The sequence below is a fragment of the Roseibium litorale genome, assembly GCF_014842915.1.
GTDB classification, from domain to species: domain Bacteria; phylum Pseudomonadota; class Alphaproteobacteria; order Rhizobiales; family Stappiaceae; genus Roseibium; species Roseibium litorale.
In genome coordinates this window covers 171,011-270,425 of sequence record NZ_JACYXI010000007.1, presented here as the reverse complement: position 1 = coordinate 270,425, position 99,415 = coordinate 171,011, and the positions used below count along the sequence as shown (strand labels likewise).

The following is a 99,415-nucleotide window of genomic DNA, read 5'->3' as shown; positions in this document are numbered from 1 at the left end:
CCAGGCAATCGCGAACCGGTCCGGCTCCAAAAAGCTGGCCCTCATCGCCGTCGCAAGAAAGCTTCTAACCGTCCTCAACGCTATGCTCAGAGACAAACGAACCTTCGCATAAACACAGTTGCCATGCTGCTATGCAAACTCTGCATACGACATGCCTAATACGCCTTGGACAAGTGGCGGCCTGGGGGCTTTCATGCGCACAACGCAAGCGGTGCGCACTCCCAAGGCAGCACCTCAGGGGAATAGACGGAATGACGACAGGCGGACACTGCACTGCAGCGGACGACGGTATCCTTTTGGATGTCGATGGGCTCGATATCACCTTCGGTCAGGGCGCTACCCCATTTGCCGCGGTGCGTGGTCTCGATCTGCGGATCGGCCGTGGTGAGACTGTGGCCATCGTTGGAGAATCCGGATCCGGTAAATCCGTCAGCGCCCTGTCCATCATGCGGCTGGTCGAATTTGGCGGCGGGCGCATTGCTGGTGGTTCGCTCCGCTTCCAGCGGCGTGACGGCACGAAGATCGCCCTGGAAGCTCTGAGCGAGGAAGAAGCGCGCGACATTCGCGGCAACGAGATCGCCATGATCTTCCAGGAGCCGATGACGTCTCTCAATCCAGTGCTTTTGATCGGCGAGCAAATTATCGAGGCCATTGTCACTCACCAGGACAAGAGCCATCGCGAAGCCGCCGAAATCGCCTTTGAAATGCTTGAAACCGTGCGCATCCCGAATGCGCGCGCGATCATGAAGCGCTATCCCCATCAGCTTTCGGGTGGCATGCGCCAGCGGGTGATGATCGCGCTGGCCCTCTGCTGCCGGCCGCAGCTTCTGATTGCTGACGAACCGACCACCGCGCTCGATGTGACGATCCAGGCGCAGATCCTCCGGCTGATCCGCGACCTGCAGAAAAAGACCGGTATGTCGGTGCTTTTCATCACCCATGACATGGGCGTGGTCGCGGAAGTTGCCGACCGTGTGGTGGTCATGTACCGCGGCGAAAAAGTGGAAGAAGGGCCTGTCGAGACGATCTTTGCTGCCCCGCAGCATGCCTATACCCAGGCGCTTCTCAATGCCGTGCCGCGACTGGGCGCCATGACGGGCACCACCGCCCCAGCGCCTTTTGACCGGCTGGCCTATGGCGCAAGCGTGCAGGAGGTGGAGGAAGCCGTTCCGCCGCGTCCGGTTGATTATGGTACCCCGCCGCTGCTGTCCGTCCGCGGTCTCACCACACGGTTCGATATTCCCGAGGGGCTGTTCGGGCGGGTGAAGTCGCGGGTTCACGCGGTTGAGAACATCGATCTCGACATCTGGCCTGGCGAGACGCTGGCGATGGTCGGTGAATCAGGTTGCGGAAAATCAACGACGGGCCGTTCACTGCTCAAACTGGTCGATGCGCAATATCAGTCCTTCACGTTCAATAATGCAAATATGTCGGAACTGGCGGCTGGTGACCTGCGGCGGCTGCGCCGGGAGGTCCAGTTCATCTTTCAGGATCCCTACGCCTCGCTCAATCCACGCTTGACGGTCGGCTTTTCTATCTGCGAACCGATGCTCATCCATGGCATCGAGACTAAGGCCAACGCCATGGACCGTGCCGTCTGGCTGCTGGAACAGGTGGGTCTGAGTGCCGATCATGTTCACCGCTATCCGCATGCCTTCTCAGGCGGACAGCGCCAGCGCATCGCGATTGCCCGGGCACTTTCGACCAATCCAAAGCTAATTATCGCCGATGAGGCGGTTTCCGCTCTGGACGTGTCCGTACAGGCGCAGGTCATCAATCTGATGATCGATCTGCAGCGCCGCTTCGGCATTTCCTATCTGTTCATCTCGCACGACATGGCGGTGGTTGAACGGATCAGCCACCGGGTCGCGGTGATGTATCTAGGGCAGATCGTCGAACACGGTCCACGTTTCCGGGTCTTCGAAAATCCTCATCACAGTTACACCAAGCGGCTCATGTCGGCGGTTCCCATTCCCGATCCGGGTCTGCGTGACCGCGACAGGCCGCTTATCACCGGCGAGATCCCAAGCCCGGTGCGGGCCATTGGTGACGTGCCGCCGCCGGTCAGGTTCGAGCAGGTGCACGACGCTCATTTCGCAGCATGCGAATAACGAGAAGAAGAAGCCGGTAAAGGCGCAATAACCTTTCAGAAGGAGAATTTAATGAATCTTATCAAGAAGATAGCTTTTGGCGGGGCGCTGATCCTCAGCACTGCCCTGACCCCTGTGATGGCCGTCGCCGCCTCGCTCAACATCGCCATGGATGCGACGGTCGACACGCTCGATCCACATGACAGCACGCGCAATGCCGTTTCCTCGGTTTCTTCGGGAATCCTTGAGCGCCTGATCGGCTTCGACAAGGACATGAAGCTTGTTCCGGTACTGGCAACGAGCTGGGAAGTTAACGGCAACGCCACCCAGTTCACCTTCCATCTGCGCAAGGACGTGATGTTCCACGACGGCACGCCCTTCAACGCCGAGGCGGTCAAAGTGAACATGGACCGGCTGGCGGATCAGTCGCAGGGACTCAAGCGCAACGGCATGATGCGCATCATCTCCTCCACCGAGGTGCTGGACGATTATACTGTCCGCATCGACCTCTCCAAACCTTTTGGCGCGATGCTGGCAACGCTCGCGCACCCGAGCATCGTTATCGAAAGCCCGGCGGCCCTGAAGGAATACGGCAAGGACGTCAGCAAGCATCCGGTCGGCACCGGTCCGTTCAAGTTCAAGGAATGGATCCCCGGTGAGAAGCTGGTGGTCGAAAAATTCGATGGTTACTGGAAGAAGGGCTGGCCGAAGGTTGATGGCGTTACTTTCCTGAAGGTCAAGGAAGCGGCCACCGCCGTTGCCATGCTCAAGGCCGGCGAAGTTCAGTATGTCGACAACATGTCTCCGGAACTGGTCAAGTCCGTTGCTGCCGACGAGACCTTCAAGGTTCTCGAAGTGCCGGGCATCACCGTCTGGACCGCAGGCATGAACATGTTCAAGCCGGAGTTCAAGGACCCGCGGGTGCGCGAAGCCTTCAACCTCGCCATCAACAAGAAGGCAATGATCCAGGTGGTCTTCTCCGGCCACGGCATCGTTCCGGATTCTCCGCTCGCTCCGAACACCGCGTTTTATTCGGCGCAGAAGCCTTATTCCTATGATCTGGAAAAGGCGAAGCAGCTGATGAAGGAAGCGGGTTACGAAAATGGCTTCAAGATCGAAGCCTGGGGCCGCAACACCACTCAGGAAACCCGTATGCTGCAAATGCTCAAGCAGATGCTTGCGCAGATCAATGTCGACGTGACGATCTACCCGATGGAACCGGCACTGCGGACAGAAAAACTGTTCGGCACCACCAAGCCGGAAGACCAGGCCTTTGGTCTGGCCATCGGTGGCTGGTCACCTTCTACCGGGGATGCCGACTGGCACCTGCGTCCGGTCTATGGCACGGAAGGCTGGATCCCGAAGATCTACAACATGGCCTTCTATTCCAATCCGGAAGTCGATGCGGATATCGCCACGGGCCTGAGCTCGGCCGATCCTGAAGTGCGTGGCGAGGCCTATGCCGATGCCCAGAAGCGCATCTGGGAAGATATGCCGGTTATCTGGCTTGCCACCGACAGCAAGCTGGCCGGGGCGGATGCCAATCTTGAAGGTGTCTACCCGATGCCGGACGGCACCATGGTCTATAGCGACGCAGAACTGAAATAACCTTTCAGCAAGGGTCCGGCGGGCACGCCCCGCCGGACCAGGCTTTGGAACCTGATTGATGGCAAATTACTTCCTTCGGCGGCTGATGGCGATGATCCCCGTTCTGGTGATCATCTCGATTTTCGTGTTCGGTTTCGTCCATGCCCTGCCGGGTGATCCGGCCCGGATCATGGCAGGTGAAGACGCAACCCTCGCCGATGTTGAGGCTCTGCGCCAAAGGCTTGGCCTGAACGATGGCCTGCTGCTGCAGTATTTCACTTTTCTGAAAAACCTGGTCACGTTCAATCTGGGCAATTCGCTGCGGACGGGCGAGCCGGTCTACGACATGCTTGCCCGCGCCTTCATGCCGACCTTCTGGCTGTCGTTTTGTGCACTTGCCTGGTCGCTGGTTGCCGGACTGTTCATCGGCGTCTTTTCCGCCACCCGCCACGGCAAGGCGGCGGACCGGCTCGGCATGGTGGTTGCGGTGTCGGGCATTTCGATGCCCAATTTCTGGCTCGGCATCCTGCTGATGCAGCTGTTCTCACTGAAACTGAAATGGCTTGGTACCAGCGGTTTTGAGACGGCATCGGACCTGATCTTGCCGTCCATCACGCTGGGCACCACGGTTGCCGCCGTGATGGCCCGCTTTACCCGCTCCGCCTTGATCGAAGTCGTGCGCGAAGACTATATCCGCACCGCGCGTGCCAAGGGTCTCTCCGCGCGGATCGTTATCTGGAAACATGCTCTGCGCAACGCGCTGATCCCGATCGTGACCATGATCGGCCTGCAGTTCGGATTTCTGCTCGGCGGGTCCATCGTCATCGAGCGGGTGTTCCGCTGGCCTGGTCTGGGCTCGGTTCTTGTGGAAGCGATCTATGTGCGGGACTACGCGGTCATTCAGGCCGAACTCATGCTGTTCTCGTTTGAGTTCCTGCTGATCAATCTGGTTGCCGACGTTCTTTACGGCTTCATCAATCCCGCGATCCGTTACAAGTAAGGCCGGTTGAAGATGACCCAATCCATTGAAACCGCTGCCGCTGTTGCAGACAAGCCCAAGTTCAAGACGCCTCTTGGGGAATTCTGGCGCCGCATGTCGCGGGAGAAACTCGCGCTCGTGGCCGCCGCGATCCCGGCCTTGATGCTGCTGGCGGCCTTTGCCGCACCGCTGTACCTGCCTTTTGGCCCCGATACGTATGACTATGAAAACACCCTGATGGGGTCGAGCCTTCTGCACTGGGCCGGTACCGATGAATTCGGACGCGATATTCTCGCCCGCCTTCTCTTCGGCGCGAAGCTTTCACTTTATATCGGCTTCGTCTCCGTTTCCGCCGGTGCCATCATCGGCGTGGTTCTTGGCCTTTTCGCCGGCTATTACGGCGGCTGGGTCGACGCGGTGATCATGCGCATTTCGGACGTGCTCTTCGCCTTTCCGGGCATTCTTCTGGCCATAGGCATCATTGCCATTCTTGGGCCTGGCCTGGAAAATGTGATCATCGCCGTGGCCACCTTCTCGGTGCCGGCTTTTGCCCGGATCGTGCGCGGGGGAACGCTGTCGCTGAAGCAGAGCACCTATGTGGAAGCTGCGCGGGCAGCCGGGGCTTCCGACCGGATCATCATGTTCCGCCATATCCTGCCGGGCACCATGGGCAGCGTCATCGTGTATTTCACCATGCGCATCGGCTCGTCGATCCTGACGGCGGCCAGCCTGAGCTTCATGGGGCTGGGCGTTGATCCCTCCACGGCGGAGTGGGGCGCGATGCTGTCGGCAGGGCGGGAATATCTGCTGGCGGGAGCCTGGCATCTGACCTTCTTTCCCGGTCTTGCCATCTTCCTCACCGTATTGTGCTTCAACATTCTGGGGGATGGATTGCGCGATGCGCTCGATCCCAAGTTGAACGATACCTGATCGAGCCTTGGCGTCTCCGCACGCCGCTGGAAAATGACGGGCCATTGACGAAGCGCCGGAGGCGGCCGTCAATGGCCCTGTTTTTTTGGTCTGTGCGAAAGGCTCAGAGCACGGCGCCTGCGATCAGGGCCATTGCGGCCAGGCAGCCGATGGCTTCGCCATTCGTTGCCGCGGGGAAGGTGATTTCGCGCGGGCCGGTGCGGGTGACGAAGGGCAGGAAGGAAACTGCGTCCGTCTGGATCTGGTGGTGGAACTGCACCCGCATGGAAAACGGCGCGGAGCAGGGGGCTTCGACCGGTGCGCTTTTGGCGTTGGCGACGGCGGCCTTCACCTCCGCCTCGATCAGCTTGCGGGACTCTGCCGGAGACAGGCTGTCGGTCGCGCTTGCCCCAATGGCCCGCTTGACGGTGATGCGCCGTGCGGAGGGAAACTGTTGTTCGATTTCGCCTGCCAGCCGGTCATCGCCGCTGACCGCGAGCAAGGGCACACCGATGGACGCCGCATAGCCGGCGAACAGAGTGGGTTCACCCGTAAGAAGGCCGTTCATTTCGATGCGCCGGAAGGCAAGGCCACTGATCGTGTGGGACAGTGTGCCGTAATTATCCGCGGCAGCGTGATAGCCGATCAGAACCGTTCCCGCATACTCCTCCGTAAGCCCGTCGGTCATGGTCAGGGGGCGGGGTTTTCCGGCAACCAGGCGGGCACGGGGATCTAGATCCTCTGCGATGATGTTGCGCATGGGACCATGGGAGTCTGCAACGGTAACGCTTGTGGCTCCGCCCGCAAAGGCACCGCGGATGGCGGCGTTGGCTTCCCCGGTCATCAGCCGCCGGGCAACCTCATATTCCGGGTTGCCGCGCTTGCCCTGAAGGCCTTCCATGACGCCCGCAACGCCTTCGATATCGACGGATATGAAAATCTTCATGCTCTTGTCCGTAAAGCTGGTTTTTCAGCTTCCGATGATATCAGCGCGTCCTTTCCCAACAATAGGGTGGACGGCCAAACCAGCCGGAAAGGGAAGCATTTTCAATGCTGTTTTTCTATCGGTCATGCGCGCTGGCTATCACCAGGTCAACGCGCCTCAGCCGGTCATATCTTTTAGGTACTGGTCGACGTGCCCGGCCCAAAGCGCCGGCTTGAACATCAAGGCATGGCCCATGGCGGCGGCCACAAACTGTCCCTGTCCACCTGCGGTCTGGAACCTGTCGAAGTTCCCCCTGCAATGCGCAAGGCTGTAGTATTGGTCGGACTTGCCATGCAGCCAGAGGCTGGGAACGTCTGCTGATGCTCCGCGCTCGAAAAGCAGCGGGTTGACCCGTTCATGTGACGGACAGCCTCTCCCCAGCCATCCCCCGTTGAAGTTGATGGAACCGCAGAAGGTCTTTGGCCGCATTCCGGCATAAGCGATGGCCAGAATACCTCCGCGTGAGACGCCGCCGATGACGAGTTTTTCCAGGTCTACGTCAGACCGGTCACGCAGATGGCCGGCTACGGCCTCAATGTCTTCAACGGCCCGCTCGAAACCGGCAATTGCGATCTTCGGGTCGCAGGAATAGCCGGAGCCATCAGGGCTAAGACCCTCGCCATATGCTCCGCCGGATTTTCCTCTGCCCCGCCGTTGGGGGAACAGGGCCATCCAGCCCCGCTCGACGAAGTAGGTTGCGACAACCGCAGGAGCCACTGTTCGTGAGTAAAGGGATTTATTCTGCCCCCTACCGGTCGAACCATGGTTGAAGACAATGGTCGGAAACGGACCTTCGCAAGCGGGCTTCGCGGCAACGATCTCCAATCGAGCACCAGGCTCAGCTGAGGGGATGAAGAATTTCTCGAATTTCATTGCCTGCGCCGCCGGAAGTGTCTGCCTTGATCGCAGTTATCATTTTGGCCACGGAACCGAAAGGACGCCGGGTGCCATCTGACCAATCTTCAGGGCAGGCCATGCGGCAGCATAAAGGAGCTTTCCAAGAAACCGGCCGGTCACGACACGGCATTCGGACAGCGGGCACGCAAAAAATAGGGAAATGATAGAAAATGGCGGAGAGAGAGGGATTCGAACCCTCGGAACGCTTGCGCGCTCAACGGTTTTCGAGACCGCCCCGTTCAACCACTCCGGCACCTCTCCGCGGTACTTGTCGACAAACGGGTCTCAAGTGGCGCGGAACATAGACAAGGTGCAGGGTACCCGCAAGAGGCAGCTTTGCTGTTTCTGCCGTTTTTTTGTGAGCCGCCATAAAGCCGGGGGAAAAGCCTGGAATCAAGGGCTTCTGATCAGCCGGAAACCGCACTCCTGCGGGTTGGGAGCAGGCTGCCGGGAGGCGGGGAAGCGCCGGTTCGGGCAATTGCCCCTCAAAAAGGGACAAGAAACCCGCATTTCAGCTGCGGTTACGCGTTGACTCGCCCGGTTCCTTGTCTATATTGCGCGAGCTTGAAAAGGCAGGATCGACCCTGAGTCTGCCCTTTCTTCCTGTCCAAGGCCTGACGGGCAGATCTCCGGTTTCAACCGGGTTCAAGATCTTCCGCCGCAAAGATCCACTTTCCGTATCAACGGTTTGCGGGCGCCGATCGGCAGCTGGAACAGCGCTGGCATGACTGCATGAATGCAGCGGCACAGCGTGGTGAAGAACGAAAAGAAGGACGTGCGAGACATGTTCGCAGTGATCAAGACCGGCGGTAAGCAGTACACCGTCGCCGCAAATGACCTCCTGAAGGTCGAAAAGCTGGATGCCGAAGCAGGCAGCACCATCACGTTTGATGAAGTGCTCATGATCGGCGAAGGCGCAGACACCACTGTTGGTGCACCGCTTGTTGAAGGCGCTTCTGTGACTGCAGAAGTTGTCGACCAGGCCCGTACCCGCAAGATCATCATTTTCAAGAAGCGCCGCCGCCAGAACTCGCGCCGCCGCAACGGTCATCGTCAGGCCTACACGCTTGTGAAGATCACCGACATCCTGGCTGCAGGCGCAAAGCCGGCTGCCAAGAAGCGCGCAACGAAGAAGGCACAGACCGAAGAAGCTGCTGGCGAATAACCGCCGCCACTTGGGTCTCAACTGAACAGCAAAGACGAGGAGTTTCGTCATGGCACATAAAAAAGCAGGCGGTTCGTCGCGTAACGGCCGCGATTCCGCGGGCCGCCGTCTCGGCATCAAGAAGTTCGGCGGCGAAGCCGTGATTCCGGGCAACATCATTGCGCGTCAGCGCGGCACCACCTGGCATCCAGGCACGGGCGTTGGCATGGGCAAGGACCACACCATCTTCGCAACCGTCGAAGGCAAGGTAGAGTTCCAGGCCAAAGCCAACAACCGAACTTTCATCAACGTGCTTCCGGTAGCGGAAGCAGCGGAGTAAAGCCGACGTGTCATCCAAACCGCCGGCGCCCCATAGCCCCGGCGGTTCACGTGGATGAACCGGTCAAGAAAATGACAGGGGAGATGGGTCGCCATCTCCCCTTTTCTTTTTTCTTGACTGGAGCATGAACATGGTTGTCGAAAGTGAGAGTTTCTTAGACGAGAGTTGTCGTGGTGCGGCCCCCCTGCCGCAGGAAAGCCTCCGGATCCGGCTGGATGTGCCGCGTACGGACGATCTGGCCGACATCGTATTTCTCGCCAACAACCGTCACATTGCGGCAAATCTCTCGACCATGCCGCATCCGTTTTCTCTTAACGATGCCAAGGCCTTGATTGCGCGGGCGGAAGCTGCCCGGGGCAACAACGCGACCTTTGCCATCCGGATGAAGTCGACCGGCCGGCTCATCGGTGTCGCCCGTTATGCAACGGTCGAACCGGAGTGCCCGGTTCACGTTGGGTACTGGCTGGGCGAACCCTTCTGGGGCAATGGCCTGGCGACGGAAGCAGTGCATGCGCTGGTCGACCACGCCTTCACCTATGGTACGATGCGGGAGTTGACCGCGGCTTGCCGGGTCACCAACCCAGCCTCGCGCAGGGTGCTGATCAAGTCCGGTTTCCAGTACCGGGATCAGTCCATGATCCGCTCCATCGGTGCCGGCGGTTCGGTTCCGATCGAACGGTACCTGCTGGACCGGACTGTCTGGTCTTCGCTGAAGCAGTGGGGGAGGTCGTGATGGCTCAGCCCAGCTTGATGACGCGACGATTGGTTTTGCGCCCATTTGAGCGAAGCGACGCGGAAAGCATCGCGGCGCTTGGCAACCGGGATTTCGAGATCGTCCGGTGGCTCACCGGTCCGTCCTGGCCCTATGAAGAAGGCGAGGCGGAGGCCTATGTCGAAAAGGTTCTGTCCGGCTCTCCGGCGGGATCCGCGGCCTTTGCCATAACCCTTGGTGGTGTTTTCATCGGTGCCATCGAGCTGGCTGCGCCTGGCGATCTAGATGGAGAGCAGGCGGGGTGCCCGTCCGTCGGTTACTGGATCGGGCGGGCATTCCATGGTTTCGGGTATGCGTCCGAGGCGCTTGAAGCTGTGCTGGATTGGGCGTTCCGGACCCGCGATTGCCCGGCCATAGCGGCGCGTGCCTATGAGGACAATTCCGCCTCGCGGGCCCTGCTGCGCAAGCACGGGTTCACGCCCGCAGGCAAGGATGTGCGGTTTTCGAAGCCACTGGACCGTAAGGTCACCAGTATCGTGGTGCGGCTGGACCGGGCGGCTTATGAGGCTGGGAAGGTTGCGGCATGACTTTGCCAGTGTTGAAGACGGACCGCTTGATCCTGCGGCCTCAGATCGAGGCGGATTTGCCCCGGCTTGTCGAGCTCATCGGCGATTATGAGGTGTCGAAGATGCTTTCGGTGGTGCCCTATCCTTACACTCTGGCAGATGGACAAGAGTGGTTGGCAAGGGTGAATGAGGAGGCCGGGAATGCTCCGGTTGCTTTTGCGATCGACGCGGGCGAGGGCGTGATTGGAGTGGTATCGCTAGGAAAGTTGCCCGCGGCCCCTGTTTTAGGCTATTGGCTGGGCCGTGCCTATTGGGGCAAGGGATATATGAGCGAGGCGTGCCGGTCAGTTCTGTCATGGCTTTTCGGTACGACGCAGGTGACGGAAATCGCCGGACGGGCATTTAATGAGAATGCTGCGTCCTTGAATGTCATGCGCAAACTTGGTTTTTCCGATGAGCGGGACACTGTGTCGCAAAGTCTGGCGCGGGGCGCGGAAGATCTGCCTGCAACAAGCCTAGTGCTGACACGAGACACTTTTTTGAAGACGGTATCGGTCTGACGAACGGAACGGACGGAAAGACAAGAAAATGAAATTCCTTGATCAGGCCAAGATCTATGTGCGCTCCGGCAATGGCGGCGCTGGCAGCGTGTCCTTCCGGCGCGAGAAATTCATCGAATATGGCGGACCCGACGGCGGCGATGGCGGCCGGGGCGGTGACGTCTGGGTTGAGTGCGTCGATGGATTGAACACTCTGATCGATTACCGCTATCAGCAGCACTTCAAGGCAAGCACCGGCATCCACGGCATGGGCAAGAACCGTGCGGGCGCTAACGGGGAGGATGTGACCCTGAAAGTGCCGGTCGGAACCCAGATCCTGGAAGAAGACAACGAAACGCTGATCGCGGATCTGACCGAAGTCGGTCAGAAGGTCCTGCTGCTCAAGGGCGGCAACGGCGGTTTTGGGAATGCTCACTTCAAATCCTCGGTCAACCAGGCGCCGCGCCGGGCCAATCCAGGCCTTGAGGGACAGGAAAAGTGGATCTGGCTGCGGTTGAAGCTGATTGCGGACGCAGGTCTCGTCGGGTTGCCCAATGCAGGCAAGTCCACGTTCCTGGCGGCCGTTTCTGCGGCCAAGCCGAAGATCGCCGACTATCCCTTCACCACTCTCCATCCGAACCTCGGCATCGTGCAGATCGACACGCGCAGCTTTGCGATTGCGGATATTCCGGGCCTGATCGAAGGCGCTCATGAAGGCACGGGTCTCGGCGACCGGTTCCTAGGCCACGTGGAGCGCACCCGTGTGCTGCTCCATCTGGTGGATGGCTCTGGCGTTGAAGATCCGGCAGAGGCTTATGAAGTTGTGCGCGGTGAGCTGGAAGCCTATGGCAACGGGCTGGCGGACAAGCCGGAAATTGTGGCTCTGTCTAAGTGTGATGCGCTGACCGACGAGATGATCGAAGAGCGCTCCGCATCGCTGGAAGCTGCCTGCGGCCAGAAACCTCTTATTCTCTCCTCCGCAAGCGGTCTCAATGTCGACCGGGCCCTGCGGATGATCCTGAGAGCGATTGATAAAGACAAGCAGGACGAGGCCAATCAGGTGCCGTCCAAGCCCGAGGAGGGGTGGCATCCCTGATGGCATCGCGTCATCGTCTGTCCGGCCACAACCGGATTGTGGTCAAGATCGGCTCTGCCCTTCTGGTGGAGCGCGGTCAGCTCAAGCGCGACTGGCTGAACGCCGTGGTCGCGGATCTTGTGGCGCTTGCCGAAGGCGGAGCGGAGGTGATGGTCGTCTCCTCCGGCTCGATCGCGCTTGGCCGCGGTATTCTCGGCTTGCCCAGCGGCCCGCTGAAGCTTGAGGAAAGCCAGGCGGCCGCTTCTGCCGGTCAGATCGAACTGGCCAAGGCCTATGCCGAAGCTCTTGGCAGTTATGGCCGCAAGGCTGGCCAGATCCTGCTGACCCTGGGCGATACGGAACAGCGCCGCCGCTATCTGAATGCGCGCGAGACGATCAACACTTTGCTGAAGCTCGGCGCCGTGCCGATCATCAACGAGAATGACACGGTCGCGACATCAGAGATCCGCTATGGCGACAATGACCGGCTGGCGGCACGCGTCGCCACCATGGTCAGCGCCGATTGCCTGGTGCTCTTGTCCGATATCGACGGCATGTATACCGCACCGCCCCAGACCAATCCGGATGCAGTCTTCCTGCCGGAAATTCTCCGGATCACACCGGAGATCGAGGCTATGGCCGGAAGTGCCGGATCGGAGCTTTCACGCGGCGGCATGAAGACCAAGGTGGATGCAGCCAAGATCGCGACGGCGGCGGGAACCTCCATGGTGATCACCTCCGGCAAGACGCTGCATCCGTTGAAGGCCCTGGAAGAGGGCGCGCGCTGCACGTGGTTCCCGTCTGTCGCAACGCCCGCCAGCGCACGCAAGGCCTGGATCGGCGGGCATCTGGTTCCGCGCGGTGAGATCAAACTGGATACGGGAGCGCTCAAAGCGCTTTTGTCTGGAAAGAGCCTTCTGCCTGCGGGTGTGACGGATGTCAGCGGTGATTTCAGCCGCGGGGATGCGGTTAGGCTGGCCGGGCCTGACGGGCGCGCTATCGGTCGTGGGCTTGTCGCCTATGATCACGATGAGGCGCGGATGATCGCCGGGCGCAACAGCCGGGAGATTGAGGCAATCGTCGGCTATCCTGGTCGTGCGGAGATGATCCACCGCGACGATCTGGTTCTGGATGACGGCATTCTGCCGGACAGAGCCTGAGGGTTGCGCGGAAGCGGACACTGACCGGAAAACCGCTGGAAGGCGGCGGATGAAACGGCAGCAGAGTTTGCCATGAAGGGTGGAAGAGATGTTGGACAAGGTTGAGACGAGCGATATCAAGACTGTGATGGCAGAGATCGGGCGCCGCGCCCGGGCTGCAGGCCGGCAGCTTGCGATTGCCTCAACCGAAGCCAAGAACAAGGCCCTTGCCGAAATGGCAAAGGCTGTCCGCGCCGCAACGCCGGAGATCCTGAAGGGCAACGAACTGGATGTCGCTGCCATGAAGGCTAACGGCCAGACTGCGTCCTTCTTGGACCGCGGCACCCTGACCGCTGAGCGGATCGAAGCCATTGCCCGCGCTCTGGAAGAAATCGTCAAGCTCCCCGATCCGGTCGGCGGCGTCATTGCGGCCTGGGACCGCCCGAACGGCCTCAAGATCGAGCGGGTGCGTACGCCGCTAGGCGTCATCGGCGTAATCTATGAAAGCCGTCCGAATGTGACTGCGGATGCGGGTGCTCTTTGTCTGAAGGCAGGCAATGCGGTGGTCCTTCGTGGCGGTTCGGACACGCTTCACTCCAACAAGGCCATTCATGGGGCTCTCCAGAAGGGGCTGAAGGCCGCCGGTCTTCCGGAAGACGCCATCCAGATGGTTCCTGTTGCCGACCGTGCTGCGGTTGGTGAGATGCTGAAGGGCCTTGATGGCAATCTGGATGTGATCGTGCCCCGGGGCGGCAAGAGCCTGGTGGCCCGTGTGCAGGACGAGGCCAGGGTACCTGTCTTCGCGCATCTGGAAGGGCTGGTGCATATCTTCCTCGACAAGGCTGCCGATCCTGAGAAGGCTCTGGCCGTGATCCTGAACTCCAAGATGCGCCGCACGGGCATCTGCGGGGCGCTCGAAACGCTTCTGGTTCATGAGGATGTTGCAGAGACCCAGCTTCCGGCCATCATGACGGCCCTTCGGGGTGCTGGCTGTGAAGTGCGCGGGGATGCCCGTGTGCAAGAAATTTGCGCGGCTGCGGTTCCTGCCTCCGAAGAGGACTGGTCGACCGAGTATTTGGACAAGATTCTGGCTGTGAAAGTGGTTCCTTCGCTCGACGCAGCCATCGAGCATATCGCGGCCTATGGGTCAAACCACACCGACTGCATTCTGACCGAGGATGAAGCGGCGGCTGAAACCTTCTTCCAGAAGGTGGATTCCGCCATCGTACTGCACAATGCGTCGACTCAGTTCGCTGATGGTGGTGAATTCGGCATGGGCGCGGAGATCGGTATTGCGACGGGCCGCATGCATGCACGCGGGCCTGTCGGTGTCGAGCAGCTGACCAGCTTCAAATACCGCGTGCACGGGGAAGGGCAGACCCGGGCATGATAGGCGACAGAGCTTTCAGCAATGTCCTGCCTGACTGGCTGAAGCTGCCCCACGCGGAGCGGGGGAACCGGATCGGGTTGTTCGGCGGGTCTTTCAATCCGCCTCATTCCGGGCACAGGCTGGTGGCAGAAACCGCCATGAAACGGCTGGATCTGGATCAGGTCTGGTGGCTGGTTTCGCCGGGCAATCCCTTGAAGGATCATTCGGAGCTGGAACCGCAGGAACAGCGGATCCGGACTGTCGAGCGCCTTTCAGATCATCCGGGCATGCGGGTGACCGGCCATGAGGCTGTTCTGGGAACCTCCTACACGGCGGAGACCCTGGCCTGCATTCTGGCGCGCAGACCCCGGGCCCAGTTCGTCTGGATCATGGGGGCGGACAATCTGGCGACGTTCCATCGCTGGCAGAACTGGAGAGCGATTGCCTCTGCCGTTCCAATCGCGGTAGTGGACCGGCCAGGAGCGTCCTTATCGGTGATGTCGGCTCCCTTTGCGAGAGTCTATGCACGGCATCGAATCGATGAAACGGATGCGGTGACATTACCAGGTTTGAAACCTCCGGCCTGGGTCTTCCTGAGAACCAGACTGGATGACACATCCTCGACGAACCTGCGAAAACTACGCAGGAAGTAACGGAAATTGAAGGCCTGCGAACAGGCTGTGTCTTGAAACGGACAGGTTCGCGGGCTTATTCTCAGCCTTGGTTGCAACGGTAGGCAGCCGGGGTAAGGGTCAAACTGCTTCCGCTCAGGATACGTCCGGCGGGGCAAGCAATGCGAAAGGCAAATCTTCTGACCATGACCTTTGAAAGCGAGGGGGCCGAAAAGTCCGCTCACATCCAGGTTCCCGCAAGTGAAATTCTTCCGGAGAAGCTGCTCGAAACGATCCTGACCAGCCTGGACGATTCCAAGGCTGAAGAGATCGTAACCCTCGACATTGGCAAGAAGTCCTCATTGGCCGATCACATGGTGATCGTGTCTGGCCGCTCCCACCGTCATGTGGGCGCGATAGCGGACCATGTGCTGCGCGACCTGAAGGACGCGGGCGCGGGAAATGCCAATATCGAAGGCGAGACCACTTGTGACTGGGTGCTCATCGATGCCGGTGACGTGATTGTTCACGTCTTCCGTCCCGAAGTCCGCGCCTTCTACAATCTCGAGAAGATGTGGGCTCCTGAGCCCGAGGACGCTCCCCAGCTGATCAGCTGAGGGACTGGATGCATAGACGCGGGCCGGTTCATCCGGCCCGGCAGACCTTTGGAGTTCCGGGTGTCCGCCCGGAAGAGAATTCATGCGGTTCACGATTGCCTGCGTCGGGCGGATGAAATCAGGCGCCGACAAGGAGTTGTTCGACCGCTACCTGGATCGCGCCCGCAAGACAGGGCGCGGACTCGGTGTGACAGCCGTTGCCCTTCAGGAGCTGCCGGAAAGCCGCGCTCAAAGGGCGGCTGACCGGAAGACCGAGGAAGCCGCCGCTCTGGAGGCCGCTATACCCCAAAACGCCCGTGTGGTGGTTCTGGACGAGCACGGGAAATCCATCTCCAGCACCGATTTCAGCGCCAGGCTTGAAGCCTGGAAAGATGATGGAGTGCCGGATGTGGTCTTTGCTATTGGCGGGGCCGACGGGCATGGGGAGCAGCTGCTGGCGCGGGCCGATCTCAAGATCGCTTTCGGCGCAATGACATGGCCGCATCAGATCGTCCGCATCCTGCTGGCCGAGCAGATTTACAGGGCGCTGACGATCCAGTCAGGCCATCCTTATCATCGTGAGTAGGGGCCAGGCGCCTCTGTCACGCGGGCTTGATCTGCGAAAGTCGGTTTTCGTTGGATACCTGCCCGTTTATCGCCTCAATCCCCACCTAATCTCCGACTGTTCTTTAACAGGCGTGGTACCTTTGGGTCTTGGTAAACACTTCCTTAAAGGGTGTCCCGGTATCGAAACCTGATGGTGGCTCGCAACATTGGACATGGAAAAACACGTGCTGGGGGAGCACTCCGGAGGGCTTCTGGAAAGCGGTGCCTGACGGGGCTGCTGAGCTTGGCAAGTGTCTCCATAACGGTGTTCGCGGTTGTGAATGGGCCTGGAGCCCTGGCGACGGAAAGCCAGATCGGGCAGGCAGATCAGACCAAGGTGGAGGCCGCGGTAGACCCGGCGATCCAGGAGGCGCTGGACCGGAAGACGCAGCGGGAAGAAGAGCTCTCGGCGCTGTCCCGGGACATTGACGTGTCGTCGGACCGGCAGAAGGAAATTGAACGGGAAATCGCCGCGATCGACCGGGACCGGGAAAGCCTGAACAACCGGATCTTGCGGACGGCGGATACGATCAAGGGACTGGAGACGAAGCTGACCGATACCGAGCGCCGTCTTCTCAAGCTGGGCGAAAACGAGGATTCGGTCCGGGCTTCCTTGAACAGCCGCCGGGGTGTTCTGTCGGAGGTTCTGGCGGCCCTGCAAAGAATTGGCCGGAGACCGCCTCCAGCACTCGCCGTGCAGCCAAGTGATGCGCTGGCTGCGGTGCGCAGTGCGATCCTGTTGAACGCGGTCATGCCGGAGATCCGGGTGGAGACAGAGGCCCTGGCTGCGGATCTGACGGAACTCAGCCGCCTCAAATCGGTCATTGCCGACGAGAAAAAGCGGCTTGGCGGAGATGCGATGCGGCTGGCCGAGGAAAAATCCCGGCTGGAACTGCTGCTGAGCGCAAAGCGGCAAGAGCGGGAAAAGACAGCTGGCGAGCTGGACAAGGAGAAGCGCCGGGCCGAGGAGCTGGCAAATAAGGCAGGTTCTCTGAAAGATCTGATCGCCAAGCTGGAGACAGAAATCAAAAGTGCCCGGGAAGCAGCCGAAAAGTCCCGGGAGGCTGAGCGCAATGCCGGACGTGGCGGACGCGGGGGAGATCCTTTCGCCGACCCTGGCCGTCTGGCTCCTGCGATCGCCTTTGCCGACGCGAAGGGCCGTTTGCCACGGCCAGTGTCCGGCGACATGGTTCAGGACTTTGGTCAGATCGACGATTTCGGCAATCTGACGGAAGGGCAGTCGATTGCGACACGGGCGGGTTCGAGAGTTACTTCGCCAGCTGACGGATGGGTGGTTTATTCAGGGCCATTCCGTTCCTTCGGGCAACTCTTGATCCTGAACACGGGCGGCGGTTACCATGTGCTTCTGGCTGGCATGGACCGAATCGACGCCGAGCTGGGTCAATTTGTGCTCGCCGGTGAGCCGGTTGGCGTAATGGGTGCTACCCGGTGGGCCAGCGCCTCCACGATTGGTCTGGGTTCTACCCAGCCGATCCTGTATGTTGAATTTCGAAAAGACGGAAGTGCGGTAGACCCCACACCCTGGTGGGCGCGCATCGAAGAAGAAAAGGCTCGCGGATGATTCGGAAAGCTTCATTGCTGCTCGTCGGCGCTCTGATGGGTGCCACTGCGGTCACCACATTGTCACAGGTACCCTTCCACATCAGCGCAGCGGCAAATGCGGCAGCTTCTGACACCTACCGGCAGCTCAATCTGTTCGGAGACGTGTTCGAGCGCGTCCGGTCCGACTATGTTGAAGTGCCGGACGATGCACAGCTCGTCGAAAATGCCATCAACGGCATGCTTTCGTCTCTTGATCCGCACTCCTCCTACATGTCTCCGAAGAGCTTCCGCGACATGCAGGTTCAAACCCGCGGTGAATTCGGTGGTCTCGGCATCGAGGTCACGATGGAAGACGGTCTGGTCAAGGTGGTCACTCCGATTGACGATACACCTGCTGCGAAGGCCGGTGTTCTCGGCGGCGATCTGATCACAATGATTGACGGCGAACAGGTACAGGGCCTGACCCTTAACGAGGCCGTCGAAAAGATGCGTGGTCCGGTCAACACGGACATCAAGATCACGGTGCGCCGTGAAGGCGTCGCTGATCCGATCGATATCACGATCACCCGCGACATCATCAAGATCCGTTCCGTCCGCTGGCGCGAAGAGGGCGATGTCGGCTACATCCGCATAACCCAGTTCAACGAACAGACGTTTGACGGCCTGAAGCAGGCGATTGACGAGATCTCCAAGGATATCGGCAACGATAAGCTGAAGGGCTATATTCTGGATCTGCGCAACAACCCAGGCGGTCTGCTGGATCAGGCGATCGCAGTTTCCGATGCGTTCCTGGACCGTGGTGAAATCGTTTCGACCCGTGGCCGCAACGCGGATGAGACCCAGCGCTACAATGCGCGTGCTGGTGATTTGTCTGATGGCAAGCCGCTGATCATTCTGGTGAATGGCGGGTCGGCTTCGGCATCCGAAATCGTTTCCGGCGCGCTGCAGGACCACCGCCGCGCGACCATTCTGGGCACACGCTCCTTCGGCAAGGGCTCCGTCCAGACGATCATTCCGCTGGGTGCCAACGGTGCGATCCGCCTGACCACGGCCCGCTACTACACCCCGTCGGGCACCTCCATTCAGGCCAAGGGTATCGTTCCGGATATCGAGGCCCTGCAGGTTCTGCCGGATGAGCTGAAGGGCCGGGCGGAAACCAAGGGTGAAGCCGGTCTGCGCGGGCACCTTCAGGCGGAAGGCGAAGACAAGGAAGCCTCCGGCAGCCAGGCCTATGTTCCTGCTGATGCCAAGGATGACGTCCAGCTGAAACTGGCCCTGGACCTGCTGCGCGGTGTTCAGGTCAACAACGCCTTCCCGCCGTCCGGCGACGACAAGGCCGTGATGAAAAACTGATTGCCCGGCTGCCGGCAGAGATAACCTCCGCCGGCAGCCGTTTATTGTTCCAGACAGGACGCCGCAAGGGACGCCATGGCGAGCGATGATCTCACGGCCCCGTTAGGTATGGGCAAGCGCCGGATTCTCCGGCTTCCCTTTGGCCTGATTGGCACTGGTATCCTTTGTGTTGTCGCGACAACGGCCTTGATCTGGATCGGGGTCGTTGACGACCCGCTGGGCGGTGAGCCTGTTGCTCTTGTTCCCCTCGAAAACTCCGTTGAAGGTCTCGCCACCCGGGACATCGAAGTCGTTGAGATCCGTCCGACTGACAGTGGGGATCTCGGGCCCAGCATGCGGACCAGAAACGACAAGCAGACGCTTGGACCCCGGTATGAGCTGCAAAAGGATGCGGACGGAAACGCACCGACCGCCTCGCAGCTGATTAATCCGGATCCGAGGGTCAGCGAGCGGTCAGACTATGGTTTCCTGCCGAAGATCAGCTCGGAGGGCGTGCGCCCGCTTGACGTTTATGCGCGCCCATTTGCGAATGAATTCGCGTCCATACCGAAGGTCGCGATCATCGTGAGTGGTCTGGGTCTGAGTGACGCTGGGACGCAGAATGCGTTCGATGCCCTTCCGGACGAAGTGACATTTGCTTTCTCGCCCTACGGTTCGGATCTGGACCGGTGGATGCAGAAGGCCCGCACGAAGGGGCATGAACTGCTTCTGCAGCTGCCTCTCGAGCCCTTTGACTTTCCCGACAATGATCCCGGCCCGCAAACGCTTCTGGTGAATCTGAAACCGGCGGAAATGCTCGACCGGCTTGCGTGGATCATGACCCGGATGACCAACTATGTTGGTCTGTTCCCGCAGATGGGCGCGCGCTACACCTCCACCGAACCTGCCATGAAGTCCCTTCTGGAGGCGCTCAAGAGCCGGGGTCTCATGTTCGTGGACAATGGCACCTCTTCGCGTAGCATCTCCGAGAAGGTCGCCAAAGAGGTTCAGGAACCCTACAGCGGTGTGGATGTGGTTCTTGATGCCATGCCGCGGGAGGACGAAATCAAGACGAAGCTGTTGCAGCTGGAAAGCATTGCGCGGGCCAAGGGCATTGCAGTCGCCGCTGGGTCGGCCCTTCCCGTCACCGTTCGGGAGCTTGAAATCTGGTCAAAGGACCTGGAGCAGCGCGGGCTGCTGCTGGTTCCAGTCAGTTCGACAATCGACAGGTAGGATATCGTGACGAGAAATGGGGGGCTGCCGGGCTTTCCGGCAGAGGTTGATGGGTTGCCCTATCGGCCTTGTGTGGGGATCATGGTGATCAACGGCCAGGGAAAGGTCTGGGTCGGCAAGCGGGATGATGGCAACGGCGCTGCCGATTACGAGTTCGCCTGGCAGATGCCGCAGGGCGGTATCGATCCGGAAGAGGACCCGAAGCTCGCAGCATTGCGTGAGCTTTATGAGGAAACCTCGATGAAGAGCGTTTCCGTCCTTGGGGAAACCGATGGCTGGCTGACCTACGATTATCCGCCCGAGATCCTGGCAGATATCCGCAAGGGCAAATACCGGGGCCAGGCACAGAAATGGTACGCGGTGCGCTTTGAGGGGCCTGAGAGCGAGATCAATATCCTCACCCCTCCGGATGGACACAGCCCGGAATTTGGCGAATGGCGCTGGGAAGAGGCCTCGGCTCTGCCCGCGCTGATCGTGCCGTTCAAACGGCCGGTCTATGATCAGGTTGTTGCCGCTTTTTCACACCTGACGGCGTGAGGTTCAGCTTTTGTCTGCTGGATGACAGCGTTCCCACTCCGTCAGAACGCTGTCATCCGTTTCCCCTGGGAGAAAGTCTCCGGCAAGCCCGGCCCAAGTTGCAGGATCTGCGATTTGAGCTGCGGCCCAGACGGCCGCTCCGCGAACCACCGGGTCCGGGTCGTTCAGATGCGGCGAAACTGCAGCCAGCAGTTTTTGATCGCCGGAGTTTCCGGCGGCAATCAGCACATTGCGAATGAACCTGTTCCGGCCAATGCGCTTGATGGGAGAGCCGGAAAACAGCGTGCGGAAAGCCGGATCGTCCAGCGTCAGAAGGCCGGCGAGACGGGGTGATATCAGATCTTCGCGGGCCTTGAGCTTGGCCTCACTCGCCACTTCAGCGAATTTGTTCCAGGGGCAGGCGGCCAGGCAATCGTCGCAGCCATAGATCCGGTTTCCCATCTTTGCCCGGAACTCCAGCGGTATAGGACCTGCATGCTCGATGGTGAGATAGGAAATGCAACGTCTTGCATCGAGCTGATAAGGCGCTGGGAAAGCTTCCGTCGGGCAGCTGTCCAGGCAGGAGCGGCAGGAACCGCAATGGTCTCGCTCTGCGCCGCCTGGCGCCAGATCCAGCGTGGTGAAAATCGACCCCAGAAAGAACCAGGATCCCAGCTTCCGGGAGACAAGATTGGTGTGCTTACCCTGCCAGCCAAGCCCGGCTGCCGCTGCAAGCGGCTTTTCCATCACCGGGGCCGTGTCGACGAAGACCTTTACATCCCCACCAGCGCGCGAGACGAGAAAGCTCGCCAGTTCCTTCAGCTTACCCTTGATGACGTCGTGATAATCGCGGTTGCGGGCATAGACGGAAATACCGGCGCGGTCCGGCTGATCCAGATGGGAGAGCGGATCGCAGTCCGGCCCGTAGTTCATCGCCAGCAGCAGAATGGAGCGGGCCTCCGGCCAGAGCACGCGCGGGTCGCCGCGCCGCTCCTGGGTTTCTGCCATCCAGCCCATGGAGCCATGATATCCGGCGTCCACGAACTGCTTTAGCCGCTCCGGTGCCTGGGGAATGCTGTCTGCGGCTGTGATCTTGAGATCGTCAAAGCCGAGTTGTGCGGCCTTGCCCGCAAGGGCCTGCAGCAGCTTTTCCGTCTTCCTGTCCTGTTTGTCTGGTCCGCTCAGAAGTCCAGATCCGCATAGGTTGTTGCGGCTGGAAGGCCGAGAACCTTCTCGCCCAGCAGCGGACGCATGCTCGGGCGGGACTTCACCCGGGCGTACCAGTGCTTCACGTTGTCCTCTTCCGCCCATGGCACTTCGCCCAGATAGTCAGCGCAGGAGAGTTCCGCTGCCAGCGCGAAGTCGGCAAAGGTCAGCCGGTCGCCGCCAAGCCACCTGCGGGAAGCTACAAGATAGCCGAAATATTTCATGTGGTGGTGGATGTTCGCACGGGCGACACGCAGGGCGCCCGAATCCGGTTCGCCGCCGCCGATGGAACGCGGCATGGTCTGCTTGTAGATCCGTTCACGCACCAGATGGCCGATGACTTCCGTATCGAACTTGCCCAAGGCCCAGTCGACCAGCCGGCGTGTTTCCGCACGCGCATCGGGATGATCGGGCATCAGACGCCGGTCGGCCATGGCGTAGCCCCGGGTTTCATCGAGGTACTCCATGATCGTCAGGGCGCCGCAGATCGGTGGCCCATCGTTTTCCACCAGAACAGGAACGGTCCCGGCAGGATTCAGAAGCAGCAGCTCATGCGGCCGTTCCCAGGGATTGACCAGCTTGTCATCAAAGTTGGCACCGTATTCACTCAAGATGAGGCGTACGAACCTGGAAGACGGCGAGAAGGGATGATGATAGAGCGTAAGCATGAAGGGCTTGTTTGGGCCTGACGGGTACGAGGTGCGGAACGGAATTAGGGCAGTACCGCGGCTGCCGATAGCGGGAAATTATGTCTGAACGGTGGTTATCAAGCGCTTGACGCGCAGCCCCATGTTGCGCGCCATCTGAATATATCCACCGTTTGCACAACTTTTCCCAGCGGCATGCCCCAGCAGAAGACATGAGGGTCTACCAATTGGAAGAACAGACGATCGTAAATGCGCTGATCCTTGGCATTGTCGAGGGCTTGACCGAATTCATCCCGGTATCCTCAACCGGTCACATTCTGCTTCTAGGGCATTTCCTGGGATTTGAAAGCAAAGGCAAAACCTTTGAGGTTCTGATCCAGCTCGGAGCAATCCTCGCCATTCTGTCGGTCTATTTCGCCCGGCTCTGGAACCTTTTGGTCACATTCCCCTCCGACCCGGCCAGCCGCCGCTTTGTGTTCGGCATTCTGGTTGCCTTTCTGCCAGCAGCGGTGATCGGCGTGCTGGCGCATGGCTTTATCAAGGAAGTGCTGTTTGAGTCGCCGCAGCTCATCTGCTCGACGCTGCTGATCGGGGGCATCATTCTGCTGTGGATCGACCGGCTGCCGCTCAAGCCGCGCTACACCAACGTGATGGATTACCCGCTCAGCCTCTGTCTGAAGATCGGCTTCTGCCAGTGCCTGGCAATGGTGCCCGGTGTTTCCCGGTCGGGCTCCACGATTGCCGGCGCTCTTTTGATGGGCACGGACAAGCGCTCGGCGGCGGAGTTTTCCTTCTTTCTGGCCATGCCGACCATGGCGGGCGCCTTTGCCTATGATCTCTTCAAGAACCGGAACGTGCTGTCCGGGGATGACGCAATGATCATCGGCATCGGCTTCGTGGCGTCCTTCGTTGCAGGCGTGTTCGTGGTCAAGGGGCTGTTGAATTTCGTCTCCCGCCACGGCTTCGCGCCCTTTGCCTATTGGCGCATCGCGGTCGGTATCGCCGGTTTTGCCGGTCTCTACCTGATGGGCTGACGTAAAGCTTCAGGAAGCCTGGGGCAGCCCGCCATGGGTTTGGGCCAGGCTTTTTAATTCTTCTGCCAGCTCCTGCCGCATGTGTTCCGGCTCAAGGAGCTCAGCCCCCGGCCCGAGCCAGCGCACCAGCGGCAGAATGCGGGAACTGGCGGTGTCCGGGATGGCGATGATCAGACTGCCGCTTTCCTCCGCGGTTAAGACCGCGTGCCGGTAGTACCAGTCCGATGACAGCTTGGCGGCCTGTTCCGCCGTGATCCGGATCCGGGCAATCGGGCTTTCCGTTTCCCACCTGCGCATGGCCTGTTTCAGCCAAGCGCCCCCAAGCAGGGACTCGATCGCGAATGTCTTGTCCTGCCGGAAGCGGAAGCCGCTTACTTCCATCTCGCGCACCCTATCCGCGCGGTAAACTTTGACCTGCCGTGTGTCGACACAAAACCCGGCCATGTACCAGAGGTCCCGGTCATACAGGATGCCACGCGGTTCAACGTCGTGAGGGCGAGGTTCGCCTCTTGCCGGGTTGTTGTGAAGAAAGCGGACTCTCCGGCTTTCGAGCAGGCCTTGCATGAAGCCGTCTATGGCCTGCTGCCAAAGCGGTGTCGGTTCTGCTCGGGTATTGGAGTGAAAGATATCTGCAGGTACGGGTTCGATGCCAATAATGCGCTCCGCTTCACCGAGCAGCGCATGAACGGCCTTGGGCAAGGTGGCTACCAGTTTCTTTTGAGCCGAGTCGAGATCTGTTGCCAAGGGGATGGTGCGGATGCCTCTCACGAGCGCCAGGGCAGTCAGCAGAGCGGCCGTTTCATTGCGGGTTAGGGCCACAGGGGCTTGAAGATAGTCCTGAGATAGTCTGTAGCCCCCCTCCGCACCCCGTTCGGCATCGACGGGAACCCCAAGAGAAATGAGCCGATCGATATCCCGGTAGATGGTCCTGAGTGACACATTGAAACGCTCGGACAAAGTCGTGGCGGTCACCAGTTTTCCACCGGTCAGCAGCAGCAGAATGCCGAGGGCGCGTTCAATCGGGTTCATGCGGTTGGGCTCCGGAAGGCGGTGGGACGGCAATCGTAGCTGATTTTCTTTTTGTAGAACATAACGCGATCAAACCTGACTCGCAGCTGTCAGGATTGGTTTGCGAAACTGTTTTCAAGCCGGGAGATGACCCGGGTTTGGACAACAGCGGGAGCAGAAAATGATGATGATCCACGAGCGCACAGCCACAGCCGGCAGCTTTTTCCGTCCTCTCTTCAACGCGGTTCTTTTTGTGGGAAAGGCTCTCGAATCCTATGCCCGCAGACGCGCCACTATGAGGTCGCTTGCGCGCCTGAGTGAGCGTGACCTGCAGGACATCGGTCTGCGGCGGACATCCGCCGGCTACGAGCTGATGGAAGGAACCCGGCGGAACCCCCGGCAGCGCTGAGGCGGGACCAAGTCTGCACATACAGAAAAGGCGGCCCGGTGGCCGCCTTTTTCGTTCTTTTCGCCAGCTAGCTCAGGCCACGCGGTGCGCGTCGTACTGGCCGTGTTCGCGGAAACGGTCCAGATAGGAGGGCAGGATGGCAGCCAGGGTCACTGGCTTGATGCCGATGCCTTCCAGCGTGTGCCCGGCAGCCTTGGCCTCTGCGGAGACCACATTGTCGCTTTTCAAGAGCGCCACCTGATCGGTGGTCAGCGGAGCACCCGGCAGCACTTGCAGGATCTTGGCCAGAACACCGGCCACTTCAAACGGCAGCGGCGCCAGGATGCGCTTGCGATGGGTTACCTCAAGGATCAGTTCCAGGCACTCGCGGAAGCTGACGGTCTGGGCGCCGCCCAGCTCATAGACGGTTCCGGCGGCGAGCTGGCCGTCCACGGCCTTGGCAACGGCTTCGGCAACGTCACAAACGTAGACCGGCTGGAACAGTGTATGACCGCCGCCAATCAGGGGCAGCACCGGCATGATTCGAGCCATGCTGGCGAAACGGTTGAAGAAGTCGTCTTCCGGGCCGAATACGATGGAAGGGCGCAGGATGACGCTGTCCGGCAGGGTCTCCAGAACCGCAGCTTCGCCCTTGGCCTTGGACCTTGCATAGGCAGAAGGCGACTCGGCGTTCGCGCCAATGGCGGAGATATGGGTGATGGCGCTGAGACCGGCGGCACGGGCGGCTTCCGCGATTGCGCGCGGACCGAAAGCTTGGACCGCATCGAAGCTGTTCTTACCGGACGGTGCCAGAATACCGACCGCATTGACCACCGCATCCGCACCGGCAACCGCCCGGTCAACGGACCAGCGGTGGCGGAGGTTCGCCTGAACCGGCATGATCTGGCCCGGCGCGCCGAGCGGCTGAAGATGGGTTGCCAGGTCCGGGCGGCGCACGGCCACACGGATCCGGTAGCCGCGGCGGGCCAATGCCTGCACCACATGGCGGCCTACGAAACCTGAACCGCCAAAGACCGTAACGAGCTTTCCATTGAGAGCTGTGGACATGCCGGGTGCCCCCTTGTCGCGTCCTGTAGATAACCTGCACGGCCACAAAGCCGCGCGTTCCTTCAGTCTCTTAGCCCTTTGCAGGGGCCCTGTGAAGGGCTGTGCACAGGCTGCCTGTGAAAGATTGAAAATTGTTTTGCCGGAGTGATTGACAAGTCCCTGAGCCATCCTTAAAAGCGCCGTCACAGCCCAGGTGGCGGAATTGGTAGACGCACTAGCTTCAGGTGCTAGCGCTGGCAACGGCGTGGAGGTTCGAGTCCTCTCCTGGGCACCAAATGACTGTTTCGGACTTACTACCAAGGTCCGATAAGATGAAAAAAGCTCCGGTTCACCGGGGCTTTTTTCGTTTGTGTCTATTGTGGTCAAATTCAGTTTGTTGAGTTTTGTCCGAAGTACGATTTTACATCTTCTGACTTGGGTGATTTCAATACTAATTGCAACAAATCCGCTTTATGTAAGTGTTTCCAAAGGTGATGAAGCTATCCTTCGGAATTGAACCGACAGATTTTAGTTTTTTTGTAACTTCTATTGCGGTTTCTCGATCAAATGAGTCCTCAAGTGTTACTGCGTACCATCCATTTGTGACGACAAACACTGAGGATCGAAGGTTGAAGTTTTTAGAAAAATTCAATGCTTCGTCAATTTTATCGAAGCTTTTTATTTGAATGAGCCTTTGAAGACCGCTTGTTGCCTCAAATTGGTCTACTCTGACCCAAGTATGATGAAGATAGCCAATACTTGAGCCTGATCGGGCTTTATACCAGCGGTCACTAGTACTTAAAATTTCAACAGGGTCGCCATTAAACTGAATCGCAAGGTCTGGGGACTTGGTGTCTGGTGAGCTCTTTAACATAACAGAGCCTTTTGGATGTCGGATCCTTCCAGTGCGAGCAATTGGAAATTGTGCGACAGTTCTTTCGAGCGTTGATGGAAACGGTGTTTCTGGTTGCGGTTGCGGGGTTAAAACAGATGGCTTATTTGTTTTTGATGTTTGTCTCGCTCCTGTTGTGAGATTGAATTCTGACATTTCCTGACCAGACAAGTAGCGAATATCATAAGCTTCTGTTTTCAAGGCCAACTGCATCAGTTTAGGATTTACACCCATCTCTGACATGTAATCTAAAATTTCAGCTGTTAATTCTTGCACCAAAGATACAGCAGCGCTCGTTGATATGCTGACGTCTGGCGAGAAAGAGGATTTGTGAACGCCAATTGAACCTGGCTCTGCAATTCTCTCAACGCCCCCCATGAATGCCAAGGAGCATGCGGAGGCGCATTGCAGCATGCGTAATTGAAGTGTGCTTAGGCCGTACTGACGAATTGCGCGACCAAGCTCCATTGCTTTTATTATACTTCCTCCCTCGCTATTAAAGCTAACTGCTTTTGGGTGTTGAGTTTGAACTAGGTGATGAAATATGGAAAGATCATCGTTACTTTCAAATTGACCGGAAACAATTATAAAGCTGAGGCCGTCGTTGGTTCTGTTTGATCTAAATGATACTTCTGATCTTGCAATTGAAGTATGCGTTAAAAGTGATATTAGGATAAATAATCTTAAAAATGTCGATAAAAACATAAACGCAACAAAACCGAAGAACAGTTTTGCTCCCCACTTATACTGGCATAAATGTAGAATACAGCTTGCGAATAAAAAACCAAGCACGCAAATGAATCGACCCTGAGCTATAGCCGAACGACATCAGGGTTTCGCAAAACCTTGCCAATCCGCTTGCCAGCCTTTACCTGACTGATGGACTGCTGCTGGCGTGCCGGGCGAAAAGCCGGGGCGCCTGGTTTTGTTTTGCCCGAACGGGTACCGCTGCTGGCCGCAAGGCCGTTTCGAGGAGCCTTACGACGCCATGACGATCCGATACCACAAGAACGACCTGCCGGACCTTTCCGCCTATGAGACTGCGGAGGCTGTTGCGGTCGATTCGGAGACGCTTGGCCTCAATCCGGTTCGTGACCGGCTTTGTGTTGTGCAGCTCTCTCCCGGCGATGGCACGGCGGATGTGGTGCAGATCCAGCGGGGCCAGAAGTCTGCGCCGAACCTCGAAAAGCTCTTCACGGATATTTCCAAGCCGAAGATCTTTCATTTCGCGCGCTTTGATGTGGCGGTGCTCAAGGCCTATCTCGGCATTGAAGTGAAGCCGGTCTGGTGCACCAAGATCGCCTCCAAGCTGGTGCGCACCTATACGGACCGGCATGGCTTGAAGGAACTCACCCGCGAGCTTCTCGGCGTTGAACTCTCCAAGCAGCAGCAGAGCTCGGACTGGGCCGCTGAAACACTCAGCGAGGCGCAGCTTATCTATGCGGCCTCTGATGTTCTGTATCTTCACAAGCTGAAGGAACGGCTGGAATTCATGCTGGCGCGGGAAGAGCGCACCCATCTCGCGAAAGCGTGTTTCGACTTCCTGCCCACCCGCGCGGATCTTGATCTGATGGGCTGGGAAGAAACCGATATCTTCGCCCACACGTAAGACAACCAGGACGAAGGCAGGCAGCACGCAGCATGACGGCGGATGTGGCAGACATGGAGAAGGTCCCGGCGGGAAAACCGCATGAGGAGCGCCGTGCTCAGTATGCCGCCCGCAGGCACAGCCGCTGGGTGCGGGTGCTGCGCGTGCTGTTTCCGCTTCTCGGCGTCCTGATCTTCGCCGGCATGGCCGGGATGGTCGTGCTGTTCAATTTCCTGAACAGCCTGGGCATCGGCAACATCAGCTTCAGTTCTGATGGCCTGGTCATGGACCGGCCTGAACTGTCCGGCCACGATGGCGAGAGGTCCTACAAGGTGTCGGCCGTCCGGGCGATCCAGCGTCTGAGTGATCCGCGGATCATCGATCTGGAGACGATCCAGGCCAATATCGTGCTCAATCCGGAGCAGGATGCCAAAATTACGGCAAGCCGGGGCACTTACGACAACGGTGCGGAAACACTTTTTCTCTATGACGGCTTGCAGGTGACGTGGAGCCAAGGCTACACGATCGATCTGGCCGACGTGACGGTGGACCTGCGCTCTGGCGCGATGAAGACCTCCCAGCCCGTCGAGATCAAATCGGAAAAGGGCGATATTCATGCTGGTCAGTTGACCTATGACCAGAAGCAGGGGATCGTCCGGTTCACGGACGGTATCAAGATGACCCTCTTCCCCGGCGCCCGGGGCATGTAGGCGGCAGACAGGAAACTGAGTAGATGAGTGGATTTCTCAAGAGCGCGATAGCCGGAACCTTCTGCTTGCTCAGTCTGGCCGCCGCCAGCCAGGCGCAGACCTTCTCCAACGCCTTTGCCGGCTTTGGCTCCAGCGACAAGGAGCCGATCCAGATCGAGGCAAGCGAGCTGCAGGTCGAAGACAAGAGCAACAGCGCGACCTTCACAGGCAGTGTCGTTGTGTCCCAGGGCGAAACCCGCATGAAGACCGATCACCTGAAGGTCTTCTACGACGGATCTGCCGCCGGTGATGTGCAGCAGAAGATTTCCCGTCTGGAAGCCTCTGGCAGTGTCTATATCTCCTCCAAGGATCAGACCGCGACTGGTGATCAGGCCAGCTTCGACATGACCAAGGAAATCATGGTGATGACTGGCAAGGAAGTGGTGCTGAGCCAGGGGCCGAACGTGGTCGTCGGAAACAAGCTGACGGTCAACCTGAAGACCGGCAAGGCCGACCTTCAGGCGCCGAGTTCCGGCCGGGTCAAGGTTCTCATTCAGCCGAACAGCCTCAACAAGAAGTAGCGTTCTGCTTCGTCTCCGAGCCATGACGGCTTTCTCCCATCCCCTGGCGCTGGGCGCTGGCGAACTTGCGGAAGCATGACGTGAAACTGTTCCCCTTCGGACACAAAGGCGCAGGTGAAGCGCAGTCTCATCAGGCCGAAGCTGCGCCCGGTGCGCTTGTCGTCGAAGGGATCGGCAAGACCTATGGTCGCCGCCAGGTGGTGAAATATGTCAGCCTGGAAGTCCGTCCCGGAGAATCCGTCGGGCTTCTGGGGCCGAACGGCGCTGGCAAGACGACCACTTTTTATATGATCACCGGCTTGATCCGTCCGGATCAGGGCCAGATCACGCTGGATGGCTTTGATATCACCCGCCTGCCCATGTACCGGCGCGCGCGGCTTGGGATCGGATACCTGCCCCAGGAAGCCTCGATTTTCCGCGGGCTGACGGTCGAAGAGAACATCCGTGCCGTTCTGGAGGTGATCGAGCCGGACCGCCGCCGCCGGAACGAGGATCTGGATGAGCTGCTCGCAGAATTCGGCCTGACCCATCTGCGCAAGTCGCCGTCCATTGCCCTGTCAGGCGGTGAACGCCGCCGTGTGGAAATCGCCCGGGCCTTGGCCAGCCGGCCTTCCTTCATGCTGCTGGATGAGCCGTTTGCAGGGATCGACCCGATTGCGGTTGGGGATATCCAGCAGCTGGTGCGTCATCTGACCCAGCGCGGCATTGGCGTTCTGATCACCGATCACAATGTGCGCGAAACGCTCGGTCTCATCGACCGGGCCTATATTATTGCGGCTGGCGAAGTTCTGACTGAAGGGTTGCCCGCTGACATTGTCGCCAATCCAGACGTGCGCCGTCTGTATTTGGGCGAACAATTTACGCTTTGATGACAAGCCCGCAATTACTCTATAAACAATGGGCAAGCAAAAAGCGGACCAGTCCATAAAGCGGGAGCCCACAAGGCGAGATGGCAATTTCAACCAAGCTCGAGATGCGGCAGAGCCAGTCGCTGATCATGACGCCGCAGCTGATGCAGGCGATCAAGCTGTTGCAATTGTCCAATCTCGATCTGGTGGCCTATGTGGAAACCGAGCTCGAGCGCAATCCCCTTCTGGAAAAGAGCGAAGCCGAGGCCCCTGCCAGCAGTGAAGTCGAGATTACGGGCGGGGATGACGGCGGCCCAAGGGTAGACGATGCCCGGGACGATCCGCGCGCCGGTGACTGGATGGAAAGCCAGCTGGAAACGGGCGCCGAAGGCATTGCCAGCCGTATGGATACGGATCTCGGCAACGTCTTTCCGGATGAGCCTGGTGTTTCTGCCGGACCAGACCCTGCTTTGTTGAAGGGCTCGGACACATTCTCCGGCTCTTCATCCGGAGGCGTAAGCGAGGATTATAACCTCGAAGCCTTTGTGGCCGGGGAAACGTCGCTGGTGCAGATGCTCGAGGACCAGATGCATCTGGTTCTGTCCGACCCTGCCGACAAGCTTGTCGCGCTTCATCTGATCAATTCGCTGGACGAAAACGGCTATCTCTATCTGGATCTTGAAGAGGCTGCTGAGCAGCTGGGAACGGAGCTGGAACGGATCGAATCTGTTCTGGCCGTTCTTCAGACGTTTGAGCCTTCCGGCGTCTTTGCGCGCAGTCTGTCAGAGTGCCTGAAACTGCAGCTGATCGACCGGAACCGTTTCGATCCGGCGATGGAAAAGCTGCTTGAAAACATCGAGCTTCTTGCCCGCCACGATTATGCGGCGCTGAAGCGGGTTTGCGGCGTTGATGATGAAGACCTGTCCGAGATGATCTCGGAGATCAAGGCGCTTGATCCCAAGCCAGGCAGCGGTTTTGGCGGCAACCCGGTGCAGACACTCGTGCCCGATGTGCTCGTGCGCAAGGCTCCCGATGGATCTTGGACGGTGGAGCTGAACAGCGACACCTTGCCAAAGGTTCTCGTCAACCAGACCTACTATTCCCGGATCACCAAAACGGCGCGCAATGCTGCCGAGAAGGAATATCTGACCGATTGCCTGCAGACGGCGAACTGGCTGGTGAAGAGCCTGGATCAGCGTGCCCGGACGATCCTGAAGGTGGCGACGGAAATCGTGCGTCAGCAGGACGGGTTCCTGACTTATGGGATTGAGCATCTCAGGCCCCTTAATCTCAAGACCATCGCCGAGGCCATCGGCATGCATGAATCCACCATCAGCCGGGTGACGTCGAACAAGTATATGGCGACGCAGAGGGGGATCTTCGAGCTGAAGTATTTCTTCTCCTCGGCGATCTCCGCGACGGAGGGCAATGATGCCCATTCGGCGGAATCCGTGCGCCACAAATTGAGGCAGCTTATTGACGCGGAGACGCCTGATGACATTCTTTCGGATGACACGCTTGTGAAGATCCTGAAGGATGAGGGCGTGGATATCGCGAGGCGCACAGTCGCGAAATACCGGGAAGCAATGAAAATTCCGTCGTCCGTGCAGCGGCGCCGTGAAAAACGGGCGCGCAGGTAAGTGTCTGTTTCAGTATAGAAAATTTTAGACTGTCTATGCTGGCAGTGTCCCGGATCAATCAAAAACTGAACTCTTGAAGTGATGGTTCTGCAGACACCGGAGACCTCCGGATTGACACCCGGCGGTCAGATGCGTATACGGGCGGCCTTATGGGCCTTTTTGTGAAGGGGATGGCGCTCAGGCGCCGAGTGGTCCATATCTATAGGTATGGAATGCATCGCATTTCATACGCCAGTCTGTTCGGCTGGCGACCTTTGGTCCAATTAGAAAAGAGGTCCCCATGACACTGCGGATTTCGGGAAAAAATGTCGACGTGGGAGATGCCCTGCGTATCCACGTCACTGACCGGATTGAGGATGCGCTGTCCAAGTACTTTGCGGGTGGTTATACCGGCCATGTAACGCTCAGTCGTGAAGGCACAGGCTTCAAGTCGGAATGTTCCTTGCATCTCGATACGGGGATTGTGTTGCAGGTGTCGGCTCAGGACCAGGAGCCACGCCTCAGTTTCGATCTCGCCGCGGACAAGATTGAGAAGCGGCTGCGCCGTTACAAGCGCAAGCTCAAGGATCACCATGGTCCGTCTTCGGCAGCAGCGCGTGAAGCGCTGGAAGCTGCAGCCTACGTTCTCGCCTCCACAGAGGATGAAGAGGAGCTGCCAGCCGATTACAACCCGCTGGTGATCGCGGAAACATCGGCCAAGGTGAAAACCCTGACCGTCGGAATGGCCGTTATGGAGTTGGATCTGAGCGAAGCTCCGGTTGTCCTCTTCAAGAACGCGGCAAACGGCGGTGTGAATGTGGTTTATCGCCGGTCTGACGGTAACATTGGCTGGATTGATCCGGCTCTTGTCGCCCAGCAGGCTGCCGAGTAAACGGATAGGAAAGCCGCGCCGGTCATGACAGACCGGCGCGGACGGACTTGTAGGCGGAAAAATGGATCTGAGTGATCTTCTAACGAAAGATGCGGTCGTTGCCTGTTTGAAGGCAAAGAGCAAGAAGCAGGTGATCCAGGACATGTCCGCGAAAGCTGCGGAACTGACGGGTCTGTCCGAACGGGAAATCTTCGATACCCTGCTTCAGCGTGAAAGGCTTGGATCCACGGGTGTAGGTCACGGCATTGCGATTCCGCATGGCAAACTGACCCGGCTCGACCGTCTGGTCGGTCTTTTCGCGCGTCTGGACAAGCCGATCGACTTCGACGCGCTGGACGATCAGCCGGTCGATCTGGTTTTCCTTCTGCTGGCGCCGGAGGGCGCGGGGGCGGATCATCTCAAGGCTTTGGCCAGGATTGCGCGCCAGCTCCGCGACGCGAAGGTTGCTGGAGGCTTGCGTGGAACCGCAGACGCTGAGGCGATTTACGGTTTGCTTACCCAGCCGGTTGCATCCTCGAACGCAGCCTGACAGTCCCGGTATCAGATTTGTTCTTATTGAGACCCGGTCTTGTTAAGAGGCCGGGTTTTGTTTTTGTAATGCGATTGTGTGGCCAGGTTGTTTCTCTAAAGAAGCTGAAATTTTTACGTTTTAAAATCGGTTTCCATGCGTGATGTGAATAGTAATTTTGAATTTTATCAAGAGATGTCATTTTATAATATTATGATGTGCGCGTGAATGAAACGAAAGAGCGGCGCTAAAAATTGATAGTTATGCGCGACGCGCTTCATGTGGCCTTGTTTTTGTTGGTTCGTGTTAACCAATCTGCTTAAGCCGGATTTATCTATTTCGGTATAGTTAGTTCTCTCTAGGGATGCTGAGGCCGGGTGCCAGAGGCCTGAACTGATTAGACGAGGGATTGCTAAATGAACGATACTATTCGCGAATTGCTGTCGAAGCACGGTGGGCTACCGGTGGCTGCCGATCAGCTGGCTGATACCGCCGATCTTTACGAGGCAGGGCTTTCTTCTTTTGCTTCCGTTCAGCTGATGCTCGCTCTTGAGGAAGAGTTCGATATCGAATTCCCGGAAGCCTATCTCAACCGCAAAACATTCTCTTCCATCTCGGCGATCGCCGAAGCCCTGGCAGATATTACCAAAGACCGTCAGGTGGCTTGAGATGAACGCCCCAGCCCAGGTTGCAGCTATGGACCTTGCGGAGCGCGCACGCCGCGCGGCGAAGGTCGCTGCTGAATTCGCTGATCGCGTTGATGCCGAAGGCCGTTTCCCCGCAGAAGGCATGGAAGCGGTCAAGGCTGAGCGGTTGATGGGTGTCATGATCCGGCCCGAGCTTGGCGGTGAATCTGCCACGCTGACCCAGGTCGCGGATGTCTGTGCAATCCTCGGCCAGTCCTGCGCGGCGACCGCGATGACCTACGCCATGCACCAGATCCAGATTGCCAGCCTGGCCGACTACGCCGTGGGCAGCGCCTGGCACGAAGCTTTCCTGAAGCGGATCTGTGACGAGCAGCTGCTGGTTGCTTCCGCGACGAGTGAGGCTGGAATTGGTGGCAACCTGCGGAATTCGATCTGCGCGATCGAAGTGGATGGTCCCATCGCCCGTCTCACCAAAGACGCCACGGTCATTTCCTATGGGGCCGCGGCAGATGCCATTATGGTCACCTCCCGGCGCAACGCCGAGGCACCGCACCCTGATCAGGTCGCAACCCTCTTCCTGAAAGAGCAATATACGCTTGAACGGACGTCCGTTTGGGACACACTGGGCATGCGTGGCACCTGCTCCGATGGCTATATTTTCCGCGGGGAATGTCCGGCAGAACAGATCCTGCCGCGGCCTTTCGCAGAAATCGCGGCCCAGTCGATGCTGGCCGTGTCTCACCTTCTGTGGGGCGCGCTCTGGTATGGGATCGCAGCAGATGCGGTCGCCCGGTCTCAGGCCTTCGTCCGTGCGGCTGCACGCAAGATGCCGGGACAAACTCCTCCGGGTGCATTGCGTCTGGCAGAAGCTTCCAATCTGCTGCAGCAGGTCAAGGCCAACGTGGTGGCGGGGCTCAAGCAGTTTGAAGCAGCCAAGGGCAATGCCGATGCGCTCAATGCCATGAGTTTCTCTGTGGCCATGAACAACATCAAGGTAGGCACGTCCCAGATGATCCTGGTGATCATCAACCACTGCATGCTGATCTGCGGGATTTCCGCTTACAAAAATGGCACTCCCTACAGCCTCGGACGGCACCTGCGCGATGCGCACTCTGCCCAGCTGATGATTTCGAATGACCGCATTCTCGGCAATACGTCGACGATGCTCCTGGTCAATAAGCAAGACACCAGCCTTTTGGGATGAATGATGACCGCGCCCGTTTCTTTTCTCGACAAGTTATTTGATCAGGGCCTTCTTTATGACAGCGGTGTAGATGGCCTTTATGGCCGCAGCGCCGTGTTTGAAGATGTGATCTCCCGCTTTGAGCAACTGGCTCTCAGCCTTGGCAAGGACGAAATCTCCGAGGCCATGGTCTTCCCGCCCGGCATGCCGGTTCCGGATTTCGAGACCAGCGGCTACATGAAGAACTTTCCCCAGCTTGCGGGGACGGTGCATTCCTTCTGCGGCAATGATCACGACCATATGGGCCTGATCCAGTGCATGGCGGCAGGGGAAGACTGGACAAAGAACCAGAAAATCACCGACATCGCCCTGACGCCTGCGGCTTGTTATCCGCTTTATCCGATCCTGGCTCGGCGTGGAAACCTGCCGGAAGAGGGGGCCTATGTCGCCCTACAGTCCTACTGCTTCCGACACGAGCCTTCCAAGGAGCCGACGCGGATGCAGATGTTCCGCCAGCGTGAATATGTGCGTGTCGGCACTCAGGAGCAGACCATTGCCTTCCGGGAGACCTGGAAGCGGCGTGGCGGCGAAATCATGGACCTGTTGCAGCTTCCCCATGAGGTAGATGTGGCCAACGATCCCTTCTTCGGGCGCGCAGGCCGCATGATGGGCGCAAGCCAGCGTGAGCAGGAGCTGAAGTTCGAGATGCTTGTGCCCGTCAATGACGGGGCTGGCCCGACCGCCTGCATGAGCTTCAACTATCACATGGACAATTTCGGCAAGGCCTGGGGCATCACCTTGTCCGATGGGTCTCCCGCTCACACCGCCTGTGTTGGTTTTGGGCTGGAACGTCTGGCTCTCGCCCTGTTCCGCCATCACGGGCTCGACACGGCACAATGGCCGGAAGGTGTCCGCAAGGCGCTTTGGGGCTGAGGGAGAGGGATGGCAATGACCGAGCGCGTTTTTCCGGATCTGGATCCGGCCAATTACAAGCGTCATCCGCTGCATGCGGCGGAGCGGGATTGGCCAGAGACGAACTGCTATCTGGACGTTTGGATCGAGGTGCTGCCCTCGCTTGGCCTGCCGCCTGAAGCTTGTCTCGCCTATTCCGTCACCCAGGATTTCGAGGGGGACCAGTTCACGTTCTTCAAGGTTCCGCTTGAAGATCTGGAAACGCTTTATGGCCTGCGGGTCACCGAGCTTGCCATCTACGACCGGGTGGAAACCCATGTGGCAGGCCAGATCGGGCGGGGCCGGTTGAGCCTGGTCGAAGTCGACAGTTTCTATCTGCCGGACACTCAGGGCGTCGGCTATCACAGCGCCCACGGCAAGACGACCGTTGCCGTCAACCGGCTGGATATCGAGGGCCGCTCCATGGACTACTTCCATGGTCTTGGCCTTCATCATCTGGAAGGTGACGATTTCGACGGTGTCTTCCAGAGAGGTGATAAGGCCCAGCCGCTGCCGTTCTTGCCTTATACCGAGTTCGTGAAGTTCCCGGAAAAAATGCCCGCGCAGAACGTCATCGTGGAACGGGCTCTCGCGCTGCTGGCGACGCATCTTGCCAAGCGGCCGGAGCGCAATCCGATTGCAGCGTTCTCAGAGGTCTTCCCGCAACAGGTCGCCAGTATTTCCGAGCGCCCTTTCGAGTTCTTCCATCTTTATGCCTTCAACACGTTGAGACAGCTTGGGGCGAATTTCGAGCTCTTCAGTGCCCATCTGGACTGGCTTGGCCGCAACGGCGTCGCCGGTCTTGAAGAGGCTGCGGCAAAGGCCCGTCTGATTTCCTCCACCTGCAAGTCGGTGCAGTTCCAGCTTGCCCGGGCGGTCATGCGCAAATCTTTCGACAAGCTCGTGCCTGCGCTTGCCCCTGCCGTCAGCGCATGGGACGATTTGATGGCAGATCTTGACGCGCATATGGTGGCGCAGGGCCTCCGCGCAGCCTGATTTCCTTTTCCTGCCAGAGCGGACCGACATGCCGAACTCCTTTCCCGCCTTGCGTCCGTCACCCGGTCAGCCCGTCACACGCTTTCATCTGACGGTGACACCGGCGGGGGCGGTGGTTACGCCGGAGGCGCTGAGCGCTATTGACGACTGGGTTCCGGCGACTGCGCCGGGAACAGCTGCCGCGGCTCTGGCGGCTGCCGGCCGCTATGACCCGCTTGCGCCTGAAAGCCTGCACGACAAGGACATCTGGTACCGGGCAGATCTCGTCAGCTTCGGCGAGGGCGCCAAGGTTCTGTCTCTGGAAGGACTGGCGACCATCGCGGAAGTCTATCTGGATGGCACGCTGATCCTTAGCTCCGGGAGCATGTTCGAAGGCCATGAGCTTCCTGTTCATCTGAAGGCCCAGTCCCGTCTCGATATCTGTTTCCGGGCCCTCGCACCCTATTTGGAAGCCAAGGGGCCGCGTGCCCGCTGGCGGCCGCAGCTGGCGGCGTCCCAGGGCCTGCGACTGGTCCGCACCACGCTTCTTGGCCACATGCCGGGCTGGTGCCCTGAAATCCATGCGGTCGGCCCATGGCGGGCAATCACCCTGCATGAGGCCGGGCAGCCCACTCTCTCCCAACTGGAGCTTCTGGCCAATCTGGGTCGGGACGGAGTTGGCTACCTGACCTTCTCAGGCCTGCTTGAGGGTTGGATGGGAGAAGTCAGTCTTGTTTGTGGCGGTCAGCGTCTCACGCTTGAAAAGAGCGAAGAAGGCCGCTGGGCGGGAACGCTTGAAATTCCGGATGTCCGTCACTGGATGCCCCACACGCACGGGACACCTCACCTCTACGAGGTTCAGCTGTATTTGGGTTCTTGCCAAATCGATCTGGGCCGCACCGGCTTCCGCCGGATCGAGGTGGAGACAGGCGCCGATGGCAAGGGCTTCGGCCTGACCATCAACGATGTGTCCGTGTTTTGCCGGGGTGCAGTCTGGACCAATGCCGATCTGCTTGGTCTGTCTGGTGATAGTGGAACCTACCGCCCGCTGCTGGAAAAGGCGCGTCTTGCCGGAATGAACATGCTGCGGATCGGCGGCACGATGGTCTATGAGACCCGCGCCTTCTTCGAGCTCTGCGATGAACTCGGAATCCTCGTCTGGCAGGACTTCCAGTTCGCCAATTATGACTATCCGGTTCAGGATGAGGCTTTTGCGGCGCTCGTGCAGGAAGAGGCCCGCCAGCAGCTGACCCGGTTGCAGGAGTGTCCGTCCCTGGCGGTTTTGTGCGGGGGCAGCGAGATCTATCAGCAAGGCGCGATGATGGGTCTGCCGGAAAGCCGCTGGAAAGGTGCGCTTTGCGAGGAGCTTCTGCGTGTTGCAGCAGGAGCCTACCGTCCTGATGTGCCCTATGTAGCCAATTCGCCTTGTGGCGGAGCATTGCCCTTCTCGCCGAACGAAGGGGTCGCCCACTACTACGGCGTTGGCGCCTATTTGCGTCCGCTAGAGGATGCGCGGCGTGCCGAAGTCCGCTTTGCCGCCGAGTGCCTGGCCTTCTCCAATGTTCCGGAAAGCCGGACGTTGGAAAAGCATCTGCCCGTGAAACCTGGTCATGATCCGCGCTGGAAGGCGCGGATTCCACGGGACAGGGGCGCGGGATGGGACTTTGAGGATGTGCGCGATCACTATCTGAAGTCGCTGTATGGCGTCGATCCGCTCGTGCTGCGCTATGGGGATCCGGACCGGTATCTCGATCTGTCCAGGGCGGTTACAGCGGACATTCTGGAACAGACCTTTGGCGAATGGCGGCGGGCGCAGTCCACCTGCCGGGGTGCGCTGGTCTGGACCTTTCAGGACCTGCTCCCAGGTGCAGGCTGGGGAGTGATTGACGCCACGGGCTGTCCGAAACCGGCCTGGCATGCGCTGCGGCGCGCCTTCCGGCCTTTGAATGTTACCTTAAGCGATGAGGGCACCAACGGCCTCTTTGCCCATCTTCATAACGAAACGCCCGCGGTACGTCAGCTTGTTCTGACGGTCAGCTGTCTGCGCGATGGCATGACGCCGGTGGTCTCGGGCAAACGGGCGTTTGAACTCGGGCCGCACTCCAGCCAGGACGTGGCGGCGACGGATCTTTTCGGGGCCTTCTTCGATACGGCCTACGCCTACCGTTTCGGGCCGCCTGCCCATGACGTCACCGTGGCACGGCTGGTTGATGAGGCAACGGGGGAGATCTTGTCCGAAGCCTTCCATTTCCCGCAAGGCTTTGATCCAGCACGTCAGCCGCTGGACATTCAGGCGGATCTGGCAAAGGGCGAAGACGCAGATTGGTTGCTGACCTTGACCGCAGCCCGGACTGCCCGCTTCGTGCATCTGGACGTCGAAGGGTTCCTGCCTTTGGACAACTGGTTCCATATTGCCCCGGGCGCCCCGAAACTCATTCGCCTTGTTCCAGAAACGGAGAGCGATGGAGCGCCCGCCGGAATCCTCCGTGCGGTTTCGTCAAACAGCCAGATCAGTTTCCGGGGGTAGAGACCCTGAGGAAAATGACCTCAGGCCGCATTACGCTTTCTTGAGACGAGGATTGCGGCCCAGGTCAGCAAGGTCAGCGCCGATTGCACGGCAAAGCGGAATAAGGCTGCGCCGACAAGCCCACCCATGATCGCGCCGAACCAGACAACGGGGACGAGTGCCAGGCTGGTGAAAATCAGGAGCGCCATACGGACTTTCTGATGTCCGATTGCGCGCAGGAGATCTGCGCCAATGCCGGAGAGGCCCATCAGCAGCGGATAGAACGCCAGACACTTGATGACACTGGGCGTTTCGGCAAAGTCTTCGCCCAGCACCAGCGGAATGTAATCCGCAATCACGAACAGGCCAATGGCAACTGGCAGAGCAAGTCCAACAGCAGCAGGCAGCAGTTTCAGCGCAAAGCTGTAGCTGTTTTCCCTGCCGACCTCTGCATGGCGGAAATGGTGGGTGTAGGTGGCATAGAGAAATGCGCGCACTGGTGCCGAGGCCGCATCGATGATGCGGAAGCCAGCCGCATATTGCCCGCCTGCATGGGCGTCGATCGCGTGCACCACAACCGGCTTGTCCAGATCCTTCATGCTGCCAATGGCGAGAAATTCGACGCAGTAAAGGCTGCTGAGCCTCAGGTCTTCCCGGACAATGGTCATGATTGGCCGCCCGAGGTCACGAAAGACTAGAGCGATGGCGACGATTGCGGAGAGCAATCCCGATGCAAAGTACCACCAGGTCCAGTCAGAGACCGTCAGCTTGCTGTTCAAACTGGTGGCTGCGATCAGGAAAACGAGTTTGGAAATCGCCATGAAGGCATTGATGAAGAGCTGCTTGTTTGCCTTATCGAACGCCATGTAGGCCTGCGCAGCCAGAACAACGAGCCTTGTGAAGATCAGATCCGTCAGTGAGATGACGGACAGATGGAGCAGGCTGATCGTGTCTCCGACCAGATAGTGCAGGAAGACAATCATGGGGATGGCGACCAGCGGCAATGTCAGAGCCATCATGATCAAGGCATGGCCGAAGTAGCGCGGGAAGGCGTCAGGATCGACGGCAACACGCTGGACCAGAAGATACTCACTGCCCAGGCCGATAATGAATCCAGCTATGATCGATGCGCTCGTGATGCTGATGAAGACGCCATAGCCTTCCGCACCAAGGTTCCGGGAGATCAGCATGAAGAAGGCCAGTTGAATGACGAGCTGAAGCCCAAAATTCACAGTGTAGGACAAGGTATTGCGAACGAGGCTGGATTTGCGCGCCTGTCCAATGAGGTTCTTCACCTTGGACGGGACGCTCCCGGGTGTATTGGATTGCATATAGTCGTCCGCTCGGTCCGGCCGGGAGTGGAAACGGCCAGTCTAGGAATGTCAGATCATTGGGCTTGGTTTAGCACAAGGGTCTTCCGCCGGGGTTAATTTCATTGACGTCCTGGCGAGCGGTTCCGCTCATTATCCGTTGAACTTTTCATGGCAGAGTGCCTGGAATTGGGAGCCAAGCCTTTTTCAGGACCTTTTCATGCTGACCACAAATCTTGCCATCACCTTTCACGGCATAGGGGAGCCAATCGTTCCCTTGAGCGAAGGGGAGGGGCGGTATTTTGTCCCTGTCGAAACCTATCGGCGAACGATTGCCTGCCTAGACAAGCTGGAACAGCAATCAGGATGCCGTGTGGTGGTGACCTTCGATGATGGCAACCTGTCGGACTACGAAGCCGGTGTTCCGGCACTTCTGGATGCGGGGCGAAGTGGTGAGTTCTTTGTTCTGGCGGGCCGGATCGGGCAGCAGGGATACTTAAACGGCGAACAGATCCGCGAGATGGTGGCAAGCGGAATGAAGATCGGCAGCCATGGCTGGGATCATATCGACTGGACCAAACTTGACGAGGCTGGTCGGCAACGGGAGTTCCACGACGCGCGCCGTAGGATCGAGGATGAGGCTGGCGTCCCTGTTCTGACCGCGGCCATTCCTTTCGGAGCCTTTGATCCGCTTGTCCTGTCCAGCCTGAAGGCTGCAGGCTATTCTCAGGTTTCAACCAGCACTTCGGGAATGGGGTACCGGGACGCCTGGTTCCGTCCGCGCTGGTCAGTGCAGCAGGACTTCTCGCCGGAACGGGATTTGCCGCCGCGCATGTCTTTCAAACAGATCCTGAAAGGCACGGCCTATGCGCAACTCCGGCGGCTTCGTTACCGGATTTAGGGGCGGGGCGCGTAGAGCTGGGCCAGAGGCAGGTTCAGAACGGAGCGGATCTTGCCGAAGTTCAGGGCCAGTTTCTGTTGCATGCGGAAGGAACGGGCCCGGTCGAACGGTCTGAACACCAAGGCAAGCGTGAACGCAACGGCGCATTTGATCAACGCATCGCCACCAAACAAGAGCCGCCATTGCAGGCCGGGATTATCAGCCTTGCGGGAGTTCGCATAAGACTGGCCGGAGCGGATGCCGCGCCGCAGGATATAAGCGGGATCCAGCCGCTCCTCAGGCACATGCTCGCGGGCAATGGCGTCGTCTGTCGCGACGATGATCGCGCCGCAGGTGGCGGCCTCGGCGAAAAAGGCCGTGTCCTCCCCGCCCGATCTCCCAAGTTCCGGATCGAAACGCAGACCATATTGGCGGATGAACGTCATGTTCGCGAGCGTATTGCCGCCTCTTCCAGTCAGAAGCCGTTTTCCCCTGTGCCCCCAATCCGCATAAAGCGGGTTGGCGCGGACGAGCCAAGCCGGAGCGTGGTCTGGATAAACCGGATGCACCGGACCGATCACGACATCGGCAGAATACTCTTGCTGGCAAGCAAACAGCCGCTCAAGCCAATCGGCTTCGACCCACTCATCATCATCGACGAAAACGATCCACTCGCCTGTGGTCTCATCAAGCAGAGCGTTCCGGGCCACCGAGATATTGCCTGACGCGACCGCAAGACAGGTAACGTCGAGCCCAGGCAGGCGGAGACCGGCAACAAGCCGGGTTGCAGCGCCATCTGGTGAGTCATCCGCGATCAGAACAGAAAGGGTCTTGCCCGGTACCTTTTTGATGCTGGCAAGCGAGCGAAGCGTTTCCGCCATGCTGGGCCGGCCGATGCTGGCGATGGCGATCGTGACACGTTCCAAGGATCCTGCGCTCCTTCCTGGTTCCGGATGCCCGCACTATGTCCCCGCACCTTTGAAGCAAGATTAAAGGAAGGATAGGATTTTTGCTGTTGATTGTTTCCCCGAGCTGATTTCAGCGCTATCCACACTTGGGATCCGGTTTGAGCCCTTCTGCTGCTGCCGGGATCTTCGTGTCGTGATCCAGGACCCTAAAGTGTCAGTTGCCTGCCCAATCTTCTTTGATGGTCTCGCCGGTATGTATCATGCCGCTAAGGGGTCAACCGCCGTTCTCATGCTCAGTCCATGGGCCTATGAAGAGCTCTGTTCGCGCAAGACCTTCCGGATCATGGGAGAAAAGCTCGCGGAAGCCGGATATCCCTGTCTGCGGTTCGATTTTCCGGGAACCTGCCACTCGGCTCTGGCCAGCGATGCGATCCGGGATATCGAGGCTTGGCAAAAGGCTGCCGAGGCAGCCCTTGATCAGCTCATCACGCTTTCATCTGCCTCCAGGGTCATTCTGATCGGTCAAGGCCTTGGCGGTCTCTTTGCAGGCGAACTGGCCCGCAAGCGGCATGTTGCCGGCGTTGTTTATCTCGGAGGCGTGTCGCAGGGCCGGGCGCATTTGAGAGAGATCGCGGCCTGGACGGCCATGACCCAGCCGACTTTCCTCGTGCGATCCTCCGATGGGCCGGAAGGCGGGATGATGGCTGGCGGCTTCGTTCTCTCGGCGGAGACCCTTACTGAAATCAAGGGGCTCAATCTGCTGAAAAGCGAGGCGCCGAAGGTCGAAAGAAGTCTGGTCGTCGGACGCCCGGGCAACCCTGCCGATGTGAAGCTGGCCGAGCATCTTGCCGCTGGTGGCGGGCAGGTCGACCTCAGTGCTTTCGAGGGCTATGTCGACTACATCTCCAACCCGACGCTCTCGCGGCTTCCCACGGGGCCAATCAAGGCGGTTGTCTCCTGGATCTGCGAGCACTTCCCGCAGGACGCGGATGCTTCTGCCGGTACGAAGCTGCCGGATGTGCCAGCAGTTCTGGAAACACCAGACTACCGGGAAAGCCAGCACAGATTTGGTCCTGGCGGCATGTTTTTCTGCGTGCTTACAGAGCCGGCGTCAGCTCCCGCCCGGACAGCCATTCTGGTCCTCAATGCTGGCTATGACCATTCCTGCGGCTGGGGCAGATACACGGTCGATCTTGCCCGCGAGATGGCTTCCCGCGGATATGCCGTCCTGCGGATGGACCTTGCGGGGATCGGTGAGACACCCTACTGGCCCGGTCAAGGCGAGCAGGTTCTCTATTCGACCCGGCAGAGTGATGATGTCCGCTGTGCTATCGACTGGATGAAAGAGCGTTTGGGAGACGCGCATGTTCTGATTTCGGGGCGATGCAGCGGCGCCTACCAGGCCTTTGTGTCGGCTGGCCTCGATGAACGTATTGAGGGGGCCTTTCTGGTCAACTCCCGCAAGCTGGTGTGGGATCCGGATGAGGATGTCGATCAGGCCATCCGGGAACCCATTCAGACCCTCGATACCTACCGCAGCAAGATGACAGATCCGAAGCAGTTCAAGCGGCTGCTTTCTGGAGAGCTTACGGTTTCTACTGCGGTCCGGAAGGTGACGGCCGCTCTCGCCACCGCTGCCGACAGGAAGCTTTCACCGCTTCTCGGGCGCCTCTCCCGTCACCATCGCCTCAAAAGCGTGGTCTCCGCCCGGTTGAAGACGCTGGCGGAGCGGAATGTGCCGGTGGCTCTCGTGTATAGCGAAGGCGACCGTGGGCTTCTTGAAATCGCCGATTGGTTCGGTCCGGATGCTTCGGGACTCTCAGCCTATCCGAATGTGACTTTCTCCAAGGTCCCGGAGGCAGATCACAATCTCAGTCCTCTACCGGCAAGGGCAGACGTCACGGAGAAGCTTTTGGAGTTCGCAGGCAGATTCGGCGCTGCCAAACGTTGAACCGTATCAGCTGCCCGTGATCAGGAGGGCGTGCGGACGGTCGCCAGACAATTTGTCGAGCGTATCAGCCAACTCCTGCGCGGCGATGGTTTTTTGTGTCTCTTCGGCGAGGGACACCAGGATCAAATCGGAAACAGCGATGAGAGGGGCATCGCTGGAGAGGTCGCGCAGAAGCGGCCCGTCGATGACTGTCAGGTCATGGTCCCGCGCTATATCTGCCAGCTCGCGGGTTGCCTGCCCACTCAGTTCGAAGGGCTTGTGGCGCGGTTGACCTGCAATGAGGGACACAAAGGACAGACCGAGCTCCCGGTCTTCCCGAACCCGGTTGGCCAATGGTTGCTGCCGCCGGGATGGTGTGCCGTCCAGTCCCCGGGTGAGATCCCTCTGCAAGGGGTCAGCATCAACCAGCAGCACCTTCAGTCCGCGGCAAGCGCCTGCGAAGGCGATGGCAAAGGCAGACATTGTCTGTCCTTGGCCGGTTGCCGAAGAAGTCAGCAGAGCCACGCGTGCATCACTGTCTTCTGCCAGCTGATCAATGCGCTCGTGGATTTTTTCGATTGCCAGCCCGAACTCTGTGTCTTTTCCGGCTGCCTGATCCGCGTAGAACAGATCGAGAGCCTGGCGGATGGCCTCGACTTCCTCGCCTTGCCTGATAACGCTGTCTTGCCGGGAGGCCATGTTCGCGAGGCGGGGAATATGGCTCAGCGTGGTCAGAGAGGAGGCAAGGCGCTGGTTGCGCGGAGACCGGCCCGGCAACTTTCTGGCCGATTGTCCGGGGACGGAAGTTTGAGGCAGAGAGGGGGATGGCTGGGTTGACCCACTCTGCGCTTGCGCTGGAGGAACTTCTTCGGCCTCTTCCACAAGGAGCCGGGCCTTCAATAGCCGGAACGCGGTTCCTGCTATGGCAATGCACGCGCCAACGAGAAGGCCAAGAACGGCAGACAAAGCGACAATAAGCTTCTTTTTCGGCCAGGTTGGGCTTTCGGGCGTCACGGCAGGGGAAATGATGCGTGCGTCGGGTATGACAACCTGATCAAGTTCGGAAATCTGCTTGGAACGGGCCAGAACGTTTTCGTAAAGCGTGCGTGTGGCGACAGCTTCTGTTTCCAGCTCTCTCAAACGGATCCGGGCAGCATCGTCCGCATTGTTCAGCGTTCTTGTGCTTTCCAGTTGCCTCTGCAGGTTGGCGACGCGATCTTTCGCAACCTTGAGCTCGATCTTTGAGGATTCTCCAATCCGGGCGACCTCATCGCGGATGAGCTGCTGGATCTGAGAAAGCTGGGAGCGTGCCCGCACCAGCGTCGGGTGGGACGGCAGCAGATCGGCAGACAAGTTTGCGGCGTTGCGTGCCGCTTCGGTATATTGCTCGCGCAGCCGTGAAATCGTCGGCGAATTGACTGCGTCGCTGATGGATTCCGCGTCGACGCCCTGGCGCAGAAGTCTTTGTATTTCGGCGTTCTTTGCTTCTGCGGCCGCAAGGGCAGCGCGGGCTTCGATCAGGCTTGTGTTGACGCCGGCCAGATCCTGTTCGGTGATGAGACCGCCTTCTCCAGCAACCTGAAGATTGTTCTTCGCCCGGAACTCCTGAACCTTATCCTCAGCCAGTCTCAGACGTTCGCGCAAGCCGATGAGCCTGTCGTCAATCTGGCTCGTGACGTGGTTGGACGCATTCTCAAGCTGCCGTCTTTGATCGCTCAGGTAGCTGTCCGCAATGGCACGGGACAGGCGGGCGGCTTTCGCCGGGTCTTTGGAGTCCACCGCTATCGTGAGAATGAAAGTCTGCCCGTCCCGTTTGACCGTGGTGGCTTCCGCAAGGGCCTTCAGAGTTTTATCCTCTGCCTGCTGACCTGCGGCTTCTGGTCCCGGACGCAGCGCCTTCAGGATCATTCCAACCAGTCCGGAGGTGCCACCAGTCCCGAACTCCGGGTCGTTCACAAGATTTTCGGAGCTGATGACGGGACGCAGGATCGCGGCGGACCGGATTACAGCGACCTGGCTGTCGATTGCCAGGCTGTCGACCAGGGGATTGCGGGACTGCTGCTGAGTGTCAAAAGGCTGCTGGACTGTCGGGTCGACGAGCACAGCCGTCGTCGCAGTGAAAACCGGTGTCAGAATCAAGGAAATGGCCGCGCTGAGGGCGACGAAAACGACGGCAGTCAGCAGTATGAACTTCAACCTTGCCCGGAGAATGCCAAGAAGTTCAAGGGCATCCAACAGGTTCTGATTCCCTTTGCGGGGAGTGGTTGAAGAAGTCTCCACGAGCTTTGGCCTTAAAATCCGGGACGCGTATCAAAGACCTTTTCTTAGTCCGTTTATGGTTAGGGAACTGCTAACACAGTGCCTCAAAAGCGGCCATTTCACGGCTTCTGGTCACCTGGGGCCTTTCCGGAAGGCAGAAGTGGAAGAAGCGCCGCAAAGATGAAGAGCATCCAGATTTGCGAAAAGCTCCGGAACCAGCTGCTTTCCAGAAGATTGTGACAGATGACAAACAGGATCAGCATCAGGCAAAGGCGCGTTGTCTGCCGGTCTGTTTGCACGAGCTGGGTTGCTGAGCGTAACGCCAGAAGAATGAGCACCATCAGGATAGAGAACCCGATGACACCGGTTTCCACCAGAACGTCCAGATAGCCATTATGCGCCTGTAGCAGCAGGGACACAAAGCTGGGAGCCTCACGGAAAACGATGGAGTCCACGCCCGCACCCCAGAAGGACGAATAGCCTTGCCCCCCCAGCCAGGACCGTGAAATCACGTCCAGAACGAAGTCCCAGATAACCGTCCGTCCGGTAAATGTGGTGTCGTGGAATAGCACCATCGACAGTTCATCCAGGCCGAAGCCGGTGAGAGCAGACAAAAATGCTGCCAGCACAAGCCCTGTGGATGCCAGAAGCAGGAAGAGCACGAAAGCGTTGACGCGCAAGTGATAGGCCAGTCCGACAAACACATAGACCACGAGGGGGATCAGCACCGTGAGTCCGAGAGAGGTTTTGGACTGACTGATCACCAGAAGGATGAAGGCAACTCCGGTTGTTCCCAGTAGAATAAAACGGGTCAGGCCTTTCTTGACCGTAATGCCATAGAGGCAGGTCAGAATGACAAAGGCCATGACCGCCCCGAGGCCGTTCTTCTGCGGATATATGCCGGCGTAGCCGATCGGCGTCGGCGGGATCAGCACGACAGCCAGACAGTTCACGGCAACGGTCAGGACCACGAGAGCAAGCATACGGTTCAGCGTAGCTTCCCGGCTGTCTCCCAATCCAATGGACAGGATGAAGCACAAGAGAAGAATGACCTGGAGCACGAGCCGGCGGAAGGCAATGCCGGGCACAGGAGACCAGAAAACGGTAAGACCGGAAAAGGCGAGATAGGCAAAAATCGCCAGCACGACCGGGTGCAGCAAAACGGCGGGAAGACGGTTCAGGCGCTTTAGGGAAGCCAGGAGCGCGAGACTGAAAAGACCGAGCCAGAAAAGCTGATTCAGTGCGTTTGATTTTGACGCGGCGATATTGATGTCACCGTCATCCACTCCGCCCGAGGTCCGCATCATCATGGGTGCTATCAGGATCGCATAAGCGAACATCAGTGTTGGCAGCCAGCTCAGAACAAATCCGGCCAGATCCCGTTTGGAACCGCCAGCTGTCTGGTCCAATGTCAGTCTTTGATCTGTCACCCGCCAGGCTCCTGGGCGATGGATGATCCGGCACAGGCTGCCGGCGAATCATTCCTATAGCCTAACATGCCGCTGCGGTCTGTCTGGAACCGCTACCGCGACTGCGGCAGACCGGCGGCATTCAGCCCCAAGGCTTCCACAACCTGCCTGTCGATTTCGGTGTTGCCGTTGCCCGTCAGGATCCCAAAACCGGCGTGATCATCCCAGAGCGCCCAGCCGAAACCGTTTTCCTCAGCCGTCAGCCGGAGATCCCGGTACCAGGCAATCCGGCTGCTATCGTCCGGAATATAGTCCGGAATCCTTGCCGCCCCGAACTCACCGATGACGATCCGGGAATGTGACAGCCCGTACCTTTCAGCCCAATCGGAAATGACCTTGAATCTGCTGCCCATGGTGGCCTTATCCGGCCGTTTGCGGCCGTAGTATGAGCGGATCTCCTTAGCAGCCTGGGCGAAGGCGTTGTCAGGTTGAGCGTGTCCCGATTTTGCCAACTGGTCCAGATGGGCCTTGGTCAGTTGCTCCGTGCGTTCCACGGATCCGTTGGTCCAGGGATAGCTGAGCCCTGCAATATAACGGGCAGGAGGAGATGCCCAGATCAGGGACTGATGAGTGAAGAAGTGCGGCTCGTAGAAATGAATGTCGTACAGTGTGCGGCTGTCATATCCGGCGGGGTCAAGCGTCGCCAGCCCGTCGATCGAGGACCAGCAGCCACCGGTCAGCACAAGCGGCAGATCAGGCGCGGCCTCACGCACCGTGTCGTAAAGCCGCCGTTGCGTGACTGTCCAGTCTTCACCGCTCTCTCTGACGCATCGCGGCTGCGGTTCGTTCATCAACTCCAGGGCGATCTTGTCCGCAGGCAGATCCTTGATCCGCCGGGCGACATCGCGCAACAGGCCTTGATAGGCGGCGAAAGCAGGCCCCTCAGGGTCTTTCAGGATATCTTCCGGCCGCCAGATGGAGGCGTAGGTCGCCGGATGCATGTCGACCATGACGGTCAGATTGTTGTCCAGCAGCCGCAGCACCCATGCGCGCATGTCGTCGAGCAGCAACCGCCGGTCCGGTTCGGAAGCGGCCAGGAAAGGCCCGGCATCAACCGGAAGCCGGACGAAATCGAACCCAAGTCCGGTCAGCTGTTTCAACTCATCGTCGGAAAACCGCGACATTCCGCCTTGAAAAGGCGGCCAGAGATAGGCGCCGGGCTTGGCGGGATCGCGGTAAGCGAAACTCAGGAGCCGCGGCAGATTGATCCCGCGGCGGAAGTGGGGAACCTGCAATTGCTGATCTGTATTGGCGGCGCTTGCTTGAAGCATCACCTGCGGGCGCAGGGCAATGAAGAAGAAGGCGAGGCAGGCGGCAGTGGCAAGCGCGGTCAGCCCCAAGATGATCTTCGCAGTGCTTCCCCGCTTCATGATTTCGTCCCCTCATGTAGCGCTGATCCGCAAACCCTTGCGACATCTTTCCGGTATCCCGATGTGATTGCCTCCGGATCGAACCGGTCATGCAGAAGCCTGCCAGATGCCGCGATGGAACTCCGGTAGGCCGCGTTGTCGCGGTAGAGTTTTTCCAATGCAGAAGCGATGTCTTCGGCGTTGCCCGCTTCGACGCCCACCCCGGCATTGACCCCGTCAAGATAACCATCGATGCCGGTGTCCCGGCTGTAAAGGATAGGGATACCCGCAAAGAGGGCCTCAAGGTAGACCATGCCGAAGGTCTCCTGATGGCTTGGCAGAGCAAGCGCAATGTAGTGGGGCAGGTGCTCAAAGAGCGTTTTGCCGTCCATTCCCCCCAGAAGCTTGACGCTTGCGGCCAGATCCAGCTCGTCAATCTCCTTGATGACTGCCGCAACGGTCTCGTCGTCCCCGGGACCAATGATATCAAGGCAGACGTCCGGATTTGCCTCATGGAAAATGGCGAAGCCCTTGAGCAGATCGTTGAGACCTTTCCGCTTGCGCAGGTTCAGGTGCAGGACGGTCGCAAACCGCCCGTTTGGAGGCATTGAAGGCAGTTCAGGCGCCGTGTTGCCGACGATATTCGGTAGAAGTCGCTCCTTGGCCGGTTGTTCGGGAATATGCTCGTGGAAGGCAGCGCGGAACCAGGCGGAGACATGATAGATCATGTCTGCCCGTTCCGCGATCCGCCGCAAAAGGGGCCGGTAATTGGGCTTGAACAACAGGACGTTGCGCTCGGATTCTCCCCGCACTGAAACAAAGAAGCGGGGCGTGCCGCCATAGGTTTCACAAAGCTCAAGACCTGCGATTCCCTCAAACGCGAACTTGTGGGCATGGATCAGGTCAGGCTGCCAGCCCTCGGCATTTAGAACCTTGGCGATCTTGCGTGCGACCCGGCGCATGGTGCCCGCCAGGCCAATTCCCATGGGCAGGCCGAAATAGCGGTAGGCAAACACGCGTACGCCGTCACGTTCGCCGCAATCGATGAAATGGGTCTTCCAGGGCAGGCTCGTGCGGTTGAGAGACATCACCACATGGTCGCCGATGCCGCCGTTTTCCCTCACGGCACTGATCACAAGCCGCTCGATAGCTGTTGTTGTCCGGTTCCTGTACGGGTTGGGGTAGTCGGCGCTGAGATGAAGAATGTGAGGTTCTGCGTGATTGCCGGTCCGGTCAAGCGGGTTCATTGAAAGGCTTCTCTCCGGGGAGTCTCTAATGTGCGGTCCGTCTGTACCGGGATAACCCAGCACTGGTTGGGATGCTGCCGGCCTCCGGCGCAAAATCCCAAACGGCCTCACAAACAAAAAAATGACGTAAGGACGGTTTGTTCACTCAAGATCCACCATTCCCTCTCAAAAAAGGATGAAGGCCCGCATTTTTCCGGATGGCTGAGCGATAAAAGCCACCGGGTTCTCTGGAAGCGCCGAGAGGGGGATATCGAAAGGGATGAACGTGTCAGTGGGAACCGGAAGAGTTTTTGAAAGCGAACCCAGGTTTGGCTGGCGTCATCGTGTCCTGCGCCTGGTCTGGGGGCTTGTCTGGAGCCTGCTGGCGTCCTGGACGCAGCCCTTCCACGGCTGGCGCAGGTTCCTGCTGCGGCTATTCGGTGCCAAAGTCGGAAAGGGAGTCTATGTCGCCCCGTCCGCCAGGATCTGGTATCCGGGGAACCTTGTCCTTGAGGATTTTGCTGCGATTGCTGATCACGCGGACATCTACTGTATGGCGCGGATCACGATCGGCAAATATGCTGTGGTTTCCAAGAGGGCGCATATCTGCACCGGCACTCACGACATCAATGGGGAATTCTTTCAACTAATGACCTCGCCGGTCACCATCGGTGACTATGCCTGGATCACGGCGGACGCCTTCGTTGGGCCAGGTGTGACGGTGGGTGATGGAGCTGTTCTCGGGACCCACGGCGTCGCGGTCAAGGATCTCAAGCCCTGGACGGTCTATGCGGGGAACCCGGCGCGGGAAATCAAGGAGCGCAGGAAATTCGAGCGGACCGACGTTCCGATGCGCGGCTGGCGGGAACCGGTGGAGCGCTAGGGCGGCCATCATCATTGGGCCGAATGAGTCTTCCGGCAAGCGATACAGGTATGGCAGTGAAGAGCGTGGAAGCAGATCATTCTATCAGGGACGGCAGTTTCCGCTTCGGGTCTCTGGAGATATTGCGCCTGGACCTGCCGGAGGCTTTGAACCTGGTACGCTCTGCGGTTCTGGATCATCGCCGCACGGATATCGCCATCTGCAACGCGCATACTGCGCTGACTGCGCTTGAAACGCCCGAGTATGAAACGGTACTCAGGTCGATGACGCTGCTGAACGACGGCATCGGGATCGAGATTGCGGCAAGATGGCTGTCCGGCAGAGGATTTCCTGCGAACTTGAATGGAACGGATTTTGTTCCTCAGCTGCTCGGCAAGATCGGTGTACCGCTGCGTATCTATCTGCTGGGGGCGAAGGAAGAACAGCTTAGGCTGGCCGCGCGGCATATAAGCGAAACCTATCCGCTTCACACGGTGGTGGGGATGCGGAACGGTTATTTCGGGGCGGACGAAACGGATGTGGTCTGCAAGGCTATATCCGCGGTTCAACCGGACCTTCTGCTGGTGGCGATGGGAAACCCGCGGCAGGAGCAGTTCATCGTTGCCAATCGGGACAGGCTGGGGGTAACCGTCACCATTGGCGTCGGCGCCTTGCTGGATTTCATGTCCGGGACAATCCTGCGCGCACCGGACTGGATGCGCGCCCTCGGTCTTGAATGGCTGTTCCGGCTTGCTCAGGAGCCAAGGCGCCTGTTCCGCCGTTATGTGATCGGAATTCCGAAATTTCTCTGGGCGGTGCGGCGTCTGAAGAAAACTCAGCAGCCGGCAGCTTGAAGCTGAGGCATCTGCTTCAGTTCTTCTAGAATTGCCTCCACTGAAGAGAACGTTCTGGCTGGTGCAAGCTCAGGCCTTTGCACCATGACAACGGGAAGGCCAAGCGCCGCCGCGGCAGCAATCTTTGCATAGGACATTCGGCCGCCGCTGTTCTTTGACACAACATGGGTGATGCCGTGGTCGCTGAGCAGCTTCTTTTCCTCTGCGGTCTCTGCGCTGGGCTTTTCGAGAATCAGGTGCCAGCTGCCGGGCAAGACGGTGCCGGGAGGCTCGATCATCCGCACCACCGCGGAAAGATCCCCCCGATGGGTGAAGCGGCCGATTTCCTTCCGTCCTGCTGCGATCAAGGGTTTTGAGCCTTCGGGGAGGAGGCTGGCAGCCTCATCAAGCGAGGCGGCCGCAATCCATTGGTCCTCAGGGTTTGGCTCCCAGGCCGGCCTTTCGAGCCTCAGCAAGGGGACACTTGCCTGCCGGGCCGCTGCGGCGGCATGAGCGCTGATAACCTGCGCAAAGGGATGGGTGGCATCCACAAGGCAGCTGATCTGCTCGCCTTTCAAAAAGGTGCTTAACCCGTCAGCGCCACCAAAGCCGCCGACCCTGACAGGGACGTCGATTCCAGGCAGATCCTGAACAGCACCAGCAAAGGATGCAAGAATATCCAGGTGGGGCATTCGGCCGGCTAATTCCCGGAGCAGGCTCCGTGCTTCCGGGGTTCCGGCCAGAACGAGGATTTTGGGGCGTTCACTCATCCCAGCCGCTTTCCCCGGTCACCTTTCCGGCGCGGTCAACGATCATGACCTCCAGGGAGATGGGAGCATCGCGCAAGAGCGTCCGCACGGCTTGGCGGGTCTTAAGGGCCAGCGGCGTGCTGAGGTCGATCCTTTCTCCAAGAGAGAGGTCCAGGACTTCCTTGGCGGTGTTTGCGCTCCGGCTCTTGTCGATCAGAGATGCGGACGCGCCCGTCTCTTCCAGCAACCGGGACAGGAACTCAAAGTCGACCCTGCTGCGGGCGGAATGCAGATCCATCGCGCCTTGGGCCAGCTTGGTGAATTTTGCAAAGCCGCCAGCCAATGTGAGCCGGGGCAAAGGGTGGGCGCGCAGGTACTTCAGCAGACCGCCTGCAAAGTCACCCATGTCCAGATAGGCGGCGTCTTCCAGATCGTAGCGGGCGCGGATCGCGTCTTCAGAGGTGGAGCCGGTTGCGGCGGCCACATGCGTGAGCCCTGCCGCCCGTGCCACGTCGATGCCCCGGTGAATGGACGCAATCCAGGCGGCACAGGAAAACGGGCGCACGATACCCGTGGTGCCGAGCACCGACAGGCCGCCGACGATGCCGAGCCGCCCGTTCAGTGTCTTGAGTGCGAGGGCTTCGCCGTCCTCGATGGAGACGGTGATTTCCACGTCGCCCGGTGCGCCGGTTTCCTGGCAGACCTCCGCAATGGCGGTTTGCATCATTTGCCGGGGCACTGGATTGATGGCTGGTTCGCCGGGGTGAACCGGCAGGCCCGCTCGTGTCACTGTTCCAACGCCCGGTCCCGCCCGGAACTGGACGCCTTCGCCTTTCGGCAGCAGACGAACACTTGCGCTGACCATCGCGCCATGGGTCACGTCGGGATCGTCGCCTGCATCCTTGATGATGGAGGCGCTGGCGCTGCTTGCGGACAGTTCGTGCCGGGCCAGAGCAAAAGCCGTCTCACCGCCCTTCGGCAAGGTGATGGTCACAGGGTCGGGAAAGTCACCTGTAACAAGCGCATGAAAGGCGGCCTTAGCCGCGCCGGTGGCACAGGCCCCGGTCGTCCAGCCGCGTCTCAGCTCTCGTGGTGCTTCCCCAGTCATGCTCGGCTTATACCGCGAAACTCCGGAGATCTGCGACCCATTTGCACCTGCGCACAAGGAAGATAAGCGGCAGGATGCCGTGAAGCTTGGCCTCCGGCGTTCTGCGGACTAGAAAGAACGGATGAACAGCGAAGCTTTTTTTCCAGATCTCGCGTCCCGGCTGCCGGTTTTCGAACCGGGCTGGGTCTGGCTGGCCGGTGCCGGGCCGGGTGATCCCGGGCTGCTGACCCTTCACGCCCTGAACGGCCTGCGTCAGGCGGATGTCGTCGTCTATGACGCGCTTGTCGATCAGACGATTCTCCAATGGGTGAAGCCGGGTGCCGTCGTTGACTATGCCGGTAAGCGTGGCGGTAAGCCCAGCCCGAAACAGCGCGATATCACGCTGAAGCTGATCGAATACGCCCGTGCCGGGAAACGTGTGCTGCGTCTCAAGGGAGGGGATCCCTTTGTCTTCGGCAGGGGGGGCGAGGAGGCTTTGGGGCTGGTCGGAGCCGGGGTGCCTTTCCGCGTTATTCCAGGTATCACTGCCGGGATCGGTGGTTTGGCCTATGCCGGTATTCCCGCAACACATCGTGATACCAATCAGGCCGTGACCTTCCTGACGGGCCATGACCAGACCGGGCTGACGCCGGACGCGGTTAACTGGGACGGTATCGCAAAGGGGTCACCTGTGATCGTCATGTATATGGCGATGAAGCATCTTTCCGCGATCGCCGGCAAACTCATTGCCGGTGGACGGTCTGTGGACGAGCCTGTGGGCATTGTGTGCAACGCTTCCTTAGCCGGGCAAAAGGTTCTGGAGACGACGCTTGGCCGTTGCGCCGAAGAGGCGGAAGCGGCCGGGCTTGAGCCTCCGGCAATTGTCTGCGTGGGCGAAGTGGTGCGCCTCCGCTCCGGCCTTGACTGGCTGGGAGCGATGGAGGGGCGCATTCTGGACGCAGATCCACTCCAGCTTGGGCGCAACAAGGTGCAGGACCTCGGATGACCCCACCAGGCCCACGGGGGCTGATGATCGCAGCACCATCCTCCGGGGCGGGCAAGACGACCCTAACGCTGGCGGTTCTCAGAGCCCTGCGCAACAGCGGTGTCTGTGTCGCTTCCGCAAAATCCGGCCCGGATTATATCGATCCGAAATTTCATGAAGCCGCCAGCGGTCTGCCTTGCGTCAATCTGGATGCCTGGGCGATGGACGCTGACCAGATCCGGTCTTTGGCCGCCTCGCAGATGCTAGGCGCAGATCTGCTTGCCGTGGAAGCGGCTATGGGTCTCTTCGACGGGGCGGCCAACGGGCGCGGCTCTGCGGCGGACCTCGCGGCTTGTCTCGGTCTACCCGTGGTTCTTGTCGTCGACTGCGCGAAGCAGGCCCAATCCGTTGCAGCTCTCGTGTCCGGTTTTGCCTCATTCCGGACGGATGTTTCGATTGCTGGTGTTCTGCTCAACAAGGTGGGCAGCGCCCGGCACGAGGCCATGCTGCGTAAAGCCTTGGCTCCGCTTGGCATTCCTGTCGTCGGCGCCTTGCCGCGTCTGACTGAGCTTGTTCTGCCAGAGCGCCATCTGGGGCTGGTGCAGGCAGGCGAACACACGGGGCTTGCCGGGTTTCTGGATCAGGCAGCAGAGCATCTGGAAGCCCATGCCGATCTGGATGCCATTGCAGGATTGGCCGCACCACTCAATCAAGCTAAGCTTTCCGGTGGGCCTTTGCTGCCGCCATTTGGGCAAAGAATTGCCGTTGCCTCGGACGTGGCGTTTGCCTTTGCCTATCCTCATGTGCTGGAGGGCTGGCGCAGGGCCGGGGTCGAAATCAGCTTCTTTTCACCGCTTGCGGATGAGGCCGCCTCACCGGACGCTGACGCTATTTTTCTTCCCGGCGGATATCCGGAGCTGCATGCTGGGCGGCTTGCTGCCAATGACCGCTTTCGCAATAGCCTTCTGGTGGCCGCAGAGCAGGGGACATTCATCTATGGTGAGTGTGGTGGCTACATGACGTTGGGCGAGGGCCTGGTCGATGGCGATGGAACACGCCACCGGATGCTGGGTCTTCTGCCCCTGGAAACGAGCTTTGCCGCCCGAAAGCGCCATCTTGGCTACAGGGAGGTTAGCCTCCTTGAGGCGTTGCCCGTCAGCGGCTGGAAAAAGGGGCTGCAGGTGGCGGCCCATGAATTCCACTACGCCTCGGTTTTGTCCGAACGGGGAAGCGGACGGCTGTTTTCCGCCGAGGATGCGGAAGGGACGGTCTTGCCGGACATGGGGCTGCGCAACGGCAGAACAGCAGGATCTTTCGCGCATCTGATCGCCGCTCGCGCCGGTGCTCGATAGGGCGCAGGATATCTTCCTGCCAGCCTTGCCGCCCGAATAGGCCGCTCTAAACGTTAAAGCACAGGGGCGTTTAGTGAGAGTGGATTTTATGAAAAGAATGATTTGGTCTCGTGCCGCCGCGGCGATGCTGGCGGTTTGCGTCTCCGCAAGCCTGGCAGGCGCTCCGTCGATTGCTGCCGCCAAGGACAAGCCGACGCAGGAAGAGCTGTTGCTGAAGAAAAAGAAGCAGCAACACCAAAAGCAGCAGGGCGAGCAGAAAGCCCATGCATCCAAGCCTGCAGGCAAGCTGTCCGGCGAAAAGCTGAAGAAGCAGCAGAAGGTCGAAGCGCAGCAAAAGATGAAGAAGCCCGCCTCTCACGCTGCTGCGGCAGATTGGAAGCGGACGGGCGGAACCATGCCAAAAAAGTTCCGCGGGGCGCCCGTCGACTACAAGAAGCATCACCTGAAGCAGCCGCCCAAAGGCTACAAGTGGGTTCGCCACAACAACGATTACGTCCTCGTGGCGATCAGCACGGGAATCGTCTCGGCGATCATCAGCGCAACCCGCTGATTTCCGGAGCTGATTAGACAAGGCACTGAAATGAGAAGGCCAGACCGTGAAACCGGTCTGGCCTTCTCATTATTCGCCTGCCTTGGCCTTTTTCTTTGGCCGCAGAACATGGACATGATCAGCGTCATAAAGCGCGCTGTCGCGGAAGTCCTTGTCCGGCTTCAGAGCGCGGCCCACGAAAATCAGCGCCGTGCGGGTGAGCTTTGCCTTGCGGACCTTCTCGGCAATATCTGACAGGGTGCCATGGATGAAGGCCTCGTCCGGCCAGCCGACGCGGAAGGCGACGATGACCGGGCAGTCGGCGCCATAAAGCGGGGTGAGCTGGCGTTCGATCTCGCGCAGGTTCCGGACAGACAGGTGGATTGCCAGTGTCGCGCCGCTCTTGCCGAGGGTTACCAGATCCTCGTTGTTCGGCATTGCCGAGCTTTGAATGGATGTGCGGGTGACGATGATCGTTTGAGCCACTTCCGGAATGGTCAGCTCGGTCTTCAGCGCTGCGGCTGCCGCAGCAAAGGCCGGAACGCCGGGGGTGACGTCATAGTCAATACCCAGCGCATCGAGGCGTCGCATCTGCTCTGCCGTTGCGCCATATATGGACGGATCGCCGGAATGAACGCGGGCCACATCCTGTCCTGCTTCATGAGCCGCGACGATTTCCGCGATGATCTCGTCCAAGGTTAGCGGTGCGGTATCAATGACGCGCGCGCCTTCCGGCGCTGCGGCCACGATCTGTTCGGGCACAAGCGAGCCTGCATAAAGGCAGACCGGGCAGGACTGAATCAGCCGCAACCCGCGCACGGTGATGAGATCCGGATCGCCGGGACCGGCACCAATGAAATGGACGGTCATGCGGTTTCTCCTGCAAGTGTCGTTTGGGGGGCTGTTGCCGGTTCTGGTGCATCAATCCGCTTGGCATAGCCGCGAGGGGTGTAGACGAAGGGCTTGCCGTCGCCGCGCAGCACGGCCCGGCTGTTGGAGGAGCCGACAAGGACCGTGGTCAGCATATCGACCTCGTCTACGGTCAGGGCTTCAAGGGTCGTCACGCGCACGGTCTCTTCCGGGCGGCCCAGATTGACCCCAAGCACCACGGGCGTATCCGCTGGCCGGTGCTTCAACAGGATCTCGCGGGCCGTGGCAAGCTGGGTGCGGCGGCGTTTGGAGACCGGGTTGTAGAAGGCGATGACGAAATCGCCTTCGGCAGCCGCATGCAGGCGCTTTTCGATGGACTCCCACGGCGTCAGCAGGTCAGAGAGCGAGATGGCGCAGAAGTCATGGCCGAGCGGCGCACCAATGCGGGCAGAGGCAGCCTGCAGAGCGGAGATGCCCGGTGCGTTGAGAATGCTCACCCGGCGGGCCGCATCCGACACGCCGCCGTTTTCCGGGCTGCGGTCGAGCAGTTCATAGACGAGAGCGCCCATGGCATAGATGCCCGCGTCGCCCGAGCAGACCAGCGCGACATTGTGGCCTTCCCCAGCCCGCTCCAGCGCAAAGCGCACCCGTTCCTGCTCTTCACCGAGCGGGAAATTGTGGTGGGTTTTGCCGTTGATATGAGGAGCGACGATGTCGAGATAGAGCGAGTAACCGACAACATCTTCAGCCTCGGACAAAAGCCGGGTCGCCTGGGGCGTACGCCATTCGTCTGCTCCCGGACCAATGCCAATGACGGAGAGGTGCCCCCGTGCCCGGCCCATCAGGTTTGGATCCAGCGGCTGGGGCGCCTGCGCAATGGCGGCGGTCGCATTGGCGGTCTTGCGCTTGTCCTGAAGCAGAATGCCGTCGCTGCCCACGGCGGCGAGAGCTGCCCCTTCGCAAACACCGTGGCAGCCGACTTCCGCAAACACCACCTCAGACGGGTTCTTGAGGCGTGGGGTTTCCTCTTCAAGACGGCTTGCCGGGAAGACGCGGAACGGCACGCCGAGATGCCGGGCCAGCGCTTCCATGGCAGGCTCATCAGCCTTGAGATCCACGCTCGCAACAGCCGCAACTGCGCCCTTGGTGATACCTGCCTCTGTCAGGCATGCGTCCACCAGATCGATCAGTTCCTGCGGTGCGCATCCCCTTGCGCAGCCAACGCCCACCACATGGCGGCGCGGGTGGAACACGAGGCGTGTCGGGGAGCCCTGAACCGGAGCGTCGGTTACCGTGAGGGTGATCGGAGCAGTTTCGGAGACCGGCAGTTTTGCGTCGCTCAGCCAGGGGGCATCCCCTTCAATGGTGACGGCAGCGCCGGATAGAAGTTCGGCCATGACCGGCTTGGCGTCCTGCGGATTGGCAAGGCTCCAGCCCTTGGGTGGAGCATCCAGCGTAATGCCAAGGGCGGTGTCGCCTGCGGTGGTTACAGCCGCATGGCCGCGCAGAGCCTGACCCAGCTGCCGGGCAAGATCATTTGCACCCCGGTGTCCGCCGAGCAGCGGCACGATGCTGGCGCCATCTTCGGAGACGGCCAGAACAGGCGGCTCGTTGCGCTTGTCGGTCAGGAGCGGCGCAAGGGCCCGGATCAGGATGCCGCTGGCACAGACGCCAATGATCGGGTGTCCGGCGCTGAACAGCAGGCGGATATGCGCGATGGTTTCATCGAACAGCGTGTCGGCTTCCCGGATGCGCCCGGCAAGGCCATGGATGGAAGCCTGCGGCAGGCTTGCCTCAATGCGGCGGGCGGTATGAAGGCCTGCGGAATTCAGGACGAGAACGATGGGGGAAGCGTCCACGCTTCATCTCCCTTGTAGATTAGGATCATGGAAAAATACGGTGCGGGTCCGTCCGGCACATCGGCCAGACGGCTGACTTTCTGGTCCGGAAGGCTGGCCCGTTCGACATAACCAGCCTGATCCAGGAGCCCCATCTCCGCGAGAAGCGCCTTGAGGCGCGGCAGATGCCGGCCGACCTTCATGATCGCCAGAGACTGGGCGGTTTCGATGCGGGTGCGGATGTCTTCATCAGGCAGCGGCCCGGGAATGACGGTCAGGATATCCATCCGGCTGGTGAGGGGGCGCAGCAACTGGGCCGCGCAGGCGGTGAGCGAGGTGACGCCCGGCACGATCTCGCAAGGGAAATGGCCCGACAACCGCTCGAACAGATACATGAACGAGCCATAGAAGAACGGATCGCCCTCGCACAGGGTGATCACGTCTTTACCGCTTTCCAGAACGGCCGCGATTTCTTCCGCAGCCTTGTCATAGATCTCCTGCGCGGGAAACCGCTCCACGCGCATGGGGACGATGATCGGGATCTCGCGGACAGTCTCAGGCAGATATCTTGCGGCGATGGACCGGGCAAAACTCGGGCCGGTGTCGGGGGCGGGATAGGCGATGACACGGGCAGAAGAAATCAGCCGGTGCGCCTTCAGCGTCATAAGCTCGGGGTCTCCGGGGCCAAGGCCGATGCCATAAAGGGTGCCGCTCATGGAGTTTGGGTGTCCTTCTTGATCAAGACCCACTGGGTAACCGGCATCATGGGGCGCCAGCCGGTCAGTCCACCGACCGGATCTGCCCGCTGGACGGATATGCGGGAGAGATCGCCGCCATAGGTCTGCCAGGCCTTCAGGAGCACCGCTTCGCCTTCCAGCGTCACGGCGTTGGCGACCAGACGGCCACCGGAACGCAAGGCGTTGAAACAGGTCTCGACTGTACCCTCCGAGGTCAATCCGCCACCGATGAAGATGGCGTCAGGCGCTGGGAGGCCTTCAAGCCCTTCCGGCGCAGCGCTGTTACGCAGCTCAAGCCCGGGTGTACCGAGAGCAAGCGCGTTTTCGGCAGCAACGGCGCGGCGCTCAGCGTGAGGTTCCAGCCCGATGGCCTTTGCACCAGAAGCAGCGCGCATCCATTCGATGCCGATGGAACCGCTGCCCGAGCCCACGTCCCACAGCAATTCACCGGGGCGGGGGGAAAGTGCGGCAAGGGTCACCGCGCGGACTTCGCGCTTGGTCATCTTGCCATCATGACGGAAGGCCTCATCCGGCAGGCCGGGCGTGCGGCTGAAGATGGCTGCGCCGGGTTTGGCGGCAAGCTCTATGGCGAGCGTGTTGAAGTCGGCGGTACGGGCCGCCGGCCAGCTTTCGGCCGTGCCTTCAAGAACCTGCTCATGTTCGCCGCCCATATGCTCCAGCACCCAGAGCCGGGAGGGGCCGAAACCGGCGCGGGTCAAAAGCGTGGCCGCCTGCGCCGGGGTTTCGCCGTTGCTGGTCAGCGCAATGATTCTGCGGCCGGGATGAAGAAAGCCATTCAGCGTCTCGACAGGTCTGCCGTGGATGGACAGGCACTCGACGTCCTGCAGGGGCCAGTGCAGCCGCGCTGCGGCCAGCTGAAATGCGGAAGGCGAGGGGAGCACGCGCATGCTCTCCGGCGGAAGGTGGCGCGCAAGTGACGCGCCGATGCCGTACCACTGAGGATCGCCGGTGGCGAGGACTGCGGTCGAGGTGCCTTCAAGCGCCTTGAGGGTTTCATAGACCCTGGAAAAGGGGCTGGGCCAGGACCGGGCTTCGCCTGGGAAACCGCCTGCCAGTTCGAAATGCCTCGGACTGCCGTAAACCACCGCAGCAGCATTCAGCGCTTCGCGCGCCGCTGGGCCGAGGGCACCATCTTCACCAATGCCAATGAGCGTGAGCCAGGGAGGGGTCATTCTTCCCCCAGAGAGTAGGGACGACGCGGCTTTGGGGTGTCCAGCGTCTTGGCCTGGCCGGAATTGACCTCTGTGCCATGCGTCAGCATCCCGCGCGACTTTTTGGGTTTTGGCGTGCCGTCGGCTGCAGGAGCGCCGCCGTGGGAGAACATGCCCCGCGATTTCAGACCCGGTTTGGCCGCCAACTCCTTCGTTCCCGGCTTTTGCAGAACCGGCCTGCTGCCTCTGGACTTCAGGCCCGGCTGATCGGTCTTGTCAGCCACGGCTTTTCTCCTCGGGCAACCCGGCCGCAAGAGCGTTGACAGCCGCCGCCGCCAGAGCCGATCCGCCTCTGCGGCCATGCAGCACGATATAAGGAACACCAAAAGGGTTGTCCGCCAGCGCCTGCTTGGATTCCGCAGCGCCCACGAACCCCACGGGAAAGCCCAGGATCAGCGCGGGCTTCGGTCCGCCCTTGGCGATGGCTTCCAGCAGATGGAAGAGAGCCGTCGGTGCATTGCCGATAGCAACGACCGCGCCTTCAAGGCTTGGCTTCCAGAACTCCACCGCCGCAGCAGAGCGCGTGGTGCCGAGGCTGGCTGCGAGGGAGGGCACCTCCGGTTCGTTCAAGGTGCAGATCACGTCACTGGTGATGACATAGCGGCGGATGATGCCGTGGGACACCATTTCCACATCCGTCAGCACCGGAGCGCCGGAGGCAAGAGCTGCCCTGCCGGCGGACGCTGCTTTCGGGCTAAAGGCCAGATCCTGGACAATATCCGTCATTCCACAGGCATGGATCAGCCGGATGGCGACATCCTGCATGTCCTCCGGCAGGCGGCCGAGGTCGGCCTCCGCACGCACCGTGGCGAAGGACTGCCGGTAGATCGCAGCCGGGTCATGCTCATAGGAATAGGACGGCGTGTCCGGCATCAGGGCTTCTTGCTCATCGACTTGGGGCCTAGGGGATGGTCCGCACGAGGATAAGGGTGATGATGGTGCCCGTGCTCGCCATCATGGGAGTGTCCATGATCGTGCGAGTGTCCGTGAGAATGTCCATGCGCGTGGCCATGATCATGAGAATGGTCGTGATCATGGTGGTGGTGATGCCCGTGCCCGTGATCATGGGAGTGACCATGATGTCCATGATCGTGATCATGGTGGTGATGGGCCGCCTCGCGCACCTTCTCCTCGCAAGCGCCGGTGCAGAACTCGTCACAGAGCTGGCATTCAGCGTCCGCGCCTAGGCCTTCCACATGATGGTGATGGCTTTCCTGAGCAAGGCCGACTTCCGCTTCGAAGCCCAGAACCTGCTCGCGGTATTTGCACATCTGGCAGTTCATCACATTGGCGCCCTGCAGGATTTCCTGCACCCGGTCGGCCATGGTGTCGATCACCTGCGGATGGTCGTTCAGATAACCGGCCTTGATAAACTCGACGTCCGGATACTTCGCCGCGATCTCGTCCGTCGCCGAGTAGATCCGCTGCACCAGAACGCCGGTGAAGAGGAAATACGGGAAGACGACAATGCGCTTGTAACCGAGCTTCACCGCATGTTCGAGGCCGGGTGTCACAAGCGGAAATGTCACGCCGGAATAGGACGTCTCTGCCCAGCCGAAGCCCATGCCCTCCCACAGAAGGCGGGTGATCTTCATGACGTTGGAGTTGGCATCCGGGTCGGATGCGCCGCGGCCAACGACCATCAGCAGCGTTTCGTGCAAGGGAACATCGCCACCGGCAGCTGTTAGGGCTTCCTGAATGCGTTCGCCAGCCGCGCGCACCATGCGGGTGTCGACGGCGAGCTCGCGGCCATAGGTGATCTTCATGCCGGGGTTCTGGGCTTGATAGGTGTTCAGAACGGAAGGGATGTCGTTCTTGGCGTGGCCTGCGGCAAACAGCATGCCCGGAACGGCCAGCACATGGGTGCAGCCCTGTTCCTTCAGCTTGTTCAGGCCGTCATGAATGACCGGATTGGCAAATTCCAGATAGCCATATTCCACCGGCCAGTCGGGAAAGCGCTTTTTCAACGCTTCTGCCAGCTGTGCAAACTGCTTGACCGCGCCCTTGTTGCGGCTGCCATGGCCACAGATCATCAGGCCGAGTTTTTCGCCCATCACGCTGCTGCCCCTTCGGCTTCAGCTTGAGCGCCAGAAGACGTACTGCTGGCTTCTTCCTTTGCCTTGGCGGTCTTCTTGCGGCCCTTCACGGCCAGAATGCCCGCTGCGATCACCGCGCCAGCAAGCGCTGCAGCGCCCGACCAATGGGAGTGACCAGCCAGTTCGCCAAGATGGCCAAGATGGGCCGAAGCCGCACTGCTCATGGCCAGAAGGGCACAAGCCGAAACGGACACGAGCGTGCCTGCGGTTTTGAGCATGGATATCTCCCTCATCATTCCTGCGTCACCGGCAGTGGCCTGCCGGAAAGTCGTGATTGCGCCCGGCTGAGGGAGAAAGCGGCGCAAAATACACCATTCCATCGCGATCCCTCGCCGGGGTCACGGGGTGGTATTGAGCGTCGACAGCTCCGGCCTGGGTTCCCGACTTGGGTCAACCGCCACCGGAATCGCTTTCAGTCCCATCAAGAGGACGCCGTCCTGTGTGGCGCCAAGCTAGTTGAGCGGGCCGATGTGATCAAGCTCCAATCGGCTCGTCCATTGGGTGAAGGGCTGATGGCTGTGTTTTGGAGTGGGGCTTGTGATTGCGGATGCAAGGCGCTCATAAGGTAGGGACACAGAGAAAAGGACGGAATCGCGGCAGAGCGGCTCCGGAGTGGACGTGATTCTGAACATCTCGATTGTGCTGGTCATGGTGGCCGCCTGTATTTTCCTGCTGATGCCGCGCCTCAGAACCAGCCAGGATTGGCGGGCGGTGATTACTCCGCTCGCCTCGATTATTGGCAGCGGGTTTCTCGTTCTCGGCCCCATCTTGGCGCGGAACTATGGGGTCTACGCGCCGGGCATGATGGCTGTGCTATGTTTAACGGCCTGGCTCTTCGGCTCTGCGATCCGTTTCAACATCAAGGCAATCGAGGACAAGGTGCCGTCCGGCCCTTTCGGGGCCGGCATAGAGACTGCGTCCTCCTGGTCACTGGCTTTTGCCTATTTCATCTCGGTTGCCTATTACCTCAATCTGTTTGGATCTTTCGGCGTGAACCTCATTCCGGGAACGGAAGCCGTTCATGCAAAGCTGGTGACATCTGCTGTCTTCCTGCTGATTCTCGCCGTGGGCTGGGGCCGGGGCTTCAGGTCGCTGGAGCGTCTGGAATACACCTCCGTTGCGCTCAAGCTTGCCATTATCGCCGGATTGTTCATTGGCCTGGGGGCCTTCTTCGCTCGCCATGTTCAGGATGCTGACCTGGTCTTTGAAACGCCGCATGTCACAGGATGGAATGCTCTGTTCCTGGCCTTCGGTCTTCTGATCACCGTTCAGGGGTTCGAGACCTCACGCTATCTTGGTGGCGAGTATTCGGCAGACACCCGCATCCGCTCCATGCGTCAGGCTCAGCTCATCTCGACGGGAATCTATCTCGTCTACATGCTGCTGATCGCCTTCGTCTTTCCCCGTTCGGAGCTGGGAACTTCGGAAACCGCCATCATCGACATGATGCAGTTCGTTGCGCCTATTTTGCCAATCCTGCTTGTGGCGGCTGCCTTAGCGGCACAGTTCAGTGCCGCGATTGCGGACACCGCCGGTTCTGGCGGACTGATCGAGGAGCAAAGCGGTCATCGTCTGTCCGCTCGCAGCGGCTATTTGCTGCTCACGCTCACCGGTATCGGGCTCACCTGGGTGGCAGATGTGTTCGACATCATCAATTATGCCTCCCGGGCTTTTGCGCTCTATTACCTGCTTCAGGCCGCTCTGGCAGTTTGTTACGCCCGGAGCCGGGGATCTGCTGCCTTGCTGCCGTTTCTTTACGGCCTGCTCGCGCTTCTAGGCCTTTTGATCACACTCTTCGGTCAGGCTGTGGAAGGCGGATAGGGCAGGTAAGGGTGGTTCCTGATTGCCCGTCCCAGGCAATTGGGTTACGTCTCTGTGCGAAATGGGGGCAGGGATGCGCCGGAACGGGATTGTTTCAGCTCTGAAGACAGAACTGACAGCAGCAGCAAGGATTTTGCTTCTGCTGCCGATGCTGCTTGGCCTGCTTTTCCCCCATGGCTACATGCCGGATGTGACACCGGATGGCCGGATTACGGTTGTCCTTTGTACCTCTGAAGGCCTGCAGACTGTTCTGCTCAATGCAGATGGGACAACAGCAGGCGGGGAGCACCAGCATCCCGCGAAGGACGGCAAGAGCGGTCCGCATGCAAATTCAGGGCTTTGCGCCTTTGCCGCGGTCGCGAGCCTTGCGGCAATTGCCAGCTTTGGTCCTGAGCTTTCCCCTCCCAGAGAGCAAGCTGTTCATCAGCCTGTTCCTGTCAAACTCGCGCTGAAGAGCGGTTCACCCGGCCGCCGCGGGGCGCGGGCGCCTCCGATGGTCCTCTGACCACCTAAGCTTTTTCCGAAAATTCAACGCGCGCGCTCGCAGGCGGCCATCGGCCGGACCTGTGCGCTTAGGGTATCTCATGACAGATAACAGTCTTCCGTTCGATGCGGCGTCCGCCGCAACCGGCAAACCTGCCGTTTATGACCGCCGCTTCTATCTCGCGGCCTGGCGCTGGCATTTCTATGCAGGCCTTTTCATCATCCCGTTCCTGCTGATCCTCTCCGTGACCGGCATGATGATGATGTACATCGGCTATTTTGACGGACGCGATGGTGAGAACATCACCGTGCCGGTTCCGGCAAGCGTTTCCGCAATGGCCGTCTCGCGGCAGGCTGAACTGGCAGCAGAGGCGATCCCCGGCGGCACCGTCGTCGAATGGCTTAGTCCGAAGGCCGTTGATCGTGTCGCAGTCTTCCGGGTGAAGGCTCCTGATGGGGTTCAGACCATGGTGGCCATTGATCCCTATACCGGCGGGGTCGTCGAGACCTGGGTCCGCCGCAATGGCTGGTATGATTTTGCGGATAACATCCATAGCGATCTGCTGCTTGGCACACCGGGAGACCGGATTCTTGAGATTGCAGCGGGACTTGGCATCGTGATGCTGATTTCCGGTGTCTATCTCTGGTGGCCGCGCGGCCAGCGCCTCAGGGATTGCCTCGTCCCCGCCTTTGGCCAGTCCGGACGGGCCTTCCTCAAGTCGCTTCACACCGTCATCGGTATCTGGGTTTCGTTCTTCCTGCTGCTATTTCTTCTTTCCGGCATGTCCTGGACAGGGGTATGGGGCACCAAGCTTGTTCAGGCTTGGAACACGTTTCCAGCGGAAAAGTGGGACAATGTCCCCCTGTCTGACGAAACCCACGCCTCGATGAACCATGGTGCGATGTCTGATGTGCCTTGGGCTTTGGAGCAGACCCTGATGCCGGCTTCCGGGTCCCAGGCAGGCGTGGTTGGCATTGCGCCGGGCACGCCGGTCGATATCGATAGCGTTTCCAGTCTGGCAAAGGCCGCAGGTTTCAACGCCCGCTACCGGGTTGCTTATCCGAAGGGGGAAACTGGGGTCTGGACGATCAATCAGGACACAATGAGCGCGGATGCGGAAGATCCGTTCTCCGACCGGACGGTGCACGTGGACCGCTATACGGGCCGTGTTCTGGCCAATGTGGGCTTTGCGGATTATTCGCTGGCGGGCAAGACCATGGCTGTCAGTATTCCGCTGCACATGGGCCTTACGGGACTTTGGAACCTGGCGCTGAACACGCTGGTGTGCCTGTCCGTCCAGTTCCTTTGCATCAGCGGCGTGCTGATGTGGTGGACCCGCCGCCCCAGCAAGGCGGCGCCTCGCTTCTTTGCGCCTCAGGTTCCGGAGAACCGGCCTCACTGGCGTGGCGCGATGGTGCTGATGCTGGCCGTATCCATGGCCTTCCCGCTGGCAGGTCTGACCCTTGTCACCGTGCTTGCGCTGGATCTTCTGATCCTGTCGAAAGTACCGGTTCTGCGCCGGGTATTTGCCTGATCGCGGGGTGCGCGAAAGCCCGGGCGGTCAGCCGACGGCCCAGGCTGCAGCGTCCTCGCGGGCGCCAATGACGGCAAGGCCGGTGGCGATTGAGGACATTTCTTCGCCGCTGGCCAGCTTTTCCTGCCCGAAGCGGCTGGCGAACATGCGCCGGACTGCCGGCACGAAAGACGTCCCGCCTGTCAGGAACACCTGATCAATATCCCCATCGGCGAGACCGGCATCTGCGAGCGTCGCATCAAGGGCCGTATTCATCCGGTTCAGGTCTTCCGAAATCCAGCTCTCGAAATCATCGCGTGCTATCGTCACCGCGAAGTCCTTGCCAAGCGGTTCGAAGCGCAGTTCCGCGCTGTCTTCGCTGGACAGAAGCGCCTTGGCATCGGACACGCTCTTGTAGAGTGGATAGCCCTGGTCTTCTTCCACCAGTTCGATGAACAGTTCGATCTTCTCCGGCTCGTCGCACCAGCGCAGCAGCTTCTTCATCTCTCGGTAGTCGTCGGACGTCTTGAAAACCGACAGGAGGTGCCAGCGGGCGAAATTGGAAAAGAGGTTTGGCGGCATCTCGAGCTGTTTGCCCATGCTGCGATAGGTGCTGCCCTTGCCAAGCTCCGGCAGGATCACGTTGTCGATGATCCGGTAGTCGAAAGTGTCTCCGGCGATGCCAACACCGCCACGGCCCAGCGGCGTCGCATTGACATGGCCTCCGTCGACAGAGAAACGCATGAGGGAATAATCCGTGGTGCCGCCGCCAAAGTCGGCGACCAGCACGGTGGCATCACTCTTCAGGCGCTGGGCGAAGGAAAAGGCCGCTGCTACGGGTTCATAGACGAAGAGAATCTCTCCGAAGCCTAGCCGGGACAGCGCTGTCCGGTAGCGGGCCATGGCCAGAACTTCGTCCGGCGCGCCGCCCGCAAAAATAACCGGCCGCCCGACGACAAGCCGTGCGCCATCCGGGTTCAGCGGAACAGTCAGATGGTCGAGGGCCTTGGAGATCAGCGTCTCCATCAGCGCTTCGAAATCAAACGGGCGGCCGAAGACACCGGTTCCCTTGAACTGGCGGCTGGCAACGAATGTCTTCAGAGACTGGATGAAACGCACGTCGCCAGCGTGCTCAATAAACTGCCGGATGGCCCAGGGCCCGACTTCCGGCTCCGGTGCGCGGGATGCGCCGCCGTCCAGAAAGCTCAGCACCGTTGCGATCCCCTTAAGGATGTCCGGCTCGCTGCCGAACGCGAGCGTGGCGGAATTGCCCTGGCCAAGGCTCTGCGCCATCACCGTATTGGATGTGCCGAAGTCGAGACCATAAGCGAGGGACATGGGCGAATCTTTCTGATGCACGCAGCTCGGGAAAACTGCCGCGTGGCCGGACGTGCGGAGCGAAAACGAACGAGGGGCGCTTCTTAACGGCCAAGGACAGACGGCGCAAGAGCTGCCAGCGTCACAATTTTGCACCGCAAAGGTCTCGGGGTATGGTTGTTTTCATCCGTGGAAGGTGCGCGCCTGAAAACCCGCAACCTGCTCCCGGGCATGCTAAGGAGACCTCAAATGCCCAGCCATCTGGTGTTTACTGTCATCGCCAAGGACCGTCCGGGACTGGTGGAACGCCTCGCAGAGGCGATTGCGGACGCGGGAGGCAACTGGGTTGAAAGCTCTATGGCCCGGCTCGGCGGCGAGTTTGCGGGCATTGTCAGCGTTGATATTGAGGAAGAGGCTATTGGCGATCTTCATCAGAAGTTCGACGTGCTGCTTAAAGACGGTGTCGCAATCACCCTGAGGTCGGATAAGTCGCGTCCGGAGCCCGCGAAGGGAGCTGCAGCGCATCTTGATCTGATTTCACAGGATCATCCCGGCATTCTGCGCCGGATCACAAGGGTTCTGCGCGAGCATGGCGTCAGCATCGAGCACCTGGAAACTGAAGTGGTTCCAGGCTCCATGTCCGGCGAGATGCTGTTCAAGGCTTCCGCCGACTTGCGTCTGCCCGAAGGTCTCAGCCCTGCCGCTCTGTCTGAATTTGTCCAGGAAACGGCCGCCGACATGATGGCGGATGTGAACCTGATTGACTGACAAAAAACTCCGGCCCCTGTGCCGGGGGCCGGAGCCGGGTTTGGAGATGCGGCGTCAGAGTGTCATGACAACGCGGCCATCAATGGCCCCATTACGCATCTTGTCGAAGATGGCATTGATGTTGTCGAGGCTGTCTTCGCTGTAATGCGAGGCGACCTTGCCTTCGGCGGCGAACTGCAGCGCTTCCACCAGATCGTTGCGCGTACCAACGATCGACCCGCGAATTGTCTTGCGCATCAGAACCGTGTCGAAAATTGGCATCGGAAAGTCTCCCGGCGGCAGGCCTACAAGCGCCATGGTGCCGCCACGGCCCAGCATGGCGTGGCCTTGGGAGAAGGACTTGGGGGAAACCGCCGTCACCAAGACACCATTGGCGCCGCCAAGCTTGGCCAGTTCTGCCACGGGGTCTGTTGTCGCGGCATTGATGGTCAGATCCGCTCCGAGGGACTTCGCCAGCTCCAGCTTGCTGTCTGCGATGTCAACCGCGACCACATGCCGGCCCATGGCCTTGGCATATTGAACTGCCAGGTGACCGAGACCGCCAACACCTGCAATGACGACTGTGTCGCCCGGCTTGGTATCGGTTTCCTTCAGGCCCTTGTAGACAGTTACGCCCGCGCACAAGATCGGAGCTGCCGGTGAGAACGCCAGTCCGTCCGGCAGATGGCCGACATAGTCCGGATCGGCCAGAACATATTCGGCAAACCCGCCATTGACGCTGTAACCGGTGTTTTGCTGATCGGCGCAAAGCGTTTCCCAGCCGCCCACACAGTGGCGGCAATGGCCGCAGGCGGTGTGGAGCCAGGGAACGCCGACACGGTCGCCTTCCTTGACGCTGGTAACGCCCTCACCAACCTCGCAGACAAAACCGACGCCCTCATGGCCCGGAATGAAGGGAGGTTCCGGCTTGACCGGCCAGTCCCCTTCTGCGGCGTGAAGATCGGTGTGGCAGACGCCGCAGGCTTCGATCTTGACGACGATCTTGCCCCTGGTGGCCTTCGGGCGTTTGACTGAAGAGATGTCGAGCGGTTTGCCAAAGGCTCGCACGACGGCTGCTTTCATTTCGCTGGACATTGTCCGCTCCTGAAATTTCGCACTGCAAACACTGCCATATCAACCCGTGCGGGTAGACGGAGCAATACGCAATAGACCTTAAAAGAGCCGGGATTCTGACTGCTTATGCAGCATTAGTTCTGCTGCGGTCGTCACAAGGTTTCGAGCAAGGCGAGCGCCGTTGCCTCGGCGCCCTTCTGTCCGGACACACTGACGGCTGCGAAGGCCTGGCGGGTCGTGTCATAAACGATCACGGTCTTGAGCCCCGCGCCTCCACCGCTGTGGCCGATGAGGAGCGGGCCGTCCTGAAGGGGATAAGCCATCACGCCGAGACCATAGTACATAGGCTGACCGAACATCGGATAGAGGTCCTGGAAGGCCGTCCTCAAAGCCGCAGGAGAGATGAGGCGGGCTTCCAGCAGCGCTTGCCAGAAAACCAGCATTTCGGACGCCGGCCCAACAATTCCGCCCGCTGGTCCTGCCTTGCGGGGATCCGCCGCAATTTCGCCTGCCCCGGGCGCCTGGGGCGGAACCACGTCATCAAGCGTGTCGCTTTCGCTGGTAACACGGGTTCGGGTGAGGTGAAGCGGCTTCAGGATCCGTTCCGAAATCACCTGTGTGTAGGGCGGTCCCTCAACGCGGGAAAGCACTGCTCCCAGAAGAGAATAGTTGGAGTTCGAATAACGCCAGTTCTCGCCCGGACAAAACATTGCCCCGTGACGCTTCAGTATGCTGATTTCCTCGGCCAAAGATAAAATGCGGGGGGCTTGTCTGTAGGCGCGGTCCTCATTCGCACTGAAAAGGCCGCTCGTGTGACTGAGCAGATGGCGGATGGTGATTGCGTTGCCGTTCGGAAGGTCTTCGATCCATATCGATACCGGATCGTCGAGTGAGATCTGGCCCCGGTCCACCAGCATGAGAATGGCTGTGGCGGTGAACGTCTTTCCTGCACTTGCCCATTGGGCGATCGCAGGAGCGCTTCGAGGCCTTGTGCTCTCCCACACGCCCTTGCCCGGAACACGCACTGCAGCGTTGATTGCGCTTGCGCCAGAGCGTCGCATGGCCTCGTCCAGAACAGAGTCCAGCCGCTTCGCGGCAGGAGCCGGTAACGGCGGCGCTGACAAGGGGTGCCGCTTGAGAGGAAGCGCAATACGGGACGCGAGCTTGGGCTGCCCCCGGTAGGCGCGTTGGGTGTCACAGAGCGTAGGGGCGTAGCCGCTGTTCATTTCTGCAAAGGGGACACAGGACGTAAGGCCTGCGGTAAAAATGGTGCCGCAAAAGGCACGGCGGGACAGTGCTCGGCACGGCAACATTTCTAATCCCGCTCCCGTGTATTACAGGTCCTGTCATCCCCATCGCTGCAAAGGCGGCCAAACGCCAGGCGGCCGGCTTGATCATATCAAACGTCTGCAGCCTATGCAGCGTTGCAGAGCGCTGTCTTTGCACCCGGTAAATCTGGCATAAGTTGGGCGGGATCCATGCCGGTGTATTGAAACGGAAAGTGCAGGCTGACACGCAAGCTCGGAAGTGTTGAAACGCCGCGGAACGTCTGCCACAAACCGAGTACTTAGAGCATGGTGAAAGTTGTAGAGGAGGAGCGAGGACAAAGTCCTAATCCAGAACTATCCGCTCAAATAGCCAAAGTCTGGCGCGCAAAAAGAAAAATGGCGGACAGAGAGGGATTCGAACCCTCGATACGGTTGCCCGTATACACGCGTTCCAGGCGTGCGCCTTCAACCACTCGGCCACCTGTCCGTTCGAAGCAGCGTCAAGCGCCGCCTGCAAGTCGCGCAATATACTGACGAAACGCGTAAGCGCAAGCTGCCTTTAAAGTTTTTTATTTTCCTGTCTATCCCTGTGGATTGTTGAGCGCGCAGGCGCTTCTCCGGATGCACAAAAACTAACGGAAAAGAAGAAGTTGCCGTAAGGGAATTCTTTGGCTAGAGTTTTTCCATTGGGATGATGTCCGCAAAAAACGCGCAGCCGGAACCATTTAAGGACGGCTGAGTGTTTTGCTTGGTTGTGTTTTTATATGTCCCATTCGGTTCTGAGTTTGAGTGAGTGGCCGGGTATGATTGCGTTGATCAAATTTTTGCTCCGCTTCGCGGGGACCGTTCTTTTCGCGATGGCACTGGTCGCGATGGTGTCTGACGGAACAAAATCGATCGCGCGGTCGGAAGTCGTGGTGACGTCCGTACGGCAGATCTGGGAGGGTGTCTCTGTCCAAGGGCCCGAAACGGTAAAGGAAAGCGTGACCACTTCCGTCGATCCGGAAGTGTGGGATGTTGCGGTCGAGCCTGTTTTGTCCTGGCCGCTCTGGCTGGTTGCTCTTCTTGCCGGGTCTGCGACGCTTTGGCTTGGAAGCCGCAGACGGGCACGCCAGCCACGCTACTTCTGATCAGGCCCCACTTGGTTCTCAAGTCTGAAACACGGCTGCGTGTGCGGGGCTTGCGGGCGCGCGGTTTGAGCGCCATCTTGGAACTTGATCCATTGCGGTCTGCTCCGCCCAGCCATCTTGGTCATCCACCTTGGCAACTCGCGGTGTCTGTCCATGCGGGGCGGATGTTGAAGCTGACCGCGTGAGCGCAAGGAACCGATCATGTCTTTCATGACCATGCTGTCAAAGAAGTTTTCTCTGCCAACGCCGGAAGAGGCGCTGCCTGGGCGCGCCGAAGCCATCGTTCCTTCCGCCCCCCACTATGTGAACGGACGCTCTATCGTACCGCCCTTCCCGGAAGGGTTTAAAACCCTGCAAGTGGGCATGGGATGTTTCTGGGGGGCTGAGCGCCTGTTCTGGCAGCTGCCGGGCGTCTGGGTGACGGCCGTTGGCTATGCCGGTGGCCACACCCCGAATCCGACCTACAATGAAACCTGCACCGGAAGGACCGGCCACACGGAGATTGTGCTGGTTGTCTATGATCCCGCAAAGATCACGCTTGAAACGCTGTTGAAGGTGTTCTGGGAAAATCATGACCCGACCCAAGGCATGCGCCAGGGCAATGACACAGGCACACAGTACCGCTCCGCCATCTATGCCGGGCCTGAGGATCTGGAGGCTGTCGAAGTATCGAAGTCTGCCTATCAGCAGGCCTTACGTGAGGCCGGTGTCACCCGGTCGATCACGACGGAAATCCGCACGGACGAGACCTTCTATTACGCTGAAGACTATCATCAGCAATACCTGGCGAAAAACCCGAACGGCTATTGCGGTATCCGGGGCACGGGCGTGTCCTGCAGCCTCTGATCGCGGCAGGATTGCAACTGGTATAGCGGGGCTTTCCGGCCTTGACGGAAGGCCTTGAAGATTTCCGTGCGGCAGGCAGAGGAAGCTTTGCCGCATGGTCTTGACCCTGAGGCAATGGAATGCAAAGAGCGCTGCAAGCCTGCGGGCATGACAGCCTTTGACCCTTGCCCGAGTTTCCGACATTGCCGAATTCTCCGCTCCCTGCCGGCTCAGTTTTACTGCTTGATCTGCTGCAGAAGAAAAAGGCGCTGCTGTTTCGCGGGGCCAGGCGGGAGATTTCCTGCCGGGAGCTTGGCGAGGTTCCAGATTTCCTGAACCAGGTTGAAGCAGCAAGGGGGCAGGGTGCTCACCTTGCGGGGTTCCTTGCCTATGAGCTGGGCTTTGCCTTCGAGCCGAAGCTGCGCGAGCGCTGGCAGCGGACGGGCGATCTGCTCGGTTGGTTCGGTGTTTATGAGGCGCCGGAGACACTGAGCCTGAGCGAGGCGGAAGATCTGCTGGCCGCCGCCGCGGGTGGCAGAGCCTCTGGTCTTGGCGCTCCGGAATTCGACGTGACTTCCGACCAGTATGGCGGTGCCTTTGCGAAGGTTCGTGACCATCTCGCAAAGGGTGATATATTTCAGGTCAATCTGACCATCCGTGCAAGCCTTCGCCATGAAGGCTCTCCTGAAGCGGCTTTCCTGCGGCTGATGCGCAACCAGCCGGTTGCCCACGCGGCCTTTTTGCATCTTGAGGACCGGGCGGTCCTGTCCCTGTCGCCGGAACTGTTTCTGGAACGGGAAGGCAAGCGGTTGCGCACCAGGCCGATGAAAGGAACCGCGCCGCGCGGGCTGGATGAGATGGACGACGCACGCATCGCCCGGGAACTGGCCAGCGACCCGAAACAGCGCGCCGAGAACACGATGATCGTGGATCTGATGCGCAATGATCTGTCGCGCATTTCAGTGCCTGGCAGCGTTCAAGTGACGAAGCTCTGCGACGTGGAGCGTTACCAGAGCCTTCACCAGATGACCTCGACCGTTGAGGCCGAGCTGGAGCCAGAGACGGATTTCCCGCGCATCATCGAGAACTTGTTTCCCTGCGGATCGATCACGGGCGCGCCGAAACTGAGCGCCATGCTGATCGCCAATCAGCTGGAGACAAGTCCGCGCGGTGTCTACACCGGGTCCATCGGCCATATCGAACCCTCAGGCGACTTTGCCTTCAACGTGGCGATCCGGACGCTGGATATGCGCAAGGACGGCAGGTGCATTGCAGGCACCGGATCCGGCGTGGTTTTCGACTCTGGCGCCGGGCCGGAATACGACGAATGCAAACTCAAACTAAGTTTCATTAGCCGGGAAACAAAATCCTTTGAACTGCTGGAAACTTTGGCCTGGACCCCGGATGAGGGTTTCTTGCTCCTGGAACGCCATCTGGAACGGCTCGCGTCGTCGGCGCGCTATTTTGCCTATGAGTTCGACCAGGACGCACTTTGCTCCGAGCTGAAGCGGTTGGCGGACAACTGGTCCGGTCCGCTGCGGGTTCGTGTGCTCGTTGGCAGAGACGGTGTGTTTGGCATTACGGCTGCGCTGCTTGCGCCTGCCGGTGGCAACAAGGTTTGGCACGTGCGGATTGCATCCCAGCGCACCCGCAGCGATGACGTCTTTCTCTATCACAAGACCACGAACCGGGCCTTCTATGACGAGACCCGCCAGCAGATGGCGTCGGAAACTGGATGTGACGAAGTTCTCTTTGAGAACGAAGCTGGCTTCCTGACCGAGGGCAGCTTCACGAGTTTGTTTGTCGCATCAAAGGGGCGGCTGCTGACGCCGGGGCTGCGTCATGGTCTCCTGCCCGGCACATTCCGGGCGGGGCTTCTGGAACAGAGCATTGCGGTGGAAGCGGACCTCCGGCGCGAGGATCTCATCGGCGCCAAGGTCTTTGCCGGCAACTCCGTCCGTGGGCTGATCCCAGTGATGGTGACGTTCTAGAGCGTTTCATGTTTTGACGGCAGCATATCCAGCGTTTGCGAGATAGTTTGCACATTCGTTTGGCTTGATGGATGCGACAAGGGTGCCGATGTGGCGCCATGTGTCCTCGATGCTTCTCTTCTGGGCCTGTCGCATCCAGTGCTTGATCTTCGAGAAGGCCTGCTCGATCGGATTGAGGTCGGGCGAGTAGGGTGGCAGAAAGCGAAGCGTGGCACCGGCGGCCTTGATGGCGTCGCGCACCGCTGCGGACTTGTGGCTGCCGAGATTGTCCATGATGACGATGTCGCCAGCCTTGAGGGCGGGCACGAGCTGTTGCTCGACATAGGCGGCGAAGCAACGGCCGTTGATGGGTCCGTCGAAGACGCAAGGGGCGGCAAGGCGGTCGCAGCGCAAGGCGCCGAGGAAGGTCAGCGTGCGCCAGTGGCCGTGCGGGGCGAAGCCTCTGAGCCGTTTGCCTTTCCGCCCCCAGCCGCGCAGCGGCGCCATGTTGGTCTTGATCCAGGTTTCGTCGATGAAGACAAGGCGGGCAGGATCAAGCCGGGTTTGCCGGACCTTCCAGTGACGACGCCTGCGCGCGACGTCCGCGCGCGCCTGTTCAAGGGCGAACAGCGTTTTTTTTGAAGCGCAGGCCCTCGCGGCGCAGGAACGTCCACACCGTATTGTGCGAGATCTTCACCCCGCGTGCCGCCAGTTCGTCCTTCAACCGGTGCAAGGTGAGGTCTGGCGTCTGCTCGATCCGTTCCACGATGAAGGCGCGATGCGGCTCCAGAACGGGTTTGCGGTGGCCGCCGGTCTTGCCCGGTGCGACCGAACCTGTCACCCGATGCCGCTGCGACCACTTCACGACGGAAGACACCGAAACACCGAAGCGCGCCGCCACAGAACGGCAGGCCGCCCCGGCAGAAACCGCGGCAACCACACGCTCACGAAGATCATTAGAAAGAGGTCGGGTCATCAGATGCTGGCCTCCTCACCAGACAGCATCTTGAATCACAATTCGCTGAAAACAGGAATCCCCAAAGATTCAATCAAGAGAGGAAACGCTCTAGCCGGCCTTTTCGTTCCACGGTTCAATCGTCAACTCAGGCCAGAGCGCCAGCATTCTCGCGCCCTTCTCCTCATAGGTCCTCCGGTTCGGCACCACATAGTTCGGGACGAGCCGCAGACCGAATACATTGGCCAGCCCAAAGGGCGCGGCGATCTCGATCTCATCACCTGCGACAATGCGGGCGGCGATGGAATGGGTCTTGGACGCGTAGTTGCAAAGGGATTCTGTCGAGCAGGACAAGGGCGGATAATCGGAACCGAAGCGCTGCTTGTACCAGAGGTGAACGCGGGCCTGATTGCGCACTTCGACTTCCGCCTCCACATGCGCCAGCCGGTCCTGAACCTTCCGAATGACAACGTCTTCGGCTTCATAGCTCAGGTCCTGGCCGTCAAAATAAATGACGTCATAGTCCTTGATGCCATAGCCGAAGGGCCTGTCCGTTAGGTGGTTCCAGAGGTTCTGGTAAAGCCCGCCCGAGACAAGCCAGGCGTCGGGAAGCTCAAGCTCCCGGAGGGCGGTCAGAATGTCGAGCAGGACGGGAGAGTGCCGGATTAAGCTGCAAAGGGCTGCTTTGCGGTCGTCCTCGGACGTGCGGTAAGGATCGGCAAGTGCATCCGCGCTCCAGTCAAGATCATCGTGCATGCCACTCTCCCTGAAGCTCACAGTGAACCCTGACTAGCAGATTCGGGCCGGGGAGAGAGGCCCTTCCCGCGCGAGCGGGAAGGGGAGTACCGAAGTGCTTAGCTGCGAAGCGTGCCGCCGGTTGCTTTTTCGACCGAGGCAATCACCTTCTTTGCGACAGCATCGATTTCCTCGTCCGTGAGGGTCTTCTGGCGCGGCTGCAAGGTGATGTCGATGGCGACAGACTTGCTGTCTTCCGCAACGCCCTTGCCTTCATAGATGTCGAAGAGGTTCACATCCGTGATCAGGCTCTTGTCTGCCCCACGGGCAGCCTTCAGCAGGGTTTCCGCGGCAACGTCCTTCTTCACCACGAAGGCGAAGTCGCGGCGGACCGGCATCAGGCCGGAGGCGTCGAGCGCGCCCTTGGAGCGGGTTGCCTTGCCCTTCGGCTGGGGCAGGTTGTCCGGGAAGATTTCGAACGCGACAACCGGTCCTTCGATATCGAGAAGGGCGAGAGTGCGCGGATGGATCTCACCGAACACGGCGAGCGTGTTCTTCGGGCCGAGCTTCAGCGCGCCGGAGCGGCCCGGGTGGAAGTAGTCCGGGGCATCCCGGTAGACCTGCAGCTTGTCGACAGGTGCCCCAATGGCGGCCAGAACGGCTTCCGCATCGGCCTTGGCATCGAAGACGTCCACGGCAGCGGAGGAACCAGACCAGTGGCGGGCAGCGCCCTGGAGCTTGGCCGTGCCCCGGCGGACGCCGGCAGCGGCCATGGACTGATCCTCAGGTGCATCGCCCGCGAAGATCTGCCCGATCTCGAACAAGGCAACATCCGGGAAGCCGCGGTCGGCATTGCGCTGAGCTGCAGCCAGGAGGCCCGGCAGCAGGCTCGGCCGCATGTCCGAAAGGTCTGCGGAAATCGGGTTGGCAAGCGCCAGTTCCGGCTTGCCACCGCCGAAGGCTTCAGCCGTCGCCTTGGCAATGAAGGACCAGGTAATCGCTTCGTTCAGTCCGCGGGAGGCAAGAGCGCGGCGGGCACGGTTGCGGCGGATCTGACCAAGGGTCAGAACCCGGCCACTGATCGAGCTGGTGCGCGGCAGCGGTGTGGAGACCACCCGGTCCAGACCGATGATACGGACCACTTCTTCGACCAGATCGGCCTTGCCTTCGATGTCGGGACGCCAGCTCGGAGCGGCAACCTTGACGACATCACCGGAGCCGGACAGCCAGAAGCCGAGAGCCTTAAGGGTTACGTTGATTTCGGCCACAGACACATCAATGCCGGACAGACGCTTCACTTCCGCATAGGGGAAGTCGATGATGTTGGTCGCATCCGGCAGGTCTCCCGCCACTTCCAGCTCAGAAGCCTCGCCGCCGCACAGGTCCAGGACCATGCGGGTCGCCATTTCAAGGCCAGGCTGCATGAAGTCCGGATCCACACCGCGCTCGAAACGGTAGCGGGCGTCCGTGTTGACGCCCAGCTTGCGGCCTGTTGCGGCAATTCCGTTCTCATCCCACAGAGCGGATTCGATCAGCACATCAGTGGTCGTTTCTGTGCAGCCGGAGTGCTCGCCGCCCAGAATGCCGCCTAGGCTTTCAATGCCGTTGTCATCGGAAATGACACAGATGCTCGGGTCGAGCTGATAGCTCTTGCCGTTCAGACCGTCGATGCTTTCACCTTCGGCAGCCCGGCGGACAACCAGGTTACCGGCGACCTTGGCAGCGTCGAAGACGTGCAGCGGGCGGCCCTGGTCGAAGGTCATGTAGTTGGTGATGTCCACCAGCGTGTTGATCGGGCGCAGGCCGATGGCGCGCAGGCGGTCCTGCATCCACTTCGGCGAAGGGCCGTTCTTGACCCCCTTGACGAGACGCAGGCCGAAAGCCTTGCACAGCGGATGGGTGTCGCCGAAAGCGAACTCGACCTTGGTGGGGCAGGGGTAGCTGCCGCGGACCGGATCAGTCTTGCGGTCCTTCAGCGTGCCGAGACCGGCAGCGGCCAGATCGCGGGCAATGCCATAAACACCGGTGCAGTCCGGACGGTTCGGGGTCAGGCCGATTTCGATGACCGGATCATCAAGGCCCATCCATTTGGCATAGCTCATGCCGACCGGTGCATCTTCCGGCAGATCGATGATCCCATTGTGCTCGTCGGAGAGTTCCAGTTCGCGCTCGGAGCACATCATGCCGAAGCTCTCGACATCGCGGATCTTGCCGACAGAGAGGGTGACATCCAGGCCAGGGACGTAGTCGCCCGGCTTGCCGAGCACACCCACCAGACCGGTGCGGGCGTTCGGCGCACCGCAGACGACCTGGATCGGATCGCCTTCACCAGTATCGACCTTGAGGACGCGCAGGCGGTCGGCGTTCGGGTGCTGAACGGCTTCGATCACCCGGGCGATCTTGAACGGCGCGAGACGGGCAGCCGGATCGGAGACTTCTTCAACTTCCAGGCCGATCATCGTCAGTTTTTCGGCGATCTGCTCCAGGGTTGCGTCGGTCTCAAGGTGTTCCTTCAACCAGGACAGTGTGAATTTCATCGGTTTGCTCTTTATCTCGGGTCAACGGCCCTCAGGCCGGAAAATCTCGTATCTGCGAAGAAGGCTGATCAATCGGCCTTGAAGCGGCTGAACTCGGGCAGCGGAGACGCCGCGCCGTAGTTGTTCGCAAAGCGCTCGCCAATGTGGCCCAGCTCACGGGTCCACTCGGTGACCATCTCCGGAGTGATGCTCTTGCCTGTCGCGATCACCTGAGCCGATTCCGCCTCAATCCGGTCCCGCAACATGCCAAGCTCCACCTGGGCGGCATATTCCGCGCGGTATTTGCCAAGCCAGCCAAGTGACATGGTCACGATCACCACAAGCAGGGCCGCTGAGGATGCAAGGCTTGCCCATTTGCCAAGGCCCTGTATGCGCTTTTCGCTGGCCACCAGAACGATCGAAACGATCGTCAGGAACGCCACGATCGCCACGGCGGACAGGAAGCTGTTGTACTTCTCCGTCGCAGCGGCTTCGTGGGACGCCCTGAGACCGGTGATCCGGTCTCTCAGATAGAGCAGCGCATCAGCCTGCGGTCCCAGCTTCTCCTGGAAGTAGGTGTCGCAGAAGCGCAGACGGCCACGGCTTTCGATCTTCTCTGCGCAGGCCTCCAGAAAGGAGGTCGGGGTCGAGACGCGATCCGAGGAGGTCTTCGCCGGTGTGTTGACCTGGGAGCTGTCCTGCGAGCTTTCCTGCGACTGGGCGCTGGCGGGAAACGCCAGGCTCAGGCAGAGGACAACAGCGGCAAGGCAGGTAAAAAGGCGGCTGATCAGGGGCATGTGAAACCGGTGCCTTCTCAACGAAACGGAACGGACGGATTAGCTCGACATGCCGCCGAACAGGGTCGGCAGGTCAAGAGGACGGAAGCCATAGTGCTGGATCCAGCGCACATCCGCGTCGAAGAAGGCGCGAAGATCGGCCATGCCGTATTTCAGCATGGCGATGCGGTCGATGCCCATGCCCCAGGCGAAGCCCTGATAGACGTCCGGATCAAGTCCGCAATTGCGGATCACATTCGGATGGACCATGCCGCAGCCGAGGATTTCCAGCCAGTCGTTGCCTTCGCCGATCTTCACTTCGCCACCGGAACGGTCGCACTGGACGTCCACTTCCATGGAGGGCTCGGTGAAGGGGAAGAAGGACGGGCGGAAGCGCATCTTGATATTGTCGACTTCAAAGAACGCCTTGCAGAACTCTTCCAGAACCCACTTCAGATTCCCGAAATGTGCGCCCTTGTCGATCACCAGGCCTTCGACCTGATGGAACATCGGCGTGTGGGTCTGGTCGCTGTCACAGCGGTAGGTGCGGCCCGGAATGATCACGCGGATCGGCGGTTCCTGATTGCGCATAGTGCGGATCTGGACCGGAGACGTATGCGTACGGAGCAGCAGGCGCTCGCCGTTTTCCTTCGGGTTGAAGAAGAACGTGTCGTGCATCTCGCGCGCCGGGTGGCCTTCGGGGAAGTTCAGCGCGGTGAAGTTCAGCTCGTCCGTTTCGATATCCGGACCTTCGGCGATAGAAAAGCCCATGTCGGCGAAGATCGCGGTTAGTTCATCGATCACCTGGCTGACCGGATGGATGCGGCCGGTCTCCAGCGGGCTGCTGCGCAGCGGCAGGGTCACGTCGACGCTTTCGCTGGCCAGACGTGCCTCAAGAGCGGCTTCGGCCAGCACTTCCTTGCGGGCGGCAAGGGCATCGGTGACTTTGGCCTTCAGGCCGTTCAGGGCCGGGCCCATGGTCTTGCGCTCTTCGGGGCTCATGCCGCCGAGGGTCTTCATCAGTTCGGAAAGGCTGCCCTTCTTGCCAAGCGCGGCAACGCGGACATCTTCCAGCGCGGCTTCGGTGTCTGCGCTCTCAATGGCGGCCAGGATTTCGGTTTCGAGAGTGGTCAGGTCGGACATGGGTCCTCGATCGGATTGCACGATGGGTCCTCAAGCGAAGAGCCGCCATTGGACGTTCGGAAAAAGTTGATGGTCTTTTAGCAGATATGCCGGATCTTGCCACATTCCGCGCAAGGATTTGCGCAGGTTCACGTCAGGATCGGCGGAAGGTGAGGTCTCAGAGACTAAATCGGCCGCAGGCAGGACCATGCCCAGGCAGCAAGCGCAGATAACCGCGCGCAATAAAAGCGCTTCTGCGTGGCTGCGAAGAGTGGGGCCGGGTGGTCATGATGATGCACCATACAGCAGCCGGCGCCCAGAACAAGATCTCAAAGGTCACTGCTATACGAAACCGGTGCAGTTACCGGCTGAAGGTCAAAAGGCGCCGGGCCTTGCCCTTTCCTTGCTGCCCCTTGAACTCTCCAAAGGTCACGCCGTACATGATACTGGGACTGATCACGATCAGGTGGAGCTCGAAGTCGATGGTGCCGGCTTCTTCCTGGTAGGAACCTTCCGCATACAGGCGGGGGAAGGCACTTGGCTTGCAGCCGGTCAGAACCTCAATGTCCAGGTTTTCCAGCACATCCTTGCTTTCCAGCGGAGTGTCCTCCTGGAGATCGAAATTCAAATCACCCTTCTTGACGAAGGTGATGGGAAAGCTGCCTTGCATCTCTTGGGAGCTGATCATCATGGAGCCATCGGCCTTGGCCTCAATCGCGCCATCGGAGAGCTGTCCTGGAGGCAGGGGCATGGTCCGTCCCATCATGGTCAACGTGCCTGCGCCGTTCTTGACCGACCAGAAACCGTCGATCTGGCCGGGGATTTTGGCTTCCCAGCTGCCGGGCTCCAGGTTGCAGAAGGTCTTCGTGGCGGCCTTGGCGGGCAGCGCCACGGACAGGCAGACAAGTGAAGCTGAAACAGTGCGATAAAAAACTGACATCTGAATCCCTCTTTCAAGCGGAGGATCAGTTTAGATCAGTCTGAGGCGCTGGCCGTGATGCCGGTCACATTTGGGCCAGTTGGTTTTCTGGCGGTGAGCGGAATGAAAACGGCCCTGACGAGGTCGGGGCCGTTTTCGCTTGTCTCAGGAGCTGGAAAGGGGGCTGGGGGTTATTCCATCTTCACCTGAGAAGCATTGTTGGCGCCATTCTGCTTGTCGAAGGTGACGGCCACCTTGGCCCCCTGCTTGAGGCCCGGGTTCTTCCACTTGGCCGGCATGTGATAGACCGCTCCGTCACTCAGGGTGATGGTCCTGTGCTTCGCATCGATCGATTTCACAGTACCGGTAGCGGTCTGTGCTGCGAAAGCTGCGGAGGAAGTTGCAAGAACTGCGGCGGCAAGTGCCGGAACAATCAGACGACGCATGAGTGCGGTCCTTTCGAAGAAGGGGCCTGCGCCAGGCAAAGGCCCCTGCAATCTGCGGGCGATCCGGGACCGTCGCGTCGTGGTTTCTTTGAACCACCGGCGATCTCTCGTCCGCGGAGGCAATATGTGCCGGGGAAAACTGGCCCGCAAATTACAGAAAAATAATCTGCTGGATGAACCAGTTGCCCAAGTTCTGTCCGGATTTGAGCGGCTTGGGCGATTGCGGCAGGTCTGCGCCCATTCGCAGGCTGTTTAGGCAAGACCCGAGAGGGAGCAGGCCAGTTCCTCTTTCAGCCAGGCACTGAAGACCTTCATAGCTTTGGTGGGAGGGCTGTGTTTTCCGGAAATCAGCCAATAGGAAAACGGCGTCTGATAGCTGCCGGGAAAGGGGCGGACAATCTGGCCGACTTCCAGAGCGTGATAGGCGAGGGTTTCCCAGGCGAGAAAGACGCCTTGTCCGGCGATGGCGGCATCCAGGCACAGGGAGCCGTCCGAGAATGTGGGGCCCTTGCCGAGGATGCTCATGTCCAGCCCGTTGGGGGTGAGCCACTCGTTCCATGAAAACATCTGGCCCGGGTCCTTGATGATCGGAACATTGGCCAGGTCAGAGGGGGTTTTCAGCTGTTCGGCAATCGCCGGGCTGCAAACGGGGAACACCCGCTGGCTCCGCAGTTTTTCAGCGTTCACGCCCTTATAGGGGCCTTTCCCAACGCGGATGCATAGGTCTACGTCACTGGAATCGGGATCAACAAGGTCCACCCGTGCGTCCACGCGAACTCTGATGTCTGGATGAGCCTTGTTGAAGTCGCGCAGATGCCAGACCAGCCACTTGCCTGCAAAAACAGGTGCGACGGAAACGGTCAGTGCATCTTCCCGCCCCCGGCCAGTCATGGCGACGGCAGCTGAGAGCGCGGTCATGCCCGCAGTAAGCTGATGCAGGATCGGAGCTGCATTGCGGGTCGGGGTCAAGCCGCGGGGATGCCGGTCGAACAAGGGCATGCCAAGCTGAAGCTCGGTCTTCTGCACTTGCTGACTGACGGCTCCCGGCGTGACGCCAAGCTCTTCGGCTGCGGCTTTCAGGCTGCCGAGACGGGCGACGGCTTCCACGGCGCGCAGGCCAGCCAGATGAACGCGGTTGAGGTTCTGCATACAGAAAAACTAAACCAGATCGCAGAATAAGTCGATTTTTTCCGGAGTTCGGCTGTGTGATGGTTTAGCTATGATGAAGCTTATAGAAAATCTGCTGCAATGGCTGTGTGAGAATGTAACGCCTGACGACCTGCCGTCATCCTGCGATCCGCTGGCTCATCCAGCTATCCGCCGGATGAGCCTGAGGGAACAGGCGGATCTGCCGCTCGGGCATCCAGCCTTGTCCTGTCTTGGCCGTGAAATCAGGCCTTCTTGACGAATTCGGTCAGGATCACGATCCGCTGGTCGTTCACCCGTCCCTCGATCTGCGTGGCGTTGTCGTGAACCAGAGAGATATTGCGCACCGCTGTGCCGCGCTTGGCGGTGAAATTCGCGCCCTTGACCTTCAGATCCTTGATCAGCGTCACCGTATCGCCTGCTGACAGCACGGCGCCGTTGGTATCCTTGTGCACTATGGCGTCTTCGCCGCCTGCGGAAACCTGTCCGGCCTTGGCCCACTCGAGGGTTTCATCCTCAAGATAGATCATTTCGAGCAGTTCCTGGGCCCAGCTTTCTCCGGACTGCCGCTTGAGGAGCCGCCATGCGGAGACCTGCACGGCGGGAACCTGGCTCCAGGCGCTTTCATTCAGGCAAGACCAATGCGCGCCGTCGAGCGGTGCTTCGCCGGAAATCTGTGCGGCGCAGGTTTCGCAGACAAGAATTGCGTGATCCGCGTCGTCCGGCTTGTCCGGGCCCACGTGCAATGCGCTAAGGTTGTCTGCTGAACCGCAAAGCTCGCAGGTGCCGCCGGAGCGCTCCCGCAGAAGGGGTTCTAGGCTCATGGGGTCGCTCCTTTTGGTCTTCAAAATGGTTCCGCCGGCGGGGCCGGCGGAAAAATGCAGGTGCTATGCGCGGGTGACTGAGGGCTCAATCATCCATCTTGAGGGCCTGGATGAAGGCTTCCTGCGGAATCTCCACCTTGCCGAACTGGCGCATCTTCTTCTTACCGGCCTTCTGCTTTTCCAATAGCTTGCGCTTACGGGTCGCATCACCGCCGTAACATTTGGCGGTCACGTCCTTGCGCAGGGCCGAGATGGTTTCACGGGCGATCACCCGGCCGCCGATGGCCGCCTGGATCGGGATCTTGAACATGTGCCGCGGGATCAGCTCTTTCAGCTTTTCACACATGGCGCGGCCGCGGCGTTCTGCCTGGCTGCGGTGCACGAGAACGGACAATGCATCCACCGGTTCGTCATTGACGAGAATCGACATTTTCACGAGGTCGCCCTCGCGGTAGTCGGAAATCTGATAGTCGAAGGATGCGTAACCCTTGGAGATGGACTTCAGACGGTCATAGAAGTCGAAGACCACTTCGTTCAGCGGCAGGTCATAGGTGACCATGGCGCGGCTGCCGACGTAGTTCAGGTCGATCTGCAGACCACGGCGCTCCTGACAGAGCTTCAGGATGCCGCCGAGATATTCGTCCGGCGTCATGATGGTTGCGCGGATCCAGGGCTCGCGGATCTCCGCCACCTTAACAATGTCCGGCATGTCCGCCGGATTGTGCAGGTCGATCTCGGTGCCGTCGGTCAAGGTCATGCCGTAGACCACGGAAGGCGCTGTCGCGATCAAGTCGAGATTGAACTCGCGCCACAGACGCTCCTGAATGATTTCCAGGTGCAGCAAGCCAAGGAAGCCGCAGCGGAAGCCAAAGCCCAAAGCGGCCGAAGTTTCCATCTCGAAGGAGAAGCTGGCGTCGTTAAGGCGCAGCTTGCCCATGGCGGCGCGCAGGTCTTCAAAGTCGTTGGCATCCACAGGGAACAGGCCACAGAAAACGACCGGTTGGGCCGGCTTGAAGCCCGGCAGGGCTTCGGCGCAGGGCTTGCGGTCGTCGGTGATCGTATCCCCGACGCGGGTGTCAGCCACTTCCTTGATCGACGCGGTCAGAACGCCGATCTCTCCGCTCTTCAGCTCGTCCACCTGCAGGAACTTGGGCGTCATCACGCCGACGCGGTCGACATCATAGACAACGTCCGTGCCCATCATCTTGATGCGCTGGCCCTTCTTCAGGGTGCCATCGATGATGCGGACCAGAACCATCACGCCGAGATAGGTGTCGTACCAGCTGTCGACCAGCATGGCCTTCAGCGGGCCGTCCGGATCGCCGGTCGGCGCAGGAAGCTGCTTGACGATCGCTTCCAGAACCGTGTCGACGCCCAAGCCGGTCTTGGCGGAGATCATGCAGGCGTCCGCCGTGTCGATGCCGATCACGTCTTCGATCTGTTCCTTGATCCGGTCCGGCTCGGCCGCCGGAAGGTCGATCTTGTTCAGAACAGTGACGATGTCGTGGTTGTTATCGATGGCCTGATAGACGTTTGCCAGCGTCTGGGCTTCCACGCCCTGGCTGGCGTCCACGACAAGCAGAGAACCTTCGCACGCGGCCAGGGACCGGGAGACCTCATAGGCGAAGTCGACGTGGCCTGGGGTGTCGATCAGGTTCAGGATGTACTGCTGGCCATCCTGGGCATTGTAGATCAGTCGCACGGTCTGCGCCTTGATCGTGATGCCGCGCTCGCGCTCGATATCCATCGAGTCGAGAACCTGTGAGGTCATTTCGCGGTCCGTCAGTGTGCCCGTCATCTGGATCAGCCGGTCGGCAAGCGTCGACTTGCCGTGGTCGATGTGGGCCACGATGGAGAAATTGCGGATGTTGGAAATCTTCTGCGTCGTCATGGCGCTCGTTTACCACTGGCGGCGCAGAACGCAAAGGGATTTGGTGGGTTCCGGAGCACGAGGTGGCTGACTTATCCCTTGTTCTGGCTGATGAACGTCCGATAGAAAGGCGGCTTGTTGGCGGCGAGCGGAAATCCGGACCCTCAAGCCAGGTCCCGGTTTGCCCCGGGGCCGGATCTGACGTTGGGGAGGCGAGATGATCAAGCGATACGGTGATACGGACTTTGTCACGGGTCTGAGGGCCATTGCCGCCTGCATGGTAATTGCCATTCACACCGGCGCCTTTCGCGATCTTGGCTGGATCGGCGCCAATATCACGGACATGGGGCGCACCGGCGTCTACGCATTCTTCGTCATCGCTGGCTTCAGTGTGGCGGCCACCTTCCGGCAGGGGCAGGACTTCCCCGTCTATATCACACGCCGCTTTTTCCGCATCGCGCCGCTCTATTTTCTGGTGGTGATTGCCGCTTTCCTTTTCATCCGCCAAGGCGTGATTGAAACCCCTTCATGGGGTGAGCGGTTCGATACGCCCTATGATGCATATAATTTACTGATGCATCTGACATTCTTGAGTTTTCTTGACTACAGGATCGCCAATAGCATTCTCACTGTTGAGTGGACACTGCCAATCGAGGTCTTCTGGTACTTCGCGCTGCCTGGGGTCATTCTCTTTGCCAGAAGCTGGGTTTTGCTTGCCATCGCTTGCGCACTTGTCATGGCATTGTCCGAATTGACCTGGCCGGTCATCCGGTCGGTCGCGCCCGGAGCGGACAAGCTCGCAGCTCATTGGATGCCGACCCGCTACGGGTTCTATTTTGTGGCAGGCGTGGCCTGCTTCCGGTTCCGGAAATCCCGGTTGTTTGACAATGTCGCGCTGACTCGTGTGCTTCTGCTCGCTGGTGCAGGCCTGTTCGTTGTTGCGGTGGCCTTCTCGGTCGGCAACGGCCCCCTTCTTGTCGGGCTTTCAACCGCGATCGTCATCTGCGGTTACCGGATCAGCTCGCCAGCCTGGAAAAGCCTGCTGGAGAACCGGGTGCTCCTGTTCCTGGGAACGATAAGCTACGGCCTCTATTTGACTCATCCGCTTCTGATCGCGCTTTCCGTTTCACAGCTTGGCTGGCATCCGTCGGGTCTTTCCGGCTTTGCCGCCGCGCTGGCAACCTCGACGCTCGTATCCTGGATATTGTTCCTGGGCCTGGAGCGCCCGATCAACAATTACTTCCGGGATAGGAAAAGGACAGCTGCGCCGGTTATCTTAAAGCCGTAACCGGTTTCCGTGCCGCCCGGGACTTCAAGCAGATGAGACTCAGCGTTCCGAAGTGAGGTCCGTCAGACTGTCACGGAGAACACGGCCCAGCTTGCGCCCGTCTGCCGCGATCTCCTGAGCAAATTCGAGGAGAGCTGGCTGCTCCAGCGCTGTGAGGGATTGCACGACCAGAGCGATATCCCGGTAAAGGGGTTCAATGTCGGAAACATCAATCTCGACGAGTTCACCGCTGGCCAGCACATCGGCGACTGAAGAGCGGACAAAGAAGCCGACACCTTGACCGGAGAGGGCGAGGTTGCGGCCTGGGTCCGTCGGAAGCTCAACCCGTGATCCGGCTGCCTGAGAGGCTGAAATCGCGCGATGGGGCGAAATCTGCCACCAGTTGAGCGTCAGGAAACGGGGAGATTTTTCCAAAACCCGTGCGAGAGTGGGCTCAGGGCCAAACTCCCTCGCAAGTTCCGGTGCAGCTACAAGCGGTGCATCCTCACGAATGATCATCAACGGTTCTGCCGATGTGAGGAGAGGATCGAGGTTGGGCCAGCACATCACCGCGAGATCAACATCCCGCTCATGAAGCATCGCGGAGATCTGATTATGCCGGCCTTCCCGGATAACGACATCCATGTCGGGATGACGCTTCTGGAAGCGGACAAGCGGGCCGCTGATCAGCGGCATGATCATGGTGGAGAGTGATCCGACCGAGACCCGGCCGCGCTCTGCCCGGCGGAGGGTTTCGCGGGCCTCCTGCAGGACGCCCAGCATGCGGCGGCAATAGGGCAGGAAGCTCAAACCCTGATCTGTCAGGCGGACCTGCCGGCCGCGGTTGAACAACTGCGCGCCTATGTCATTCTCGAGGGCCTGAATGCGCATCGAGACGGTTGCCTGGGTCACATTCAGTCTCGCGGCGGCCTTTGTGAAACTGCCATCACGTGCGACCCGGTCAAACGTTCGAAGTTGTTCGATATCCATACGATCTTCTGATGTACAGCATAATTTCTTTTATCAAATTAAGAGATACTATGAGTGAGGCTAATTTGAAAGGGCGTTTCATGCTCCTGAGAGACGGAACTGAAGAGGACCTCCCGGCCCTCCTTGAAATTCATAATGATGCCGTCAGGACCCTCAAGGCAATCTGGACCGACCGGCAGGAGACGCTGGAAAGCAGACGAGACTGGTTCCGGTCCCGTAAAAGTGCCGGACTTCCCGTCATCGTGGCCGAGGACGAGAGCGGACAAGTTGTGGGCTACGGATCGTTCGGACCTTACCGGGAGAAGGAAGGGTACCGGTTGACCGTTGAGCACTCTGTCTATGTTCTGCCCCAGGCCCGTGGTCTGGGGGCCGGGCGCTTGTTGCTGGAAAGGCTGATCGAGCTGGCGCGGGGCCAAGGATACCATGTGCTCGTTGCTGCCATTGATGGTGAGAACGGCGGATCTATTGCTCTGCACGAGAAATGCGGCTTCAAGGTCGTTGGCCGTTTGCCGCAGGTCGGTATGAAATTTGGTGACTGGCTGGATCTGGTGCTGATGACACTGGTGCTCGATGACCATGCCAATCCGCCCGCTGGGCACTAGCGGCCGTGAGGCCCGGAACGAAGACATGAACACGCAAGCTTTGACCATCCGCTCCGCCGTTCTTGAGGATGTTCCGGCGCTTTTGGAAATCCATAATTTCGCGGTTTGCAATCTGACAGCCGCCTGGACCGAGATCCAGGACACCTTGCAGGACCGGGAGACCTGGTTAAAAGACCGCCAGAAAGCCGGACTGCCAGTGTTCGTCGCGCTCGATGCTGGTACGGGCAAGGTGATCGGTTTTGGAACCTATGGCCCGTTCCGTGCCCGGTCTGGCTACAGGCTGACGGCGGAACATTCCATCTATGTCTGTCCGGAGGGGCAGAGATCCGGCGTTGGGAAAGCCTTGCTGGAACGGCTGATCACCAGTGCGCGGGACGAAGGCTATCACGTGCTCATCGGCGCGGTGGATGGCCAGAATGAAAAATCCATCGCCTTCCATCGCAAGATGGGGTTCGAGATCTCAAGCCTCTTGCCGCAAATCGGGACGAAGTTCGGGCGCTGGCTGGATCTGCATTTCGCTACGCTTGTGCTGAATGATGCAGCGGCCCCTGCTTCCAGCTTGCCAGAGCCCGCAGCCTCGGCCTGATCGCGTCTACTGTGCTGTCAGGACCTGCTTGCAGCTTGGTGGCAAGGCGGCCAATGCCATTGGTTTCTTTTTGACCACCTTGGGCGGCTTGCTGGTCTTCTTTGGAACCCAGGGTTCGTCCGATAGCCACCAGCTCAGTTCCTTCCCGCAGCCATCTCCAGGCGGTGGCGTATCCTGATCCTTGCAGCCCTCGCTGCCAGCCGGGCAGGCGAGACGGACATGGAAATGATAGTCGTGCCCCCACCAGGGCCGGACTGTCCGGAGCCAGCTGCGGTCCTTGCCTGTTTCAAAGTCGCAAAGAGCCTTCTTGATGGCTGGGTTGACGAAGATGCGGGCGACACGCGGATCGCTGGCGGCCCTGCGGATCAGCCGTGCGCGGCTGTCCGACCATTTTTTAGGATCGACGCTCCGGTCGGCTCCGGCCACGTTCAGCGGTCCCTTCAGCATGGAAACCGCAGAGATGTTCTCCCGTTCTTCCCGCGTCAGGGTTCTGTCCGGCATTTCCGTCAGCCAGATATCCGCATCAAGGCCGATCTGATGGCTGGCATGTCCCGAGGTCATAGGACCGCCGCGCGGCTGGGCAAGGTCGCCGACAAGCAGGCCTCTCCATCCTTGTGAAGGTGCATCGGCGGCCAGATCCTCGAGAAACTGGATCAGGGATGGATGGCCCCAATTCCGGTTCCTGGACAGCCGCATCACCTGCCAGGTCGGGCCATTGACTGGCAGAGCGTTGCCACCCGAAAGACAGCCTTTTGCATAGGAGCCGATGGCCCGGGCCTGAAGGGCTGCCGGGGTTTTCATCGCACCGAAATAGTCTTTGGCCGGGGCATCGTCCTTTAGGGACGCAAAGCGCTGGTTAGCGTCCTGGGTTTTTGCCGCAGCCGCAGGCGCTTCCATCGGGCTTGCTTTGGCCTCTGCTACAGGCGGCTTGGCGGGCGGTAGCGGCGCTTCCGCGAAGGCCTCTGAGACCAGAAGCAGAGCGCTTGCAGCCAGAGTAGACCGCAGGGCAGACCGGGCAGAGACAAGGCGTGTGGATGGGGTAGATGTGATCATCTTGAAAAACTCCCGGCTGGGCCGGTTCTGCTGATTTCGTGCTTCAAGCTTGAGACCAAGCTCGCGGTCCGGCAAGAGGCCGGACCTTTCCACCTGTGGGCAACGGCCAAGCCCTTTTCAGAACCAAGGGCTTGGGGGTAGGGTGCCTGCATTGCAATTCTGTCTTCAGGGATCAGAAAATGAATATCGACCTTCTCCGCCGCCTTTGCGAGACCCCGGGCGTTCCCGGTCACGAGCATCGGGTCCGCGAACTCATTCTCAAGGAGATCGACGGGCTTTTCGATGAAGTGACCGTCGATCCCATGGGCTCTCTGCTGTGCAAGCGGACAGCGCGCAAGTCTCCCAAGAAGGGAACCGATCCCAAGAAAGTCATGCTCCTCTGCCATATGGATGAGATCGGCTTTCTGGTGTCGCATATCACCGACAAGGGCTTTGTCTATGTTCAGCCGGTCGGCGGCTTCGATGCGCGCAACCTTTTCTCAAGACGCGTTCTTGTCTCCACAGATGATGGCGACTTCAAGGGCGTAATGAATCCTGGCGGCCGGCCGATCCATATTTCGTCGCCCGAAGAACGCAAGAAGATTCCGGAACCTGCGGAATTTATCATCGATCTCGGCATGACCGGCGAGGAAGCCAAGCAGAAGATCCGTATCGGTGACATGGTCACCATGGATGAGCCACTGATTGAGGTTGGCAGCAAGATCGTTTCCAAGGCGCTTGATAACCGTATTGCCTGCTGGCTGGGTATCGAGGCGATCCGCGCGCTGGGCAAGGCAAAGCACACCTGTGAAATCCACGTCGCCTTCACCTGTCAGGAAGAAGTCGGTCTGCGTGGTGCCCGCACGGCGGCCTATGCGATCAAGCCGGATATCGGTTTTGGCATCGACACGACACTTGCCTGTGATACGCCAAGCGTTCCGGAGCAAGACCGCACCACTGTTCAGGGTGAAGGCTTCGGCCTGCATGTGAAGGATGGCTCGTTCATCGCTGACCGGGATCTGGTCAAGGAACTGGAAGCTTTGGCAATCGAAGAGAAGATCCCCTTCCAGCGCACCATGCTGCGCTCTGGCGGGCAGGATGGCGCCGCGGCCCAGCAGGCCGCCGCCGGCGCCAAGGCTGTCGGGATCGTTGTCGGCACCCGCTATATCCACACGGTGACCGAAATGATCGCAAAGAGTGATCTGGAAGCTGCCCGCGATATCCTGGCGGCTTACCTCAAGCAGGCTTGAGGCCTGCCATTCTACAGGCAGGGGCGGGGACAGCTTTGTCCGGCTGGTTGTTACAGAGAAATCTCTTCCTGCCTTGCGCGAGACAGATTTGTCTTGCGCAAGGCTGTCTTATTTTCAGGGCGGGCGTTCACGCCTGCCCTGTGCTTTGCACCCTCCGGGTGTCGGTTTTGAATTGGCACAACTGTTGCTGATTTTCTTCTGAAGAAACATCAGGAGAGAAACATGAGCGTCGCAGGAATTGGGCTTGGCAGCTCCGTTTCCGGATATTCCGTGCAGAAATCCTTGGGTTCCGAAGCTGCATCTGCGGCAGAGAGCTCGTTCAGTGGTGGGGAAGAAAATACCGGCACGCAGGCATCACAGGTAAGAAATGCCGATGCGCCGGTAACAATTTCCTACTCGAAGCATTTGTCCGTCGATGTCCTGACTGTCTTGCAGAAAGAGCAGGAAACGGAGACCGGTGCCGTTGCATCCTCTGAGGGATCGGATCAAGCCTCGGAGAGCCCCGTTCAGCGGGAGACCGTCAACGGCTTGGAGGTGATCGTGTCCGGGCATAGCATTGATGCTCGCGAGGGGATCTCGCTGTTGCGCACTGTCGGGGGTCAGTTAAGCTATTCGCCCGAGCTGCTCGCCCAAATAGAGGCGGACAAAGACAACCCGCAGCAGCACTTCACCTTGAATGTCAACGCGCCGATCGAGGCTTTGCCTCCCGGTGCAACTGGTTCCTATATGCCGATCAGCATCTTCAAGCTCGAAGGCCAGTGGAACCGGGGCAATCCGATAGAGCTCTCCACGGAGATGGCTGATCAGTACAATCGGGAGGACACAGAAGCCTTCCTGGAACGGCTTGAGGCGGAGCGTCAGCTGAAGGACAAGTATGGCGAGGAGATCAAGCTCGTCTACAGCCATGCAGACAACGGCTACATCATGCTGACGCCGGATGACCTTCACTATGACGAGATCCCGTCCGTGCAGGAGCAGATGGACGGGATGCTTTCGGAAATCCGGCAGGGCTACAATTACTCCGAAGCGACCTTGTCGGTGCTCCGGGAGCATCACTACAACGTTTGATACTCTGATAGCAGGCGGCCCTTGCACGGGCCGCTCGCTGCCATGATCAGCTCATCCAGCGCAGGACGCGGCCCTTGACCGGGTTCTCGAAGGGACGCTTTTCCTCGGCGGAGGCCGCCCATTCCCGTTTGAGCTGCATCCACCAGCGCCCCTGCGTATCCGCATCGTTGATCAGCATGAGCTTGGGATTGTACTCCAGCCCCTCGCGCTGCTGGATGACGACCCGGCGGTCCTGATCCAGAAACACGTTCATCAGATGCCTGACGAGCGGATGAAGCGGCTTGAGCCAGCCGATCGTCGACCAGAACATCTGGCGCACTTCGGTTTCGTCCTCGGTGACAGGTGTGATGGTGGTGAGCCCGACGACGCAATGTTTGTCGCCCTTGATGTGCTCGATCCGCAGGCCTGGCAGCCGGTAGCTGATTTCCGTCGTCACATTGTCGCCGAGCAGGTAGCGGTAAGCGATATTCTGCGGCGGGATCTTGTGGCGGACCATGGCCCAGCCAAGCTCCGACGCTTCGAACTGCTTTTCCTTTGGCCGGAGCTTCGTGCCATTCTTCTTGAACCACCAGGAGGTGTGGACGAAGGCCGCATGGGTTGGATCCATCAGACCGAGGGCTGCATGGTCCACCGAGCAGACGAAATGCTGCAGGATAGCGACGCTCGGACCCTGATCTGCCGCAAAATCGGGCAGCATCGGGGGGAGCGGCTGCCGGCCCTCTTCCGGCTTCTCACCGTTTTCTGCGAAATAGACCCAGATTAGGCCTTGCTGCTCGATACAGGGAAACGCGCCGCAGGAAATCTTGGAATAGTCGATGGTCTGGTATTCGTGGGTTGAGGGAATGTCGACGCAGGTGCCGTCCGTTCCGAATTTCCAGCCGTGATAGCAGCATTGGACATGCTCGCCGTCGAACCAGCCATGGCGGAGCGGAATGCCGCGGTGGGGGCAGATATCGCGGAGGGCGAAGACCTTGCCATGCTTGTCGCGGCCCAGAAGGACCATCTCGCCCATCAGCTTCTTGCCGGTCATGGCGCCGGGCTTGATGTCAGACCCCGGGCAGGCGACATACCAAAGCCCGCGCAGCAGCTCCGCCTTCAGATTGTCCATGTCCGCTTAACCCTTGCTGATCGATGTCATTCACGGGGTGTAGCGGAGGCTGGTGTCTGTCTCAAGCGTGGAAATGCAGATCTCTCAGGCGTAGCCTTCGAGGAGGTCAGCAAGCTGGGAGCCGGTCCCGGCATAAAACGAGCTGACGGAGGCACTTTGGTAGCTGGCACTGGTGTTGCCGGAGAGCGTTTGGATCGAGGACGCGCTGGCGGAGCGCACAGACAGGCCCGTCGAGGAACTGTAGGACGCACGTTCATAGGAAACGAACTGGGCAGACAGGCTGCTACCGCCAATCTGGGCTTCGATGGTCGTGGTTGAGACCGTAGCGGCTTCAAAGGCTGCGGAATTTGCTGCCTCGGTTTCCTCGGTGCTGACGTCCATGCCAAGGGCCTGCTTCAGCTGGCCCGCAGTCTTTTGGTAGTCTTCAATCTGCTTCATCGCCTTGCGGGCGCTGTTTTCAGCGCTCTCGCCACGGCGGAATTCCACCGCGGCCTGCAGGGCGGCGATGACAGAGGAATCTTCGGCAGCCTTCTTGGATGCCGACTCCAAAGCAGAGGACGTTGCTGCGGAGGCGTCCGCATCAGACGGGCTGGAGGTCTTTGCAGAAGATGCCGTGCCACCAACGACCGATGAAAAGGTCGCCAGACTTGCACTCTGCCTGGTGGTCTCGACGGAAATCTGCATCCTGCGCCTCATCTGAACCGGCGGCTTTGCCGCCTGAACCAAATCCTTTGGCCCAAACTCACTCTGCCAGATGAAGTCTTAAGATGCTGTTAAGATTTTCTGTTGTGATTGCAGAATGCGAAAGGGTCAGGCGAAGGCCGCGGAGAGAAAACGGCCACCAAGCACCATCACCCGCTCATCAATGGAGTGATCGAGACCCGTCAGCATATGCGCTTCAACACTGACGCCAACCCGGGTGAGGGCGGCTTCCGCAGCTGTCAGAAAGTCCGGCGCCACCACATCGTCGGCATCGCCGTGGACGATCAGGACTGGGGTCTCCGTCTGGATGTCATCCAGCCTCGAAGGGCCAGGCAGCATTCCTGAAAAGGCAAGCAGGGCAGCAGGTGCCGGGTGCCGGCGCAAGGTTGTCTGGAACGCCATTGCCGCACCCTGGCTGAAGCCGGCGACAGCGAGCTGAGAGCTGTCCAGTCCGTAGTGCTTCAAGGCGGCATCCATCAGGGCCTGAAGCTTGGGTGCGGCGGCTTCAGCTCCCGTTTCGATTTCACGCATGTCTCTTTCGTTCAAAGCGAACCATTGCCGTCCGGCAAGGCTTTCATGGGGAAGGGCTTCGGGCGCATCTGGCGCAATAAAGACGGCGTCCGGCAGTACGCCGGACCAGGCCCGGCCAAGCCCGATCAGATCCGCACCGCAGGAGCCGTAGCCATGGAGAAGCACGACAAGCTGGCGGGCCTTGCGGCCTGCGGCTGGCTCAATCCGGTGGACGGTGCTGGCTGTCAAGCTGGGGCTTCCTCTTCAGATGTGTCCTTCGAGCGGGCAACGCGCGTCAGCAGGAAGGACAACACGATCAGAATACCCGCGAGCACAAAGGGAATGCCCGGGAAATAGACGGGCGCGTCATCTGCCGTGAAGGCGCTGAAGAGCTGCGTCATCACAAAGGGGCTGATCACCATGGCGATGCCTGAAACGCTGGAGACGAAGCCCTGCAGTTCGCCTTGCGCATTGTCCGGAATCGCATTTGCCATCAGAGCGGAGAAGGAGGGCGTTGCCAGCGCGCCGAGCGAGGCGAAGGGCAGGAACAGGAACACCATCCACCCTGCATTGATCACGGAAAGCCCGGCATAGGCAATGACATTTGCGCCAAGAGCAAAGGTCAGCGTCTTCATCGGCCCAAGTTTGGGTTCGAGCACCCGGATCAGGTAGCCCTGAACAAACGCAAAGCCGATGCCGACGACGGCAAGAGATCCGCCGATCTCTGCCGGGCCCCAGCCAAAGGCCTCGCCGGTGTAATAGCTCCAGACCGCCGGATAGACGTAGTGGGCAATATCGAACAGCAGCAGGGCAAGAAGATACATTCTCACGGACGGATAGTCGGCCAGCTGCTTGAGGGCGCCGAGGGGATTGCCGCGTTTGAAGTCAAACGGGCGGCGGTTCTCTTCCCTCAGGGTTTCCGGCAGGAAGAAGAAGCCATAAAGGAAATTCGCGAAGGAGAGCGCCGCTGCCGCGAAGAAGGGAGCGCGGGATCCGTATTCTCCCAGAAAGCCGCCGGCGACCGGCCCCAGAATGAAGCCGATGCCGAACGCCGCTCCGATGAGGCCAAAATTCCGCGCCCGCTGTTCCTTGGTGGAAACGTCGGCGATATAGGCGGAAGCGGAAGAGAAGTTCGCGCCCGCGACACCCGACAGGGTCCGTCCGATGAACAGGATGGCCAGGCTCCCGGCCATGGCCATGATCATATAGTCCACCGCAAGCACCAGCATGGAAATGAGCAGAACAGGTCTGCGCCCATACCTGTCCGAGAGATTGCCGAGGGTGGGGCCGCACAGAAACTGCATCAGCGCATAGACGACACTCAAAGCGCCGCCCCACCGCGCAGCCTCTCCAACGGTGTCTCCAGTCAGTTCGACCAGCAGCGAGGGCAGAACCGGCATGATCAGGCCGATGCCCATGGAGTTGATGGTAACTGTTGCGAAAATAAAGATGAGGGCCTTGCGGGTGGAGACGGGCTCTCCCATGGAAACAGACTTTCCTGCTATGCGGAACGCGGATAATGGACCCGCTCATGGCAGGCTTGAGGCGTCCTTATCACACCAAGGCCCATTGGCGATCAACCTCATTTGGCTAAACGCCCGGCCTCCGGCTGGACTTGCCGCAATGGCATATGTCCTTGCGCGTCCGGCCGGGTCCCGTGAGGCTGCTGCGGTTACTCCGCAGCAACAAGGGCAGGAGCCTGCCACTCTCCGCGCTCAATCTCTTCGATTTGCTTGTCGATCTGTCCAAGCACAAAGCGCGAGAAAGGTCCCAGATGAACGTAAAGCGCCATCATCATCATCACAGGCTTGATCGCCTTGAAATTGGTGAACAGCGTGACGAGCAGGGCTTTCCAGAAAGGCCCGCGATAGGTTTTCTCCTTGAACGTCATCGCGAAAATGATCTTGCCGAACATCTTGAGGTCATGAAAGAAACCGGCACCCAGAATTGCACCGTTATCGCCACTCATGTCGAGCATGGAGGTAACTTTGCGCACACGGCGGAAATAGGCTTCCGGGCTGTAGACATTCTCAATGATTTTTCTGAAATCTCTGAGGATCTGCTCACGCGGACGCACGGTCTTGAAGTTCAAGCCAGCCGTGCACTGATCTCCGTCTAGTGTGTCCGGGTCGTCCGTCGCGAAATCGGCATGCAAGCGGCCTTCCTTTGCGAGCCGCCGGGTCAGCTGCGTATTGGGAAGAGCATAGAGGAGGCCGGTCATGGCCACGGGGATGGCAGCCTCTTCAATCAGGGCTGAAATCTCATCTGCAACCTGATCGCTTTCCTGGTCGAAGCCGACGATGAAGCCGGCCAGCACCCAAATTCCTGCGTCATAGATCTTGTG

95 protein-coding genes and 3 tRNA genes (1 of these 98 only partly in view) are annotated in these 99,415 nt (G+C 59.7%); 53 read left to right on the top strand and 45 right to left on the bottom strand.

Annotated elements, in window-relative coordinates:
• Positions 1-251: 251 nt before the first annotated feature.
• The 4 genes from IG616_RS12985 to IG616_RS12970 are packed head-to-tail and all read left to right on the top strand — an operon-like array spanning position 252 to position 5,586.
• The gene (locus IG616_RS12985) at positions 252-2,111 is read left to right on the top strand and encodes an ABC transporter ATP-binding protein (RefSeq protein ID WP_192148586.1); all 1,860 of its coding nucleotides are present in this window, start codon (positions 252-254) and stop codon (positions 2,109-2,111) included.
• Positions 2,112-2,162: 51 nt separating this feature from the next.
• Entirely contained in the window at positions 2,163-3,698 is a 1,536-nt protein-coding gene (locus tag IG616_RS12980) for a glutathione ABC transporter substrate-binding protein (protein ID WP_192148585.1), read from the top strand.
• Positions 3,699-3,756: 58 nt separating this feature from the next.
• Positions 3,757-4,677, top strand: a complete 921-nt coding sequence (locus IG616_RS12975) for an ABC transporter permease subunit (protein WP_192148584.1) — start codon at positions 3,757-3,759, stop codon at positions 4,675-4,677.
• A gap of 12 nt (positions 4,678-4,689) precedes the next feature.
• Positions 4,690-5,586: an ABC transporter permease subunit gene (locus tag IG616_RS12970; RefSeq protein ID WP_192148583.1), complete on the top strand. Its 897-nt coding sequence runs from the start codon at positions 4,690-4,692 to the stop codon at positions 5,584-5,586.
• Positions 5,587-5,689: 103 nt separating this feature from the next.
• Here the strand turns inward: IG616_RS12970 and IG616_RS12965 are convergent, their stop codons facing one another.
• The 3 genes from IG616_RS12965 to IG616_RS12955 all read right to left on the bottom strand — a co-directional run bounded on the left by IG616_RS12965 (position 5,690) and on the right by IG616_RS12955 (position 7,708).
• On the bottom strand, positions 5,690-6,511 hold the full coding sequence (locus IG616_RS12965) for a M55 family metallopeptidase (protein ID WP_192148582.1): 822 nt from the start codon (positions 6,509-6,511) through the stop codon (positions 5,690-5,692).
• 156 nt (positions 6,512-6,667) lie between these two features.
• Complete coding sequence (locus IG616_RS12960; RefSeq protein WP_192148581.1) at positions 6,668-7,423, bottom strand: alpha/beta hydrolase family protein; 756 nt, start codon at positions 7,421-7,423, stop codon at positions 6,668-6,670.
• A gap of 195 nt (positions 7,424-7,618) precedes the next feature.
• Positions 7,619-7,708 (bottom strand) — tRNA-Ser (locus IG616_RS12955).
• A gap of 475 nt (positions 7,709-8,183) precedes the next feature.
• On the opposite strand from IG616_RS12955, the gene rplU reads away from it, so the two are divergent.
• The 15 genes from rplU to IG616_RS12880 all read left to right on the top strand — a co-directional run bounded on the left by rplU (position 8,184) and on the right by IG616_RS12880 (position 20,809).
• On the top strand, positions 8,184-8,612 hold the full coding sequence (rplU, locus tag IG616_RS12950) for a 50S ribosomal protein L21 (RefSeq protein WP_246476215.1): 429 nt from the start codon (positions 8,184-8,186) through the stop codon (positions 8,610-8,612).
• Positions 8,613-8,661: 49 nt separating this feature from the next.
• On the top strand, positions 8,662-8,931 hold the full coding sequence (rpmA, locus tag IG616_RS12945; protein ID WP_073007824.1) for a 50S ribosomal protein L27: 270 nt from the start codon (positions 8,662-8,664) through the stop codon (positions 8,929-8,931).
• 130 nt (positions 8,932-9,061) lie between these two features.
• Entirely contained in the window at positions 9,062-9,664 is a 603-nt protein-coding gene (locus IG616_RS12940; RefSeq protein WP_192148580.1) for a GNAT family N-acetyltransferase, read from the top strand.
• Complete coding sequence (locus IG616_RS12935) at positions 9,664-10,230, top strand: GNAT family N-acetyltransferase (protein ID WP_192148579.1); 567 nt, start codon at positions 9,664-9,666, stop codon at positions 10,228-10,230. The genes IG616_RS12940 and IG616_RS12935 overlap by 1 nt, the downstream gene beginning before the upstream one ends.
• Complete coding sequence (locus tag IG616_RS12930) at positions 10,227-10,769, top strand: GNAT family N-acetyltransferase (protein WP_192148578.1); 543 nt, start codon at positions 10,227-10,229, stop codon at positions 10,767-10,769. The genes IG616_RS12935 and IG616_RS12930 overlap by 4 nt, the downstream gene beginning before the upstream one ends.
• 28 nt (positions 10,770-10,797) lie before the next feature.
• Positions 10,798-11,844: a GTPase ObgE gene (gene obgE / locus IG616_RS12925; RefSeq protein WP_192148577.1), complete on the top strand. Its 1,047-nt coding sequence runs from the start codon at positions 10,798-10,800 to the stop codon at positions 11,842-11,844.
• Entirely contained in the window at positions 11,844-12,983 is a 1,140-nt protein-coding gene (gene proB / locus IG616_RS12920; RefSeq protein WP_209007483.1) for a glutamate 5-kinase, read from the top strand. Before obgE ends, proB begins: the two co-directional genes overlap by 1 nt.
• A gap of 88 nt (positions 12,984-13,071) precedes the next feature.
• A complete protein-coding gene (locus IG616_RS12915) occupies positions 13,072-14,352 on the top strand; it encodes a glutamate-5-semialdehyde dehydrogenase (protein WP_192148576.1) in 1,281 nt (426 codons plus the stop codon).
• Positions 14,349-14,984, top strand: a complete 636-nt coding sequence (locus tag IG616_RS12910; RefSeq protein ID WP_192148575.1) for a nicotinate-nucleotide adenylyltransferase — start codon at positions 14,349-14,351, stop codon at positions 14,982-14,984. The genes IG616_RS12915 and IG616_RS12910 overlap by 4 nt, the downstream gene beginning before the upstream one ends.
• 140 nt (positions 14,985-15,124) lie before the next feature.
• Positions 15,125-15,559, top strand: coding sequence for a ribosome silencing factor (gene rsfS / locus IG616_RS12905; RefSeq protein WP_208979937.1), 435 nt, complete (start codon positions 15,125-15,127; stop codon positions 15,557-15,559).
• Positions 15,560-15,641: 82 nt separating this feature from the next.
• Positions 15,642-16,124: a 23S rRNA (pseudouridine(1915)-N(3))-methyltransferase RlmH gene (gene rlmH / locus IG616_RS12900; RefSeq protein ID WP_192148574.1), complete on the top strand. Its 483-nt coding sequence runs from the start codon at positions 15,642-15,644 to the stop codon at positions 16,122-16,124.
• A 264-nt stretch (positions 16,125-16,388) separates the two neighbouring features.
• A complete protein-coding gene (locus IG616_RS12895; protein ID WP_209007482.1) occupies positions 16,389-17,726 on the top strand; it encodes a murein hydrolase activator EnvC family protein in 1,338 nt (445 codons plus the stop codon).
• Positions 17,723-19,060 carry a S41 family peptidase gene (locus tag IG616_RS12890; protein WP_192148572.1) on the top strand — a complete coding sequence of 446 codons (1,338 nt, stop codon included), beginning with the start codon at positions 17,723-17,725 and terminating at the stop codon, positions 19,058-19,060. The genes IG616_RS12895 and IG616_RS12890 overlap by 4 nt, the downstream gene beginning before the upstream one ends.
• Before the next feature lie 75 nt (positions 19,061-19,135).
• A complete protein-coding gene (locus IG616_RS12885; protein ID WP_209007481.1) occupies positions 19,136-20,272 on the top strand; it encodes a divergent polysaccharide deacetylase family protein in 1,137 nt (378 codons plus the stop codon).
• A 6-nt stretch (positions 20,273-20,278) separates the two neighbouring features.
• Entirely contained in the window at positions 20,279-20,809 is a 531-nt protein-coding gene (locus tag IG616_RS12880; RefSeq protein WP_192148571.1) for an RNA pyrophosphohydrolase, read from the top strand.
• A gap of 3 nt (positions 20,810-20,812) precedes the next feature.
• Here IG616_RS12880 and queG read toward each other — a convergent pair whose 3' ends face one another.
• Both queG and IG616_RS12870 read right to left on the bottom strand, forming a co-directional pair.
• Positions 20,813-21,934 carry a tRNA epoxyqueuosine(34) reductase QueG gene (gene queG, locus IG616_RS12875; RefSeq protein ID WP_246476222.1) on the bottom strand — a complete coding sequence of 374 codons (1,122 nt, stop codon included), beginning with the start codon at positions 21,932-21,934 and terminating at the stop codon, positions 20,813-20,815.
• Between the two features lie 35 nt (positions 21,935-21,969).
• Positions 21,970-22,662 carry a glutathione S-transferase family protein gene (locus tag IG616_RS12870; RefSeq protein WP_192148570.1) on the bottom strand — a complete coding sequence of 231 codons (693 nt, stop codon included), beginning with the start codon at positions 22,660-22,662 and terminating at the stop codon, positions 21,970-21,972.
• Between the two features lie 206 nt (positions 22,663-22,868).
• Here IG616_RS12870 and IG616_RS12865 point away from each other — a divergent pair, with 206 nt between their 5' ends.
• Positions 22,869-23,675, top strand: coding sequence for an undecaprenyl-diphosphate phosphatase (locus IG616_RS12865; RefSeq protein ID WP_425504186.1), 807 nt, complete (start codon positions 22,869-22,871; stop codon positions 23,673-23,675).
• A 9-nt stretch (positions 23,676-23,684) separates the two neighbouring features.
• Here the strand turns inward: IG616_RS12865 and IG616_RS12860 are convergent, their stop codons facing one another.
• Positions 23,685-24,704, bottom strand: a complete 1,020-nt coding sequence (locus IG616_RS12860; protein WP_192148568.1) for a helix-turn-helix transcriptional regulator — start codon at positions 24,702-24,704, stop codon at positions 23,685-23,687.
• Between the two features lie 160 nt (positions 24,705-24,864).
• On the opposite strand from IG616_RS12860, the gene IG616_RS12855 reads away from it, so the two are divergent.
• On the top strand, positions 24,865-25,092 hold the full coding sequence (locus IG616_RS12855) for a DUF1127 domain-containing protein (RefSeq protein WP_192148567.1): 228 nt from the start codon (positions 24,865-24,867) through the stop codon (positions 25,090-25,092).
• A 72-nt stretch (positions 25,093-25,164) separates the two neighbouring features.
• Here the strand turns inward: IG616_RS12855 and IG616_RS12850 are convergent, their stop codons facing one another.
• Positions 25,165-26,139, bottom strand: a complete 975-nt coding sequence (locus IG616_RS12850) for a complex I NDUFA9 subunit family protein (RefSeq protein WP_192148566.1) — start codon at positions 26,137-26,139, stop codon at positions 25,165-25,167.
• A 187-nt stretch (positions 26,140-26,326) separates the two neighbouring features.
• On the opposite strand from IG616_RS12850, the gene IG616_RS12845 reads away from it, so the two are divergent.
• A tRNA-Leu gene (locus IG616_RS12845) sits at positions 26,327-26,413 on the top strand.
• 156 nt (positions 26,414-26,569) lie between these two features.
• Here the strand turns inward: IG616_RS12845 and IG616_RS12840 are convergent.
• Positions 26,570-27,802, bottom strand: coding sequence for a COG3904 family protein (locus tag IG616_RS12840; RefSeq protein WP_192148565.1), 1,233 nt, complete (start codon positions 27,800-27,802; stop codon positions 26,570-26,572).
• Positions 27,803-27,998: 196 nt separating this feature from the next.
• On the opposite strand from IG616_RS12840, the gene IG616_RS12835 reads away from it, so the two are divergent.
• From IG616_RS12835 to IG616_RS12780, 12 genes are all read left to right on the top strand, one after another.
• Complete coding sequence (locus tag IG616_RS12835) at positions 27,999-28,619, top strand: ribonuclease D (protein ID WP_192148564.1); 621 nt, start codon at positions 27,999-28,001, stop codon at positions 28,617-28,619.
• Between the two features lie 32 nt (positions 28,620-28,651).
• Entirely contained in the window at positions 28,652-29,308 is a 657-nt protein-coding gene (lptC, locus tag IG616_RS12830) for an LPS export ABC transporter periplasmic protein LptC (RefSeq protein ID WP_209007480.1), read from the top strand.
• A gap of 23 nt (positions 29,309-29,331) precedes the next feature.
• Positions 29,332-29,868: a lipopolysaccharide transport periplasmic protein LptA gene (gene lptA / locus IG616_RS12825; RefSeq protein ID WP_192148563.1), complete on the top strand. Its 537-nt coding sequence runs from the start codon at positions 29,332-29,334 to the stop codon at positions 29,866-29,868.
• An 86-nt stretch (positions 29,869-29,954) separates the two neighbouring features.
• Entirely contained in the window at positions 29,955-30,737 is a 783-nt protein-coding gene (gene lptB, locus IG616_RS12820; RefSeq protein ID WP_192148600.1) for an LPS export ABC transporter ATP-binding protein, read from the top strand.
• An 80-nt stretch (positions 30,738-30,817) separates the two neighbouring features.
• A complete protein-coding gene (rpoN, locus tag IG616_RS12815) occupies positions 30,818-32,356 on the top strand; it encodes an RNA polymerase factor sigma-54 (RefSeq protein ID WP_192148562.1) in 1,539 nt (512 codons plus the stop codon).
• Between the two features lie 280 nt (positions 32,357-32,636).
• Positions 32,637-33,227 (top strand): ribosome hibernation-promoting factor, HPF/YfiA family, encoded by a 591-nt coding sequence (hpf, locus tag IG616_RS12810; protein WP_192148561.1) that lies wholly within the window; start codon positions 32,637-32,639, stop codon positions 33,225-33,227.
• 61 nt (positions 33,228-33,288) lie between these two features.
• Positions 33,289-33,756 (top strand): PTS IIA-like nitrogen regulatory protein PtsN, encoded by a 468-nt coding sequence (gene ptsN, locus IG616_RS12805; RefSeq protein WP_192148560.1) that lies wholly within the window; start codon positions 33,289-33,291, stop codon positions 33,754-33,756.
• Between the two features lie 395 nt (positions 33,757-34,151).
• Entirely contained in the window at positions 34,152-34,403 is a 252-nt protein-coding gene (locus IG616_RS12800; RefSeq protein ID WP_192148559.1) for an acyl carrier protein, read from the top strand.
• Between the two features lies 1 nt (position 34,404).
• The gene (locus IG616_RS12795; RefSeq protein ID WP_192148558.1) at positions 34,405-35,586 is read left to right on the top strand and encodes an acyl-CoA dehydrogenase family protein; all 1,182 of its coding nucleotides are present in this window, start codon (positions 34,405-34,407) and stop codon (positions 35,584-35,586) included.
• Between the two features lie 3 nt (positions 35,587-35,589).
• Entirely contained in the window at positions 35,590-36,498 is a 909-nt protein-coding gene (locus IG616_RS12790) for an amino acid--[acyl-carrier-protein] ligase (RefSeq protein ID WP_209007479.1), read from the top strand.
• Between the two features lie 15 nt (positions 36,499-36,513).
• Complete coding sequence (locus tag IG616_RS12785) at positions 36,514-37,512, top strand: DUF1839 family protein (RefSeq protein WP_209007478.1); 999 nt, start codon at positions 36,514-36,516, stop codon at positions 37,510-37,512.
• 28 nt (positions 37,513-37,540) lie between these two features.
• Complete coding sequence (locus IG616_RS12780) at positions 37,541-40,018, top strand: glycosyl hydrolase 2 galactose-binding domain-containing protein (protein ID WP_192148555.1); 2,478 nt, start codon at positions 37,541-37,543, stop codon at positions 40,016-40,018.
• 20 nt (positions 40,019-40,038) lie between these two features.
• Here IG616_RS12780 and IG616_RS12775 read toward each other — a convergent pair whose 3' ends face one another.
• Entirely contained in the window at positions 40,039-41,328 is a 1,290-nt protein-coding gene (locus IG616_RS12775; RefSeq protein WP_192148554.1) for a lipopolysaccharide biosynthesis protein, read from the bottom strand.
• 199 nt (positions 41,329-41,527) lie between these two features.
• Here IG616_RS12775 and IG616_RS12770 point away from each other — a divergent pair, with 199 nt between their 5' ends.
• Positions 41,528-42,208 carry a polysaccharide deacetylase family protein gene (locus IG616_RS12770; RefSeq protein ID WP_192148553.1) on the top strand — a complete coding sequence of 227 codons (681 nt, stop codon included), beginning with the start codon at positions 41,528-41,530 and terminating at the stop codon, positions 42,206-42,208.
• On the opposite strand, the gene IG616_RS12765 is transcribed toward IG616_RS12770, so the two are convergent.
• Positions 42,205-43,113: a glycosyltransferase family 2 protein gene (locus IG616_RS12765; protein ID WP_192148552.1), complete on the bottom strand. Its 909-nt coding sequence runs from the start codon at positions 43,111-43,113 to the stop codon at positions 42,205-42,207. The genes IG616_RS12770 and IG616_RS12765 overlap by 4 nt on opposite strands.
• A gap of 193 nt (positions 43,114-43,306) precedes the next feature.
• On the opposite strand from IG616_RS12765, the gene IG616_RS12760 reads away from it, so the two are divergent.
• Complete coding sequence (locus IG616_RS12760; protein WP_192148551.1) at positions 43,307-45,046, top strand: alpha/beta fold hydrolase; 1,740 nt, start codon at positions 43,307-43,309, stop codon at positions 45,044-45,046.
• Positions 45,047-45,052: 6 nt separating this feature from the next.
• Here the strand turns inward: IG616_RS12760 and IG616_RS12755 are convergent, their stop codons facing one another.
• The 4 genes from IG616_RS12755 to IG616_RS12740 all read right to left on the bottom strand — a co-directional run bounded on the left by IG616_RS12755 (position 45,053) and on the right by IG616_RS12740 (position 51,349).
• Positions 45,053-47,260, bottom strand: coding sequence for an exopolysaccharide transport family protein (locus IG616_RS12755; RefSeq protein WP_192148550.1), 2,208 nt, complete (start codon positions 47,258-47,260; stop codon positions 45,053-45,055).
• Positions 47,261-47,403: 143 nt separating this feature from the next.
• Positions 47,404-48,714, bottom strand: a complete 1,311-nt coding sequence (locus IG616_RS23355) for an O-antigen ligase family protein (RefSeq protein ID WP_192148549.1) — start codon at positions 48,712-48,714, stop codon at positions 47,404-47,406.
• Positions 48,715-48,806: 92 nt separating this feature from the next.
• Positions 48,807-50,123, bottom strand: coding sequence for a glycoside hydrolase family 5 protein (locus IG616_RS12745; protein WP_192148548.1), 1,317 nt, complete (start codon positions 50,121-50,123; stop codon positions 48,807-48,809).
• Positions 50,120-51,349, bottom strand: a complete 1,230-nt coding sequence (locus tag IG616_RS12740) for a glycosyltransferase (protein WP_192148547.1) — start codon at positions 51,347-51,349, stop codon at positions 50,120-50,122. Before IG616_RS12740 ends, IG616_RS12745 begins: the two co-directional genes overlap by 4 nt.
• A 259-nt stretch (positions 51,350-51,608) precedes the next feature.
• Here IG616_RS12740 and IG616_RS12735 point away from each other — a divergent pair, with 259 nt between their 5' ends.
• Both IG616_RS12735 and IG616_RS12730 read left to right on the top strand, forming a co-directional pair.
• Entirely contained in the window at positions 51,609-52,211 is a 603-nt protein-coding gene (locus IG616_RS12735) for an LbetaH domain-containing protein (protein ID WP_192148546.1), read from the top strand.
• A 50-nt stretch (positions 52,212-52,261) separates the two neighbouring features.
• Positions 52,262-53,044, top strand: coding sequence for a WecB/TagA/CpsF family glycosyltransferase (locus IG616_RS12730; protein WP_192148545.1), 783 nt, complete (start codon positions 52,262-52,264; stop codon positions 53,042-53,044).
• On the opposite strand, the gene IG616_RS12725 is transcribed toward IG616_RS12730, so the two are convergent.
• Complete coding sequence (locus IG616_RS12725) at positions 53,026-53,793, bottom strand: cobalt-precorrin-6A reductase (RefSeq protein WP_192148544.1); 768 nt, start codon at positions 53,791-53,793, stop codon at positions 53,026-53,028. The genes IG616_RS12730 and IG616_RS12725 overlap by 19 nt on opposite strands.
• On the bottom strand, positions 53,786-54,880 hold the full coding sequence (locus IG616_RS12720) for a cobalt-precorrin-5B (C(1))-methyltransferase (protein WP_192148543.1): 1,095 nt from the start codon (positions 54,878-54,880) through the stop codon (positions 53,786-53,788). The genes IG616_RS12725 and IG616_RS12720 overlap by 8 nt, the downstream gene beginning before the upstream one ends.
• A 121-nt stretch (positions 54,881-55,001) precedes the next feature.
• Between IG616_RS12720 and cobA the strand changes: the two genes are divergently transcribed.
• From cobA to IG616_RS12705, 3 genes are all read left to right on the top strand, one after another.
• On the top strand, positions 55,002-55,865 hold the full coding sequence (gene cobA, locus IG616_RS12715) for a uroporphyrinogen-III C-methyltransferase (protein WP_192148542.1): 864 nt from the start codon (positions 55,002-55,004) through the stop codon (positions 55,863-55,865).
• Positions 55,862-57,196 (top strand): cobyrinic acid a,c-diamide synthase CobB, encoded by a 1,335-nt coding sequence (locus tag IG616_RS12710; RefSeq protein ID WP_192148541.1) that lies wholly within the window; start codon positions 55,862-55,864, stop codon positions 57,194-57,196. Before cobA ends, IG616_RS12710 begins: the two co-directional genes overlap by 4 nt.
• A 97-nt stretch (positions 57,197-57,293) precedes the next feature.
• Positions 57,294-57,746, top strand: a complete 453-nt coding sequence (locus IG616_RS12705) for an RcnB family protein (RefSeq protein ID WP_192148540.1) — start codon at positions 57,294-57,296, stop codon at positions 57,744-57,746.
• A 69-nt stretch (positions 57,747-57,815) separates the two neighbouring features.
• Here the strand turns inward: IG616_RS12705 and cobM are convergent, their stop codons facing one another.
• From cobM to IG616_RS12665, 8 genes are read right to left on the bottom strand one after another with little or no spacing between them, the layout of a single operon-like run.
• Positions 57,816-58,595, bottom strand: coding sequence for a precorrin-4 C(11)-methyltransferase (gene cobM / locus IG616_RS12700; protein ID WP_192148539.1), 780 nt, complete (start codon positions 58,593-58,595; stop codon positions 57,816-57,818).
• The gene (gene cobJ, locus IG616_RS12695) at positions 58,592-60,454 is read right to left on the bottom strand and encodes a precorrin-3B C(17)-methyltransferase (RefSeq protein ID WP_192148538.1); all 1,863 of its coding nucleotides are present in this window, start codon (positions 60,452-60,454) and stop codon (positions 58,592-58,594) included. Before cobJ ends, cobM begins: the two co-directional genes overlap by 4 nt.
• Positions 60,424-61,149 carry a precorrin-2 C(20)-methyltransferase gene (cobI, locus tag IG616_RS12690; protein ID WP_192148537.1) on the bottom strand — a complete coding sequence of 242 codons (726 nt, stop codon included), beginning with the start codon at positions 61,147-61,149 and terminating at the stop codon, positions 60,424-60,426. The genes cobJ and cobI overlap by 31 nt, the downstream gene beginning before the upstream one ends.
• Positions 61,146-62,363 carry a precorrin-6y C5,15-methyltransferase (decarboxylating) subunit CbiE gene (gene cbiE / locus IG616_RS12685; protein WP_192148536.1) on the bottom strand — a complete coding sequence of 406 codons (1,218 nt, stop codon included), beginning with the start codon at positions 62,361-62,363 and terminating at the stop codon, positions 61,146-61,148. The genes cobI and cbiE overlap by 4 nt, the downstream gene beginning before the upstream one ends.
• Positions 62,360-62,626 (bottom strand): hypothetical protein, encoded by a 267-nt coding sequence (locus tag IG616_RS12680; RefSeq protein ID WP_192148535.1) that lies wholly within the window; start codon positions 62,624-62,626, stop codon positions 62,360-62,362. Before IG616_RS12680 ends, cbiE begins: the two co-directional genes overlap by 4 nt.
• Positions 62,619-63,275 carry a precorrin-8X methylmutase gene (locus IG616_RS12675; RefSeq protein ID WP_192148534.1) on the bottom strand — a complete coding sequence of 219 codons (657 nt, stop codon included), beginning with the start codon at positions 63,273-63,275 and terminating at the stop codon, positions 62,619-62,621. The genes IG616_RS12680 and IG616_RS12675 overlap by 8 nt, the downstream gene beginning before the upstream one ends.
• Positions 63,275-64,456 (bottom strand): sirohydrochlorin chelatase, encoded by a 1,182-nt coding sequence (locus IG616_RS12670; RefSeq protein WP_192148533.1) that lies wholly within the window; start codon positions 64,454-64,456, stop codon positions 63,275-63,277. The genes IG616_RS12675 and IG616_RS12670 overlap by 1 nt, the downstream gene beginning before the upstream one ends.
• On the bottom strand, positions 64,456-64,716 hold the full coding sequence (locus IG616_RS12665) for a DUF6732 family protein (protein ID WP_209007477.1): 261 nt from the start codon (positions 64,714-64,716) through the stop codon (positions 64,456-64,458). The genes IG616_RS12670 and IG616_RS12665 overlap by 1 nt, the downstream gene beginning before the upstream one ends.
• 400 nt (positions 64,717-65,116) lie before the next feature.
• Here IG616_RS12665 and IG616_RS12660 point away from each other — a divergent pair, with 400 nt between their 5' ends.
• The 3 genes from IG616_RS12660 to IG616_RS12650 all read left to right on the top strand — a co-directional run bounded on the left by IG616_RS12660 (position 65,117) and on the right by IG616_RS12650 (position 68,337).
• Positions 65,117-66,319, top strand: a complete 1,203-nt coding sequence (locus tag IG616_RS12660) for an APC family permease (protein ID WP_343072371.1) — start codon at positions 65,117-65,119, stop codon at positions 66,317-66,319.
• A gap of 73 nt (positions 66,320-66,392) precedes the next feature.
• Complete coding sequence (locus IG616_RS12655; RefSeq protein ID WP_192148532.1) at positions 66,393-66,824, top strand: DUF2946 family protein; 432 nt, start codon at positions 66,393-66,395, stop codon at positions 66,822-66,824.
• A 79-nt stretch (positions 66,825-66,903) separates the two neighbouring features.
• On the top strand, positions 66,904-68,337 hold the full coding sequence (locus tag IG616_RS12650; RefSeq protein WP_192148531.1) for a PepSY-associated TM helix domain-containing protein: 1,434 nt from the start codon (positions 66,904-66,906) through the stop codon (positions 68,335-68,337).
• A 27-nt stretch (positions 68,338-68,364) separates the two neighbouring features.
• On the opposite strand, the gene IG616_RS12645 is transcribed toward IG616_RS12650, so the two are convergent.
• The gene (locus tag IG616_RS12645) at positions 68,365-69,654 is read right to left on the bottom strand and encodes an Hsp70 family protein (protein WP_192148530.1); all 1,290 of its coding nucleotides are present in this window, start codon (positions 69,652-69,654) and stop codon (positions 68,365-68,367) included.
• Positions 69,655-69,882: 228 nt separating this feature from the next.
• Between IG616_RS12645 and IG616_RS12640 the strand changes: the two genes are divergently transcribed.
• A complete protein-coding gene (locus IG616_RS12640) occupies positions 69,883-70,401 on the top strand; it encodes a glycine cleavage system transcriptional repressor (RefSeq protein WP_192148529.1) in 519 nt (172 codons plus the stop codon).
• A 54-nt stretch (positions 70,402-70,455) separates the two neighbouring features.
• On the opposite strand, the gene adhP is transcribed toward IG616_RS12640, so the two are convergent.
• The 3 genes from adhP to IG616_RS12625 form a co-directional block, all read right to left on the bottom strand.
• Complete coding sequence (gene adhP / locus IG616_RS12635; RefSeq protein ID WP_192148528.1) at positions 70,456-71,475, bottom strand: alcohol dehydrogenase AdhP; 1,020 nt, start codon at positions 71,473-71,475, stop codon at positions 70,456-70,458.
• A 131-nt stretch (positions 71,476-71,606) separates the two neighbouring features.
• A complete protein-coding gene (locus IG616_RS12630) occupies positions 71,607-72,680 on the bottom strand; it encodes a serine hydrolase domain-containing protein (protein WP_192148527.1) in 1,074 nt (357 codons plus the stop codon).
• 439 nt (positions 72,681-73,119) lie between these two features.
• Positions 73,120-73,209: transfer RNA gene (locus IG616_RS12625), tRNA-Ser, on the bottom strand.
• Between the two features lie 316 nt (positions 73,210-73,525).
• On the opposite strand from IG616_RS12625, the gene IG616_RS12620 reads away from it, so the two are divergent.
• From IG616_RS12620 to pabB, 3 genes are all read left to right on the top strand, one after another.
• Positions 73,526-73,852: a hypothetical protein gene (locus tag IG616_RS12620; protein WP_192148526.1), complete on the top strand. Its 327-nt coding sequence runs from the start codon at positions 73,526-73,528 to the stop codon at positions 73,850-73,852.
• Between the two features lie 201 nt (positions 73,853-74,053).
• Entirely contained in the window at positions 74,054-74,698 is a 645-nt protein-coding gene (gene msrA, locus IG616_RS12615) for a peptide-methionine (S)-S-oxide reductase MsrA (protein ID WP_192148525.1), read from the top strand.
• A gap of 182 nt (positions 74,699-74,880) precedes the next feature.
• On the top strand, positions 74,881-76,668 hold the full coding sequence (gene pabB, locus IG616_RS12610) for an aminodeoxychorismate synthase component I (protein ID WP_192148524.1): 1,788 nt from the start codon (positions 74,881-74,883) through the stop codon (positions 76,666-76,668).
• A gap of 6 nt (positions 76,669-76,674) precedes the next feature.
• Here the strand turns inward: pabB and IG616_RS12605 are convergent.
• From IG616_RS12605 to lepA, 10 genes are all read right to left on the bottom strand, one after another.
• Positions 76,675-77,623, bottom strand: a protein-coding gene (locus tag IG616_RS12605; RefSeq protein ID WP_192148523.1) for an IS630 family transposase whose coding sequence is annotated in 2 segments (ribosomal slippage) — positions 76,675-77,286 and positions 77,288-77,623 — 948 coding nt in all. Because the reading frame shifts where the segments join, the coding sequence is not laid out codon by codon here.
• A gap of 90 nt (positions 77,624-77,713) precedes the next feature.
• Positions 77,714-78,358, bottom strand: coding sequence for a nucleotidyltransferase family protein (locus tag IG616_RS12600; protein ID WP_192148522.1), 645 nt, complete (start codon positions 78,356-78,358; stop codon positions 77,714-77,716).
• 98 nt (positions 78,359-78,456) lie between these two features.
• On the bottom strand, positions 78,457-80,874 hold the full coding sequence (pheT, locus tag IG616_RS12595) for a phenylalanine--tRNA ligase subunit beta (RefSeq protein ID WP_192148521.1): 2,418 nt from the start codon (positions 80,872-80,874) through the stop codon (positions 78,457-78,459).
• A gap of 68 nt (positions 80,875-80,942) precedes the next feature.
• On the bottom strand, positions 80,943-81,650 hold the full coding sequence (locus IG616_RS12590) for a phenylalanyl-tRNA synthetase subunit alpha (RefSeq protein WP_192148520.1): 708 nt from the start codon (positions 81,648-81,650) through the stop codon (positions 80,943-80,945).
• Positions 81,651-81,689: 39 nt separating this feature from the next.
• Positions 81,690-82,772, bottom strand: a complete 1,083-nt coding sequence (gene pheS / locus IG616_RS12585; RefSeq protein ID WP_192148519.1) for a phenylalanine--tRNA ligase subunit alpha — start codon at positions 82,770-82,772, stop codon at positions 81,690-81,692.
• Between the two features lie 340 nt (positions 82,773-83,112).
• A complete protein-coding gene (locus IG616_RS12580) occupies positions 83,113-83,691 on the bottom strand; it encodes a hypothetical protein (protein WP_192148518.1) in 579 nt (192 codons plus the stop codon).
• A 170-nt stretch (positions 83,692-83,861) separates the two neighbouring features.
• Positions 83,862-84,116, bottom strand: coding sequence for a DUF1344 domain-containing protein (locus IG616_RS12575; protein WP_192148517.1), 255 nt, complete (start codon positions 84,114-84,116; stop codon positions 83,862-83,864).
• Between the two features lie 252 nt (positions 84,117-84,368).
• Positions 84,369-85,265 carry a LysR substrate-binding domain-containing protein gene (locus IG616_RS12570; protein ID WP_192148516.1) on the bottom strand — a complete coding sequence of 299 codons (897 nt, stop codon included), beginning with the start codon at positions 85,263-85,265 and terminating at the stop codon, positions 84,369-84,371.
• 242 nt (positions 85,266-85,507) lie between these two features.
• A complete protein-coding gene (locus tag IG616_RS12565; protein ID WP_192148515.1) occupies positions 85,508-86,086 on the bottom strand; it encodes a PhnA domain-containing protein in 579 nt (192 codons plus the stop codon).
• An 85-nt stretch (positions 86,087-86,171) separates the two neighbouring features.
• Positions 86,172-87,977 (bottom strand): translation elongation factor 4, encoded by a 1,806-nt coding sequence (gene lepA, locus IG616_RS12560; RefSeq protein WP_192148514.1) that lies wholly within the window; start codon positions 87,975-87,977, stop codon positions 86,172-86,174.
• 196 nt (positions 87,978-88,173) lie between these two features.
• Here lepA and IG616_RS12555 point away from each other — a divergent pair, with 196 nt between their 5' ends.
• Positions 88,174-89,244, top strand: a complete 1,071-nt coding sequence (locus IG616_RS12555; RefSeq protein WP_192148513.1) for an acyltransferase family protein — start codon at positions 88,174-88,176, stop codon at positions 89,242-89,244.
• 39 nt (positions 89,245-89,283) lie between these two features.
• Here IG616_RS12555 and IG616_RS12550 read toward each other — a convergent pair whose 3' ends face one another.
• Positions 89,284-90,213 (bottom strand): LysR family transcriptional regulator, encoded by a 930-nt coding sequence (locus tag IG616_RS12550; protein ID WP_192148512.1) that lies wholly within the window; start codon positions 90,211-90,213, stop codon positions 89,284-89,286.
• 50 nt (positions 90,214-90,263) lie between these two features.
• Between IG616_RS12550 and IG616_RS12545 the strand changes: the two genes are divergently transcribed.
• Both IG616_RS12545 and IG616_RS12540 read left to right on the top strand, forming a co-directional pair.
• Positions 90,264-90,815: a GNAT family N-acetyltransferase gene (locus IG616_RS12545; RefSeq protein ID WP_281393063.1), complete on the top strand. Its 552-nt coding sequence runs from the start codon at positions 90,264-90,266 to the stop codon at positions 90,813-90,815.
• A 25-nt stretch (positions 90,816-90,840) separates the two neighbouring features.
• The gene (locus IG616_RS12540; RefSeq protein WP_192148511.1) at positions 90,841-91,401 is read left to right on the top strand and encodes a GNAT family N-acetyltransferase; all 561 of its coding nucleotides are present in this window, start codon (positions 90,841-90,843) and stop codon (positions 91,399-91,401) included.
• 6 nt (positions 91,402-91,407) lie between these two features.
• On the opposite strand, the gene mepA is transcribed toward IG616_RS12540, so the two are convergent.
• Positions 91,408-92,454, bottom strand: a complete 1,047-nt coding sequence (gene mepA / locus IG616_RS12535; protein ID WP_192148510.1) for a penicillin-insensitive murein endopeptidase — start codon at positions 92,452-92,454, stop codon at positions 91,408-91,410.
• 179 nt (positions 92,455-92,633) lie between these two features.
• On the opposite strand from mepA, the gene IG616_RS12530 reads away from it, so the two are divergent.
• Together IG616_RS12530 and IG616_RS12525 are read left to right on the top strand one after the other, a co-directional pair.
• Complete coding sequence (locus IG616_RS12530) at positions 92,634-93,683, top strand: M42 family metallopeptidase (RefSeq protein ID WP_192148509.1); 1,050 nt, start codon at positions 92,634-92,636, stop codon at positions 93,681-93,683.
• 222 nt (positions 93,684-93,905) lie between these two features.
• A complete protein-coding gene (locus IG616_RS12525) occupies positions 93,906-94,751 on the top strand; it encodes a hypothetical protein (RefSeq protein ID WP_192148508.1) in 846 nt (281 codons plus the stop codon).
• Positions 94,752-94,797: 46 nt separating this feature from the next.
• On the opposite strand, the gene IG616_RS12520 is transcribed toward IG616_RS12525, so the two are convergent.
• The 5 genes from IG616_RS12520 to IG616_RS12500 form a co-directional block, all read right to left on the bottom strand.
• The gene (locus IG616_RS12520; protein ID WP_192148507.1) at positions 94,798-95,859 is read right to left on the bottom strand and encodes an aromatic ring-hydroxylating oxygenase subunit alpha; all 1,062 of its coding nucleotides are present in this window, start codon (positions 95,857-95,859) and stop codon (positions 94,798-94,800) included.
• A gap of 84 nt (positions 95,860-95,943) precedes the next feature.
• Complete coding sequence (locus IG616_RS12515) at positions 95,944-96,543, bottom strand: hypothetical protein (protein ID WP_192148506.1); 600 nt, start codon at positions 96,541-96,543, stop codon at positions 95,944-95,946.
• Between the two features lie 126 nt (positions 96,544-96,669).
• Positions 96,670-97,320: an alpha/beta hydrolase gene (locus tag IG616_RS12510; protein ID WP_192148505.1), complete on the bottom strand. Its 651-nt coding sequence runs from the start codon at positions 97,318-97,320 to the stop codon at positions 96,670-96,672.
• A complete protein-coding gene (locus IG616_RS12505; protein ID WP_192148504.1) occupies positions 97,317-98,555 on the bottom strand; it encodes a TCR/Tet family MFS transporter in 1,239 nt (412 codons plus the stop codon). Before IG616_RS12505 ends, IG616_RS12510 begins: the two co-directional genes overlap by 4 nt.
• Before the next feature lie 188 nt (positions 98,556-98,743).
• Positions 98,744-99,415: the final stretch of a B12-binding domain-containing radical SAM protein gene (locus tag IG616_RS12500; protein ID WP_192148503.1), read on the bottom strand. It continues 936 nt past the right edge of the window; only the last 672 of its 1,608 coding nucleotides appear in the window; its start codon lies off the right edge, out of view; the stop codon is at positions 98,744-98,746.

What these genes read in the sequence shown, in the direction of transcription:
- IG616_RS12790 (WP_209007479.1), top strand. Translation starts at nt 35,590, where the DNA reads ATGACCGCGCCCGTTTCTTTTCTCGACAAGTTATTTGATCAGGGCCTT.
- cobA (WP_192148542.1), top strand. Translation starts at nt 55,002, where the DNA reads ATGAACAGCGAAGCTTTTTTTCCAGATCTCGCGTCCCGGCTGCCGGTT.
- rpoN (WP_192148562.1), top strand. Translation starts at nt 30,818, where the DNA reads ATGGCAATTTCAACCAAGCTCGAGATGCGGCAGAGCCAGTCGCTGATC.
- IG616_RS12890 (WP_192148572.1), top strand. Translation starts at nt 17,723, where the DNA reads ATGATTCGGAAAGCTTCATTGCTGCTCGTCGGCGCTCTGATGGGTGCC.
- pheT (WP_192148521.1), bottom strand. Translation starts at nt 80,874, where the DNA reads ATGAAATTCACACTGTCCTGGTTGAAGGAACACCTTGAGACCGACGCA.
- IG616_RS12505 (WP_192148504.1), bottom strand. Translation starts at nt 98,555, where the DNA reads ATGGGAGAGCCCGTCTCCACCCGCAAGGCCCTCATCTTTATTTTCGCA.
- IG616_RS12620 (WP_192148526.1), top strand. Translation starts at nt 73,526, where the DNA reads ATGATTGCGTTGATCAAATTTTTGCTCCGCTTCGCGGGGACCGTTCTT.
- IG616_RS12860 (WP_192148568.1), bottom strand. Translation starts at nt 24,704, where the DNA reads ATGAACCCGATTGAACGCGCCCTCGGCATTCTGCTGCTGCTGACCGGT.
- IG616_RS12520 (WP_192148507.1), bottom strand. Translation starts at nt 95,859, where the DNA reads ATGGACAATCTGAAGGCGGAGCTGCTGCGCGGGCTTTGGTATGTCGCC.
- IG616_RS12780 (WP_192148555.1), top strand. Translation starts at nt 37,541, where the DNA reads ATGCCGAACTCCTTTCCCGCCTTGCGTCCGTCACCCGGTCAGCCCGTC.
- IG616_RS12555 (WP_192148513.1), top strand. Translation starts at nt 88,174, where the DNA reads ATGATCAAGCGATACGGTGATACGGACTTTGTCACGGGTCTGAGGGCC.
- IG616_RS12870 (WP_192148570.1), bottom strand. Translation starts at nt 22,662, where the DNA reads ATGCTTACGCTCTATCATCATCCCTTCTCGCCGTCTTCCAGGTTCGTA.
- IG616_RS12600 (WP_192148522.1), bottom strand. Translation starts at nt 78,358, where the DNA reads ATGCACGATGATCTTGACTGGAGCGCGGATGCACTTGCCGATCCTTAC.
- IG616_RS12575 (WP_192148517.1), bottom strand. Translation starts at nt 84,116, where the DNA reads ATGCGTCGTCTGATTGTTCCGGCACTTGCCGCCGCAGTTCTTGCAACT.
- rlmH (WP_192148574.1), top strand. Translation starts at nt 15,642, where the DNA reads ATGCGGTTCACGATTGCCTGCGTCGGGCGGATGAAATCAGGCGCCGAC.
- IG616_RS12550 (WP_192148512.1), bottom strand. Translation starts at nt 90,213, where the DNA reads ATGGATATCGAACAACTTCGAACGTTTGACCGGGTCGCACGTGATGGC.
- IG616_RS12985 (WP_192148586.1), top strand. Translation starts at nt 252, where the DNA reads ATGACGACAGGCGGACACTGCACTGCAGCGGACGACGGTATCCTTTTG.
- IG616_RS12675 (WP_192148534.1), bottom strand. Translation starts at nt 63,275, where the DNA reads ATGCCGGACACGCCGTCCTATTCCTATGAGCATGACCCGGCTGCGATC.
- IG616_RS12775 (WP_192148554.1), bottom strand. Translation starts at nt 41,328, where the DNA reads ATGCAATCCAATACACCCGGGAGCGTCCCGTCCAAGGTGAAGAACCTC.
- msrA (WP_192148525.1), top strand. Translation starts at nt 74,054, where the DNA reads ATGTCTTTCATGACCATGCTGTCAAAGAAGTTTTCTCTGCCAACGCCG.
- IG616_RS12885 (WP_209007481.1), top strand. Translation starts at nt 19,136, where the DNA reads ATGGCGAGCGATGATCTCACGGCCCCGTTAGGTATGGGCAAGCGCCGG.
- adhP (WP_192148528.1), bottom strand. Translation starts at nt 71,475, where the DNA reads ATGTCCAGCGAAATGAAAGCAGCCGTCGTGCGAGCCTTTGGCAAACCG.
- IG616_RS12720 (WP_192148543.1), bottom strand. Translation starts at nt 54,880, where the DNA reads ATGACTGGGGAAGCACCACGAGAGCTGAGACGCGGCTGGACGACCGGG.
- IG616_RS12735 (WP_192148546.1), top strand. Translation starts at nt 51,609, where the DNA reads ATGAACGTGTCAGTGGGAACCGGAAGAGTTTTTGAAAGCGAACCCAGG.
- pheS (WP_192148519.1), bottom strand. Translation starts at nt 82,772, where the DNA reads ATGTCCGACCTGACCACTCTCGAAACCGAAATCCTGGCCGCCATTGAG.
- IG616_RS12650 (WP_192148531.1), top strand. Translation starts at nt 66,904, where the DNA reads ATGACAGATAACAGTCTTCCGTTCGATGCGGCGTCCGCCGCAACCGGC.
- IG616_RS12930 (WP_192148578.1), top strand. Translation starts at nt 10,227, where the DNA reads ATGACTTTGCCAGTGTTGAAGACGGACCGCTTGATCCTGCGGCCTCAG.
- IG616_RS12745 (WP_192148548.1), bottom strand. Translation starts at nt 50,123, where the DNA reads ATGAAGCGGGGAAGCACTGCGAAGATCATCTTGGGGCTGACCGCGCTT.
- IG616_RS12670 (WP_192148533.1), bottom strand. Translation starts at nt 64,456, where the DNA reads ATGGGCGAAAAACTCGGCCTGATGATCTGTGGCCATGGCAGCCGCAAC.
- IG616_RS12530 (WP_192148509.1), top strand. Translation starts at nt 92,634, where the DNA reads ATGAATATCGACCTTCTCCGCCGCCTTTGCGAGACCCCGGGCGTTCCC.
- IG616_RS12855 (WP_192148567.1), top strand. Translation starts at nt 24,865, where the DNA reads ATGATGATGATCCACGAGCGCACAGCCACAGCCGGCAGCTTTTTCCGT.
- cbiE (WP_192148536.1), bottom strand. Translation starts at nt 62,363, where the DNA reads ATGACCCCTCCCTGGCTCACGCTCATTGGCATTGGTGAAGATGGTGCC.
- IG616_RS12960 (WP_192148581.1), bottom strand. Translation starts at nt 7,423, where the DNA reads ATGAAATTCGAGAAATTCTTCATCCCCTCAGCTGAGCCTGGTGCTCGA.
- IG616_RS12835 (WP_192148564.1), top strand. Translation starts at nt 27,999, where the DNA reads ATGACGATCCGATACCACAAGAACGACCTGCCGGACCTTTCCGCCTAT.
- IG616_RS12725 (WP_192148544.1), bottom strand. Translation starts at nt 53,793, where the DNA reads ATGAGTGAACGCCCCAAAATCCTCGTTCTGGCCGGAACCCCGGAAGCA.
- obgE (WP_192148577.1), top strand. Translation starts at nt 10,798, where the DNA reads ATGAAATTCCTTGATCAGGCCAAGATCTATGTGCGCTCCGGCAATGGC.
- IG616_RS12970 (WP_192148583.1), top strand. Translation starts at nt 4,690, where the DNA reads ATGACCCAATCCATTGAAACCGCTGCCGCTGTTGCAGACAAGCCCAAG.
- IG616_RS12800 (WP_192148559.1), top strand. Translation starts at nt 34,152, where the DNA reads ATGAACGATACTATTCGCGAATTGCTGTCGAAGCACGGTGGGCTACCG.
- rplU (WP_246476215.1), top strand. Translation starts at nt 8,184, where the DNA reads ATGCAGCGGCACAGCGTGGTGAAGAACGAAAAGAAGGACGTGCGAGAC.
- IG616_RS12770 (WP_192148553.1), top strand. Translation starts at nt 41,528, where the DNA reads ATGCTGACCACAAATCTTGCCATCACCTTTCACGGCATAGGGGAGCCA.
- IG616_RS12565 (WP_192148515.1), bottom strand. Translation starts at nt 86,086, where the DNA reads ATGAGCCTAGAACCCCTTCTGCGGGAGCGCTCCGGCGGCACCTGCGAG.
- IG616_RS12940 (WP_192148580.1), top strand. Translation starts at nt 9,062, where the DNA reads ATGGTTGTCGAAAGTGAGAGTTTCTTAGACGAGAGTTGTCGTGGTGCG.
- IG616_RS12570 (WP_192148516.1), bottom strand. Translation starts at nt 85,265, where the DNA reads ATGCAGAACCTCAACCGCGTTCATCTGGCTGGCCTGCGCGCCGTGGAA.
- IG616_RS12665 (WP_209007477.1), bottom strand. Translation starts at nt 64,716, where the DNA reads ATGCTCAAAACCGCAGGCACGCTCGTGTCCGTTTCGGCTTGTGCCCTT.
- cobM (WP_192148539.1), bottom strand. Translation starts at nt 58,595, where the DNA reads ATGACCGTCCATTTCATTGGTGCCGGTCCCGGCGATCCGGATCTCATC.
- lptC (WP_209007480.1), top strand. Translation starts at nt 28,652, where the DNA reads ATGACGGCGGATGTGGCAGACATGGAGAAGGTCCCGGCGGGAAAACCG.
- IG616_RS12980 (WP_192148585.1), top strand. Translation starts at nt 2,163, where the DNA reads ATGAATCTTATCAAGAAGATAGCTTTTGGCGGGGCGCTGATCCTCAGC.
- IG616_RS12705 (WP_192148540.1), top strand. Translation starts at nt 57,294, where the DNA reads ATGATTTGGTCTCGTGCCGCCGCGGCGATGCTGGCGGTTTGCGTCTCC.
- rpmA (WP_073007824.1), top strand. Translation starts at nt 8,662, where the DNA reads ATGGCACATAAAAAAGCAGGCGGTTCGTCGCGTAACGGCCGCGATTCC.
- IG616_RS12540 (WP_192148511.1), top strand. Translation starts at nt 90,841, where the DNA reads ATGAACACGCAAGCTTTGACCATCCGCTCCGCCGTTCTTGAGGATGTT.
- proB (WP_209007483.1), top strand. Translation starts at nt 11,844, where the DNA reads ATGGCATCGCGTCATCGTCTGTCCGGCCACAACCGGATTGTGGTCAAG.
- IG616_RS12910 (WP_192148575.1), top strand. Translation starts at nt 14,349, where the DNA reads ATGATAGGCGACAGAGCTTTCAGCAATGTCCTGCCTGACTGGCTGAAG.
- rsfS (WP_208979937.1), top strand. Translation starts at nt 15,125, where the DNA reads ATGCGAAAGGCAAATCTTCTGACCATGACCTTTGAAAGCGAGGGGGCC.
- IG616_RS12640 (WP_192148529.1), top strand. Translation starts at nt 69,883, where the DNA reads ATGCCCAGCCATCTGGTGTTTACTGTCATCGCCAAGGACCGTCCGGGA.
- IG616_RS12795 (WP_192148558.1), top strand. Translation starts at nt 34,405, where the DNA reads ATGAACGCCCCAGCCCAGGTTGCAGCTATGGACCTTGCGGAGCGCGCA.
- lepA (WP_192148514.1), bottom strand. Translation starts at nt 87,977, where the DNA reads ATGACGACGCAGAAGATTTCCAACATCCGCAATTTCTCCATCGTGGCC.
- IG616_RS12965 (WP_192148582.1), bottom strand. Translation starts at nt 6,511, where the DNA reads ATGAAGATTTTCATATCCGTCGATATCGAAGGCGTTGCGGGCGTCATG.
- IG616_RS12730 (WP_192148545.1), top strand. Translation starts at nt 52,262, where the DNA reads ATGGCAGTGAAGAGCGTGGAAGCAGATCATTCTATCAGGGACGGCAGT.
- mepA (WP_192148510.1), bottom strand. Translation starts at nt 92,454, where the DNA reads ATGATCACATCTACCCCATCCACACGCCTTGTCTCTGCCCGGTCTGCC.
- IG616_RS12740 (WP_192148547.1), bottom strand. Translation starts at nt 51,349, where the DNA reads ATGAACCCGCTTGACCGGACCGGCAATCACGCAGAACCTCACATTCTT.
- IG616_RS12935 (WP_192148579.1), top strand. Translation starts at nt 9,664, where the DNA reads ATGGCTCAGCCCAGCTTGATGACGCGACGATTGGTTTTGCGCCCATTT.
- IG616_RS12915 (WP_192148576.1), top strand. Translation starts at nt 13,072, where the DNA reads ATGTTGGACAAGGTTGAGACGAGCGATATCAAGACTGTGATGGCAGAG.
- IG616_RS12580 (WP_192148518.1), bottom strand. Translation starts at nt 83,691, where the DNA reads ATGTCAGTTTTTTATCGCACTGTTTCAGCTTCACTTGTCTGCCTGTCC.
- IG616_RS12655 (WP_192148532.1), top strand. Translation starts at nt 66,393, where the DNA reads ATGCGCCGGAACGGGATTGTTTCAGCTCTGAAGACAGAACTGACAGCA.
- IG616_RS12710 (WP_192148541.1), top strand. Translation starts at nt 55,862, where the DNA reads ATGACCCCACCAGGCCCACGGGGGCTGATGATCGCAGCACCATCCTCC.
- hpf (WP_192148561.1), top strand. Translation starts at nt 32,637, where the DNA reads ATGACACTGCGGATTTCGGGAAAAAATGTCGACGTGGGAGATGCCCTG.
- IG616_RS12525 (WP_192148508.1), top strand. Translation starts at nt 93,906, where the DNA reads ATGAGCGTCGCAGGAATTGGGCTTGGCAGCTCCGTTTCCGGATATTCC.
- IG616_RS12515 (WP_192148506.1), bottom strand. Translation starts at nt 96,543, where the DNA reads ATGCAGATTTCCGTCGAGACCACCAGGCAGAGTGCAAGTCTGGCGACC.
- lptA (WP_192148563.1), top strand. Translation starts at nt 29,332, where the DNA reads ATGAGTGGATTTCTCAAGAGCGCGATAGCCGGAACCTTCTGCTTGCTC.
- ptsN (WP_192148560.1), top strand. Translation starts at nt 33,289, where the DNA reads ATGGATCTGAGTGATCTTCTAACGAAAGATGCGGTCGTTGCCTGTTTG.
- IG616_RS12975 (WP_192148584.1), top strand. Translation starts at nt 3,757, where the DNA reads ATGGCAAATTACTTCCTTCGGCGGCTGATGGCGATGATCCCCGTTCTG.
- IG616_RS12545 (WP_281393063.1), top strand. Translation starts at nt 90,264, where the DNA reads ATGAGTGAGGCTAATTTGAAAGGGCGTTTCATGCTCCTGAGAGACGGA.
- IG616_RS12630 (WP_192148527.1), bottom strand. Translation starts at nt 72,680, where the DNA reads ATGAACAGCGGCTACGCCCCTACGCTCTGTGACACCCAACGCGCCTAC.
- IG616_RS12850 (WP_192148566.1), bottom strand. Translation starts at nt 26,139, where the DNA reads ATGTCCACAGCTCTCAATGGAAAGCTCGTTACGGTCTTTGGCGGTTCA.
- IG616_RS12785 (WP_209007478.1), top strand. Translation starts at nt 36,514, where the DNA reads ATGACCGAGCGCGTTTTTCCGGATCTGGATCCGGCCAATTACAAGCGT.
- cobI (WP_192148537.1), bottom strand. Translation starts at nt 61,149, where the DNA reads ATGAGCGGCACCCTTTATGGCATCGGCCTTGGCCCCGGAGACCCCGAG.
- IG616_RS12590 (WP_192148520.1), bottom strand. Translation starts at nt 81,650, where the DNA reads ATGCCCCTGATCAGCCGCCTTTTTACCTGCCTTGCCGCTGTTGTCCTC.
- IG616_RS12645 (WP_192148530.1), bottom strand. Translation starts at nt 69,654, where the DNA reads ATGTCCCTCGCTTATGGTCTCGACTTCGGCACATCCAATACGGTGATG.